This window comes from Streptomyces lavendulae subsp. lavendulae, from assembly GCF_002803845.1.
GTDB classification, from domain to species: Bacteria; Actinomycetota; Actinomycetes; order Streptomycetales; family Streptomycetaceae; genus Streptomyces; species Streptomyces lavendulae.
Window position 1 is genome coordinate 5327858 of sequence record NZ_CP024985.1, and the last position, 113375, is coordinate 5441232.

General features: G+C 73.4%; 96 protein-coding genes, 4 tRNA genes and 2 pseudogenes (1 of these 102 cut by a window edge). 43 read left to right on the forward strand and 59 right to left on the reverse strand.

What is annotated here, in order from left to right:
• The first annotated feature begins 27 nt into the window (after positions 1–27).
• Positions 28–101, forward strand: a tRNA-Lys gene (locus tag SLAV_RS23650).
• Between the two features lie 87 nt (positions 102–188).
• Here the strand turns inward: SLAV_RS23650 and SLAV_RS23655 are convergent.
• A complete protein-coding gene (locus tag SLAV_RS23655; protein ID WP_030229415.1) occupies positions 189–947 on the reverse strand; it encodes an IclR family transcriptional regulator in 759 nt (252 codons plus the stop codon).
• A 231-nt stretch (positions 948–1178) separates the two neighbouring features.
• On the opposite strand from SLAV_RS23655, the gene SLAV_RS23660 reads away from it, so the two are divergent.
• A complete protein-coding gene (locus SLAV_RS23660) occupies positions 1179–2321 on the forward strand; it encodes an LLM class flavin-dependent oxidoreductase (RefSeq protein ID WP_030229417.1) in 1143 nt (380 codons plus the stop codon).
• Between the two features lie 254 nt (positions 2322–2575).
• Positions 2576–4273, forward strand: a complete 1698-nt coding sequence (locus SLAV_RS23665; RefSeq protein ID WP_030229419.1) for a glycosyl hydrolase family 18 protein — start codon at positions 2576–2578, stop codon at positions 4271–4273.
• A 111-nt stretch (positions 4274–4384) separates the two neighbouring features.
• On the opposite strand, the gene SLAV_RS23670 is transcribed toward SLAV_RS23665, so the two are convergent.
• A complete protein-coding gene (locus SLAV_RS23670) occupies positions 4385–6196 on the reverse strand; it encodes a putative bifunctional diguanylate cyclase/phosphodiesterase (protein WP_051840777.1) in 1812 nt (603 codons plus the stop codon).
• 410 nt (positions 6197–6606) lie between these two features.
• On the opposite strand from SLAV_RS23670, the gene SLAV_RS23675 reads away from it, so the two are divergent.
• Entirely contained in the window at positions 6607–7803 is a 1197-nt protein-coding gene (locus tag SLAV_RS23675) for a M6 family metalloprotease domain-containing protein (RefSeq protein ID WP_234333557.1), read from the forward strand.
• Between the two features lie 60 nt (positions 7804–7863).
• Here the strand turns inward: SLAV_RS23675 and SLAV_RS23680 are convergent.
• The 8 genes and pseudogenes from SLAV_RS23680 to SLAV_RS23715 form a co-directional block, all read right to left on the reverse strand.
• Positions 7864–7937, reverse strand: a tRNA-Lys gene (locus tag SLAV_RS23680).
• Positions 7928–8525: pseudogene (locus SLAV_RS23685) on the reverse strand (bifunctional DNA primase/polymerase). Before SLAV_RS23685 ends, SLAV_RS23680 begins: the two are co-directional and overlap by 10 nt.
• Before the next feature lie 205 nt (positions 8526–8730).
• Entirely contained in the window at positions 8731–9078 is a 348-nt protein-coding gene (locus SLAV_RS23690) for a DUF8844 domain-containing protein (RefSeq protein ID WP_030229424.1), read from the reverse strand.
• 77 nt (positions 9079–9155) lie between these two features.
• Complete coding sequence (locus SLAV_RS23695; protein ID WP_030229425.1) at positions 9156–9713, reverse strand: NADPH-dependent FMN reductase; 558 nt, start codon at positions 9711–9713, stop codon at positions 9156–9158.
• A 231-nt stretch (positions 9714–9944) separates the two neighbouring features.
• Positions 9945–11276, reverse strand: coding sequence for an AAA domain-containing protein (locus SLAV_RS23700; protein WP_030229427.1), 1332 nt, complete (start codon positions 11274–11276; stop codon positions 9945–9947).
• A complete protein-coding gene (locus SLAV_RS23705; RefSeq protein ID WP_030229429.1) occupies positions 11273–12856 on the reverse strand; it encodes a hypothetical protein in 1584 nt (527 codons plus the stop codon). The genes SLAV_RS23700 and SLAV_RS23705 overlap by 4 nt, the downstream gene beginning before the upstream one ends.
• Positions 12844–14034, reverse strand: a complete 1191-nt coding sequence (locus tag SLAV_RS23710; RefSeq protein WP_234333558.1) for a hypothetical protein — start codon at positions 14032–14034, stop codon at positions 12844–12846. The genes SLAV_RS23705 and SLAV_RS23710 overlap by 13 nt, the downstream gene beginning before the upstream one ends.
• Positions 13973–14845, reverse strand: a complete 873-nt coding sequence (locus tag SLAV_RS23715) for a phosphatase PAP2 family protein (RefSeq protein ID WP_030229433.1) — start codon at positions 14843–14845, stop codon at positions 13973–13975. The genes SLAV_RS23710 and SLAV_RS23715 overlap by 62 nt, the downstream gene beginning before the upstream one ends.
• A 117-nt stretch (positions 14846–14962) precedes the next feature.
• On the opposite strand from SLAV_RS23715, the gene SLAV_RS23720 reads away from it, so the two are divergent.
• The gene (locus SLAV_RS23720) at positions 14963–15559 is read left to right on the forward strand and encodes a histidine phosphatase family protein (protein WP_030229435.1); all 597 of its coding nucleotides are present in this window, start codon (positions 14963–14965) and stop codon (positions 15557–15559) included.
• Between the two features lie 35 nt (positions 15560–15594).
• Here SLAV_RS23720 and SLAV_RS23725 read toward each other — a convergent pair whose 3' ends face one another.
• Complete coding sequence (locus tag SLAV_RS23725; protein WP_030229437.1) at positions 15595–16917, reverse strand: NsdA family TPR-like regulatory protein; 1323 nt, start codon at positions 16915–16917, stop codon at positions 15595–15597.
• A 263-nt stretch (positions 16918–17180) separates the two neighbouring features.
• Here SLAV_RS23725 and SLAV_RS23730 point away from each other — a divergent pair, with 263 nt between their 5' ends.
• Both SLAV_RS23730 and SLAV_RS23735 read left to right on the forward strand, forming a co-directional pair.
• Positions 17181–17612 (forward strand): hypothetical protein, encoded by a 432-nt coding sequence (locus SLAV_RS23730; RefSeq protein WP_030229439.1) that lies wholly within the window; start codon positions 17181–17183, stop codon positions 17610–17612.
• 34 nt (positions 17613–17646) lie between these two features.
• Complete coding sequence (locus tag SLAV_RS23735) at positions 17647–18564, forward strand: spermidine synthase (protein WP_030229441.1); 918 nt, start codon at positions 17647–17649, stop codon at positions 18562–18564.
• Positions 18565–18681: 117 nt separating this feature from the next.
• Here SLAV_RS23735 and SLAV_RS23745 read toward each other — a convergent pair whose 3' ends face one another.
• Positions 18682–19236 carry a hypothetical protein gene (locus SLAV_RS23745; RefSeq protein WP_030229443.1) on the reverse strand — a complete coding sequence of 185 codons (555 nt, stop codon included), beginning with the start codon at positions 19234–19236 and terminating at the stop codon, positions 18682–18684.
• Between the two features lie 78 nt (positions 19237–19314).
• Between SLAV_RS23745 and SLAV_RS23750 the strand changes: the two genes are divergently transcribed.
• The 4 genes from SLAV_RS23750 (at position 19315) to SLAV_RS23765 (ending at position 22658) form a co-directional block, all read left to right on the forward strand.
• Positions 19315–20001, forward strand: a complete 687-nt coding sequence (locus tag SLAV_RS23750; protein WP_030229444.1) for a response regulator transcription factor — start codon at positions 19315–19317, stop codon at positions 19999–20001.
• A 52-nt stretch (positions 20002–20053) separates the two neighbouring features.
• Complete coding sequence (locus SLAV_RS23755) at positions 20054–21439, forward strand: sensor histidine kinase (RefSeq protein ID WP_030229446.1); 1386 nt, start codon at positions 20054–20056, stop codon at positions 21437–21439.
• Positions 21440–21576: 137 nt separating this feature from the next.
• Positions 21577–22239 (forward strand): NADPH-dependent F420 reductase, encoded by a 663-nt coding sequence (locus tag SLAV_RS23760; protein ID WP_030229447.1) that lies wholly within the window; start codon positions 21577–21579, stop codon positions 22237–22239.
• Between the two features lie 122 nt (positions 22240–22361).
• Positions 22362–22658 (forward strand): DUF3303 family protein, encoded by a 297-nt coding sequence (locus tag SLAV_RS23765; protein ID WP_030229448.1) that lies wholly within the window; start codon positions 22362–22364, stop codon positions 22656–22658.
• A gap of 117 nt (positions 22659–22775) precedes the next feature.
• On the opposite strand, the gene SLAV_RS23770 is transcribed toward SLAV_RS23765, so the two are convergent.
• Positions 22776–23273, reverse strand: coding sequence for a MarR family winged helix-turn-helix transcriptional regulator (locus tag SLAV_RS23770; protein ID WP_030229449.1), 498 nt, complete (start codon positions 23271–23273; stop codon positions 22776–22778).
• 141 nt (positions 23274–23414) lie between these two features.
• Here SLAV_RS23770 and SLAV_RS23775 point away from each other — a divergent pair, with 141 nt between their 5' ends.
• The gene (locus SLAV_RS23775; protein WP_030229451.1) at positions 23415–24236 is read left to right on the forward strand and encodes an NAD(P)H-binding protein; all 822 of its coding nucleotides are present in this window, start codon (positions 23415–23417) and stop codon (positions 24234–24236) included.
• A 70-nt stretch (positions 24237–24306) separates the two neighbouring features.
• Positions 24307–25431 (forward strand): LacI family DNA-binding transcriptional regulator, encoded by a 1125-nt coding sequence (locus tag SLAV_RS23780; protein ID WP_078950283.1) that lies wholly within the window; start codon positions 24307–24309, stop codon positions 25429–25431.
• Here SLAV_RS23780 and SLAV_RS23785 read toward each other — a convergent pair.
• The 4 genes from SLAV_RS23785 to SLAV_RS23800 form a co-directional block, all read right to left on the reverse strand.
• Positions 25423–25495: transfer RNA gene (locus SLAV_RS23785), tRNA-His, on the reverse strand. The genes SLAV_RS23780 and SLAV_RS23785 overlap by 9 nt on opposite strands.
• A 94-nt stretch (positions 25496–25589) precedes the next feature.
• Positions 25590–26192, reverse strand: coding sequence for an oligoribonuclease (gene orn / locus SLAV_RS23790; RefSeq protein ID WP_030229455.1), 603 nt, complete (start codon positions 26190–26192; stop codon positions 25590–25592).
• A gap of 84 nt (positions 26193–26276) precedes the next feature.
• Positions 26277–27452 carry a helix-turn-helix domain-containing protein gene (locus SLAV_RS23795; RefSeq protein ID WP_100660955.1) on the reverse strand — a complete coding sequence of 392 codons (1176 nt, stop codon included), beginning with the start codon at positions 27450–27452 and terminating at the stop codon, positions 26277–26279.
• Between the two features lie 376 nt (positions 27453–27828).
• Positions 27829–28149, reverse strand: a complete 321-nt coding sequence (locus tag SLAV_RS23800; RefSeq protein ID WP_030229458.1) for a hypothetical protein — start codon at positions 28147–28149, stop codon at positions 27829–27831.
• A gap of 486 nt (positions 28150–28635) precedes the next feature.
• Here SLAV_RS23800 and SLAV_RS23805 point away from each other — a divergent pair, with 486 nt between their 5' ends.
• Together SLAV_RS23805 and SLAV_RS23810 are read left to right on the forward strand one after the other, a co-directional pair.
• Positions 28636–29166 carry a universal stress protein gene (locus tag SLAV_RS23805; protein WP_030229460.1) on the forward strand — a complete coding sequence of 177 codons (531 nt, stop codon included), beginning with the start codon at positions 28636–28638 and terminating at the stop codon, positions 29164–29166.
• Between the two features lie 99 nt (positions 29167–29265).
• The gene (locus SLAV_RS23810; protein WP_030229461.1) at positions 29266–29835 is read left to right on the forward strand and encodes an acetate uptake transporter; all 570 of its coding nucleotides are present in this window, start codon (positions 29266–29268) and stop codon (positions 29833–29835) included.
• A 96-nt stretch (positions 29836–29931) separates the two neighbouring features.
• Here the strand turns inward: SLAV_RS23810 and glmS are convergent, their stop codons facing one another.
• The 3 genes from glmS to SLAV_RS23825 form a co-directional block, all read right to left on the reverse strand.
• Positions 29932–31749 carry a glutamine--fructose-6-phosphate transaminase (isomerizing) gene (glmS, locus tag SLAV_RS23815; protein WP_030229462.1) on the reverse strand — a complete coding sequence of 606 codons (1818 nt, stop codon included), beginning with the start codon at positions 31747–31749 and terminating at the stop codon, positions 29932–29934.
• A 71-nt stretch (positions 31750–31820) separates the two neighbouring features.
• A complete protein-coding gene (locus SLAV_RS23820; RefSeq protein WP_030008735.1) occupies positions 31821–32096 on the reverse strand; it encodes a hypothetical protein in 276 nt (91 codons plus the stop codon).
• Between the two features lie 107 nt (positions 32097–32203).
• Entirely contained in the window at positions 32204–33091 is an 888-nt protein-coding gene (locus tag SLAV_RS23825; protein WP_030229463.1) for a DUF4429 domain-containing protein, read from the reverse strand.
• Between the two features lie 52 nt (positions 33092–33143).
• Between SLAV_RS23825 and SLAV_RS23830 the strand changes: the two genes are divergently transcribed.
• The 3 genes from SLAV_RS23830 (at position 33144) to SLAV_RS23840 (ending at position 37879) form a co-directional block, all read left to right on the forward strand.
• Positions 33144–34724, forward strand: coding sequence for a beta-N-acetylhexosaminidase (locus tag SLAV_RS23830; protein WP_030229464.1), 1581 nt, complete (start codon positions 33144–33146; stop codon positions 34722–34724).
• A gap of 98 nt (positions 34725–34822) precedes the next feature.
• Positions 34823–35854: a toxin glutamine deamidase domain-containing protein gene (locus SLAV_RS23835; RefSeq protein WP_051840781.1), complete on the forward strand. Its 1032-nt coding sequence runs from the start codon at positions 34823–34825 to the stop codon at positions 35852–35854.
• A 234-nt stretch (positions 35855–36088) separates the two neighbouring features.
• Positions 36089–37879 carry a CAP domain-containing protein gene (locus tag SLAV_RS23840; protein WP_159038062.1) on the forward strand — a complete coding sequence of 597 codons (1791 nt, stop codon included), beginning with the start codon at positions 36089–36091 and terminating at the stop codon, positions 37877–37879.
• A gap of 95 nt (positions 37880–37974) precedes the next feature.
• Here SLAV_RS23840 and SLAV_RS23845 read toward each other — a convergent pair whose 3' ends face one another.
• From SLAV_RS23845 to SLAV_RS23890, 10 genes are all read right to left on the reverse strand, one after another.
• Entirely contained in the window at positions 37975–39756 is a 1782-nt protein-coding gene (locus tag SLAV_RS23845) for an IucA/IucC family protein (RefSeq protein WP_030229469.1), read from the reverse strand.
• On the reverse strand, positions 39753–40331 hold the full coding sequence (locus tag SLAV_RS23850) for a GNAT family N-acetyltransferase (RefSeq protein WP_037687109.1): 579 nt from the start codon (positions 40329–40331) through the stop codon (positions 39753–39755). Before SLAV_RS23850 ends, SLAV_RS23845 begins: the two co-directional genes overlap by 4 nt.
• A complete protein-coding gene (locus tag SLAV_RS23855; RefSeq protein WP_030229473.1) occupies positions 40328–41629 on the reverse strand; it encodes a lysine N(6)-hydroxylase/L-ornithine N(5)-oxygenase family protein in 1302 nt (433 codons plus the stop codon). Before SLAV_RS23855 ends, SLAV_RS23850 begins: the two co-directional genes overlap by 4 nt.
• Positions 41613–43106 (reverse strand): pyridoxal phosphate-dependent decarboxylase family protein, encoded by a 1494-nt coding sequence (locus tag SLAV_RS23860; RefSeq protein WP_030229475.1) that lies wholly within the window; start codon positions 43104–43106, stop codon positions 41613–41615. Before SLAV_RS23860 ends, SLAV_RS23855 begins: the two co-directional genes overlap by 17 nt.
• A 142-nt stretch (positions 43107–43248) precedes the next feature.
• Positions 43249–44139, reverse strand: coding sequence for a siderophore-interacting protein (locus SLAV_RS23865; RefSeq protein WP_030229477.1), 891 nt, complete (start codon positions 44137–44139; stop codon positions 43249–43251).
• Between the two features lie 41 nt (positions 44140–44180).
• A complete protein-coding gene (locus SLAV_RS23870) occupies positions 44181–45233 on the reverse strand; it encodes an ABC transporter substrate-binding protein (protein WP_030229478.1) in 1053 nt (350 codons plus the stop codon).
• A 148-nt stretch (positions 45234–45381) separates the two neighbouring features.
• Complete coding sequence (locus tag SLAV_RS23875) at positions 45382–46542, reverse strand: acyl-CoA dehydrogenase family protein (RefSeq protein ID WP_030229480.1); 1161 nt, start codon at positions 46540–46542, stop codon at positions 45382–45384.
• An 8-nt stretch (positions 46543–46550) separates the two neighbouring features.
• Positions 46551–47471: a hydroxymethylglutaryl-CoA lyase gene (locus SLAV_RS23880; protein WP_030229482.1), complete on the reverse strand. Its 921-nt coding sequence runs from the start codon at positions 47469–47471 to the stop codon at positions 46551–46553.
• A gap of 11 nt (positions 47472–47482) precedes the next feature.
• A complete protein-coding gene (locus SLAV_RS23885) occupies positions 47483–49501 on the reverse strand; it encodes an acetyl-CoA carboxylase biotin carboxylase subunit (protein ID WP_030229483.1) in 2019 nt (672 codons plus the stop codon).
• A gap of 26 nt (positions 49502–49527) precedes the next feature.
• Positions 49528–51144 (reverse strand): carboxyl transferase domain-containing protein, encoded by a 1617-nt coding sequence (locus SLAV_RS23890; protein WP_030229485.1) that lies wholly within the window; start codon positions 51142–51144, stop codon positions 49528–49530.
• A gap of 100 nt (positions 51145–51244) precedes the next feature.
• On the opposite strand from SLAV_RS23890, the gene SLAV_RS23895 reads away from it, so the two are divergent.
• The gene (locus tag SLAV_RS23895; protein WP_030229487.1) at positions 51245–51823 is read left to right on the forward strand and encodes an SACE_7040 family transcriptional regulator; all 579 of its coding nucleotides are present in this window, start codon (positions 51245–51247) and stop codon (positions 51821–51823) included.
• 56 nt (positions 51824–51879) lie between these two features.
• Complete coding sequence (locus SLAV_RS23900) at positions 51880–52683, forward strand: phosphatase (protein ID WP_030229489.1); 804 nt, start codon at positions 51880–51882, stop codon at positions 52681–52683.
• A gap of 20 nt (positions 52684–52703) precedes the next feature.
• On the opposite strand, the gene SLAV_RS23905 is transcribed toward SLAV_RS23900, so the two are convergent.
• The 5 genes from SLAV_RS23905 to SLAV_RS23925 all read right to left on the reverse strand — a co-directional run bounded on the left by SLAV_RS23905 (position 52704) and on the right by SLAV_RS23925 (position 58367).
• The gene (locus tag SLAV_RS23905) at positions 52704–53591 is read right to left on the reverse strand and encodes a cation diffusion facilitator family transporter (RefSeq protein WP_051840784.1); all 888 of its coding nucleotides are present in this window, start codon (positions 53589–53591) and stop codon (positions 52704–52706) included.
• 61 nt (positions 53592–53652) lie between these two features.
• Positions 53653–54531, reverse strand: a complete 879-nt coding sequence (locus SLAV_RS23910) for an acyl-CoA thioesterase (protein WP_030229493.1) — start codon at positions 54529–54531, stop codon at positions 53653–53655.
• Between the two features lie 19 nt (positions 54532–54550).
• Entirely contained in the window at positions 54551–55708 is a 1158-nt protein-coding gene (locus SLAV_RS23915; RefSeq protein WP_030229495.1) for an acyl-CoA dehydrogenase family protein, read from the reverse strand.
• Positions 55709–55838: 130 nt separating this feature from the next.
• A complete protein-coding gene (locus tag SLAV_RS23920) occupies positions 55839–56861 on the reverse strand; it encodes an FUSC family protein (RefSeq protein WP_158740634.1) in 1023 nt (340 codons plus the stop codon).
• Between the two features lie 63 nt (positions 56862–56924).
• Positions 56925–58367 carry a helix-turn-helix domain-containing protein gene (locus SLAV_RS23925; protein WP_051840786.1) on the reverse strand — a complete coding sequence of 481 codons (1443 nt, stop codon included), beginning with the start codon at positions 58365–58367 and terminating at the stop codon, positions 56925–56927.
• Positions 58368–58484: 117 nt separating this feature from the next.
• Here SLAV_RS23925 and speB point away from each other — a divergent pair, with 117 nt between their 5' ends.
• From speB to SLAV_RS23940, 3 genes are all read left to right on the forward strand, one after another.
• Positions 58485–59450: an agmatinase gene (gene speB / locus SLAV_RS23930; RefSeq protein WP_030229497.1), complete on the forward strand. Its 966-nt coding sequence runs from the start codon at positions 58485–58487 to the stop codon at positions 59448–59450.
• Between the two features lie 39 nt (positions 59451–59489).
• The gene (locus tag SLAV_RS23935) at positions 59490–61157 is read left to right on the forward strand and encodes a thiamine pyrophosphate-binding protein (protein ID WP_030229498.1); all 1668 of its coding nucleotides are present in this window, start codon (positions 59490–59492) and stop codon (positions 61155–61157) included.
• Positions 61158–61342: 185 nt separating this feature from the next.
• A complete protein-coding gene (locus SLAV_RS23940; RefSeq protein ID WP_030229500.1) occupies positions 61343–65122 on the forward strand; it encodes an ABC transporter ATP-binding protein in 3780 nt (1259 codons plus the stop codon).
• A 10-nt stretch (positions 65123–65132) separates the two neighbouring features.
• On the opposite strand, the gene SLAV_RS23945 is transcribed toward SLAV_RS23940, so the two are convergent.
• Positions 65133–65687 (reverse strand): EF-hand domain-containing protein, encoded by a 555-nt coding sequence (locus tag SLAV_RS23945; protein WP_030229502.1) that lies wholly within the window; start codon positions 65685–65687, stop codon positions 65133–65135.
• A gap of 305 nt (positions 65688–65992) precedes the next feature.
• Here SLAV_RS23945 and SLAV_RS23950 point away from each other — a divergent pair, with 305 nt between their 5' ends.
• Together SLAV_RS23950 and SLAV_RS23955 are read left to right on the forward strand one after the other, a co-directional pair.
• Complete coding sequence (locus tag SLAV_RS23950) at positions 65993–66358, forward strand: hypothetical protein (RefSeq protein ID WP_051840803.1); 366 nt, start codon at positions 65993–65995, stop codon at positions 66356–66358.
• A gap of 84 nt (positions 66359–66442) precedes the next feature.
• Positions 66443–67879, forward strand: coding sequence for an alpha/beta hydrolase family protein (locus SLAV_RS23955; RefSeq protein WP_030229506.1), 1437 nt, complete (start codon positions 66443–66445; stop codon positions 67877–67879).
• 10 nt (positions 67880–67889) lie between these two features.
• Here the strand turns inward: SLAV_RS23955 and SLAV_RS23960 are convergent, their stop codons facing one another.
• Positions 67890–69671: a glycoside hydrolase family 3 protein gene (locus SLAV_RS23960; RefSeq protein WP_051840804.1), complete on the reverse strand. Its 1782-nt coding sequence runs from the start codon at positions 69669–69671 to the stop codon at positions 67890–67892.
• 55 nt (positions 69672–69726) lie between these two features.
• Entirely contained in the window at positions 69727–70683 is a 957-nt protein-coding gene (locus SLAV_RS23965) for a LysR family transcriptional regulator (protein ID WP_030229510.1), read from the reverse strand.
• Between the two features lie 84 nt (positions 70684–70767).
• Between SLAV_RS23965 and SLAV_RS23970 the strand changes: the two genes are divergently transcribed.
• Complete coding sequence (locus SLAV_RS23970; RefSeq protein ID WP_030229513.1) at positions 70768–71691, forward strand: EamA family transporter; 924 nt, start codon at positions 70768–70770, stop codon at positions 71689–71691.
• On the opposite strand, the pseudogene SLAV_RS23975 reads toward SLAV_RS23970, so the two are convergent.
• A pseudogene (locus SLAV_RS23975) lies at positions 71642–72139 on the reverse strand (GNAT family N-acetyltransferase); the annotation flags it as partial. The gene SLAV_RS23970 and the pseudogene SLAV_RS23975 overlap by 50 nt on opposite strands.
• Positions 72140–72250: 111 nt before the next feature.
• Positions 72251–72796: a DUF937 domain-containing protein gene (locus SLAV_RS23980; protein ID WP_037687113.1), complete on the reverse strand. Its 546-nt coding sequence runs from the start codon at positions 72794–72796 to the stop codon at positions 72251–72253.
• 286 nt (positions 72797–73082) lie between these two features.
• On the opposite strand from SLAV_RS23980, the gene recD2 reads away from it, so the two are divergent.
• Together recD2 and SLAV_RS23990 are read left to right on the forward strand one after the other, a co-directional pair.
• The gene (gene recD2, locus SLAV_RS23985; protein WP_030229518.1) at positions 73083–75329 is read left to right on the forward strand and encodes an SF1B family DNA helicase RecD2; all 2247 of its coding nucleotides are present in this window, start codon (positions 73083–73085) and stop codon (positions 75327–75329) included.
• 183 nt (positions 75330–75512) lie between these two features.
• Positions 75513–76802, forward strand: coding sequence for a citrate synthase (locus SLAV_RS23990; protein ID WP_030229520.1), 1290 nt, complete (start codon positions 75513–75515; stop codon positions 76800–76802).
• Between the two features lie 357 nt (positions 76803–77159).
• On the opposite strand, the gene SLAV_RS23995 is transcribed toward SLAV_RS23990, so the two are convergent.
• The 5 genes from SLAV_RS23995 to SLAV_RS24015 form a co-directional block, all read right to left on the reverse strand.
• The gene (locus SLAV_RS23995) at positions 77160–79430 is read right to left on the reverse strand and encodes a heavy metal translocating P-type ATPase (RefSeq protein WP_030229522.1); all 2271 of its coding nucleotides are present in this window, start codon (positions 79428–79430) and stop codon (positions 77160–77162) included.
• A 94-nt stretch (positions 79431–79524) separates the two neighbouring features.
• Complete coding sequence (locus SLAV_RS24000) at positions 79525–79758, reverse strand: heavy-metal-associated domain-containing protein (RefSeq protein ID WP_030229524.1); 234 nt, start codon at positions 79756–79758, stop codon at positions 79525–79527.
• Between the two features lie 186 nt (positions 79759–79944).
• Entirely contained in the window at positions 79945–80145 is a 201-nt protein-coding gene (locus tag SLAV_RS24005; protein WP_030229526.1) for a helix-turn-helix transcriptional regulator, read from the reverse strand.
• A 268-nt stretch (positions 80146–80413) separates the two neighbouring features.
• On the reverse strand, positions 80414–81439 hold the full coding sequence (locus SLAV_RS24010) for a Gfo/Idh/MocA family protein (protein WP_030229529.1): 1026 nt from the start codon (positions 81437–81439) through the stop codon (positions 80414–80416).
• Positions 81440–81458: 19 nt separating this feature from the next.
• Complete coding sequence (locus SLAV_RS24015; RefSeq protein ID WP_030229530.1) at positions 81459–82373, reverse strand: sugar phosphate isomerase/epimerase family protein; 915 nt, start codon at positions 82371–82373, stop codon at positions 81459–81461.
• A gap of 99 nt (positions 82374–82472) precedes the next feature.
• Here SLAV_RS24015 and iolC point away from each other — a divergent pair, with 99 nt between their 5' ends.
• From iolC to SLAV_RS24035, 4 genes are read left to right on the forward strand one after another with little or no spacing between them, the layout of a single operon-like run.
• Positions 82473–83444, forward strand: a complete 972-nt coding sequence (iolC, locus tag SLAV_RS24020) for a 5-dehydro-2-deoxygluconokinase (protein ID WP_391283536.1) — start codon at positions 82473–82475, stop codon at positions 83442–83444.
• Positions 83428–84498 (forward strand): 5-deoxy-glucuronate isomerase, encoded by a 1071-nt coding sequence (gene iolB / locus SLAV_RS24025; protein WP_335341793.1) that lies wholly within the window; start codon positions 83428–83430, stop codon positions 84496–84498. Before iolC ends, iolB begins: the two co-directional genes overlap by 17 nt.
• A complete protein-coding gene (iolD, locus tag SLAV_RS24030; protein WP_030229534.1) occupies positions 84495–86369 on the forward strand; it encodes a 3D-(3,5/4)-trihydroxycyclohexane-1,2-dione acylhydrolase (decyclizing) in 1875 nt (624 codons plus the stop codon). Before iolB ends, iolD begins: the two co-directional genes overlap by 4 nt.
• A gap of 10 nt (positions 86370–86379) precedes the next feature.
• Entirely contained in the window at positions 86380–87879 is a 1500-nt protein-coding gene (locus SLAV_RS24035) for a CoA-acylating methylmalonate-semialdehyde dehydrogenase (protein ID WP_030229536.1), read from the forward strand.
• A 208-nt stretch (positions 87880–88087) separates the two neighbouring features.
• Here SLAV_RS24035 and SLAV_RS24040 read toward each other — a convergent pair whose 3' ends face one another.
• The 5 genes from SLAV_RS24040 to SLAV_RS24060 all read right to left on the reverse strand — a co-directional run bounded on the left by SLAV_RS24040 (position 88088) and on the right by SLAV_RS24060 (position 93324).
• Positions 88088–89119, reverse strand: coding sequence for a WxL protein peptidoglycan domain-containing protein (locus SLAV_RS24040; protein ID WP_030229538.1), 1032 nt, complete (start codon positions 89117–89119; stop codon positions 88088–88090).
• Positions 89120–89203: 84 nt separating this feature from the next.
• Positions 89204–90496: a hypothetical protein gene (locus SLAV_RS24045; protein ID WP_030229540.1), complete on the reverse strand. Its 1293-nt coding sequence runs from the start codon at positions 90494–90496 to the stop codon at positions 89204–89206.
• Between the two features lie 218 nt (positions 90497–90714).
• The gene (locus SLAV_RS24050) at positions 90715–92025 is read right to left on the reverse strand and encodes a S8 family peptidase (protein ID WP_234333560.1); all 1311 of its coding nucleotides are present in this window, start codon (positions 92023–92025) and stop codon (positions 90715–90717) included.
• Between the two features lie 89 nt (positions 92026–92114).
• The gene (locus SLAV_RS24055) at positions 92115–92525 is read right to left on the reverse strand and encodes a GNAT family N-acetyltransferase (protein ID WP_030229544.1); all 411 of its coding nucleotides are present in this window, start codon (positions 92523–92525) and stop codon (positions 92115–92117) included.
• A gap of 97 nt (positions 92526–92622) precedes the next feature.
• A complete protein-coding gene (locus tag SLAV_RS24060; protein WP_037687114.1) occupies positions 92623–93324 on the reverse strand; it encodes a 4'-phosphopantetheinyl transferase family protein in 702 nt (233 codons plus the stop codon).
• Between the two features lie 81 nt (positions 93325–93405).
• Between SLAV_RS24060 and SLAV_RS24065 the strand changes: the two genes are divergently transcribed.
• A complete protein-coding gene (locus SLAV_RS24065) occupies positions 93406–94182 on the forward strand; it encodes an alpha/beta fold hydrolase (RefSeq protein ID WP_030229547.1) in 777 nt (258 codons plus the stop codon).
• Between the two features lie 49 nt (positions 94183–94231).
• On the opposite strand, the gene SLAV_RS24070 is transcribed toward SLAV_RS24065, so the two are convergent.
• Positions 94232–94768, reverse strand: coding sequence for a hypothetical protein (locus tag SLAV_RS24070; protein ID WP_030229549.1), 537 nt, complete (start codon positions 94766–94768; stop codon positions 94232–94234).
• A 268-nt stretch (positions 94769–95036) separates the two neighbouring features.
• On the opposite strand from SLAV_RS24070, the gene SLAV_RS24075 reads away from it, so the two are divergent.
• Positions 95037–95510, forward strand: a complete 474-nt coding sequence (locus tag SLAV_RS24075) for a phospholipase (protein WP_030229551.1) — start codon at positions 95037–95039, stop codon at positions 95508–95510.
• A 139-nt stretch (positions 95511–95649) separates the two neighbouring features.
• Here the strand turns inward: SLAV_RS24075 and SLAV_RS24080 are convergent.
• Positions 95650–95722, reverse strand: a tRNA-Arg gene (locus tag SLAV_RS24080).
• A gap of 323 nt (positions 95723–96045) precedes the next feature.
• Here SLAV_RS24080 and SLAV_RS24085 point away from each other — a divergent pair.
• From SLAV_RS24085 to SLAV_RS24105, 5 genes are all read left to right on the forward strand, one after another.
• Complete coding sequence (locus tag SLAV_RS24085) at positions 96046–97668, forward strand: dynamin family protein (protein WP_037687116.1); 1623 nt, start codon at positions 96046–96048, stop codon at positions 97666–97668.
• Between the two features lie 4 nt (positions 97669–97672).
• Positions 97673–99637 (forward strand): GTPase, encoded by a 1965-nt coding sequence (locus SLAV_RS24090; RefSeq protein ID WP_078950288.1) that lies wholly within the window; start codon positions 97673–97675, stop codon positions 99635–99637.
• A gap of 94 nt (positions 99638–99731) precedes the next feature.
• Positions 99732–100139 (forward strand): single-stranded DNA-binding protein, encoded by a 408-nt coding sequence (locus SLAV_RS24095; RefSeq protein WP_030229555.1) that lies wholly within the window; start codon positions 99732–99734, stop codon positions 100137–100139.
• A 200-nt stretch (positions 100140–100339) separates the two neighbouring features.
• Entirely contained in the window at positions 100340–101716 is a 1377-nt protein-coding gene (locus tag SLAV_RS24100; RefSeq protein ID WP_335341794.1) for a thioester domain-containing protein, read from the forward strand.
• A 33-nt stretch (positions 101717–101749) separates the two neighbouring features.
• Positions 101750–103234, forward strand: coding sequence for a bifunctional phosphatase PAP2/diacylglycerol kinase family protein (locus SLAV_RS24105; protein ID WP_030229557.1), 1485 nt, complete (start codon positions 101750–101752; stop codon positions 103232–103234).
• Here the strand turns inward: SLAV_RS24105 and SLAV_RS24110 are convergent.
• Positions 103219–103929, reverse strand: coding sequence for a hypothetical protein (locus SLAV_RS24110; RefSeq protein WP_030229558.1), 711 nt, complete (start codon positions 103927–103929; stop codon positions 103219–103221). The genes SLAV_RS24105 and SLAV_RS24110 overlap by 16 nt on opposite strands.
• Before the next feature lie 121 nt (positions 103930–104050).
• Entirely contained in the window at positions 104051–104635 is a 585-nt protein-coding gene (locus SLAV_RS24115) for a hypothetical protein (protein WP_051840788.1), read from the reverse strand.
• Positions 104636–104810: 175 nt separating this feature from the next.
• On the opposite strand from SLAV_RS24115, the gene ettA reads away from it, so the two are divergent.
• The 3 genes from ettA to SLAV_RS24130 are packed head-to-tail and all read left to right on the forward strand — an operon-like array spanning position 104811 to position 107656.
• Complete coding sequence (gene ettA, locus SLAV_RS24120; protein ID WP_078950289.1) at positions 104811–106475, forward strand: energy-dependent translational throttle protein EttA; 1665 nt, start codon at positions 104811–104813, stop codon at positions 106473–106475.
• Positions 106476–106484: 9 nt separating this feature from the next.
• Positions 106485–106940, forward strand: a complete 456-nt coding sequence (locus tag SLAV_RS24125; RefSeq protein WP_030229562.1) for an acyl-CoA thioesterase — start codon at positions 106485–106487, stop codon at positions 106938–106940.
• Entirely contained in the window at positions 106937–107656 is a 720-nt protein-coding gene (locus SLAV_RS24130) for a DUF8010 domain-containing protein (RefSeq protein ID WP_030229563.1), read from the forward strand. The genes SLAV_RS24125 and SLAV_RS24130 overlap by 4 nt, the downstream gene beginning before the upstream one ends.
• 39 nt (positions 107657–107695) lie before the next feature.
• On the opposite strand, the gene SLAV_RS24135 is transcribed toward SLAV_RS24130, so the two are convergent.
• Positions 107696–108100: a globin gene (locus SLAV_RS24135; RefSeq protein ID WP_030229565.1), complete on the reverse strand. Its 405-nt coding sequence runs from the start codon at positions 108098–108100 to the stop codon at positions 107696–107698.
• A 111-nt stretch (positions 108101–108211) separates the two neighbouring features.
• Here SLAV_RS24135 and SLAV_RS24140 point away from each other — a divergent pair, with 111 nt between their 5' ends.
• Positions 108212–109264, forward strand: coding sequence for a methyltransferase domain-containing protein (locus SLAV_RS24140; RefSeq protein ID WP_030229566.1), 1053 nt, complete (start codon positions 108212–108214; stop codon positions 109262–109264).
• Here the strand turns inward: SLAV_RS24140 and SLAV_RS24145 are convergent.
• The 4 genes in view from SLAV_RS24145 to SLAV_RS24160 are tightly spaced (at most 44 nt apart) and all read right to left on the reverse strand, a layout consistent with a single transcriptional unit that may run on beyond the window.
• On the reverse strand, positions 109261–110346 hold the full coding sequence (locus tag SLAV_RS24145) for an FHA domain-containing protein (protein ID WP_030229567.1): 1086 nt from the start codon (positions 110344–110346) through the stop codon (positions 109261–109263). The genes SLAV_RS24140 and SLAV_RS24145 overlap by 4 nt on opposite strands.
• A 44-nt stretch (positions 110347–110390) precedes the next feature.
• Positions 110391–111710 (reverse strand): VWA domain-containing protein, encoded by a 1320-nt coding sequence (locus SLAV_RS24150; RefSeq protein ID WP_030229568.1) that lies wholly within the window; start codon positions 111708–111710, stop codon positions 110391–110393.
• A 38-nt stretch (positions 111711–111748) separates the two neighbouring features.
• The gene (locus tag SLAV_RS42560) at positions 111749–113278 is read right to left on the reverse strand and encodes a PP2C family protein-serine/threonine phosphatase (protein WP_063760290.1); all 1530 of its coding nucleotides are present in this window, start codon (positions 113276–113278) and stop codon (positions 111749–111751) included.
• 3 nt (positions 113279–113281) lie between these two features.
• Positions 113282–113375, reverse strand: partial view of a serine/threonine-protein kinase gene (locus SLAV_RS24160; RefSeq protein WP_425276223.1) — the 3' end only. The gene runs 2333 nt beyond the window's last position; the window shows 94 of its 2427 coding nt (coding positions 2334–2427); its start codon lies beyond the right edge, outside the window; the stop codon is at positions 113282–113284.

Consider the following 113375-nt stretch of genomic DNA (forward strand, 5'->3'; position numbering starts at 1 on the left):
AGCAGGTAGTATTTTCTCTGTCAGCAGGCGCCGCTAGCTCAGTTGGTTAGAGCAGCTGACTCTTAATCAGCGGGTCCGGGGTTCGAGTCCCTGGCGGCGCACCTGAACTTCGGGCGGTTTCCGGTTTCACCGGGAACCGCCCGAAGTGCTTTGCGTCACGTTTCGGCGGGGTCCTTGCAGCACCGTTCTCACAGCGCGAGCGACAGCAGCAGCGGCGCGGCCTTCCGGTTCAGGGTTTCGGCGGCGGCCCGCAGCCGGTGGGCGTGCTCGACCGGCATCGACAGGGCCAGGCAGCCCACGGCCGACCCGGCGGTGATCGGGACCGCCGCGCAGACCGTCCCCACCGCGTATTCCTGGAGGTCCAGAACGGGCACGGTGGCCGGGTGGCTGTCCAGCCTGGAGAAGAGGACCCGCTCGTTCACGATCGTCTTCGAGGTGAGCCGGGCGATCTTGTGGCGGGAGAGGTGGTCGCGCCGTCCGTCCTGGTCGAGCTGGGTGAGCAGGCACTTGCCGACCGCGCTGGCGTGCGCCGCCGAGCGGAAGTCGACCCACTCGTGCACCTTCGGGGTGCGGGGGCTGTCCGCGAACTGTGTGATGCGGACCTCACCGTCGACGTAACGGCTGATGTAGACGGCGGCGCCGACCGAATCGCGCAGCCGGTCCAGGGTGTCCTGGAGCTTCCCCTGGAGCGCCCGCTGCCGGTCCGCGCCGGAGCCGAGGAGCACCAGGGAGTCGCCTATGGCGTAGGCGCCCTCGGAGATCTGGAGGACGTACCCCTCCCGCCGCAGCATCAGCAGCATCGGGGCGAGATGGACCGCGGGCAGGCCGGTTTCGCGCGCGAGCTGCGCGTCGGTCACACCGCCGGTGTGCCGCGAGATCGTTTCGAGCACGCGCAGGGCGTACTGCACCGAATGGAACGGCGCGGTCGGCTCGGGCTTCAGAGCCACGGTCTCCCCCTACCAGGTCGTTGCCACTTGCCTCTTCACGATAGCCATCAAGAGACCCTTGCGGAGCGCCTGTTGGGCAGATTGATGGCTCGATCACGCCCCTCTGCCTGGCCCTACCCGCCTGGCATGTGCCAGCGGCATGCCACGGGGCCCGCCGTGCCCGGGAATGCCCGGGGAGCGCCGACGGTTCGAGTTCTTCGTACGGACGAATCGAACGGGACGGGAGCGACGATGAGCGACACCGGGGATGCGGACCGCGGAACGGGCGGCGGGGCGGACGGAGGGGCCGCGGGCGGCACGGATCCGGTCCGCGGGACCGTCCGCGGCGGGGCGCCGGTGCCGCTGTCGGTGCTCGACCTGGTCACCGTCGGCAGCGGCAGCACCGCCGCGGCGTCGCTGCGCACCAGCGTGGAGATCTCCCGGCTCGCGGAATCCCGCGGATACCACCGCCACTGGGTCGCCGAGCACCACTCCATGCCCGGGGTGGCCAGTTCCTCGCCGGCCGTGATCCTGGCCCACCTCGCCGCCCACACCTCCCGGATCCGGCTCGGCTCCGGCGGGGTCATGCTGCCCAACCACGCCCCGCTGGCGGTGGCCGAGCAGTTCGGCACCCTGGAGGCCCTCGCCCCGGGCCGGGTCGACCTCGGGCTCGGCCGGGCGCCCGGCACCGACCCCCGTACGGCGGCGGCGCTGCGCGGGCCCGGGCGGGCGGACGAGGGCGCGGACGACTTCCCCCGCCGGCTCGCGGAGCTGACCCGCTTCCTCGACGACGACTTCCCCGACGGGCACCCGTACGCCCGGGTGCACGCCGTACCCGGCCCGGTGCAGGGCCCCGCCGGCCGGCCGCCGGTCTGGCTGCTGGGCTCCTCCGGCTTCAGCGCCCGCCTCGCGGGCGAGCTGGGCCTGCCCTTCGCGTACGCCCACCACTTCTCGGCCGCCGGGACGCTGCCCGCCCTCGACCTCTACCGGCAGAGCTTCCGGCCCTCCGAGGTGCTGGACGCCCCGTACGCCCTCATCGGCGTCTCGGCGCTCGCCGCCGACACCGCCGAGCAGGCCCGCGCCCAGGTGCTCACCGGCGCGCTGTCGATGCTGCGGCTGCGCAGCGGCCGCCCCGGGCTCGTGCCGACGCCGCAGGAGGCGGCCGCGTACCCCTTCACGCCGCTGGAACGGGAGTTCGTGGACGGCTGGGTGTCCAACATCGTGCACGGCACCCCCGACGAGGTCCGGTCGGGGCTCGACGCCCTGGTGGCGCGGACCGGCGCGGACGAGCTGATGCTGACCGCCAACGCCCACGGCGGCGACGCCCGGTTGCGCTCGTACGAGCTCGTCGCAGATGCGTACGGGATGCCGACGCCGGGGTCGACTCCGGCTTGAGCGCGGGAGAACGGGGTTTGGCTGGTTTGTTGCCGAAACCTTGCCGGAGCATGACCTAAGGGAGCCTTAAACCGCTCGTCACCCGGGGTGGCGGGCGGTTTTTGATGTGCCCTCACCGCTCTGACGAGGGGATTTGGCCGCTCGGTGGTCTAGTCCTTCTTTGGTCCAAACCATTGACTGCGGCGCGGGGTGATCGCTATCACTTCTCTCACCTGAAGCTGATGCTCTCCCCTCCCACCCCCCGGAGGCAGTTCATGCACATCCGTAAACCCCTCATCGCGGCCGCCGCCACGGCCGCGCTGGCAGCCGGAGCGCTGGCCACCTTCGCGGGACTCGGCACCGCCCAGGCGGCCGACACCTCCACCACCGCGAGCAGCGGCGGCGTGAAGATCGCCTACTACGACCAGTGGAGCGTGTACGGCAACGCCTTCTACCCCAAGCACCTCGACACGCGGGGCATCGCGGGCAAGCTGGACGTGATCAACTACTCGTTCGGCAATATCCACCCCACCAACCTCACCTGTTTCGAGGCGAACAAGGCGGCCGGCGACGACAACAACCCCAACGCCGGTGACGGCGCGGGCGACTCGTACGCCGATTACCAGAAGTCCTTCAGTGCGGCCGACAGCGTCAGCGGCGTCGCCGACAAGTGGGACCAGCCGATCGTGGGCGTCTTCAACCAGTTCAAGCAGCTGAAGGCGAAGTACCCCCACCTGAAGATCAACATCTCGATCGGCGGCTGGACGTACTCCAAGTACTTCAGCGACGCGGCCAAGACCGACGCCTCCCGCAAGAAACTGGTCTCCTCCTGCATCGACCAGTACATCAAGGGCAACCTGCCGGTCGACGGCGGCTTCGGCGGCCAGGGCGCGGCGGCCGGGATCTTCGACGGCATCGACATCGACTGGGAGTACCCCGGCTCCTCGGGCGGCCACCTCGGCAACCACTACGCCCCCGAGGACAAGCAGAACTTCACGCTGCTGCTCAAGGAGTTCCGCGACCAGCTCGACGCGTACGGCCAGGCCAACGGCGGCAAGAAGTACCTGCTGACGGCGGCGCTCCCGGCCGGCCAGGACAAGATCAAGTACATCGAGACGGACAAGATCGGCGCGTACCTCGACTACGCGAACATCATGACGTACGACATGCACGGCGCCTGGGACGGCGACGGCCCGACGTACCACCAGTCCCCGCTGTACTCCCCGGCGGGCGACCCGACCGACCCGATCGCGCCTGGCACCCAGAAGTACAGCATCGACAACGCCATCGACTCCTGGATCGACGGCAACCCGGCCTACGGCATCACCGGCGGCTTCCCCGCCAACAAGCTGACCCTGGGCTACGAGTTCTACTACCGCGGCTGGAAGGGCGTCCCCGCCGGGGCGGACAACGGCCTCGCGCAGACCGCCACCGGCCCCTCCGGCGCCCGGCCCACCAGCCAGCAGGCCGGCATCGCCAACTACAAGGAGCTCGGCGGGATCGTCGACAACCCGGCGACCACCTTCTGGGACGACCAGGCCAAGGCCGCGTACTTCTACAAGGACGGCGAGTTCTTCACCGGCCTGAACCAGAAGGCCGTCCAGGCCCGGGTCGACTACGGCAAGCAGCGCGGCCTGGCCGGCGCGATGATGTACTCCCTGCTCGGCCTGGACGACAAGACCACCCTGCTCAACCAGATCTCGGACGCCCTCGGCGGCACCACGCAGCCCCCGACCACCCCGCCGACGACGCCGCCCACGACGCCTCCGACCACCCCGCCCACCACGCCTCCGACGACCCCGCCGACCACCGGCTGCGGCTCCGTCCCGGCGTACGTCGCCGGCACCGTCTACACCGGCGGCAGCCAGGTCTCGTACAACGGCCACAAGTGGCAGGCCCAGTGGTGGACGCAGAACGAGACGCCGGGCACCACGGGCCAGTGGGGCGTCTGGAAGGACCTCGGCGCCTGCTGATCTCCCCCCACCCCGCGCCGAGCGACGCCCCGCCCCCGCTCTCTTTGAGAGCGGGGGCGGGGTCGTTCGGGGTGGACCGGGCCCGGTTCACCCCCGGCGCGCCCCTTCGGCTCACTCGCCCGGGTGGAGGGGGGTCCGGGGGTCGATCATCTCGGCGATGCGGTCGGGCGGGACCGCGCGGGAGTAGAGCCAGCCCTGGCCCGTGTCGCAGCCGACGCGGCGCAGCCGGGCGGCCTGGCCGGCGGTCTCCACGCACTCGGCGGTGACCGTCAGGCCCAGCCGGTGCGCGAGCTGCACCAGGGCCTCCACGATGGTCTCGTCGGCCGGGTTGGGATGGGCGCCCTCCTCGTAGCGGAAGCCCCGCACGAAGGAGCCGTCCAGCTTCAGCACCGACACCGGGAGCCGGCTCAGGTAGGCCAGGTTCGAGTACCCGGTGCCGAAGTCGTCGATGGCGATCCGCACGCCCATGTCGCTCAGCGCCTGGAGGGCCTGCAGCGGCCGCCCCGCGGAGCCCATCACGGCCGACTCGGTCAGCTCCAGCTGGAGCAGCTGCGGGGCCAGGCCGGTCTCGGCGAGGATCTCCGCCACGTCGCCGACCAGGTCGGAGTCCCACACCTGGCGCACGGCCACGTTCACGGAGACGAACACCGGCGCGTCGCTGGGCTGCTCGATCTGCCAGCGCCGGGCCTGGCGGCAGGCCGTGCCCAGCACCCACCGGCCCAACTGGACGATGGAGCCGTCCTCTTCGGCGATCCCGATGAACCGATTCGGCGTGAGCGTGCCGAACTGCGGGTGGTTCCAGCGGACCAGGGCCTCCACCCCGCGCACGGCTCCGCTCTCCAGGTCCACCAGGGGCTGGTACTCCAGCTCGAACTCGCCCCGCTCCACCGCCGGCCGCAGCGTCGAGGACAGCGCCTGCCGCGTCATGCGGTGCGCGTTGCGCTCCGGGTCGAAGAGGGTCCAGCGGGCCTTGCCGTCCGCCTTCGCCCAGTACAGGGTGGTGTCCGCCGCCTGCATCAGCCCCGTCGCCGAGGTGCCGGCCGCGTCCCGCTCGACCACCCCGATCGAGGCGGACACCGACAACCGCTGCCCGGCCAGGTCGAACGGCTCCTGTACGGCGTCCAGCACGCTCCGCGCCAGGTCGACGAGCTGCTCGGTGCCGGTGGAGTCCTCGACCAGCAGGGCGAACTCGTCGCCGCCGAGCCGGGCCACCAGGTGCCCGCCCGTGCGCCCGTACCCGGACTGGTCGGCGCACTGCGTCAGCCGGGCCGCCACGGCGGTCAGCAGCCGGTCGCCGACCCGGTGGCCCAGGGTGTCGTTGACGGCCTTGAACCCGTCGAGGTCGAGGTAGCACAGGCCGATCCGGCCCGTACCGCCCTGCCCGTACGCCGAGGACTCCAGGGCGGCGGAGAGCCGCTCGAAGAACAGGGCCCGGTTGGGCAGCCGGGTCACCGGGTCGTGCATCTGGAGGTGGCGCAGGCGGGCCTGGAGGTCGCGCCGGTCGCTGATGTCGGCCACGGACAGCAGGACGTCCTGCGTGCCGGCCACCGGCTCCAGCGTGACCTCGGTCCAGAGCGAGTGCCCGTCGGGGTGCTTGAGCCGGCGCGTGCAGCGCAGCCGGGCCTGACGCCCGCGCAGCACCTCCTTGTAGGCCTGCCAGGTACGGGCCTCGGCCGCCAGGTCCACCAGATCGGCGGCGTGCTGCCCGGCGAGCGCCTGCGGCTCGCCGCCCAGCAGTCCGGCGAGGGCGCGGTTGGCGGCGAGCACCTCGCCGTCGCGGCCGACGAGGGCCATCGCGAGGTGCGCCGCGTCGAAGGCGGCCCGGTAGTCGCGCGGCGGGACAGGCACCGCGGGGTGACGCTCCGTAAGGGTCGATCGGATGCTGTCGGCCGCCGAACCGGTTCCTTCTGAGGTTGCGCTCACCCTTGGCTCCCGCAGTGTTCGTGAGTGTCCGTGCAGGAAAGTGTGCCGATCATAGAGGCTGCCGGGAGGCCCTATCCAGCGGCGTCGCCGTGCGGGGGGCGGCCCGTCGGCATGATGACGCCCTGCGGACGGTGTGCTGACGGAGCGTCGAGGACGGTCCGCGTGATCGTTTCTGCGCGCCTGTGAGCGTGCGAGCGCCCTCGTTGATCTCGGGTGATCGGATGTGACGTTCCGTAGGCGGGCGCGTAAAGCCGGGGGGTCACCGACTTGCCGTACCCCTCACTCATGTGGGGCAGCGGAACAGGGCATTAGTAAGACAATCGCCTCAAGGTGGATGAGAGGGTACGAATCCACCACCGGAGGTCGATGTGCCGCCACAGCAGACACCCGGGGGAGTGGACCGCTCCCGCATGCGCAGTACGGCCGCCGCCCTCACCTCCCTGACGGCGCTCGCCGCGATGTCGCTCGTGGCGGGTCCCGCGGTGGCCGATCCCCGGACCGGCGGCCCCTGTGCGCTGACGCGCACGGCCGCGCACCACTCCCTCGGTCTGGACAGCTGGAACCGGGCCTACCCCAAGCCCGAGCGCGAGCTCAACGCGGTGCTGGTCTTCCTCTCCTTCCCCGACCACCGGCCCGCCGTCACCCCGGCGGAGCTGACCTCCGACTACTTCCCGGCGACCTCCGACTTCTTCCAGCGGGCCTCCTACGGCCGGTTCCGCCTGGTCCCGCACCCGCAGGAGCGGTGGATCCAGATGCCCCGGCCGTCGGCCGCCTACGGGATACGGCGCGACTGGGCCCCCGAGGACCGGGCGGCCTACCTGAGGGACGCGGTCGCCGCCGCCGATCCGCAGGTCGACTTCTCCCGGTACGACGTCGTGTACTTCGTCGCCGACCCGAACGCCCCCGGCGTGGACTCCGACGCCACCAAGGTGGTGAACTTCGACCGCCCGATCACCGCGGACGGCGTGCAGCTGCGGCGGATCGTGACCGTCTTCGAGCACCACCCGCCCGACCGCAACGTGCTGGCCCACGAGACCGGGCACGTCTTCGACCTGCCCGACCTCTACCACCGGCCGACGGACGGCAAGGGTGACTGGGACACCTACGTCGGCGACTGGGACGTCATGGGCAGCCAGTTCGGCATGGCCCCGGACCTGTTCGGCTGGCACAAGTGGAAGCTGGGCTGGCTCGACCCCTCCCAGGTCGACTGCGTGCGCTCCGGCACCTCCCTGCACACCCTCCAGCCGCTCTCGGAGGCCCCGCCGCGCGGCGGGGTGGGCGGGACCAGGCTCGCGGTGATCCGTACGGGGCCGGGCAGCGCGATCGCCGTCGAGGCCCGGGGCTCCTCCGGCAACGACGGGGACATCTGCACGGAGGGCGTCCTGGTCTACCGGGTCCGCAACGAGGCGGCCTCCGGCGGCGGCCCGATCGAGGTGGTGGACGGGCACCCGCGCACGGAGGCCTGCTGGGACCGCTCCGTGTACCCGCCGCTGGCGGACGCGCCGCTGGAGGTCGGGGAGACGTTCACGGTGCCGGGCGAGCGGATCACGATCGAGGTCGCGGACCGCACGCAGTCCGGCGCGTACACCGTGAAGATCACGACCTGACGGCGGCGGACACGACGAAGAAGGCCCCCGCTCTGATGAGCGGGGGCCTTCTCCCGTCTGTGCGCCGCCAGGGACTCGAACCCCGGACCCGCTGATTAAGAGTCAGCTGCTCTAACCAACTGAGCTAGCGGCGCTTGCTGACGAGGTAGACATTAGCATCAGGTCCGGCCGAAGGAAAAATCGATACCGGGCCGGGCGGCGTGCAGGAACGCCCAGAGCAGGGAGTCCGGCCCCGGGAGCCAGGGCCGCCGGGAGTCGGGGGCCACCAGCCAGCGCGACGGCCCGGACGCGGAGCCGGCGGACAGCGGGGGCACGGTGACGGCGTCCCCGTGGCCATGACAGAGCGGGGCCGCCGCGGCCGGGCTCCACTCCTCCCACGCGAGCAGGGCCGGCAGCCGCTGCGCGGTCCCGGGGGCGGCGAAGAGCAGCATCCGGCCGCGGTGCACGGCGGCGGGCCCGGAGCCGGGCCCCCGCTCCCAGAGCAGGTCGAGCATCCGGCGGCCCACCACGAGCGGAACGTTGACGACGTCGAACGCGGTCCCGCAGGGCAGCACCGCCGGCGCGGCGGGCCGGGCCTGCCAGACCGCGAGGGTGTCCTCCGGCCGGGCGGAGGCGGAGGCCAGCCAGGCGGCGCCCTGCGGGGTGACCTGGGTGGCGGGCGCGGTGCGGGCGTCGAGGCCTTCGAGTGCGGGGCAGCCGGCGGCCGTCGTCAGGGTCGTCATATGCCAAGGTCTACCGGGCGTAGCCTTCCCGTTCCCGGGAGTTACCGAAAACCGGGACAGGGCGGGCACCGGTGGAGTATGTTGCGCCGCGCATATGCCAGGGGGCGCGCGGTGGCGCCGCCCGGAACGCCGCGCGCCCGGCGCCCGCCGGTGGGCGGTGCGCCGGGCACGGTGCAGGGTGCTGCCGGGTGGGTGCGGGGCGGGCTCAGACGGTGTCGGGGCCCGCGCCGCGCTGGAGGTCCTCGCCGAACTCGATCATCTTGCGCGCGTAGTCCTCGGTCCACTCCGCCGCTTCGGCGATGGCCTGCGGCGAGAGCCGGTCGAAGCGGCGCGGGTCCGCCAGCTGGGCCGCCGCCAGGGCCTGGAACTCCACCGCTCTGTCCTGCGCGGCCCGGAAGGCCAGGGTCAGCTCGGTGGCGCGGGCCAGCAGCTCACGCGGGTCCTCGATCGACTCCAGGTCGAAGAAGTGCTCCGGGTCCGTGGCGGCCTCCGAGGGCTCGAAGAGCAACGGCGCCGGCCGCAGCCTCCGCTCGGTCCGCTCGGGCTCTGCCATGCGTGTCCTCCTGCTGCGCGTACGAAATCCTCCGGGCCACCCTCCATTGTCCAGCGTCGCGCAAGGGTGCCGCCGGTTCAGGCGGCGGCGGGCTCCTTGGCCAGGGCCGCGATGTCCTCGAAGACGCCCGCCAGCTCGCCCGCCAGCCCCTCCGTCGGCGCGAAGCCCTCGGCGCCGACCAGCGCGTTGATGCCGGGAACCGCGACCGAGCGCCCGGCGGGCAGCATGCCGAGCCGGGTCAGGACCGGCAGCAGCATCTCGGCGGCCGGGGCGCCGCCCGTGGCGCCCGCGCTGTAGCTGACCAGGCCGACCGGCTTGCCCTGCCACTCGCGGTAGAGGAAGTCGATGGCGTTCTTGAAGGGGGCGGTGAAGGAGCCGTTGTACATCGGCAGCACGAACACGAACGCGTCCGCGGAGTCGACGAGCGCGCTCCACTCCCGGGTGTGCGCGTGGGCGTAGTTCCCAGTCGAGGCGTACTCCGGCTCGTCCAGGAAGGGCAGCGCGATCTCCGCCAGGTCCACCGGGGTGACCTCGAAGGCGCCGTGCGCGCGGGCCTCGTCGACGACCCAGCGCGCGAGGGGGCGGCCGCTGGAGGTGGGGCGGGTGGCGGCGGAGACGACGTGCAGGCGGGTCATGGCGTGAACTCCCGTTGGGTGGAGGTGTGCTGTGCGCAGCGAAGTCTCCCCGCCGGGGCCCGGCCGGGGGAAACCGGAACCCCGCCGTATGTCACGACCGCCCCCGCCGCCGGTCAGTGCCGCCAGGCCGCCCGGTGTTCGGCGAGGTGGGCCAGGACCGACGGTGTGCCGGTTACGGCCGCCAGGCCACCCGGTGTTCGGCGAGGTGGGCCAGGACCGACGGTGCGCCGGTTACGGCCGCCAGGCCACACGGTGTTCGGCGAGGTGGGCCAGGACCGAATGGTTCGCCTCCCAGCCGTCGGGGAACTTCACGGTGACGCCCAGCTGGACCGGCTCCGTCGACGGGTGTTCGTCCAGGAGGGCCGCTATGCCCGCGCGGGCCACCACCACGCAGGCGTGCCGGTGCCGGGAGGCCAGGACGCACAGCCGGCCCGTCTCCAGGTGGAACGCCGTCGCGTCGGGGCGGCCCGACAGGGGGTGCAGGACCACCGTGAGGTCGTACTCGCGGCCCTGGAGCCGGTTCGCGGTGTCCACGGTGACCCCGGTGACGCCCAGCGAGGCCAGGGCCGTGCGGACCGCGGCGGCCTGGTCGCGGTGGGCGGTGCCCACGGCGATCCGGGCGGCGGTCAGCGGGGACGGCCGCGGGGACTGCTCGTCGGCGGTCACCGCGCCCCGGTCCAGCGCCCGCCGGACCACCAGCGCCACCGCCCCCACCGCCTCCGGATCCGTGCGCGGAGTGTGCCGCGCGGGCAGTTCCAGCAGCCCCCAGCCCGACGCGGCGGCCTCGTCCAGCACCCGGTCGGGGCCCGAACCGTCGCCCGCGACCCCGTACGAGAGCCGCCGCTCGCCCGGACCCGTACCGCTGCGGAACTGGCTGTACGGGTAGAAGGCGCGCGAGACCAGCGGCGCGGCCGTCGCGGGCAGCCGCCACGACACCGGGAGCCGGTGCTGCGGCAGCTGCGGGTTGTGCGCCAGCAGGGTGGACACCGCCGACGCCGAGGGGTCGTAGGACAGGCCCGCCCACTGCTCGGCGCCCACCACGCTGAACGGGTCCAGCTGCCCCGGATCGCCGACGAACAGCGCCCGGTCGAACAGCCCGGCCACGGCCAGCAGCGCGTCGGAGCGCATCTGGTACGCCTCGTCGACGATCGCGTGCTCCCAGGGCTCCGCGTCCTTCACGTACGCCCACTTCGCGGCCGTGGAGATGGTCACCGGCAGCTCCGCCAGGTCCCCGGGCTTCGCGGAGAGGGTGACGGACGGCAGCTCGCGCAGGGCGGGGTCGTAGGCGTCGCCATCGCTGCTGTGCAGCCGGCCCACCTTCAGCTCCGGGTCCTTGTCGGCGAGCCGCAGCACCAGGTCGTCGACCTGCGCGTTGGTCTGCGCGACCACCATCAGGCGGCGCCCGGCCGCGGCCAGTTCGCGGGCCGCGCGCACCACGAGCGTCGACTTCCCGGCGCCGGGCGGGGAGTCCACCACCACGCCCCGCTCGGTGCCGTGCAGGGTGTCGCGCAGGATGGCGGCGGTCGCCTCGGCGGCGGCCGCGCCCGGGTCGAAGCCGGTCACAGGAGGTCCTCGTCGGTCACGGAGTCGGGCGGCGTCGGGGCGCTCAGGTGGGCCGGCGGCCCGCCGTGCGTCCACGGGGTGTGCTCGGGGTCGGGCAGCTTGGGCCCGCCCCGCGCGTCGTGCTCGAACAGCGTCCAGCACACCCGGTCGCCCTTCTCCGGCACCGAGCCCGCCACCGGCTCCCGGCCCGCGCCCATCTTGTCGAGCACGCGCAGCACCAGCTGCCCGTCCTCCTCGTGGCGCACGAACGCGAAGGCCTGCTGGCGCCCGTCGAGCGAGCGGAACACCTTCCCGCCGCCCTCGTCCGCGAGTTGGGGCCGGTCCTCGGTGGCCACGGTCACCAGGGGGCGCGGGCGGGGCCGCTTGCCCTCCGTCCACTCCATCACCACCTCGGTGACCTCACCGGCGAAGGCCTCGCCCGCGAGCCGCCGGCCCGCCATGACCAGCGGGTCGTCGAGGGCCTCCTGCGCGTCGAGCCGGACCTGCTCGGTCTCGCGCGTGGCCAGCTTCTGGGCCGCCGTCACCGCGTCGTCGCGGCGCGGCTGCGGGGGCTCGCCCGCCCGGACGCGGTCCCGGTGGCCGGTGAAGGACCACCGGTCGCGGGTCCAGCGGTCGGTGGTGCGCTCGCCCGGCGGCAGGGCGCGCAGCAGGGCGATCGCCTCCCAGGTCTGCCGCCAGGTGTGCGCCATCTGCGAGGTGACCAGCTCCCGGACCGCCAGCTCGGCCTCCCGTACCCGCTCCTCGGCGCCGGGTCCGTCCGCGGCGGCCGCCGCCCGGGCCGCGTCGAAGCGGCTGATCGCGGGGGCGAGCAGGCCGTTGTCGAAGGCCGGGTCGGTGGCCGGGCCGGCCGGCGGGAACAGCAGCCGGCCGTGCCCGTCGCGGCCGAGTTCCACGTGCAGGGCCCACTCGGCCCCCGACATGCCCTCGGGCGGAGCCAGCCAGCCCAGCAGCGATCCGAGGTGCTGGTCCTCCAGGTTGCTCTGGCCGGTGGCCCAGTGCCGGCCAAGCAGCTCGGTGGCGCTGAGCAGCATCGAGGAGCCGGGGACGCGGGAGCGTTCGGCGAGGTGCGTGAACCAGCGGCCCAGCAGCGGCACCCGGGCGGGCGCCGGGTACGGGTTCTCCGGGTCTTCCTCGGCGGTGCGCCGGAACCGCATCGAGCGGCCCAGCAGCCGGACGTACTCCACGCCGGCCCGGCTGGGCACGATGATCTGCGGGGCGTCCACGCACAGTTCGGCCTCGACCTTGGTCTTCCGGCCGGTCTCCGGGTCCGTCTCGGTGCGTTCGGCCGGTTCCACGACGTCCGCGTAGCCGTCGACGTACGGCATCACGCACTCGGCCAGCCCGGCCAGGAACGTCCAGCGCAGGGTGCGGTCGCGCGGCTGCGGGACCACCAGGACCAGCGGGTCGTCCGGGTCGGTGCCCAGCATCGCGCCGAGCGGCGCCCCCGCCTCTCCGGCGGTGGTCAGGGGTACGAGGACCAGCGGCCGCTCGCTCAGGTGGCGGTGCCGTACGGTCGCCAGCGGCCGGGCGCGGCCCGCGCGGACGGCCTCCAGCCGGGCCAGGGTGTTCAGCAGGGGCATGCGGGGCCCTCCGGGGCGGGGTGCGGGGGCCGGGCGGCGGCGAGTTCCAGCGCCTCCGCGCGCAGCCGGGCCGCCCGGCGCAGCGCGGCGGCGGTGGGGTCGTCCCCTTCCTCGGAGGCCCCCTCGGCGGGGTCCGGGGAGCCGGCCGCGGCGAGGGCGGCGTCGACGGTGGTGAGCCCGCCCAGCTCCCCCCGTACGGAGCGGCCCAGCGTGGCGGGGTCCCCGGCGGCGCGGGACCGCTCGCGGCAGTGGAAGGCGAGCTCGCAGGCGGCCAGGCACTCGGGGGCGTAGGCCGCGCCGACGGCGGAGACGGCCTCGGTCAGCTCCCCGGCGGGCCGGGCGGGGTCGAAGCTGAGGCCCGCCGGCAGTTCGGCGGCCAGTTCCTCGACCCGGGTCAGCCGCTCCATCTGGCGCAGGGTCACGGCCCGTTCGCGGCGCACGTCGACGGGCGCGGCGGTGGGCAGGTTGGAGAAGTCCTTGGGGCAGACGAGCAGCACCCGGTGGCCGACCTCGGCGCCGGGCACCTTCCCGGCGGTCCGCTCCAGGGCGAGCACGTAGACGGCGGCCTGCCGCGCGGCGGCGCCCACCTTCGCGGAGTCGGCGGCCCCGTCGATCATCGGGAACGACTTGATCTCCACCACGGTCCACCGGCCGCCGGGGTCCACGACGACCGCGTCGGGCTCCAGGTAGGCGGGGGTGCCGGCCACCTCCAGCGCCAGCATCGGATGGTCCAGCAGCGTCCACGCCCCCGCGGCGGTGGCCTCCCGCAGGGCCAGCGCCGTCCGGGCGGCGCGCCCCTCCGGTCCGGCGGCGGTCAGGTCGGGCACCCGGGCGTCCGGTCCGGGGGGCTCCGCGGCGCCGCCCAGCAGGGTGTGCGCGAGCCGCAGCAGCTCGGCCCCGCCGTCGCCCTTGACCTTGGCCTCGAAGGAGTTGCCGCGGACGATGGCGAACTGCGACTGGCCGAACGCGGCGGGCGAGCCCAGGGCCGCCGCGAGCGCGCCCTTGTCCACCCCGGCGCCGTCGAGCAGGGCGCGTCTGCCGCATCCGGGGTTGGCCGCGAGCGCGGCCAGGGAGCGGGCGTCGAGCGGCCGGGGCGGTACGGCGGGGCCGCGCAGATCAGCGAGGCGCTGCCGCAGTGTCGTCTTCTGCGGAGGAGCGGCGGGCGGGTAGGAGCTCACGGGCGGAAGTGTCCCATCCGCCACTGACAAGCGTGGACGTACCGTGAAAACCGGCCGGTTGTGTGTTCGGCGCCAAGAAGGGTTCCGGCGTCCGGCGGGCGGTGAGGCGGCGTGCGACCACCAGGCCCGCGCCCATCACGGCGGCCCCGGCGACGGCGTCGAGGAAGTAGTGGTTCGCCGTCCCCATGACCACGACCGTCGTGAGCGCGGGATAGGCCAGGCCCAGCGCCCGTACCAGCGGGCGCCGCGCGTGCCGCCACACCAGGACCCCGCACCACAGGGCCCATCCGACGTGCAGGCTCGGCATGGCCGCGTACTGGTTGGTCAGGGAACCGAGCCCGCGCGGGGCGCTCGCCTCGCCGCCCCACCAGCCGTAGGTGCTGTAGCGGGCCATGGTGTCCGTGAACCCGTGCGCGGCGTCGAGCAGCCGGGGCGGGCAGGTGGGCAGCAGGGTGAAGCCGATCAGCCCGAGCAGGGTGGAGGCCACCAGCCAGGTGCGGGCGGTGCGGTAGTGGGCGGGCCGGCGGTGGTAGAGCCAGAGCAGCACGGCGGGGGTGAGCAGGTAGTGCAGGGAGGCGTAGACGAAGTCGGCGGGTATGCCGAGCGCGCCGGTGTGCGAGAACAGCCGGTTGAGGGGTCTTTCGAAGTCGAGGTGCAGGAATTCCTCGGCGCGCAGGATCGCGAGCCCGTGGCCGACGGCGAGGTCCGCGTCGCCGCGGGCGAGGAGCCGGCCGGCCGAGTACGCGCCGTAGACGAGCCCCAGGAGCAACAGTTCCGCCCACCAGCGCGTGGGCCAAGGCCGTTTGGTCATGAGGTGTATGACGCTCGTGGGACGGGCGGAGTTGCCCGGTGTTCACGTCGTGGATGATGGACGGACGACGGAATCGCTGCATCGCGGTCGAACCCCCACGGACCGGGAGAAAAACCTATGGCCCCCCGCATCCTGCTGGCCCGCCACGGCCAGACGGCATGGTCCAGGCTCGGCAAGCACACCGGGCGCACGGACGTGCCCCTGCTGGAGGAGGGCAGGCAGGGCGCGAAGCTGCTGGGCGAGCGCCTCGCCCGCGAACCGTGGGCCTCCCTGCGCGGCCTGGAGGTGCGCACCAGCCCGCTCGTGCGCGCGAGCGAGAGCTGCGACCTGGCGGGCTTCGGGCTCCGGGCGGAGCCCTGGGACACCCTCATGGAGTGGGACTACGGCGACTACGAGGGCATGACCCCGGCCGAGATCCAGGCGGTCCGGCCGGGCTGGCTGATCTGGCGCGACGGGGTCCCCGGCGGCGAGTCCGTCGCCGACATCGCGGCGCGCGCGGACGAGGTCGTGGCCTGGGCCCGCTCGGCCGAACGCGACGTCCTGGTCTTCGCCCACGGCCACGTCCTGCGCACCCTCGCCGCCCGCTGGCTCGGCTTCGAGGCCTCCTTCGGCGCCCGCATCCGCCTGGACCCCACCTCCCTCTCGGTCCTGGGCTGGGCCTACGGGGCCCCCGCGCTGGAGCGCTGGAACGACACGGGCCACCTCGACGGCTGACGGCCCCGGCCCGCGCCGCCGGGGCCCCGCCGCCGTCAGGCCTCGGCGTGCCGGGTCAGGAAGGCACCGACCCGGGGGGAGCGCTGGTGGGGGACCAGGGTGCGGGCCGTGCCCGACAGCATCGAGCGGATCCGGGTCGACTGGACCTCGGTGAGCAGGTCCAGCACCCGCCCGCCCGCCCAGGCGGCCTCGTCGGGAGCGCCCGCCCGGGCCAGGTCCTCGGCCAGTTCCGCCGTGTAGAGGGCTACGTTCCGGGCGAAGTGGGGGTCCTGGAGGTCGGCCGCCCGCCGGGCGTGCCGGGCCGCGCGGGCGTGCTCCCCGAGCGCCGCCCAGCAGCGGGACTCCAGCGATTCCAGCTCGGCCTCGCCGAAGAAGGACATCCACTCCGGGTCGGCGCCCGACTCGCCCCGCGCGAACTCCGTGTGCGCCCGGGCCAGCGCCTCCTCGCAGGCCCTGCGGTCCGCGAGCCCCGACCAGCCGCCCGCCTCCCGCAGGGCCAGCAGCGACAGCAGCCGGGGGGAGCCCAGCGAGCGGGCCGCGCGCCGGCCCGCCTGGGCGGCCCGTACCGACTCGCGCGGGCGCCCGCAGTCCCGGGCCAGGAAGGCCATGTTGCTGAAGGCGTGCGCCTCCAGGGCCGCGTCCCCCGACACCCGGGCGGTGGCCAGCGCCTCCGCGTAGTGCGAGCGGGCGTCCTCGAAGCGGCCCGAGTCGTGCGCCAGCCAGCCCACCGAGACGGCCAGCTCCCCGGCCCCGGCCTGCAGCCGGTCCTCGGTGGACTGGCGGGTGGCCCCCGCGTCGAGCAGCGCGTAGGCGGTCCGCAGGGGCTGCGCCGCCCGCCGGTAGAGGGCGTCCGCCCCGTGCCGGTCGTCGAGCAGCCGGATCTGGCGTACGGCGTCCTCGACGGCGGCGGCCTCGGCCTCGCCCGCGCGGGAGGGGATCCGGCGGGTGTCGCCGAGCAGGGTGAGGCTGAGCGTCGCGGCCGCCACGGTCGCGGAGCCGCCCGCCATGAACGCGCGACGCAGCACGTCGCTCTCCTTGGAACGGTGGATGAGGTGGGCGAAGACGGGAGGCGCGGGCAGGGCGCGCTGCGCGGAGCGGCCGCGCACCGCCTCGCGCGGGGAGAATCCGAGGTCGGCCAGGGTGCGGCCGGGGAACATGTGGAGGAAGACCCGCTCGTAGGCGTAGTTGGGGCAGCGGATCTCGCCGGATTCGACCCGGCCGATGTAACGGGCGTCGCAGGAAACCGTTTCGCCGATCTCCCGGGCGGCCCGGCGCACCAGGGCCGCGAACTCGGCGGGGGAGTGCTGCCCGCGCAGCCGCCGGAAGGAGGAGTTGGGTGAGTGGGGGGACGCCGCCATGGACGTGGCCTCTCTGGACAATCTCAGGTGATCCCGGTTGACCCCTGTCGATCTCGCCCCGGAGCGCGGCTCCGGCGCGCATGAAAGTACCGCCGCCGAGGGCCCGTTCATGCGGTGTTTGGCTACAAAACGGATATCTCACCCGCGATCCGCCATGAACTGCCATCCTTTGCGGCGTCTTGGTGCCGCACCCGTTGACGTCCCCGTGCGTTGAACCCATGCGGATACGGATCGAGGAGGGGTTCCCCTTGGTGGAGGCCGGCATGGACAGCACTGGAACGAACACCGCGCACGAGCCCGGCGCGACCCCCCTGCTCCCGGTGCCGGCCGCGGCCCCGGACCTGGTGACCGTGCCCGCCCGGCAGGGCCTGGAAGCGGTGGACATCATCCGCCGCGGCGCCGGCCGCACCGCCTGCGCCCCCGGCGTCGGCCCGGTGCTCCACGACGGCTCCGGGGACACCCTCGGCTTCCTCGTCCCGCCCGGCACCGCGGACGCCTGGGACCTGCCCGGCAGCGCCTGTACGCAGACCAACGGGCGCGGCATGCGCTTCGGCGACACCGCCGCGCCGACCTCAGGAGGCACCGGCTGGCTGCTGCCCCCCGACGCCGTGGGCCCGGTCACCGACCCCGAGGTGCTGCGCGCCGCGCTCGGCGAGGCCGCCCGGCTGATCGAGGCGGCCGACAACTGCCGCTGACGCGCCCGAAGCCCTGACCAGCCATAATGGGGGGATGGCGGGCAAGAGCAAGGGCGGCAGGAGCGGCGGCGCCCCCCGGGGCGGTATATCCCGTGGCGGCGGCTCCGGTGGTGCGGGCGGTGGCGGGCCGGTCGCCGGGCAGGTGGCCGGCGGGCTGGCCGAGCTGGCCCCCGACCGCGAGCGCTCCCGTGCCTGGACCCTGCTGATCGACGGGGCCCCGCAGTCCCACGTCGACCTCGACGACCCCGGTCACCTGGACTTCGCCTACCAGCGCCGGATCGGCCACCTCATCGACCTGATCGCCCCCGCCCGCCAGCCCCTGAACGTGGTGCACCTCGGCGGCGGCGCCTTCACCCTGGCCCGCTACACCGCGGCCGCCCGCCCCCGTTCCACGCAGCAGGTGGTGGAGATCGACGGGGCCCTGGTGGCCTTCGTACGGGAACACCTGCCGCTGGACCCGCAGGCGCGGATCCGCGTACGGGCCGTGGACGCACGGGCGGGACTGGCGAAGGTGGCGGACGGCTGGGCGGACCTGATCATCGCGGACGTGTTCGGCGGGGCCCGCACCCCGGCCCACCTGACCAGCGCCGAGTTCCTCGACGAGGTACGGCGGGCCCTGAAGCCCACCGGCTGGTACGTGGCCAACCTCGCGGACGGCCCGCCGCTGGCCCACCTGCGGGGCCAGGTCGCCACCGCCGCCTCCCGGTTCGGCGAGCTCGCGCTCGCGGCCGACCCGGTGGTGTGGCGGGGGAAACGTTTCGGCAATGCGGTGCTCGTGGCCGCCGACCGGGAGCTGCCCGTGGCGGAGTTCACCCGGCGGGTGGCGAGCGACCCGCACCCCGGCCGGGTCGAGCACGGCCGGGCCCTGGCGGACTTCACGGGCGGGGCGGCCCCGGTCGCGGACGCCTCGGCCGTGGCCTCGCCGGAGCCCCCGCCGTCGGTGTTCAGGTAGTCCGGCGGTCGGGTGGTCCGGCAGCCTGGTGGTCCGGTGGTCGGGTGGTCCGGCAGCCCGGTGGTCCGGTGGTCGGGTGGTCCGGCAGCCCGGTGATCGGGCGGTCCGGCAGCCCGTTCAGGGGTCGACGATCTCCACCGTCGGCGGGTGGTCGTGCCAGGTGCAGAACACCGACACCTCACGGCCGTCGCGGGTGAAGGTGACCCGGATCCAGAAGTCCTGCTTCCACACCTGCATCCGCCAGCCCGCCTCCGGCGTCGCCGAGACCAGGCCGGCCGCGGAGGTGCCGAGGTCGAAGACGACCCGCCCGCCGGAGACCGAGTAGCCCTTCACCGTCCCGGAAGCGGAATCCCCCTCATTCGTCTCGCGGTACGGGCGCTGCCCGGCCGGCGGCGCGGCCTTCGGCTTCGACGGCGAGGCCGACGGGGCGTCGGCCGAGGGGGAGGCCGAGGCGGAAGCGGAGGCGGACGGGGAAGGCGACGGGGAGGTCTCGGGCCCGCGCGTGGAGGACGACAGCGGCGTTCCGGTCAGGGGCTGCGTGGTCAACGGCACCGCGAGCGGAGGATCGTAGGCCGTCCCGGACATGACCGTGTGCACGCCCCACCACGACAGGGTGACGGCGGCCGCGGTCGCCAGCACCCACGCCAGGGCGTGTACAAGTCCTCTTCGCATCAGGGCACATACTGCACCACCCGCCCCAGAGGCGGCCCGGCACCTCCTGGGGTCCCCCGAATGGACTACGGTGCCGCCATGGCAAGTGTGCTCGTGGTCGAGGACGACCAGTTCGTACGTTCCGCCCTGATCCGGCACCTGACCGAGGCCTCCCACACCGTGCGGAGCGTCGGCACGGCCCTGGAAGCCCTGCGCGAAGTCGCCCACCACCGCTTCGACGTGGTCATCCTCGACCTCGGCCTGCCCGACCTCGACGGCTCCGAGGCGCTGAAGATGCTGCGCGGCATCACCGACGTGCCCGTCATCATCGCCACCGCCCGCGACGACGAGGCCGAGATCGTCCGGCTGCTCAACGACGGCGCCGACGACTACCTGACCAAGCCCTTCTCCGTCGAACACCTCTCCGCCCGGATGGCCGCCGTCCTGCGCCGCTCCCAGGCCGCCGCCGCCGAACCGCCCTCCCGCGTCCTGCGCGTCGGCGGACTCGCCATCGATCCGCTGCGCCGCCAGGCCGAACTCGACGGCTCCGTACTCGACCTCACCCGGCGGGAGTTCGACCTGCTGGCCTTCCTCGCCGGCCGCCCCGGGGTGGTCGTGTCCCGGCGCGACCTGCTCGCCGAGGTGTGGCAGCAGTCGTACGGGGACGACCAGACCATCGACGTCCACCTGTCCTGGCTGCGCCGCAAACTCGGCGAGACCGCCGCCCGGCCCCGCTACCTGCACACGCTGCGCGGGGTCGGGGTGAAGCTGGAGCCGCCGCTGTGAGCCGGTCCCGATGAGCCGGTCCCGATGAGCCGGTCCAGATGAGGTGGTCCCGATGAGGTGGGCCCTGGTCAAGGTGTGCCTCGCGGTCACCACCATGGTGGTCCTGGCCTTCGCCGTACCCCTGGGACTGGTGGTGCGGGAGATGGCCAGCGACCGGGCCTTCTCCAACGCCGAGCGGCAGGCCGCCACCATGGGGCCGACCCTGTCCATCACCACCGACCCCGTCCAGCTGCGCAAGGCCGTCGAGTCCACGCAGATGGGCGCCGCCCGCCGGATGGCCGTCCACGTCCCCGCCATCGGCGGCGCCCCCGTGGACATCGGCGAGGGCTGGGCGGGCGCCCGCGCCGTGGCCGAGACCCGCAGCCTGGGCCGGGCGACGACCGCCCGGGTGGCCGGCGGTGGTTCGGCCCTGCTCCAGCCGACCGCCCTGGGCTCCGGAGACATCGCCGTCATCGAGATCCTGGTCCCGGAGAGCGAGGTCAGCAACGGCGTCACCACCGCCTGGCTGGTCCTCGCCGGGGTCGGGCTCGCGCTGGTCGTGGGCTCCGTCGCGGTCGCCGACCGGCTCGGCGCCCGCCTGGTGCGGCCCGCCGAACGGCTCGCGGACGCCGCCCACCAGCTGGGCGACGGACGGCTCGGGGCGCGGGTCCCCGAGGACGGCCCCAAGGAACTGCGCTCGGCGGCCGTCGCGTTCAACGCCATGGCCGACCAGGTCGTGGAACTCCTCGCCAACGAACGGGAACTGGCCGCCGACCTCTCGCACCGGCTGCGCACCCCCCTGACGGTGCTCCGGCTCAACGCCGCCTCGCTCGGCGACGGTCCGGCCGCCGAACACACCCGCGCCGCCGTTGAGCAGCTGGAACGGGAGGTCGACACGATCATCCGTACGGCCCGCGAACAGCGTCCCGCGACCACCCAGGCGGCGGGCTCGGCGGGGGCCGGCTGCGACGCCTCCGAGGTGATCCGCGACCGGATGGCCTTCTGGTCGGCACTGGCCGAGGACGAGGGCCGCGAGGTCCGGCTGGCGGGCGTGGACCGTACCGTACGCATCCCCGTGGCCCGTCCGGAGCTGGCCGCGGCCCTCGACGCCCTGCTCGGCAACGTCTTCCGGCACACCCCCGAGGGCACCCCCTTCGCGGTGGACGTGCACGACGCCGGCGACGCCGTCATCGTCCTCGTCTCCGACGCCGGACCCGGCATCGCCGACCCGGACGCCGCCCTGCGGCGCGGCAACGACGGCCGCCGCGACGGTTCCACCGGCCTCGGCCTCGACATCGCCCGGCGGGTCGCGGAGTCCACCGGCGGTGACGTCCGGCTGGGGCGCTCCGTACTGGGCGGCACCGAGGTCCGGATCTGGATCGCCCTCGACGACCGGGCCCGGGGCGGCGGCCGCGGGCCCGGCGTCCGGCGCGGCCGGCGCAAGCGGCGGGGCGGCTGACGGGCGCGGTACGGGTGGAATACCGTACGGGCCGGGTGAGTTGAGGCCGCCGGGCGCGCGGGTGCGTCCCCGGGCGGGTCCCGCCAGCTCGCCCGGCGTACCGAAGCCCTCGCCTGATCCGCCTGATTGGAAACCGCATGCGCTACGCAATCCTCGGCACCGGTGTCGTCGGCCGGACGGTCGCCGCCCGGCTCGACTCCCTGGGCCACGAGGTCGTCATCGGCACCCGCGACCCCGGGACCACCCTGGCCCGCGCCGAGTACGCAGCCTGGCAGGAGGCGCACCCGCGGGTCTCCCTCGCGGACTTCCCCGAGGCCGCCCGGCAGGGCGACACGCTCGTCAACGCCACCGGCGGGAAGGTGAGCGTGGCCGCCCTGACGGAGGCCGACGCCGCGCACCTGGACGGCAAGATCCTGATCGACATCGCGAACCCGCTGGACTTCTCCAAGGGCTTCCCGCCGAGCCTGGACCCCGTCGACACCGACAGCCTGGGCGAGCTGATCCAGCGGACGTTCCCGCAGCTGCGGGTGGTCAAGACCCTGAACACCATGAACTGCGAGATCATGGTCGACCCGGCCCGGGTGAAGGGGGAGCACACCGTCTTCCTCTCCGGTGAGGACGCCGACGCGAAGAAGGCCGTGCACGGCCTCCTCTCCTCCTTCGGGTGGCCGGACCGTTCGATCCTCGACCTCGGCGGCATCGAGACGGCCCGCGGCACCGAGATGCTCCTGCCGATCTGGCTCCGGCTGATGGGGGCCCTGGGGCACTCGGAGTTCAACTTCCACATCCAGGGAGCCTGACCGGCCGGGCCCCGGCCCGTTCCCTCTGTGGCGCCCCCGCCCCCGTCCGGCCCGGACGGGGGCGCAGATGTTGCCGGGCCTCCGGGCCGCCCGGAACGTGGGGGTGACGGAAGGAGCCGCGCATGAGAGTCATGCTCAGGGCCCACATGGACACCGCCGCGACCAACGAGGGGATCCCGACCGGTGCCCTGCCCCATGCGATCAGGAAGCTGATGGACACGGTCAAGCCGGAGGCGGCGTACTTCGGGCTGCACGAGGGCGTGCGGTCCTGCTGGATGGTCTTCGACCTGCAGGACAGCGCGCAGCTGCCGTCGCTGACGTGGGACCTGTTCCAGCAGTTCAATGCCGAGATCGAGGTGGCCCCGGTCATGACCGCCGAGGAGCTGGCGACGGCGCTGGGGGCGCTGCGGTCCTCGTAGCGACGACGGTCCGGAGCCGGAGCCGGAGCCGGAGCCGGTGCCGGAGCCGGGCCGGAGCCGTGCCGGGCCCGGTGGGGGCGCACGTGGCGCCCCTGGGCATCACCTCTCGGGGCGCGGTCAGGCGCGGTCCTCGGCGCGCAGCCGCTGCGTCTGGGCCCGTCCGACCTCGGCGGCGCGGTGGAGGTAGTCGGCGATGACGGTCAGCTCGGCGTCGGAGTAGCCGTCCAGCACGGCCCCGAAGGCGCGGCCCGGGACGTCCCAGGCCGCGCCGATGCGTTCGCGGGCGGCGGGTGCGAGGACGACGAGGGAGCGCCGCCGGTCCTCCGGATCGGCCCGGCGTTCGACGATCCCCGCCTTCACCAGGCGGTCGACGAGGCGGGTGGCGGAGCCCGAGGTCAGGCCGGTGAGGCGGGCGATGTCACCGGTGGAGACCGGGCCGGGCTCCATGTCGAGGAGGGCCACGCACTGCATGTCCGTGGGGTGCAGGCCCACGTGGTCGGCCATGGCCTGGGTGAAGAGGGAGTAGTCGGCGTAGTGCCGCTGGCTCTCGGTGACGATGCGCGCCAGCAGCTCGGCGCGGCTCCACTCACCCGAACGGGGGGAATCGGTTGACATCGGCTTCTCCATGCCTGAAATTTATCTGTGTTGCGCAGTGAATGTGCGACGCAGAATCTGCACCACGTAACTCTTGCTCACCCTACCCGGGCCCGAAGGCCGCGACACCGACAGCAGCACCGATCCCTCAGGAGTCCCACCATGTCCCTCCTCGTCACCGGCGGCCGCGGCGCCGTCGCCCGCAACCTCGTCGGCCTCCTCTCGGCCCGCGGGATCCCGTACCGCATCGGCTCGCGCGAGCGGGACACCCCCGGCGCCGTGCACTGCGACCTCTCCGACCCCGCCACCTTTCCCGCCGCCCTGGCCGGGATCCGTTCCGTCTTCCTCTACGCCGAGGCCTCCGCCGCCGAAGCCTTCGTCGAGGAGGCCGTCGCCGCCGGGGTGGAGCACGTGGTCCTGCTGTCCTCCTCCTCGGTGCTCGGCCCGGACCCGGCCGGGAACCCGCTGTCGGCCGGACACCTCGCCGTCGAGCAGGCCCTCCTCGCGTCCCCGCTGCGCAGCACCCTGCTGCGGCCCGGCGCCTTCGCGAGCAACGCCATCGGATGGTCCTGGGCGCTGAAGTCCGGCCAGTCGGTCCGCCTGCCCTACCCGGGCTCCTACGCCGACCCCGTCCACGAGGCCGACGTCGCCGAAGCCGCCCTCGCCGTCCTGACCGACCCGGCCCTCGGCGGCCGCGCCCACACCCTGACCGGCCCGCAGTCGCTGACCTTCGCCGCGCAGCTCGCGATACTCGGCTCCGTCCTCGGCCGGCCCGTGCCCTTCACCGCCGTCACCCCCGAGGAGTGGAAGGCCGAGGTGGAGGGCTACATACCCGGCCCGTACGCCGAGGCCCTCCTCGGCATGTGGGCCGCCTCCGACGGCCTGCCCGTCCCGGTCACCGATTCCGTCGAGCGGCTGACGGGGCATCCCGCCCGGTCCTTCGAGACCTGGGCCCGGGACCACGCCGAGGACTTCGCGGGCTGAGCGGTACCGGCCGCCTTCCGGGGGGCGCCGACGGCCCGGCCGGGAGTAGATTCGCAGCCTGGAGGCAGCGATGACGGGTCACGGGCGCAGCGGAAGCCGGCCGACCTTGGAGGAGGTCGCGCTCCGGGCCGGGGTCGGGCGCGGCACCGTCTCCCGCGTGGTCAACGGCTCGCCCGGGGTCAGCGAGCGGACCAGGGCCGCCGTCGAGGCCGCCGTAGCCGAGCTGGGATACGTACCCCACCGGGCCGCCCGGGCGCTCGCGGCCGGCCGTGCCGACGCCGTCGCCCTGGTCGTCCCCGACCCGCAGGCGCCCTTCTTCCCCGGTGGCTCCTTCGTCGAGGTGGTGCGCGGGGTCGGCGCCGCCCTGGCCGACACCGACGTGCAGCTGGTGCTCGCCCTGGCGGGCGGCGAGCGGGAGCGCCGCCGTCTGGAGGGTCTCCTCTCCGGACGCCGGGTCGACGGGGTGCTGCTGGTGGCGGCGGGTGCCGGGGATCCCCTGCCGGAGCTGGCGGTGCGGCTGGGCATCCCGGCGGTCCTATGCGGGTGCCGGTCGGCCTCCGAGAGGCTGCCGAGCGTGGACTGTGACGACCGGGAGGGCGCCGCCGCGGCCGTACGCCATCTGCTGGAGCGGGGGCGGCGGGCGATAGCCGCGATCACCGGGCCGCTCGACGCGTGCGGGGACCGGCGCAGGCTGGAGGGTTACCGGCAGGCCCTGGTGGCGGCGGGGTGCCCGGTGGACGAGCTGCTGATCTCGGCCGCGGCCCCCACCGCGGAGGGCGGCCGGCAGGCCGTGCGGGAACTGCTGGAGCGCCGCCCCGCGCTGGACGCCGTCTTCGCCGCCTGCGACCCGCTGGCCGCCGGGGCGCTGGCCGGGCTGCGCGCCGCCGGCCGCCGGATACCGGGGGACGTGGCGCTGGCCGGCTTCGGCGACTCCGCCGCGGCCCGGTACCTGGATCCGCCGCTGACCAGCGTCCGGCAGCCCGGGGAGGAGATGGGCCGGGCCATGGCGCGGCTGCTGCTGGAGCGGATCGCGGGCGGTCGGGGAGCGCCGGGGGCGGAGGGGGAGGAGCCGGTGGTCCTGCCGACGCGGCTGGTGGTCCGCGGGTCCTCGTGGAACGTCCCGGGGGGCGGGGAGGGGAATGCAGAAGGCCCCGGTCCGCTTCCGCGTACCGGGGCCTTCCCGCAGGGTGAGTGACGGGACTTGAACCCGCGGCCACCTGGACCACAACCAGGTGCTCTACCAACTGAGCTACACCCACCATGTCCGGTCGCAGAACGACCGGCCGAAGAAAAGGGTACAGGGTCCGGGAGGGTGCTCGCTCCACCCTTTTCCCGCGCCCCTCTCCGGGGGTCCTACTCGCCCGCCACCACGTGCTTGGCGGCGATGGCGCGGGCGGTGTCCGAATCGGGTCCGGGCTGCGGCACGAAGACCGCCTCCCGGTAGTAGCGCAGCTCGGCGATGGACTCCTTGATGTCCGCGAGCGCCCGGTGGTTGCCGTTCTTCGGCGGGCTGTTGAAGTAGGCCCGCGGGTACCAGCGGCGCGCCAGCTCCTTGACCGAGGACACGTCCACGATCCGGTAGTGCAGGTAGCCCTCCAGCGCGGCCATGTCGCGCAGCAGGAACCCGCGGTCGGTGCCGACCGAGTTGCCGCACAGCGGCGCCTTGCGCGGTTCCTTGACGTGCTCCCGTACGTACGCGAGGACCTGGGCCTCGGCGTCGGCCAGGGTGGTTCCGGCGGCCAGCTCGTCGAGCAGACCGGAGGCGGTGTGCATCTCGCGCACCACGTCCGGCATGGTCTCCAGGGCACGGTCCGGCGGGCGGATCACGATGTCCACGCCTTCGCCGAGCACGTTGAGCTCCGAGTCGGTGACCAGTGCGGCCACCTCGATAAGTGCGTCGTCCGTCAACGAGAGCCCGGTCATCTCGCAGTCGATCCACACCATGCGATCGTTCATGCGCCCCACCTTATGCCGAAGGTCCCCCACATTGGTGCTCGGCCGATGTGGGGGACCTTCGTCAGGCGATGCCCGGGGCGGTCGCTACGCGTGCTCGCGCAGCACCCGTCCCGGGGAGTACAGCTCCGTCACGCTCGGACCGGAGGCGGCCAGGGCCGCCGCCGCCCGCTGGGGCTGCGGTGTGCGCTGGTGCGGCAGCGGACCGCCCGACAGCTCGGACACCGGGGACACGTCGGCCTGCGGCCGGCGCGCCCGGTAGGCGGAGCGGTAGGCGGCCGGGGAGGACCCCAGCTGCCGGCGGAAGTGCCCGCGCAGCGCGACGGGCGAACGGAACCCGCAGCGTCCGGCGACCTCGTCGACCGAGTAGTCGGAGGTCTCCAGCAGCCGCTGTGCCTGGAGCACCCGCTGGGTGATCAGCCACTGGAGCGGCGCGCTGCCGGTGAGCGAGCGGAACCGCCGGTCGAAGGTGCGCCTGCTCATGTAGGCGCGGGCGGCCAGCGTCTCCACGTCGAACTGCTCGTGGAGGTGCTCCAGTGCCCAGGCGACGACCTCGGCGAGCGGGTCGGCGCCGATCTCCTCGGGCAGCGACCGGTCGAGGTAGCGCTCCTGGCCCCCCGTGCGGCGCGGCGGGACGACGAGCCGGCGGGCCAGTGCCCCGGCCGCCTCGCTGCCGTGGTCCGTGCGCACGATGTGCAGGCACAGGTCGATTCCGGCCGCGGTGCCCGCGGACGTCAGGACGTCGCCGTCGTCGACGAACAGCTCGCGCGGGTCGACGTGGACGGACGGGTAGCGCTTGGCCAGCGTCGGCGCGTACATCCAGTGCGTCGTCGCGGGCCGGCCGTCCAGCAGCCCGGCGGCGGCGAGCACGAAGGCTCCCGTGCACAGGCCGACGATCCGGGCCCCCTCCTCGTGCGCCAGACGCAGGGCGTCCAGGGCCTCCGGCGGCGGCGGTGAAGTGATGGAGCGCCAGGCCGGAACGACGACCGTGCCTGCCCGGGCGATCGCCTCCAACCCGTACGGCGCGGTCAGTTCGAGTCCGCCGGTGGTCCGCAGCGGACCGTCCTCCCCGGCGCACACGAGCAGTCGATAGCGTGGAACTCCCGCGTCCTGCCGGTCGATGCCGAACACGGAAAGTGGAATGGAACTCTCGAAGATCGGCCCGCCGCTGAACAGCAGCACGGCGACGATCTCCCTGCGGCGACGCCCCGCGAGCTTCCGGCCCGCGTCTGCGACGACTGCGGCGGTGGAATCCTGGCTCATGGCGCTAAGCCCCCCTTGGGTGTCGCGACTCCTTGGTCTGGTCGCACCTGCACGTTTCCCCTCGGCCTTGCACGTGGATCCCCCGCCGTAAATACATGATCGAATCTACTGCGTCCCGTGGTGTCGGCGTGACAAGTTCAGCACGCAGCGCTATGTCGACTTGGCAACTTGGCGAAAAGCATTCGATCAGGAAGCGTTCCACTCCGCTACCCGGGTGGGAAGCTCGCTGTCCGGCCATGGCCAGTACCCGTAGGGTCTCGGCGCCCCCCGAGGCGTGTAGTCGCTGGTGGTAGGGGGGTTGGGGGGACATTCCGGCAAGGGGGGCACCCGGTCCGGAAGTTGGCTGAAAACAAGCGGGTGTGTACGTGCGAACCGGTCAGTCGTGAGGGGAGAGGGCGCCGGAACCGTGGCAACCGCGGTGCGAACCGGCCCCGCTGCGCGAGTGCCGGCCCCGGTGGCCGAGCGGAAGCGGATCCTCCGATCGCACCCGCGCCGCAGCCCGTTCCGTCTTCTCCGAGTGCCTCAGCAGCACCCGGCAGGCGGCGGTGACGGCGGCCAGCCCCAGCGTCGCCACCGCGGCCCCGCCGTAGGAGGTCCCGTAGACGACCAGCACGACGGGAACGAGCAGGCAGCTGAAGGCGGCCCAGCGCACCACGTCACCCGCCGGGTCGTCATGGGCGCGCCCGGCGGACCGCACGGACGGGTGAAGAACTGAGGGCCCGTGCGACCCGCCGGCGGAGTGGGGGGACGGGCGGGACTGCGTCGGCGGAGCGGGCTGGACGGGCTGGACGGGGTGAACCGGATGGCCGGGCACGGCGTACTCCCTGCGGGCTCTTCCTGGACGGTCGGACGTCTGTCCAACGCCCCGGTGCGCGGCTCGGTCACTGCGCGCACGGGTGGCGCACGGGCCTGTCGTCACTGGCTGTAGGGGACAGCCGCCATTGCCAAGGCGCCGCCGCTCCGGCATGCTCCCTGGGACGCTCTCCAAGGGCGGCATGCCCTGTGCAGGACAGGAGTGTCGCCGTACCCTGGTGGGTAAGGGCTTGGGAAGATGCTTCCCGGACAGAGCTACGTCACCCTGCGTCGTCAAAAACCCGCGTCGTCAAAAACCTGCGTCGTCACACACCTGCGTCGTCGAAATCGCCCCCCGTCGCTTCCCCGAGGACTCTTCACCGAGACACCCATGGCCGGTCACGAATTCTCCGAACCCGCGGACCGCAAGCGCAAACCCCTCGCCGATTCCGTATCGAGCGACCTGCGCGCGGTGGAACAGACCCGACTCCCCTGCGACCCGGCCTTCCGGCACGGCGTGGTGGTGGGCTTCGACGGCTCCACGTCCAGTGAGCGAGCCCTCGCGTACGCGATCGGAATGGCCCGGCGGTCAGGTTCCGGTCTGATCATCGTGCACGTGGCCAACCGGCTCCCCACCACCGTGTGGGCGGGCTGTGAGCCGCCCGTCTTCGTGGACGTGCCGGACCACCGCACCGAGGTGCTGGGACTGGAGCTGGCCTGCGCCGACTACCTGTCCGAGGTGCCGTGGATCCTGGTCGAGCGCGGCGGGGACATCTGCCACGAGCTGGAGGAGGTCGGCCGGGAGTACTCGGCCGACGCCATCGTGGTCGGCTCCACGCACGGGATCGTCGGCCGGATCTTCGGCTCGGTGGCGGGCCGGCTGGCCAAGCGGGCGCAGCGACCCGTTGTTGTCATTCCGTAACCCGCTGTACGTCGGTTGTGCGGTTGTGAACCCCCTTGTAAAGGGTAGATAAATGCTGCTGGGACGCAGCAAACAACTGCAGATCGAAGGGAGCCCGCCGTGGACAACGGTGTCTCTGCGGGAAGCACGGCCTCGACTTCGACCCTGGGGAACATCGCCCTGGGGCTCACCCTTCTCGCGTTCGGTATCGGCCACACGGGCATCGTCAGCGGCGTGACCGCGGCCGACTCCGTGTCGCTCGCCATGTACGTCGGCGGTCTCGCCCTGTTCGTCCTCGGACTCCTCGAATTCCGGGCCGGCAACGGCTTCAACGGCACGGCGTTCGCGGGCCTCGGCGCCTTCTGGTTCACCTGGGCGAGCGGCGCCGACGGAAAGGTTTCGGCACATGCGGCCGGCCTGTTCCTCGTCCTGTTCGCCCTGCTCGCGCTGACGCTCACCGTGAGCGCGGCGGGCGGACTGTTCGGCCAGGGCGTCTACGCCCTGCTCACCCTCTCCCTGGTGCTCCTCGCGATAGGCGCCTTCGCCGGCGGCGACGGGCTCGGCAAGGCCGCCGGCTGGGTGGCGGCGCTCTCCGGGCTGCTGGCCTGGTACGGGGCCACCGCCGCGCTGGCGCACTGGCCGACGGCGCTCGGCAAGGCCTCCGGCAGCGGCGCGGTCGCCGCGGGCTGAGCGTCCGGGGACCGCAGGTGCGCGAACGGCCCCCGGGGGGTGTCCCCCGGGGGCCGTGCGCATGCCTGCCGTGGTGGTGGCGGTCCGCCTGCCCGACTACTCGACGGTGACCGACTTCGCCAGGTTGCGCGGCTTGTCGATGTCCCGGCCCAGGGCCAGGGCGGTGTGGTACGCCAGCAGCTGGAGCGGGATGCCCATCAGGATCGGGTCCAGCTCGTCCTCGTTCTTGGGCACGAGGATGGTGTGGTCGGCCTTCTCCTGCTCGCGGTGGGCGACCGCGAGGATCCGGCCGCTGCGGGCCTTGATCTCCTCCAGCGCCGCGCGGTTCTTCTCCAGCAGGTCGTCGTCGGGGACGATCGCGACCGTCGGCATGGCGGGCTCGATGAGGGCGAGCGGGCCGTGCTTGAGCTCGGAGGCCGGGTAGGCCTCGGCGTGGATGTAGGAGATCTCCTTCAGCTTGAGGGAGGCCTCCAGGGCCACCGGGTAGCCGCGCACCCGGCCGATGAACATCATCGACTTGGCCTCGGCGTACTCGGCCGCCAGCTTCTTGATGTCCTCTTCGCCTTCGAGGATCTCCTGGATCTGCGCGGGCAGCTTGCGCAGGCCCTCGATGATCCGCTTGCCGTCGGTGACCGACAGGTCCCGGATCCGGCCCAGGTGCACGGCGAGCAGCGCGAAGGCCACGACCGTGTTGGTGAAGCACTTGGTGGAGACGACGCAGACCTCGGGGCCGGCGTGCACGTACACGCCGCCGTCGGCCTCGCGGGCGATGGCGGAACCGACCACGTTGACCACGCCGAGGACGCGGGCGCCCTTGCGCTTGAGCTCCTGCACGGCCGCGAGCACGTCGTACGTCTCACCGGACTGGGAGACGGCGATGTAGAGGGTGTCGGGGTCGACGACCGGGTTGCGGTAGCGGAACTCGGAGGCCGGCTCGGCGTCCGCGGGGATCCGGGCCATGCTCTCGATGAGGCCGGCGCCGATCAGGCCCGCGTGGTACGAGGTGCCGCAGCCCAGGATCTTGACCCGGCGGATGCCGCGGGCCTCGCGCGGGTCGAGGTTCAGGCCTCCCAGGTGCACCGTGTTGAAGCGGTCGTCGATCCGGCCGCGCAGCACGCGGTCGACCGCGTCGGGCTGCTCGGAGATCTCCTTGTGCATGTACGTGTCGTGGCCGCCCATGTCGTAGGAGGCGGCCTCCCACTCCACGGTTTCCGGGGTGGCGGTGGTCTTCGTACCGCTGGTGGTGTAGGTGCGGAAGTCGTCGGCCTTGAGGGTGGCCATCTCGCCGTCGTTGAGGGTCACGACCTGGCGGGTGTGGGCGATCAGCGCGGCGACGTCGGAGGCGACGAGCATCTCCTTCTCGCCGATGCCCAGGATCACGGGGGAGCCGTTGCGGGCGACGACGATGCGGTCGGCGAAGTCGGCGTGCATCACGGCGATGCCGTAGGTGCCCTCGATGACCTTGAGCGCCTCGCGGACCTTCTCCTCCAGGCTGTCGGCCTGGGAACGGGCGATCAGGTGGGTGATCACCTCGGTGTCGGTGTCGGAGACGAAGACGACGCCGTCCGCCACCAGCTTGGCGCGCAGCTCGTCGGCGTTGTCGACGATGCCGTTGTGGACGACGGCGACCTTGTTCTCGGGGTCCAGGTGCGGGTGCGAGTTGATGTCGCTCGGGGCGCCGTGGGTGGCCCAGCGGGTGTGGGCGATGCCGGTGGTGCCGGCGAACCGCTTGGGGACGCGGGACTCCAGCTCGCGCACCCGGCCCTTGGCCTTGACCATCTTCAGCGCGGCGGCCTTCGGGCTGTTGACGACGATGCCCGCCGAGTCGTAGCCCCGGTACTCCAGCCGCTGCAGACCCTCCAGCAGCAGCGGTGCCACGTCGCGCTTGCCGATGTAACCCACGATTCCGCACATACGGTCTTGCCCCTCCTGTAGTTCGGTTTCCGTGCCCTGCGCCGTCCCCGTCGTCCCGTCGTCCCGTCGTCTCAGCCGTAGACGATGCGGCGCAGCTGCCGGAGCGAGAGCTCCGGGGGCGCCACGGCGCGGTGCGGCAGTTCGGCGGCGATCCGTTCGAAGATCTCCGCGTTGACCGCGCCGCCCGACTGGAGCTCTCGGTGACGACGGCGGACGAACTCCTCGGTCGTCTCGTCGAAGTACGCGAGCACGTCGAGCACCACCCGGGCGGCCTCCCCGCGCTGCAGCGCGGTGCTGCGCACCAGGTGGTCGACGAGGTCGTCATGGGACGGGCGGCGGTCGAGCACCTGTAGATATTGACGGTCCACGGGCTGGAACGCAAAGATCCTGCCCGAAATCGGGCAGGATCTCGCTGGTCTGGACCAGAGGAATAGGTGATTCCGGCCGGGGTCGGTCAGAAACGGCCCAAAATGGCGGCCTTCGCCGCACTGAACTCCTCGGCCGTCAGGATGCCCGCCCGATGCAGTTCGCCCAGGTCGCGCAGGCGCCGCAGCAGGGTGTCGTGGTCCACCGGCTCGCCCGCCAGGGCCGCCCGGGACTCGGCCAGCGGCAGCGCGGCGGGCCCGGGGGCCGGCGCGGGCGCCGCCGGGTGCGGGAGCCGCACCGCCACGGCCGCCGCGACCAGCGCCATCAGCGGGTCCTTCTTGAAACCGAAGAGTTCCACCGTGTGCGGGTCGTACTTGGGCGCGGCCGCCGCCGTGGCGCCCTTCAGGGTGAACCGCAGCCAGCCGTTCTCCAGCCCCCTGGACGGCGTCCACTCCACCGACCGCACGTCGCCGACGCGGAACTCCCGCGGCCCGCCGGAACGCTTCGCCTCCTCCGTCGTCCAGTTCCAGTCCAGCAGCACCCGGTCCCCGTCGAAGGCCACCGACCCGTCACCCGCGCCGACCGAGATCGGAACGGCGGGCCCCGGCAGCAGATAGGCGTCCGAGGGGCCGGAATCGACCTGGTCCAGCAGCAGGGCGTTGCGCACCTCGTCGACGAAGTACTCCGCGACCCCGGTCCGGTCCGGCTCCACCGTCAGGAGATAGGGGTCGGAGGACTCCGGCAGCCGCCCGCCCGTCACCTGCAGCAGCGGGTCCGCCCCGTCCCGAAGCCGCAGCCGCAGCCGGCCCGCCTTGCGGCCCGGCTCGTGGCTGACCCCCGCGACGGCCCGCAGCGGTACGACCACCTCGCCGAGGTGCTGCCGGAGCGGTCCGACCCCCTTGTCGCGGCCGGGCACGATGCGCACCACGTCCCCGTCGAAGGTCCAAGTACCGTCCTTTTGGATGATTTCCGCCATGCGGGGATTCTCCCACCGGCAATCCAGGGCCGGTTGGCCTATACCTGGGCGCATGAGAGTCCTGCGACGCGCGCTCGGCACCCTCCTCGCCCTCGGGGCGGCCGTCTCCTGCACCGTGGCCCACGGCGACGACGCCAAGGCCACCGCCCGCCGCCCCGCCGCCCTCGCCCCCTACGAACGGCTCCTGCCCGCGCCCGCCTCCGCGCGGGCCGAAGGCGCCCCGTACGTCTTCGGGGCCGGCACGGTGATCCGTACGGGCGTGGGCGCGCCGGAGGAGGTCCGGCGGGTCGGCGAGCTCCTCGCGGAGCAGCTGCGCGGCCCCGGCGGGCTGCCGCTCCCGGTGGTCGACGGGGACGAGGGGGACGGGGTCCGGCTGCGGCTCGACACCGGCGACGCGGAACTCGGCGCGGAGGGCTACCGGCTGCGCACCACCCCCGCCGGGATCACCCTGACCGCCCGCACCCCGGCCGGGCTCTTCCACGCGGGACAGACCCTGCGCCAGCTGGTGCCGGTCCGGGGCGCGGGCGGCGTGCCCGGCGGGACGGTGGTGGACGTCCCGCGGTTCGCGTACCGGGGGGCGATGGTGGACGTGGCCCGCCACCACTTCCCGGTGGAGCAGGTGAAGCGGTACGTCGACCAGCTCGCCCAGTACAAGATCAACACCCTGCACCTGCACCTCACGGACGACCAGGGCTGGCGGATCGCGATCGACTCCTGGCCCCGGCTCGCGGAGTACGGGGGCGCGAGCGAGGTCGGCGGGGGGCCCGGCGGCCACTGGACCAAGGAGGAGTACCGGGACCTGGTGGCGTACGCGGCCGAACGGTACGTGGACGTGGTCCCGGAGATCGACATGCCCGGCCACGTGAACGCAGCCCTCGCCTCCTACCCGGAGCTGACCTGCGACGGGAAGGCCCCGGAGCGCTACACCGGGATCAAGGTCGGCTTCAGCTCGCTCTGCGTGGGCAAGGAGCGCACCTACGAGTTCATCGACCAGGTCCTCGGCGAGCTCGCGGAGCTGACCCCCGGCCGCTACCTGCACATCGGCGGCGACGAGGCCCACTCCACCCCGGCGGCGGACTACGCGGCCTTCATGGACCGGGCCCAGCGGGTGGTGGCGGAGCACGGCAAGACGGTGGTGGCCTGGCACCAGCTCGCGAACGCCCGCCCGGCGCCGGGCGCGGTGCTCCAGTACTGGGGCCACGACAGGACGGCCGCCGCCGAGAAGGCGGCGGTCGTGGCGGCGGGGAAGTCCGGCCACCCGGTGATCCTCTCCCCGGCCGACCACGCCTACCTGGACATGAAGTACGACACGGCGACGAAGCCGGGCCTGGCCTGGGCCGGCTACGTGCCCGTCCGGCGCTCCTACTCCTGGAACCCGGGCTCCTACCTCCCGGGTCTCCCGGAGTCCGCCGTCCTCGGGGTCGAGGCTCCCCTGTGGACGGAGACGGTCGCGAACCGCTCCGACTGGGAACTGCTGGCCTTCCCCCGCGTCCTGGGCCTGGCGGAACTGGGCTGGTCCCCGTCCGCCGCCCTCGACTGGACGGCGTACCGCGAACGCCTGGCCGCCCAGGGCCCCCGCCTGGAAGCCCAGGACATCACGTACTACCGGGCCCCGGAGGTCCCCTGGGAGTAGCCGGATCGGGGCCGCCGGCGTCCGTGCGACGATCTGACGATCTGACGACGGACGGCAAGAGGTCCGGTTCCCGGTGGGGCCGGACGGGGAGGGGCGGCATGAGCGGCGACGGAGCGGATCTCGGCGTCCCGGAGGCGGCGTCGGTGCGCAGGGCTGAGGGCGTCACGCTCGACGAGGCCGTCGAGGCGGCGAGGCCCTGTCTCGCCCGGGCCTTCGCCCATGAGCCGTGGACGATCGTCCTCCAGCCGGAGCTCAGCGAGGAACTCGACCTGGCCTGGGTCATCCGCTTCGACACGCAGGAGAGCATCGACGCCGGAGACCACTGGATCGGTCCGCTCACCAAGGTGGTTCTCGTCCCGAAGGACGGCGGCGCGGTGCGGTTCCCTCCGTCGCACCTGCCGATGGACGAGTTCCTGGCCTATGTGCGCCACGGCGGCTGGGAGTCGGCCTCGCTGGCGAGGACCCGTAGCGCCACGCCGTGGCAGCGGGCCCTGGAATGGCTCCTCACCACCTACCAGGGGCGCGTCGAGCTGGCCGGGATCGAGCCGGTCGCCGAGGACGCCGGGACGTGGCTGTTCGCCTGCCGGACCACCGAGCGGCCGGGGTACCCGCGCACGCCCATGCTGACCGCCTCCGTGGTGGTGCCCAAGGACCTGGGACGGCCCTTTCACCCGGCTTCCGACGACCCTTGGACCGATGCCGGGGAGTACACCCGGACCGAGCAGGAACGGGACCCCCAGGTCCAGGCGCGGCGGTTGAACTCGCGCGGATGTGTCGTGACCGTGGCCGCCGCCATCGCCGGGGCGCCGTCGACGCCCCTGCCGTGGCAGCCCGGGCACGAGGCGCCGGGGTGGTGGGAGCTGCTGCTCAAGCGATACTTTCCGACCTCCGAGCAGATCCGCTGCGGGAGCTGGGACGAGGTGATCCGGCGGGCCGGGGAGACCGGGCCGGACACCCAGGGCGTCGTGTGGGTGCGCCGGGTGATCCGCGGCACCGAGGTCAGCGGACACCTGCTGTACGTGCACCACAACAACGGCAGCGTCGTGTTCCTGGACGGAATGACCGGTGGCCTGGCGCGGCTGGACACCGTCGGTGTGCTGGAGCTGGTGTTCGCGCGACTGCGGCCGTAGCCCGGGAGAGCGGCGGGAACCGGGCCGGGCGGCGGAGTCGGGGCGGGCGGGCGACAATGAATGCGCGTTCCTGCGCCCGCGGCGACTCGCGCCCGGCGCACGGAGACGTCCGCGCCGACTTCGCGCCACGAGGAGCGGCGACGGGCGTGGTCATGGCCGATGCCGTGCCGGCCCGTGGTTCCTCCGGTGCCCCGGCATGGGCCCTCGTCGCAGTGCCTCACACCGGGGTATCAGATGAAACTGAAACCTTTCATAGCCTCGGCCGCAGTCATGTGCGGCCTGATCGCGTTCGGCCCGGCGCAGGCCGCGCCCGCGTTCGCGCGCGGCCTCTCGGAGCCGGGTTCGGCCGCGAAGTCCCCCGTCTGCGCCACCTCCGTCCCCCCGCCCGGCACCGGCTCCAACGTCAGTGCCGCCGACGCCGACAGCCTCGTACGGGCCCACAACGACGCGCGCCGGGCAGCGCTTCAGAAGTACAACCCCGCTCTGGCCCTGGTGTCGGTGACCTGGGACCCCAAGCTCGCCTGCGACGCGCAAGCCTGGGCCGACGACCCCGCCTCCAGCGCGGGAGGCGGACTCCACCACAGCAGCCGGGACACGAACGGCAACGAGGGCGAGAACCTCTTCGACGCCTTCCCGGGTCCGGCCCGTCCGATGATGGCGATGGACCCCTCGGTGGGCTTCAGCTGGATGGCGGAGAAGCCCGCGTTCGACGCGGACGGCAACGCCCCGGTCAATTCCGGCGCGCCCGCCGGGACCAACTTCCGGCTGTGGGGCCACTACTCGCAGATCGTGTGGATGTCCCCCGAGTCGGCCACCACCAGGATCGGCTGTGGCTTCACCGAGAACGTCCCCGTGGCCAAGAGCACCGGGTGGATCCTGGTGTGCCGGTACGCCGCCGCAGGCAACATCGGCGGCCAGCGGGCCATCCCGCCGGGCGGCGGCAGCCCGGTGCCGGTGCCCGTGCCGGCGGTCAAGCCGCCCTTCCCGCCCGGGGTTCCCGTGGCCATGGCCAAGCAGAACGACAACCTGCTGACCGCGCTGGCGGTGGACCGTGAGGGGTTCCTGAACGTGGCCTGGGTGGTCGGTACCGAGCCCTGGCACGACCCCGTGCGGTTCGGCCCCGCGGTCTTCCCGCCCGGGGCGCCGGTGGCCATGGCCAAGCAGAAGCCCGATCTGCTGACCGCGCTGGCGGTCGACAAGCAGGGGTTCCTGAACGTCGCGTGGGTGGTGGGTACGCAGCCCTGGCACGACCCGGTGCGGTTCGGGCCCGGGGTCTTCCCGCCCGGCGCGTCCGTCGCCATGGCGAAGCAGAACGACAATCTGCTGACCGCGCTGGCGGTGGACCGGGAGGGGTTCCTGAACGTGGCCTGGGTGGTCGGGACGGATCCCTGGCACGATCCCGTCCGGTTCGGGCCGGGCGTCTTCCCCGCCGGGGCGCCGGTGGCCATGGCGAACCAGAAGCCCGATCTGCTGACTGCCCTGGCGGTGGACCGGCAGGGGTTCCTGAACGTGGCCTGGGTGGTGGGCACCCAGCCGTGGCACGATCCGGTGCGGTTCGGGCCGGGTGTGTTCCCCGCCGGGGCGCCGGTGGCCATGGCGAAGCAGAACGACAATCTGCTGACCGCGCTGGCGGTGGACCGGGACGGGTTCCTGAACGTGGCCTGGGTGGTCGGGACGGATCCCTGGCACGATCCCGTCCGGTTCGGGCCGGGCGTCTTCCCCGCCGGGGCGTCCGTGGCCATGGCCAAGCAGCAGCCGGATCTGCTGACCGCGCTGGCGGTGGACCGGCAGGGGTTCCTGAACGTGGCCTGGGTGGTGGGCACCCAGCCGTGGCACGATCCGGTGCGGTTCGGGCCGGCCTCCTTCGCGCCCGGGGAATCCGTCGCCATGGCGAACCAGAAGCCCGATCTGCTGACCGCGCTCTCCGTGGACCGGCAGGGGTTCCTGAACGTCGCGTGGGTGGTGGGCACGCAGCCGTGGCACGACCCGGTGCGGTTCGGGCCGGGTGTGTTCCCGACCCCGTAGGGCACCTGGGGGCTCGTCGAGCCCGTAGTGCCCGGTAGCAGGCCCGGCACTCCTCGAAGGGACCGTATTTCGGGGAGTGCCGGGCCCGGGGGCCGTCAGCGCCGGGCGAAGGGCGCGACGGGGTTCTTGAGGGTGCCGATCAGCTGGAGGGCCGCCGACGGGTCGGCGAGGTCGACCATCTGCTTGTTGTTGCGCAGCTGCAGGCGGTTGAGGCAGGACAGCTGGAACTCGTCCGCGAACAGGTCGTAGCGGGCGAAGCGGTCCGCGAGGGCCGGGACCGAGTCCTGGTAGGCGTGGGCGCAGTCGGCCACGGCCCTCCAGAAGGTGTCCTCCTCGCAGATGCCCTCGGTGGCGAGGATCGGGCCGAGGAAGCGGAAGAAGCAGTCGAAGACGTCCGTGAAGACCGACAGCAGCTTCATGTCCTCCGGGATGTCCGCCCGGACCCGCTCGACCGCGGGCGGCAGGACCGCGTCCGGGTCCATGACCACGATCTCCTCGGCGATGTCCTTGAAGATCGCCCTCTGGACGACGCCGTCCTTGATGACCAGGATCGTGTTCTCGCCGTGCGGCATGTACGCGAGGTCGTACTGGTAGAAGCAGTGGAGCAGCGGGACGAGGTAGGCCCGCAGGTAGGAGGCCAGCCACTCGGCCGGGGTGAGGCTCGACTCCTCGATCAGCGCGCCGACGAAGGACTTGCCGTCCGCGTCCACGTGCAGGAGGGAGGCCATCGTGGCCAGCCGCTCGTCGCCCTCGACGAAGTTCACCGGGGACTCGCGCCACAGCGCGGCGAGCATCTTGCGGTACGGGGAGTAGCGGTCCGTCGCGCGCTCGTACTGGCGGTGGTGGTAGCCGATCGCCGCCCGCTCGCGGATGATCGAGAAGTCGACGGACCGCAGGACCTCGTCGTTCTCGATCAGCTGGTGCAGCCAGTCGTTGATGGCCGGGGTGGCCTCCATGTAGGCCGCGGACAGGCCGCGCATGAAGCCCATGTTGAGGACCGAGATGGCGGTCTTCACGTAGTGCTTCGTGGGGGTGGTGGTGTTGAAGAAGGTGCGGATCGACTGCTGCGCGAGGTAGGCGTCGGAGCCTTCGCCCAGCAGGACCAGGCGGCGGTTGGCGATCTCGGCGGCGAAGGTGACCGTGGTCTTGTTCCACCACTGCCAGGGGTGCACGGGCAGCAGGTGGTAGTCCGCGAGGTCCAGGCCGAGGGAGGCCATTTTCGCCGAGAAGAGGGTGAGGGCGTCCTCGCCGAGCTCCTCGCGGACGAAGGTGTCGTGGTCCAGGCCCGCGCCCGCCGTGAAGGTGGAGACGTCCTTGCGGGCGGCGACCCACACCAGGTGGACCGGGCTCGCGGTCTCCGGGGCGTACGAGAGGTACTCGTGCACGCCGAAGCCGAGCCGGCCGTTGTTGGCGACGAAACAGGGGTGGCCCTCGGTCATGCCGGTCTCGATGTCCTGGAAGGAGGACTTCGCGAGGACGGCGGAGGAGACCTGCGGCTTCGTGTACTTGTAGCCCGAGCCCGCCAGGGTGGAGGAGATCTCCTCCAGGTAGACGGGGAGGACCTCGGCGCTCAGGCCCAGGGTCCGCTGGAGCTCGATGTGGAAGTCGAGGGCGTCCAGCTCGGCCGGTCCGCCGTCGCGGTGGCGGGTGATGGAGGCCTCGTCCACCGACCAGTGGTCCAGCGCGTGCAGGGTCGCGGCGAAGCGGTACTCGACGGTGGCGTCGTCGCTGAGGACCGAGTAGAGGCCCGAGTCCAGGAGCTTCGGGGTCAGCAGGCGCTCGTGGGAGAACTCGGCGAGTGCCTTGCGGACCAGGGCGCGGTTCGCGCGGGCCCACAGCTCCGGGGAGAGGTGGGAGATGGCGTCGGACAGGCTCATATCGACTCCTGCTGGGTGGCCTCGAACTGCTCGCGGGTGCAGAAGCTGAGCAGGGCGGTCTTCTCCGGCTTGACGACCTCGCGCTCGGGGACGAAGCCGACGGCCTCGTTGAGGGCGTGGACGGCCTTGTTGCGGACGTCCGGCTCGACGACGACGCGGAGGTTCGCCGGGTCGGCGAAGAGCGAGGCCATCACCGTGGTGATCACGGCCCGGGTGAAGCCGCTGACCGGGGTGTCGGTCGGGGCGACCAGGAAGTGCATGCCGACGTCGCCGGGCTCGGCGTCGTACAGGCCGACCAGCTCCAGGTGCGCCGGGTCGTAGCTCTCCATCAGGAAGGCGGGCCGGCCCTCGTGCAGGCCGATGAAGGCCTGGTGGTGCTCGTGCGTGGTGATGCGCACGTACTCGCGCTCCACCTCGGTGAGCGTGGCGTCCTGCATCATCCAGAACGCGGCCTTGGGGTCGGTGACCCAGCCGTGGAGCAGCTCCGCGTCGGCGAAGGGGTCCAGGGGGCGGATCGCGAAGGTCCCGAGGACGGCGTCGGTGCGGGTGAAGAGGATCTCGGTGGGGGTGCTCATGCGTGCGTGCCTTCCGGGGCCGCGAACTGCTGGAACGCGATGGACTTCTCGACCTTGTAGTACTCGCGGCCGAGCAGCTCACCGACGATGTACGCGTTGCGGTACGCGGCCATGCCCAGGTCGGGCGAGGTGATGGAGTGGTTGTGGGTCGTGCCGTTCTGGAGGTAGACGCCCCGGCCGGTCGTGTCCACGCTGTAGTTGCGGGCCGCGTCGAGGCGGCCGTGGCCGTCGAAGTGCAGACGGTCGCGGACCGGCTCCAGGAAGCCGGGGACGACGTACTTGTAGCCGGTGGCGAGCACCAGGCCCTCGGTGGAGAGGGAGAAGTCCCGCTCCTGCTCCTCCTGACGCAGCCCCAGGGTGTAGGTGCCCGTGGTGGTGTCGTACGCCGTGCTGTTCAGGGAGGTGTTGGTCAGCAGGGTGGTCGGGACGGGGCCCGGCATGCTGATCTTCTTCTGGTAGAGCAGGTCGAAGATCTCGTTGATCAGGTCGCCGTCGATGCCCTTGAAGAGGTTCTTCTGCTGGGTTTCCAGGCGGTAGCGGGTGTCCTCCGGGAGGGCGTGGAAGTAGTCCACGTACTCGGGGGAGGTCATCTCCAGCGTCAGCTTGGTGTATTCGAGAGGGAAGAAGCGCGGGGAGCGGGTGACCCAGTTCAGCTGGTAGCCGTACGAGTCGATCTCCGCGAGGAGGTCGTAGTAGATCTCGGCCGCGCTCTGCCCGGAGCCGATCAGGGTGATCGACTTCTTCTTCTGCAGCTCCGCCTTGTTCTGCATGTAGGCCGAGTTGTGCAGGAAGTCGCCGCCGAGGTCCGCGCAGGCCTGCGGGACGTGGGGCGAGGTGCCGGTGCCCAGGACCAGGCGGCGCGCGAGGTGGGTCACGCCCTTGTCCGTGCGGACCTGGTAGAGGCCGGCGGCCTCGTCGTAGGTGACCTCGGTGACCGAGGTGGAGTACAGGACGTTGTCGAGCCGGTCGGCGGCCCAGCGGCAGTAGTCGTTGTACTCGGCGCGCAGCGGGTAGAAGTTCTCCCGGATGTAGAAGGAGTACAGCCGGTCCTTGTCCTTCAGGTAGTTCAGGAAGGAGAAGGGCGAGGTCGGGTCGGCGAGGGTGACCAGGTCCGACATGAACGGCGTCTGCAGGTGTGCACCGTCGAGGAACATGCCGGCGTGCCACTCGAAGTGCGGCTTCGACTCGATGAAGAGGCCGTCGAGCTCGTCGATCGGCGCGGTCAGGCAGGCGAGTCCCAGGTTGAAGGGACCCAGGCCGATGCCGATGAAGTCGTGGGGCTTAACGGTGGACGGCAAGGGATTCTCCCAGGAACTGCTCGGCGTGTGCGGCGAGGAGGTCGAGGACGGCCGCGATGTCGGACGTCGTGGTCTGCGGGTTGAGGAGGGTGAACTTCAGGTACTGGCGGCCGTCCACCTTGGTGCCGGCCACGACGGCCTCACCGGAGGCGAACAGGGCCTTGCGGGCGTGCAGCTGGGCCTCGTCGAGGAGGTCCGCGCGGTACTCGCCCTCGGTGGGGACGTAGCGGAAGACCAGGGTGGAGATCTGCGGGCGGACGACGACCTCGAAGCGCGGGTCGGCCTCGATGACCTCGTAGCCGGCGGCGGCCAGGTCGATGACCTCGTCGAAGAGCGAGCCGAGGCCGTCGGCGCCCATGACGCGCAGGGTCATCCAGAGCTTGAGGGCGTCGAAGCGGCGCGTGGTCTGGATCGACTTGTCGACCTGGTTCGGGATCCGCTCCTCGGCCATCCGGCGCGGGTTGAGGTAGTCCGCGTGGTAGGTGGCGTGCTTGAGGGTGTCGCGGTCGCGGACCAGCATCGCGCTGGAACTCACGGGCTGGAAGAAGGACTTGTGGTAGTCGACCGTGACCGAGTCGGCGTGCTCGATGCCGTCGAGGAGGTGCCGGCGGGTGGGGGAGACCAGCAGTCCGCAGCCGTAGGCGGCGTCGACGTGCATCCACGCGGAGTGCTCGGAGGCCAGGCGGGCGATCTCGGGGAGCGGGTCGATGGACCCGAAGTCGGTGGTGCCGGCGGTGGCGACGACGGCCATGGGGAAGAGGCCCTCGGCGGCGAGGTTCTCCAGCTCCAGGGCGAGCACCGAGGTGTCCATGCGGCGGTTGCGGTCGACCGGGACGGAGATGACCGCCTCGTAGCCGAGGCCGAGCATGGCGGCCGACTTCTGGACGCTGAAGTGGCTGGCCTCGGAGGTGAAGATGCGCAGCTTCGGCAGCAGTTCGGCCTTGGTGAGCTCGACGCCCCGGTCCAGGGAGCGCTTCATGACGATGCGGCAGGCCTCGTCGCGGGCCAGGAGCAGCGCGTGGAAGTTCGACTGGCTGCCGCCGGAGGTGAAGATGCCGTCGGCGCCCTCGCCCAGGCCGATGCGGCGGGCGGTCCACTCGATCAGGCGGCGCTCGATGAGCGTGCCGCCGATGGACTGGTCCCAGGTGTCGAGCGAGGAGTTGACGGCCGAGAGGACCGCTTCGCCGACCACCGCGGGGATGACCACCGGGCAGTTGAGGTGGCCCAGGTAGCGGGGGTGGTGGAAGTAGACCGCGTCGCGGAGGTAGACGCCTTCGAGTTCGTCGAGTGCGGCCGCGGTGTCGGCCAGCGGGGTGTCGAGGTCGATCGAGGCGATGACCGGGGCGAGCTCGTCGACGGATATGCCGGTGTGGGGTCGTTCCGTGGTCGCGAGTTTGGCGGCGACGCGGTCGACGCCCTCGGTGACGGAGCGCCGGTACAGGTCCGCGGTCGTCTCGTTCAGCAGATGCGAGCGCATCAACTTTCCTCCGGGCAGGGGGAGAAGCGGGTGGGGTGTGATGATTAGGTTAGCCTAACCTAATCATTCGGCCAAATAGAGAAGGGCCCCGGCATCGGCCGGGGCCCTTCTCTCGAACGCCGTTCAACGGCGGGCGCGTTGGCTACAGCTCGGACGCGGGGTCCTCGCTCGCGGCCTTGCCCGCGTACGCCTCGGCGAGCAGCTGTTCCTCGCTCGCGCCGAGGCGCCAGTAGCCGGTGAAGCGCACCGCGCGCCGGTCGACGGAACGTTCCTGCACCAGGTGGCGGCGTACCGCGCGGATGGTGCCGGCCTCGCCCGCGATCCAGGCGTACGGGGCCTCGGCGGCGGGCAGCTCGCTCTCCCGCACCCGCTGCACCACCTGTTCGGTCCGCTCCCGGCCCGCGCCCTTCTCGCGCACGATCCAGGTGACGTCCGCGTCCGCCGGGCCCGCCAGGGCGATCCGGTCCTCCTCGTGCGGGACCTCGAACCAGGCCTTGACCCTGGTGCCGGCGGGGAGCCGGTCCAGGATCGCCGCGGCGGCCGGCAGGGCCGTCTCGTCCGCGTACATCAGCACCGCGTCGGTGCCGGCCGGTGGCTGGAAGCGCACGGACTTGTTCTCCGCGACGGCCGGGCCGATCGCCATGATCCGGCGGCCGGTCACCGCCCTGCCCGCCCAGCGGGAGGCCGGGGAGGCGTCCCCGTGCAGGACGAAGTCGATGTCGACCTCGTCCGCGCCCTCGGCCGTGCGCCGCTGCTCGCGCACGGTGTACGAGCGCATCACGGGCCGCTCCTCCTCCGCCATCCCCCGCCACTCGGCGAACCAGGTGTCCTCGGCGGTGGAGGGGAGCTCGGTGTGCTCCCGGTGCTCGGGCGGCAGGAAGAGCGAGAGGCTCTGGTCGAAGCCCCCCGAGCGGAAACCGGCGAGGGACTCCCCGCCGAAGGTGACGCGCAGGAACGAGTGGCCGAAGCGGCGCGTGCGCAGGACTTCGAGGGTGAAGAAGCCGAAGCGGGCGGCGGATTCGGTGGCGGTCATGCGGAGGTTCCCCCCTGGGATTGCGCCGTTGCGGCGGTGGTTCAGCTGACCTTCTTGGCGTTCTGGACGGTCTTCGCGAGGTCCTCCAGGATCTGCGCGCACTTCTCGTACGAGTAGATCGGCTCCGTCACGCGCGGGGCGATCTGGCCGGCCTTGACGGCGGGCAGCGCGGCCCAGGTGGGCTTCTCCTTCGTCAGCTGCTCGCTCTGCAGGGTGCCGGTGCGGTTGTCGAGCAGGATGACGTCGGCCTTGTACTTGCCGGCGTTCTCCCAGCTGAGGCTCTCGAAGAAGACGCTGCCCTTGTCGAGGTTGTCCGGGGTCACGAACTCCACGCCGAGGGACTCGAAGTACTTCAGGTCGGCCGAGGTCTTCGGGGTGGAGACGTAGAGGTGGTCCGGGTCGCCCGAGCCGACGAGCACCTTGACGCCCGGGTTGGCCTTGGTGGCCTCGCGGACCTTGGCGGCGGCGGCCTCGAAGCGGGCCTTGGCGTCGACGGTCTTCTGGTTCTTCGGGTCGGCGCCGAGGGACTGGGCGAGCTCCGCCGTGCGGGCGAGGGCCTTGTCCATCGAGGCGTCGCTGCCGGTGGCGATCGCGGCGGCCGGGGCCAGCTTCAGGATCTTGTCCTTGGAGGCCTCGGGGACGTACCAGTACGTGCCGTCCCAGGTGTTGGTCAGCAGCACGTCGGGCCGCAGGGCCGCGTACTTCTCGACGTTGAACTCGTCGTAGACGTTGCCCAGGATCTCGACCTTGGAGATGTCCATGGAGCCGGCCTGCGGGTCGGGCTTGCCGTCGGCGAGCTTGGTCGGGCCGAACACGCCCTTGACCTGGACGCCGTAGTCGTAGAGGGCGGCGGCCGTGCCGGTGAAGGCGACGATGTTCTTCGGCGTGGACTTGGCGCTGACGTCCTTGCCGAGGTCGTCCTTGAACGTCCAGGGGCCGGAAGCGGCCGCGGAGGACCCGCCCTTGTCGCCCGCGCCGTCCTTCGCCGTGCCGGTGTTGCCGCCGCAGGCGCTGAGCGCCGCGACCAGGCCGAGGGCGCCGCCCGCCGCGACGAGTCCGCGACGGGAGAGGAAGGAGGTTCTGGGCTTGGGCATGTCGGTTTCCGCTTTCGTACGCACAGGGGGGCGGCCACCGGGGGTGTGACCGTTCGGAGGAAGGTTAGCCTAACCTTTGCCGAAAACAGTAAGGGGACCCTAATTCCGCAGGGTCCCCTTGCCGCTCCCCGCGCGCCGCGGGGGTCCGTCAGCCGGCGAAGCCCAGCTCACGGGCGATGAGCATGCGCTGCACCTCGCTCGTACCCTCGCCGATCTCCAGGATCTTGGAGTCCCGCCACATGCGGGCCACGGGGTACTCGTTCATGAAGCCGTAGCCACCGTGGATCTGCGTGGCGTCACGGGCGTTGTCCACGGCCACGGTCGAGGAGTACAGCTTCGCGATCGCCGCCTCCTTCTTGAAGGGCTCCCCGGCCACCAGGCGGGAAGCCGCGTCGCGCCAGCCGATGCGGGCCATGTGCGCGCGCATCTCCATGTCGGCCAGCTTGAACTGGATGGCCTGGTTGTCGCCGATCGCCTTGCCGAAGGCGTGTCGTTCCTTCGCGTACTTGACCGACTCGTCCACGCAGCCCTGCGCGAGGCCGGTGGCGAGCGCCGAGATGGCGATGCGGCCCTCGTCCAGGATCCGCAGGAACTGGGCGTAGCCGCGGCCCTCGTCGCCGACGAGGTTGGCCAGCGGGACCCGGACGTCGTCGAAGGACAGCTCGCGGGTGTCCGAGGAGTTCCAGCCGACCTTGGAGTAGGGCGCGGCGACCGTGAACCCGGGGGTGCCCGACGGGACGATGATCGAGGAGATCTCCGGACGGCCGTCCGCCTTGCGCCCGGTCACGGCGGTGACCGTGACCAGACCGGTGATGTCCGTACCGGAGTTGGTGATGAAGCACTTCGAGCCGTTGATGACCCACTCGTCGCCGTCCTTGACGGCCGTGGTGCGGGTGCCGCCGGCGTCACTGCCCGCGCCGGGCTCGGTCAGGCCGAACGCGCCGAGGACCTCCCCGGAGCACATCTTCGGCAGCCACTCGCGCTTCTGCTCCTCGGAGCCGAAGAGGTAGATGGGCATGGCGCCCAGGGAGACGCCCGCCTCCAGGGTGATGGCGACCGAGGAGTCGACGCGGGCCAGCTCCTCCAGGGCGATGCCGAGGGCGAGGTAGTCGCCGCCCATGCCGCCGTACTCCTCCGGGAAGGGCAGGCCGAACAGGCCCATGCGGCCCATCTCGCGGACGATCTCGTACGGGAACTCGTGGCGCTCGTACAGGTCGCCGATCTTCGGGGCGATGACGTCGTGGGCGAACGCCTCGACGGTGCGGCGGAGTTCCTCGTGCTCGGGGGTGAGCCGGTGGTCGAGGGCCATGATCTTCGTTACTCCTTGTGGGAGAGGGCGCGGACGGTACGGGAGGGGCTGGGACGGCCCAGCTGTTCGGCCATCCACACGCTCGTGGCGGTGAGGGCGGCCAGGTCGACCCCGGTCTCGATGCCGAGGCCGTCGAGCATCCACACCAGGTCCTCGGTGGCGAGGTTGCCGGTGGCGCTCTTCGCGTACGGGCAGCCGCCGAGGCCGCCCGCGGAGGCGTCGACGGTGGTCACCCCGTGCCGGAGCGCGGCGAGGGTGTTGGACAGCGCCTGGCCGTAGGTGTCGTGGAAGTGCACGCCGATCCGGTCGGTCGTGACGCCTTCGTCGTTGAGGCTGCTCAGCAGGGCCCGGACGTGGCCGGGGGTGGCGACGCCGATGGTGTCGCCGAGGCTGAGCTCGTCGCAGCCGAGGTCGAGCAGGGCCTTGGCGACCCGGACCACCTGGTGGACCGGGACCGGGCCCTCCCAGGGGTCGCCGAAGCACATGGAGAGGTAGCCGCGCACGTGCGCCCCGCCCTCCTTGGCGCGGGCCACGACGGGCTCGAACATGGCGAGGGACTCGGCGACGGTCCGGTTCAGGTTGCGCGAGGCGAAGGTCTCGGTCGCCGAGCCGAACACGGCGATGCGGTCCGCGCCGAGTGCCAGCGCGCGGTCCAGGCCGCGCTCGTTGGGGACGAGGACCGGGAGGTGGACCCCCGTCAGCCCCTTCAGCTGCGGGAACAGCTCCTCGGCGTCCGCCAGCTGGGGCACCCACTTCGGGTGCACGAAGCTGGTCGCCTCGACGGTCGTCAGACCGGCGGCGGCGAGGCGGCGGACGAACTCGGCCTTGACGGCGGTGGGTACGGCCGTCTTCTCGTTCTGGAGCCCGTCACGGGCGCCGACCTCGTGGATGCGGACCCGGGCCGGCAGCCCGGGGTCCGGGACGGTCATGGGCAGCCCGTTCACCGGTCCCCCTCCTCCTCGTCCGGGGTGACCACGGCCAGGACCTGGTCCATGGCGACGGTGGTCCCCGGGGTGACGTCGAGTTCGGTGACGGTGCCGGCGTGCGGGGCGGAGATGACGTGCTCCATCTTCATCGCCTCGACGACCAGCAGGCTCTGGCCCGCCGCCACCTTGTCTCCGACGGCCACCTTGACGACGGTGACGGTGCCGGGCATCGGCGCGGCGAGGGTGTCGGCGCCGGTCCGGCCGGCCCCGCCGAGCAGGGCGGCGACGGGGTCGTGCCGCTGCACGTGCCAGGCGTCGCCGTCACGGCCCAGCCAGGTCCCCTCCGGGGAGGCGGCGTGGCTGAACCGGTGCGTGACGCCGTCGAGTTCGACGGTGACGAGGTCGCCGGTGCGGGCCACGATCCGGCCCGTGGCGGACACGGAGGCGCCGTCGCCGTCCGGGGCGAGCAGCAGCTCCGTACCGGAGCCGGACGGGCGGGTGCGGACCTCCACCGGGTCCCGGCCGGGGAGGCGCACGTGGTGCACCGTCCACGCCGGGGTCCCGCCCAGCCGCCAGCCGTCGGCGGCGTCGAACGGGTCGGCCCAGCCCCGCGTCCGGGCGGGCCGGTCCGCGGCCAGCAGCGCGGCCGCCGCGTACACCTCGGCCGGGACCCCCTCCGGGAGCAGGGCCTGCAGGTCGCGTTCGACCAGACCCGTGTCCAGGTCACCGCTGACCACGTCCGGGTGGGCCAGGAGCCTGCGCAGGAAGCCGGTGTTGGTCTGGACGCCCAGGATCACGGTGTCGGCCAGGGCCGCCCGCAGGGACCGCAGGGCCGAGGCCCGGTCGGGTCCGTACGCGATGACCTTCGACAGCATCGGGTCGTACGTGGAGCCGGTGTCCACGCCGGCCGTCAGCCCGGAGTCGGTGCGCACCGCCCCGCCCTGCGGCTCCGACAGGGCCAGGACCGTACCGCCGGACGGCAGGAAGCCGCGCGCCGGGTCCTCGGCGCAGACGCGGGCCTCGACGGCGTGCCCGGTCAGCCGCACGTCCTGCTGCCCGAACCCCAGGGGAGCCCCGGCCGCCACCCGCAGCTGCTGTTCCACCAGGTCCAGGCCCGTGATCAGCTCGGTCACCGGGTGTTCGACCTGGAGGCGGGTGTTCATCTCCATGAAGTAGTACGAGGAGGGGTCCCCGCCCGGCACGATGAACTCCACGGTGCCCGCGCCGACGTACCCGCAGCTGCGGGCCGCCTCCACGGCCGCCGCGCCCATCGCCGCGCGGACCTCCTCGTCGAGCAGGACCGAGGGAGCCTCCTCGATGACCTTCTGGTGGCGCCGCTGGAGGGAGCACTCGCGCTCGCCGAGGTGGACCACGTTGCCGTGCGCGTCCGCCAGCACCTGGATCTCGATGTGCCGGGGCCGGTCCACCCACCGCTCCACGAGCAGGGTGTCGTCGCCGAAGGAGGACTTCGCCTCGCGGCGGGCCGCCGCGATCTCCTCGGCCAGCACGGCCGCGTCGCGGACCAGCCGCATGCCCTTGCCGCCGCCGCCCGCCGAGGGCTTCAGCAGGACGGGCATGCCGATCTCCTCGGCCGCGGAGACCAGCTCGGCGTCGGTGAGGCCGCTCCCTGAGGAGCCGGGGACCACGGGCACGCCCGCCGCCTTCACCGTCTCCTTGGCCCGGATCTTGTCGCCCATCAGCGAGATGGCGCTCGCGGGCGGGCCGATGAAGGCCAGCCCGGCGTCGGCGCAGGCCCGTGCGAAGCCGGCGTTCTCCGCGAGGAAGCCGTAGCCGGGGTGGACGGCCTCGGCGCCGGTGCGGCGGGCGGCGTCGAGGAGCCGCTCCACCGACAGGTAGCTCTCGGCGGCGGCCGCCGGGCCGATCCGGACGGCCGTGTCGGCCTCCCGCACGTGCCGGGCGTCCGCGTCGGCGTCGCTGAAGACGGCCACGGAGCGGATGCCGAGCTGCCGCAGCGTGCGGATGACCCGTACCGCGATCTCGCCCCGGTTCGCGACCAGAACAGTGCTGAACATCGAAGAGGTCCTCACGTCACATCACGTCACATACGGAAGATGCCGAAAGCGGGGTCGCCCAGCGGGGCGTTCGCGCACGCGGTCAGGGCCAGTCCCAGCACCTGCCGGGTCTCCATCGGGTCGATGACCCCGTCGTCCCACAGCCGGGCGGTGGCGTAGTAGGCGTTGCCCTGCTCCTCGTACTGGGCGCGGACCGGGGCCTTGAAGGCCTCTTCGTCCTCGGCGGGCCACTCCTGGCCCGCGCCCTCGATCTGGTCGCGCTTGACGGTGGCCAGGACGGAGGCGGCCTGCTCCCCGCCCATCACGGAGATCTTGGCGTTGGGCCACATCCACAGGAAGCGGGGGCTGTAGGCCCGGCCGCACATCGAGTAGTTGCCCGCTCCGTAGCTGCCGCCGACGACCACCGTGAGCTTGGGGACCCGGGCGCAGGCCACGGCCGTGACCATCTTGGCACCGTGCTTGGCGATGCCGCCCGCCTCGTAGTCCCGGCCGACCATGAAGCCGGAGATGTTCTGGAGGAAGAGGAGGGGGATGCCGCGCTGGTCGCACAGCTCGATGAAGTGGGCGCCCTTCTGCGCGGACTCGGAGAAGAGGATGCCGTTGTTGGCGATGATCCCGACCGGGTGGCCGTGGATCCGGGCGAAGCCGGTGACCAGGGTCTGCCCGAACTCGGACTTGAACTCCTGGAAGCGGGAGCCGTCGACGATCCGGGCGATGACCTCGCGGGCGTCGTAGGGGGTCCGGGAGTCCACGGGGACCGCGCCGTAGAGCCCGTACGGGTCGACCTTGGGCTCCTCGGGCTCCTCGACCGACCAGGGCAGGGCCCCGCGGTCGGGCAGGGTCGCCACGATGTTCCGTACGATCCGCAGCGCGTGCGCGTCGTCCTCGGCGAGGTGGTCGGTCACCCCGGAGACGCGGGAGTGGACCTCGCCGCCGCCCAGTTCCTCGGCCGTGACGACCTCGCCGGTGGCGGCCTTCACCAGCGGCGGGCCGCCCAGGAAGATCGTGCCCTGGCCGCGCACGATGACGGCCTCGTCGCTCATCGCGGGGACGTACGCGCCGCCGGCCGTGCAGGAGCCGAGGACGGCGGCGATCTGCGGGATGCCGGCCCCCGACATGCGGGCCTGGTTGTAGAAGATGCGGCCGAAGTGCTCGCGGTCGGGGAAGACCTCGTCCTGCATGGGCAGGAAGGCGCCGCCGGAGTCGACCAGGTAGAGGCAGGGGAGACGGTTCTCCAGGGCCACTTCCTGGGCCCGCAGGTGCTTCTTGACGGTCATCGGGTAGTACGTGCCGCCCTTGACGGTGGCGTCGTTGGCGACGATCACGCACTCGCGGCCGCTGACCCGGCCGATGCCCGCGATCACGCCGGCGGCCGGCGCCGCGCCCCCGTACATCCCCTCGGCGGCCAGCGGGGCCAGCTCCAGGAAGGGGGACCCGGGGTCCAGGAGGGCGTCCACGCGGTCGCGGGGAAGCAGCTTCCCGCGGGCGGTGTGGCGGGCGCGGGCCTTCTCCCCGCCGCCGAGCCGGGCCGCGTCGAGCCGGGCGCGGAGGCCCTCGGCGAGCTCGCGGTGGGCGGCCTCATTGGTCCGCCAGGCCTCGGACGCCGGGTCCGCGGCGCTCGTCAGCACTGGTGCCTGCTGCATCGGTCGAGCTCCCTTGCTCGGTGCACGCTTTGTTAATGACCGTTAACGCGTATGCGCCCAGGTTAACGAGCGCTAACGGCCCTGTCTAGAATGGATTCCCATGAGCACCAGAGCCGCCGCCCCCACCCGTCGCGAGCAGATCCTCCGTGAGGCCGCTCGGCTCTTCGCGGAGCGCGGGTTCCACGGCGTGGGCGTGGACGAGATAGGGGCCGCGGTCGGCATCAGCGGCCCCGGTCTGTACCGCCACTTCGCCGGCAAGGACGCCATGCTCGCCGAGCTGCTGGTCGGCATCAGCGAGCGGCTGCTGACGGGCGGGCGGCGGCGGGTCGAGGAGGCCGGAGGCAACCCGCGTGAGGTGCTGACCTCCCTCGTCGAGGGCCACATCGACTTCGCGCTGGACGACCGGGCGCTGATCACCCTCCACGACCGGGAGCTGGACCGGCTGCGCGAGGCGGACCGCAAGCTGGTGCGCCAGCTCCAGCGCCAGTACGTGGAACTGTGGGTCGCCGTCGTACGGGAGCTGCACCCCGAGGTCGGCGAGACGGAGGTGCGGGTCTGCGTGCATGCCGTCTTCGGGCTGCTGAACTCCACCCCGCATCTGGCGGTCCTCGGCCGGGACGCGACCGAGTCCCTGCTGCGCAGGCTCGCCGACGGGGCCTTCGGGGCGCTGTCGGGATGAGGCGGACGCTGCGGCGGCCGGGGCGGAACGGACGGCTCCGGCCCGGCGGCGGCAGAATGGGCCGCATGCCGATAGAGACGCCCGTACCCAGCCGCGCCGAACTCGTCGAACACCTGGTCCGTACGCGGATCGCGGGGGAGGTGGCGACCCCGCGCGAGAACAACCTGAGCCACTACCGCAAGCTCGCCAACGGCGACCGCCACTACTGGCTGGGCCTGGAGCTCGGCGACCGCTGGACGGACGAACAGGACGTCCTGGCCGTCATGGCGGAGCGGTGCGGGGTCGTCGACGATCCCGGTCACCGCTCCGGCCAGGACACCATCGACCCGGAGCTGACGGTCGCGGGCCTGGACCGGCTGGCCGCCCGGCTGCGCAAGGCCGCCTCGGACCGCCAGCGCGTGCTGCTGGCCACCGGACACCCGGGCGGGCTGCTCGACGTCCACCGCGCCACCGCCGACGCCCTGCGCGCCGCGGGCTGCGAGATCGTCCGGATCCCGCAGGGGCTGACCGCCGACGAGGGGTCGGTGTGGCAGTTCGCGGACATCGCGGTGCTGGAGCGCGGGGCCACGCTGTGGCACACCCACTCCCCGGCGCCGATGGCCGCGATCCTGGACGGCCTCGCGGCCGAGGGCCGCCCGCAGCCGGACCTGGTCGTCGCCGACCACGGCTGGGCGGGCTGCGCGGCGCAGCGCGGGCTCGACGCCGTCGGGTACGCGGACTGCAACGACCCGGCGCTCTTCCTCGGCGAGGCGGAGGGCACCCTCCAGGTGGCGGTCCCGCTGGACGACCACGTCCGCGACCCCCGCTACTACGACCCGATGGTCGCCTACCTCCTCGCGACGGCCGGCCTCACCGCCTGACTCCGCCGCCACCCGGCCGGTCAGGGGCCGGCCGGGCCCGTCCGGCCTGGCCCCGGCCCCGGCGTCGGTCCCGGCGTCGGGTCCAGGTAGACGTGGCGGATCTCCGGGAAGCGCTCGCGGAGCTGGTCCTCGGCGTCCTCGCAGGCCGCCGCCACCTGGCGGGCCGACGCCAGGTCATGGAAGTCGACCTTCGCGGCGACCATCACCTCGTCCGGGCCCCGCACCAGGGTCGTCAGCTCCAGCACCCCCTCGATGTGCGGCACCGTCAGCAGTTCCTCGCGGACCTCGGCCCGCATCCCGGCGGGCAGCGGGCGCCCGGTCAGGTACCGCGCGTGCGAGCGACCCAGCTCCAGGGCCACCGCCACCAGCAGGGCCCCGATCAGCAGCGAGGCCACGCCGTCGTAGACCCCGGACCCCGTCAGCCGCGCCCCCAGCAGGCCGCCCGCCGCCAGCACGAGCCCGATCGGCGCGGCGGCGCGCTGCGGTGGGACGGCCTTCGTCCGGCGCCGCGCCACCAGCAGCGAGCGGCCCTCCAGCAGGAAGGCGACGGCGAGGACGGCGTAGGAGAGCGTCGGGTCGCCCGGCTCCTCCCCCTGGACCAGGGTGCGGACGCCGTCGCAGAACGCGAAGACCGCGCCGCCGGCGAAGGCCGCGACCGAGGCCAGCAGTGCCCGGACCCGGCGCTCGGGCCCGTACTGCGGCGGACGCCCCTCGCCGGCCGGCCGGGCGCCGGGCCCGGGGGAGGGCGGCGGAAGCAGCTCCGCCACCGCGTCGGCCACCGAGTGCGCGGCTTCGGAGAACATCGCGCCGGACCCGCTCACGACCCCGCCGACGGCCTTGGCCACCGCGATCCCGAGGTGGGTGACGGTGGCGGTGACGGCGCCGCCGCTCTCGGATTTTTCGGACATGTGGTGACGTTATGTCCGCGACGGGGGCCGGACGGTCAGTGACACCCGCCCCGCGCGCTCGTCAGGCCCGCGGTACGCGGACGACGCCCTCCTGGATGACGGTCACCGCGAGGCGGCCGTCCTGGGTCCAGATGCGGGCCTGCCCCAGGCCCCGGCCCGCGGCGGCCGAGGGGGACTCCTGGTCGTACAGGAGCCACTCGTCGGCGCGGAAGGGCCGGTGGAACCACATGGCGTGGTCCAGCGAGGCGCCGACCACGTCGCCGACCGCCCAGCCGCCCCGGCCGTGCGCGAGCAGCACCGAGTCCAGCAGGGTCATGTCGGAGACGTACGTGGCCAGGCAGGTGTGCAGGAGCGGATCGGCCCCCTCCAGCTTTCCGGCCGTACGGAACCACACCTGGGAGCGGGGCTCGACCGGTTCGCCGACGCTGCCCCACGGCGGGGTCGTCGCGTACCGCAGGTCCACGGCGGCCCGCGCGTCGATCAGCCGCTCCACCGTTCCCGGGTCCCGGAAGGTCTCCCGGTACGCGGGCAGGGACTCCTCCGCGGTCGCCAGGGTCTCCGGATCCGGGGCGGAGGGCATGACGGCCTGGTGGTCGAGGCCCTCCTCGTACGTCTGGAACGACGCCGAGAGGTGGAAGATCGGCTGCCCGTGCTGGACGGCGACGACCCGGCGGGTGGTGAAGGAGCGCCCGTCGCGGATCCGGTCCACGGAGTAGACGATGGGCGCGCCGGGGTCACCGGCGCGCAGGAAGTACGAGTGCAGCGAGTGCGCCGTGCGGTCCTCGGGGACGGTCCGCCCGGCCGCGACCAGGGCCTGGGCCGCGACCTGGCCGCCGAAGACGCGCGGTACCAGCGCCGAACGGCTGGTACCGCGGAAGATGTTCTCCTCGATCCGCTCAAGGTCGAGCAGATCGAGGAGCGTCGTCAGTGCCTCGTTCATGGGGGGAAGCGTAAGTCGCTCACAGACCCATCGACTTGGCGATGATGGACTTCATGACCTCGCTGGTGCCGCCGTAGATGCGGTTCACGCGGTTGTCGGCGTACAGGCGGGCGATCGGGTACTCGTTCATGTAGCCGTATCCGCCGTGCAGCTGGAGGCACTTGTCGATGACGCGGTGCGCGACCTCGGTGCAGAACAGCTTCGCGGAGGCGGCCTCGGCGGCGGTCAGTTCACCGGCGTCCAGGGCCTCCAGGGCGCGGTCGGCGACCGCCTCGGCGGCGTCCACCTCGGCCTGGCAGGAGGCCAGTTCGAACTTGGTGTTCTGGAAGTGCGCGACCGGCTTGCCGAAGACCGTGCGGTCGGTCACGTACTGCTGGGCGAACCGGACGGCGGCCTTGGCCTGCGCGTACGCGCCGAAGGCGATGCCCCAGCGCTCGGAGGGCAGGTTCGCACCGAGGTAGTAGAAGCCCTTGTTCTCCTCGCCGAGCAGGTCCTCGACCGGCACCTTCACGTCGACGAACGCCAGCTCGGCGGTGTCGGAGGTGCGCAGGCCCAGCTTGTCCAGCTTGCGGCCGATGGAGTAGCCCTCGGACTTGGTGTCCACGGCGAAGAGGGAGATGCCGAAGCGGCGGTCCTGCTCGCCCGGGGCGGAGGTGCGGGCGCAGACGATCACGCGGTCGGCGTGGACGCCACCGGTGATGAAGGTCTTGGAGCCGTTGAGGACGTAGTGCGTGCCGTCCTCGGAGAGCTTGGCGGTGGTCTTCATGCCCGCGACGTCGGAGCCGGTGCCCGGCTCGGTCATCGCGAGGGCCCACATCTCCTCGCCGGAGACGAACTTCGGCAGGTAGCGCTTCTTCTGCTCGTCGGTGGCGAGCATCTTGATGTAGGGCAGGGCGAGCAGCACGTGCACGCCGGAGCCGCCGAAGTTCACACCGGCGCGCGAGGTCTCCTCGTACAGGACGGCCTCGAACTTGTGGGTGTCCAGGCCCGCGCCGCCGAACTCCTCGGGGACGTTGATCCCGAAGACGCCCAGCTCACCGAGCTTGTAGTAGAAGTCGCGCGGGGCCTGGCCGGCCTGGAACCACTCGTCGTAGACGGGGACGACCTCGGCCTCGATGAAGGCGCGGATGGTCTCGCGGAACGCCTCGTGGTCCTCGTCGAAAACGGTACGGCGCACGGCCGGGCTCCCTTCGGTCGCGGCGGTCCGCCGCCGTCAGCTAAGCGCTTGCTCAGATTAAGTTACCGGCGGGTTGTTCTTCCTGTCCAGAGTGAGGAGCAGCACGCTGCCCGCTGCCGGGTGGGTGCGTTCAGTGCGCGGCGGGGCCGAGGTGCTCGGCCAGCACCTGGTGGGTGAGGTGGATCCCGGCGCGCAGCACGGCGTCGCGGGCGCCGGGGTGCGCGGCCCGGTGTGCGGCTTCGAGCTCCCGGGCCCGGCGCAGCCGGTCCGCGCCGGACCCGCCCCGCAGGGCCTCGTCCAGCGCCCGGCCGGTCGCCTCGATCAGCGGTGCCATCGCGCGCGCGGACGCGTCGTCGGCGGCCGGCCGGGTCTCCACCTCCCGGGTGAGGAACTGCAGGGCCGGGGCCGTGCGCGCGGCCAGCCGCAGGCGCGGCCGGAGCGGGCCCGCCGCCCCGGCCGCGTCCCGCCGGGGCGGCAGCAGGAGCAGCCGCCCGGTCCGGTGCTCCAGCGCGGCGGACAGTTCGTACGGGCGGTGCCACAGGGCGAAGGCGGCCACGGGGGCGGGGAAGGGGACTGCGGCCGGGGCGGGCGCGGCGGCGCGGGCGGCGGTGCGCGCGAGGCGGTCGGCGAGGCCGGTGCGGTACTCCTCCAGGCCCCGGGCCGTCTCCCGGTACGGGTCGGGCGGCCAGAGCAGCGGGCCGAGGAGCGCCACGACGGCGATGCCGACCGCGCTCTCCTCCAGCCGGGCGAGCGGGTACCCGGGCACCGGTGTGGAGTAGATCACCAGGGCGGTGATGAGCACCTGCTGGTTGGGGGAGCCCCGGCGGCCCAGCAGGTACATCCCGGCGCAGGCGCACACCAGGAGCACCGGGAACGACAGCGGGCCCGTCGGCAGCCAGTGCAGGACCGCCACGCTCAGCAGCACCCCCACGGCCACCCCGGCCAGGCGCTCCAGGGCCAGGCGCGGCGCCGCGAACACGTCCCCGCGCAGGATCAGCACGGCGGGCAGCGCGGCCGCCACCGGGGCGGTGCTCGTACCGAGCCACACGCACGCGTACCAGGGGAGGGCGGCGCACACGAGCAGCCGGGCGGCCGGGGCGAGGCGCCCGCCGCGGCCGTGGAGGGGTGCGGACATGCGGAACATGTCGAACATGCCGGACATCGTAGGGCGGTTCGAGGGTGACGCCCCGGCGCCCGACCCGGAGCCCACCCGCCGTCAGGGCCGGTCGGTGGGCTCAGGGCCGGGCGCGTGGCGCAGGGCGAACCACAGCTCCATGCGGGTGTCGGGGTCGTCCAGGTCGGCGCCCAGCAGTCCGGCGGCGCGGGCGATGCGCTGGCGGACGGTGTTGCGGTGGACGCCGAGGGCGGCCGCGGTGCGGTCCCAGCTGCCGTGGTGCGCGAGCCAGCCCCGGAGGGTGTCCCGCAGGGCGGGGGAGAGGGGGCCGAGCAGGGCCTCGGCGTGCGCCCGCGCCTCGGCCTGGCCGACCAGACCCGCGAGACCCGGCTCGGCGTGCCGGGCCAGCGGGGTCCGGGCCGCCTCCGCGCGCTCCAGCGCCCGGCGCGCCTGGGCCCCGGCGGTGCCCAGCCCGGCGGGCGCGGCCGGGGCGCTCACCCCGAGCCGCCAGCCCGGCTGCGGGGCGGGCTCCCGGTCGGTCAGCAGCCGTACGCCGTCCCCGCGCGGGTCCAGCAGTACGGTGCCCAGCGCGGCGGCCAGCGCCCGCGGATCCCCCCCGCCCCGGGCGTGCACGGCGTACCAGGGCCCGGGGGAGAGCGCCCCGGCCGGATCGCCGTCCAGCAGGAGCCGGGTCAGGGAGGCGGCCTCGTCCCCCGCCGGGCGGCTCGCGGTGAGCAGGGTGAGCAGCACGGCGGCGACGGAGGCGATGGTGTGGTCGCCCGGGGCCCGGGCGGGGGTGGCCAGCGCGAGCACCCGGCCGCCGCCGACGGCGTACGCCGCCAGGTGCGTGCCGCCGAGGGTGTCGGTGGCCGTCGCCACACCCCCGGCCGCCACCCGGGCGGCCAGCCCCGCCAACGCCTCCCGCACCCCTTCCCCGGGCCCCACCCCGGCCTCGTCCCCGGCGCCCGCCGGCCCCGCCCCCGTGTCGTCGCGGGGGACCGGGGGTGCGGGTGGCGGGGGGAGCAGGGCCGCCCAGCCGTTCAGGCTGGCCGCCAGGCGGGACAGGACCGCCGCCACCGGGTGGGGGCGTGCGGCGGCCGACGCCAGGGACTGCTGCGCTTCGGTCACCCGGCGCAGCTCCCGGGTCCGGGCCTCGGCCATCAGCCGCCAGACCGCCCGGCCGACCGCCGTGAAGGGCGTGCCCGGCGGGACCTCCACCAGCGGCAGCCCGTACCGCCCGCAGGCCTCGACGAGGGCCGGCGGCACCGTTTCGTGCACCGGGGTGACCCCGAACCCCACCGCGCCCACGCCGGCCCGGACCAGCCGCGCCACGTACTGCGCGGGTGCGGGCCCCGCGGCCGCGAGCCCCGCCCCGGCCGTCAGGAGGAGCTCGCCGCCCAGCAGGTAGGGCGACGGATCGGCCATCTCCGAGGCGTGCACCCCGTACACGTCCGCCTCGGCGGGCCCCGCCAGGAGCCGCAGCCCCAGCTCCCGGTCGGCGGTCAGGGCCGTCAGCGGAACCGGCGGGGTGAGCGGGGCCTCCATGGTTACTCCGTACATATCGGTGCCGAACAGTGGATGAAACGTACACTTCGCGCCCCGCCGACGCCCCCTTACGCTCGAAGGACCGCACCCGCAGGACCACCAGAAGGGCACCCCCCCATGAGCACGCAGCCGCGCGGCCCCGTCGACTCCTCCCGCATCCCGCGCTACGCGGGCCCGGCGACCTTCGCCCGGCTGCCCCGCCTCGACGAGGTCGGCTCCGCCGACGTCGCCGTCGTCGGCGTGCCCTTCGACTCCGGCGTCTCCTACCGCCCCGGCGCCCGCTTCGGCGGCAACGCCATCCGCGAGGCCTCCCGCCTCCTGCGCCCGTACAACCCGGCCCAGGACGCCTCCCCCTTCGCGCTCGCGCAGGTCGCGGACGCCGGTGACATCGCGGTGAACCCCTTCAACATCAACGAGGCCGTCGAGACGGTCGAGGCCGCCGCCGACGAGCTCCTCGGCAACGGCTCCCGCCTGATGACCCTCGGCGGCGACCACACCATCGCCCTCCCGCTGCTCCGCTCCGTCGCGAAGAAGCACGGCCCGGTCGCCCTGCTCCACTTCGACGCCCACCTGGACACCTGGGACACCTACTTCGGCGCCGAGTACACCCACGGCACCCCGTTCCGCCGCGCCGTCGAGGAGGGCATCCTCGACACCGAGGCGCTGTCCCACGTCGGCACCCGCGGCCCGCTGTACGGCAAGCAGGACCTGGACGACGACGCCAAGATGGGCTTCGGCATCGTGACCTCGGCGGACGTGTACCGCCGCGGCGCCGACGAGGTCGCCGACCAGCTGCGCCAGCGCATCGGCGACCGTCCGCTCTACATCTCCATCGACATCGACGTGCTCGACCCGGCCCACGCGCCCGGCACCGGCACCCCCGAGGCGGGCGGCATGACCTCCCGCGAGCTCCTGGAGATCATCCGGGGCCTGTCCTCCTGCAACCTCGTTTCCGCCGACGTCGTCGAGGTCGCCCCGGCGTACGATCACGCGGAGATCACCTCGGTCGCGGCCTCGCACACCGCGTACGAGCTCACCACGATCATGAGCCGTCAGATCGCTGCCTCCCGGCAGGACCGCTAGGCACGACGCGGCGGCGCAGGCGAAGGGCGAAGAAACACCGTGACGCACGACCACGACCTGGTACTCCGCCCCACCGAGGCCCAGACGGCGGCCGCACTCGCGCCGCCGCCGGGCCGCACGGGCGGGGACCTGGTCGTGGAGACGCTGCGCGGACTCGGCGCCACCACCGTCTTCGGCCTCCCCGGCCAGCACGCGCTCGCCCTCTTCGAGGCGGTCGGCCGCTCCGACCTGCGCCTGATCGGCCTGCGCACGGAGAACAACGCGGGCTTCGCCGCCGACGGCTACGGCCGCCTCACCGGCGAGGCCGTCCCGCTGCTCCTCTCCACGGGGCCGGGCGCCCTGATGTCCCTGCCGGCCCTCGCCGAGGCGGCCGCGGCCTCCGCGCCCGTCCTCGCGATCTCCTCCCAGGTCCCGTCCCCGGGCCTGGGCGGAGGCCGGCGCGGCCACCTGCACGAGCTGCGCGACCAGTCCGCCTCCTTCCGGGACGTGGTCAAGTCCGTCCACACCGCCCGGACCCCCTCCCAGATCCCGTCCGCCGTCGCGGCGGCCTGGGAATCGGCCCTCACGGTCCCCTTCGGCCCGGTGTGGGTGGAGATCCCGGAGGACGTGCTCCGTGCGGAAACGGTCATCCCACAGGTCACGGGCATGGACGCGACCCCGCACGAGGCGGCTCCCCGCCCCGAGCTCACGGCCCTCGCCGCGCACTGGCTCTCCCACGCCTCCCGCCCGGTGATCGTCGCGGGCGGCGGAGTGATCCGCGCGGACGCGGCGGGCAAGCTCAGGCAGCTCGCGGAGCTGCTCGACGCCCCGGTCGTCACCACCTTCGGCGGCAAGGGCGCCTTCCCCTGGACGCACCCGCTGTCGCTGCAGTCCTGGCTGGAGGACCGCCACACCACCGACTTCCTGGAGGACGCGGACGTCGTCCTGGTCGTCGGCTCCGGCCTCGGGGAACTCTCCTCGAACTACCACACGTTCTTCCCCACGGGCCGGGTCATCCAGATCGAGGCCGACCTCGGCAAGCTGGAGTCCAACCACCCCGCCCTCGGCATCCACGCCGACGCCCGCCTCGCCCTCCAGGCCCTCCTGGAAACGGTGACCCCCCGGGAGGACCCGGGCGCCCCCGAGCGGGTCGCGTCCCTGCTCGCCGCGGTCTCGGACCGCCTCGCCGCCCAGGACCTCACCCTGGAGCAGGAACTCCTGACCGCGGTCCGCGCGGCCCTGCCGCCCCGCTCCCCGTCCTTCTGGGACATGACGATCCTGTCCTACTGGGCCTGGTCCGCCTTCGACCCCAGGCACCCGAACACCATGCACTCCGCCCAGGGCGCCGGCGGCCTCGGCTACGCCTTCCCGGCGGCCCTCGGCGCGGCCGTCGCGGAGCCGGACACCCCGGTCCTCGCGGTGTCGGGCGACGGCGGGGCCATGTACTCGATCGCCGACCTGGCCACCGCCCGCCAGCACGACCTCGACGTCACCTGGCTGATCGTCGACGACGGCGGCTACGGCATCCTCCGCGAGTACGGCTGCGCCACCGGCACCGACCTCACCCGCCCCGACTTCGCCGCCCTGGCCGCCTCCTTCGGCGTCCCGGCGACCGTCACCACCCCGGAGACCCTCCGCGCGGACCTCACCCAGGCCCTGAAGACCCCGGGCCCCTCGGTGGTCGTCCTCCCCACCACCCTGAAGATGTTCGCCCCGACCCACCTCTGACACCGCCGCGGCGCCCACCGGCGTCGCCCACGACCGCCCCCGGCGTCCCCGAGCCCCGCTCGACACCCGGTCGGGTCACGCTCGCGCGCCGCCCCCGTACGGCCGTGCGATTGTTGCGGCGGGATGAAATCCGCCGGTCGGAGCGTTGGGGTGGCGGCAGGACAGGACCTACGGGGAGGTATCACGTGACGGCGGCCGGCGGGAAACAGGGCTGGGGCAGGCGGCTCGCCGCCTACACCTGGCGGTACAGGCGCAACGTGCTGCTCGCGCTCGGGTCCTCGCTGGCCGGCATGGCCGTCATGGCCCTCGTACCGCTCGTCACCCGCGTGATCATCGACGACGTCGTCGGGAACAAGACCAAGGACATGGCCCCCTGGGCCGGCCTGTTCATAGCCGCCGCCCTGCTCGTGTACGTCATGACGTACATACGCAGGTACTACGGCGGCCGCCTCGCCCTCGACGTCCAGCACGACCTGCGCACCGACATGTACGACACGATCGCCCGCCTCGACGGGCGGCGTCAGGACGAGCTGTCCACCGGGCAGGTCGTCGGCCGGGCCACCAGCGACCTCCAGCTGATCCAGGGCCTGCTGTTCATGCTCCCCATGACCATCGGGAACTTCCTCCTCTTCGGGATATCCCTCGGCGTCATGCTCTGGCTGTCCCCGCTGCTGACCCTGGTCGCGCTGCTGATGGCCCCCGCGCTCTGGTTCATCGCCAAGCGCAGCCGCAAGAAGCTCTTCCCCGCCACCTGGTACGCCCAGGCCCAGGCCGCCGCCGTGGCCACCGTCGTCGACGGCGCCGTGACCGGCGTCCGCGTCGTCAAGGGCTTCGGGCAGGAGGAACAGGAGACCGGCAAGCTCCGCGAGGCCGGCCGCAGGCTGTTCGGCGGCCGGATGCGCGCCATCCGGCTGAACTCCCGCTACACCCCCGCCCTCCAGGCCGTCCCCGCCCTCGGGCAGGTCGCGATGCTGGCCCTCGGCGGCTGGATGGCCACCCGGGGGCAGGTCACCCTCGGCACCTTCGTCGCCTTCTCCACCTACCTCGCCCAGCTCGTCGGCCCCGTCCGCATGCTCGCCATGATCCTCACCGTCGCCCAGCAGGCCCGCGCCGGTGCCGAGCGGGTCTTCGAGCTCATCGACACCGAGCCCGTGATCCGGGAGGGCACCCGCGAGCTGCCCGCCGACGCCCCCGCCACCGTCGAGTTCGACGACGTCCGCTTCGGCTACGACCCCGATCGGCCCGTCCTCGACGGGTTCTCGCTCACCCTCGCCGAGGGCGAGACCGTCGCCGTCGTCGGCTCCTCCGGCAGTGGCAAGTCGACCGTGGCCCTGCTCCTGCCCCGCTTCTACGACGCCGACCACGGCGCCGTCCGCGTCGGCGGCCACGACGTCCGCGAGCTGACCTACGACTCCCTGCGCGCCGCCATCGGCCTGGTCCCCGAGGACTCGTTCCTCTTCTCCGACACCATCCGCGCCAACATCGCCTTCGGCCGCCCCGACGCCTCCGACGAGGACGTCCGCGCCGCCGCCCGCGCCGCCCAGGCGGAGGGCTTCGTCGAGGCCCTCCCCGCCGGGTTCGACACCCGCGTCGGCGAACAGGGCCTCACCCTCTCCGGCGGCCAGCGCCAGCGCATCGCGCTGGCCCGCGCCATCCTCACCGACCCCCGGCTGCTCCTCCTCGACGACGCCACCTCCGCCGTCGACGCCCGCGTCGAGCACGAGATCCACGAGGCGCTGCGGGCCGTCATGGCGGGCCGCACCACCCTCCTCATCGCCCACCGCCGCTCCACCCTCGCGCTGGCCGACCGGATCGCCGTACTGGACCACGGGCGGCTCGCCGACATCGGCACCCACGAGGAGCTGGAGCACCGCTCCGAGCTGTACCGCAGGCTGCTGACCGACCCGGACGCCCTCGGCGCCGCCTCCCCGAGCACCCCCGACGCACCGGCGATGGCCGAGTTCGAGCGGGACATCGAGCGGGACCTGGAACTCGAAGCGGAGATCGACTCCGAGCCGGTCAACGCCAAGCGCCGGGTCGCCGACGGGGTCACCCCCGAGCTCTGGCGGCGCGAGGACAGCCGCGGGTCCGCCACCTCCCCCGCCGCCCCGGGCATGCCCGCCACCCCCGAACTCCTCGCCCAGGTGGCGGCCCTGCCGCCCGCCGACGACGAACCCGCGGTGGACGAGGCGCGGGCCGCCGCCGCCGAGGACAGCTACGGACTGCGCCGCCTGCTGCGCGGCTTCTGGGCGCCGCTCGCCATCAGCCTCGGCCTCGTCACCCTCGACGCCGGCTCCGGACTGCTGCTGCCCGTCCTGATCCGGCACGGCATCGACCAGGGCGTCGAACAGGCCGCCCTCGGAGCCGTCTGGGTGGCCTCCGGCCTCGCCCTGCTGCTCGTCCTCGGCCAGTGGGCCGCGCAGTTCGCCGAGACCCGGATGACGGGCCGCACCGGCGAGCGCGTCCTGTACGCCCTGCGCGTCAAGATCTTCGCCCAGCTCCAGCGCCTCGGCCTGGACTACTACGAGCGCGAGCTCACCGGCAAGATCATGACCAGGATGACCACCGACGTGGACTCCCTGTCCAGCTTCCTGCAGACCGGGCTCGTCACCGCCGTCGTCTCCGTCCTCACCTTCTTCGGGATCCTCGTCGCCCTGCTCGTCCTCGACGTCGAGCTCGCGCTGATCGTCTTCGCCACCCTGCCCGTGCTGGTCCTCGCCACCGTGGTCTTCCGCCGCAAGTCGGTCGCCGCGTACGAGCTCGCCCGCGACCGGGTCAGCGTGGTCAACGCCGACCTCCAGGAATCCGTGGCGGGCCTGCGCCTCGTGCAGGCCTTCCGCCGCCAGTCCACCGGCGCCGCCCGCTTCGCCGAGCGCAGCGACTCCTACCGCCAGGCCCGGGTGCGCGGCCAGTGGCTGATATCCGTCTACTTCCCCTTCGTGCAGCTGCTGTCCTCCGGCGCGGCCGCGGCCGTGCTGATCGTCGGCGCGGGCCGGGTGGGCGCGGCCACCCTCACCACCGGCGCGCTGGTCGCCTACCTGCTGTACATCGACCTCTTCTTCGCCCCGGTCCAGCAGCTCTCCCAGGTCTTCGACGGCTACCAGCAGGCCACCGTCTCCCTCGGCCGGATCCAGGAGCTGCTGCGCGAGCCCACCACCACCCCGCGCCCCGCCGCCCCCGTGGAGGTGCCGAAGCTGCGCGGCGAGATCGCCTTCGAGGACGTGCGCTTCCGGTACGGCACCGCCGAGGAGCGCGGGGAGAAGAGCGAGGCGCTGGCCGGGATCAGCCTGCGGATACCCGCCGGGCAGACCGTCGCCTTCGTCGGCGAGACCGGGGCCGGCAAGTCCACGCTGGTCAAGATGGTCGCCCGGTTCTACGACCCGACCTCCGGCCGGGTCACCGCCGACGGCGCCGACCTGCGGGAGCTGGACCTGACGGAGTACCGCCACCGCCTCGGCGTGGTCCCCCAGGAGCCCTACCTCTTCCCGGGCACGGTCCGCGACGCCATCGCCTACGGGCGGTCCGGCGCGAGCGACGCCGAGGTGGAGGCCGCCGCCCGTGCGGTCGGCGCCCACGAGATGATCGCCACCCTCGACGGAGGCTACCTGCACACCGTCGCCGAGCGGGGCCGCAACCTCTCGGCGGGCCAGCGCCAGCTGATCGCGCTGGCCCGCGCCGAGCTCGTCGACCCGGACGTCCTGCTCCTCGACGAGGCCACCGCCGCCCTGGACCTGGCCACCGAGGCGCAGGTCAACCAGGCCACCGACCGGCTGGCGGGCAGGCGCACCACCCTGGTCGTCGCGCACCGGCTGACCACGGCCGCCCGCGCCGACCGGGTGGTGGTGATGGACCGCGGCCGGGTCGTCGAGGACGGCAGCCACCTCGAACTGCTGGCCCGCGGCGGCCGCTACGCCGAGCTGTGGCGGACCTTCGCCGGGGAGGACGAGCCCGCGGCGGCCGCGTGAGGCGGTCCGCTCAGAGCTCGCCGAACAGCAGGTTGCCGGGGGCGTCCTCGTCGTCCCCGGTGTAGTACTCGCGTACGGCGTCGAGGAGTTCGTCCAGCGACAGGTAGCCGTCGTGGTTCTTGTCGATCCTCGCGAAGAGGGCGTCCGCGTCGGCGGGCTCCAGCCTGGTGTCGAAGGCCAGCTGCGCCCGGTGGAACTCCTCGGGGCTGATCTGCCCGTCGCCGTTGGTGTCGGCGACGGTGAGGATCGCCTTCATCATCGGCCGGAAGGACTTCTCGTACGCCGGGCCGCCGTCCTTGTAGAGCCGGGTCATGCCGTCGCGGTACTGCTGCGGCGTGAGCTTCTGGTCCTCGCCGACGCCCAGCTCGTTGAACAGGTCCACCCAGAAGTCCGTGAGGCCGCGGAACACCTCGGCCGCCTTGGGGGAGGTGGCCGGCTCCGACAGCGCCGACAGCAGGCGGGAACCGAGCGCGATCATGTCCTGCTCGTCGATCACGCCGTTGGAGTCCGCGTCCAGGTGCGCGAACGCGCGCTCCAGCTTCCGGTCGAGCAGGTCGTTCGTCATGTCAGATGTCCTTCACGGCTACCACGGCAACGGTGAGCGGTCGCTCGGCCACCTAGCGTAATCTCTTCGTCGATCGTGAACTCCCGCTCTCCCGCCGGGGGCTCGTGGATGCACTCGTACGAGCTATGGCCGGGCCCGGACGTGCGGCCCGCCCCGGGGTGGTCGTCGCGCGCAACCTTCCGTCGCGTCCGCGCGTCGTACGTGCGTACGTGTCACGTACGACCGATCGGGGGGTCAGGGTGCTGCGGCAGGGGCGGAAGGTGCGCGAGGTGCGGGATGTGAAGGGGTGCGGCCGGGGGAGGTTCGTGTCCCTGGGGGCGTTCGGAGCGGCGCTGTCGCTCGTCGTGGGAGGGCTGTTCGCGGCTCCTGCGGCGCAGGCGGCGACGGGCGGTTGCGAGGGCAAGATGGTCAAGGCGCTGCCCTTCGTCACCGGCGAGGTGCGCGTGTACAAGGGGCGGGACCGGGTGTGCGCGGTGACGGTGGCCCTGCGGGCCGGGGAGCGCCGGCACATGTCGGTCAGCATTCAGCCGCGTGGTGGCGTCCCGGTGGGCGATGCGGGGCAATTCACCCGGTACGCGGGCCCCGTCAGCGTGGGCGCAATCAACCGATGTGTGTATGTAAAGGGCGGAGTGGCGGCCGGATCCGTCGATTCCGGCTGGATCCTGTGCTGAGCTCGCGGCCCAACTGGGACTGTTCATGGGCGTGTTGACCCCGCTAGGTTCACGGCGACCACAGTGAACTCAAGGGGAGGGTGAATGCGCAAGACGCTCGGATGGCTGCTGTCGCTCGTGGTGCTGATCGGCACCATGGGTGCGGCCGGCGCCACGGCACAAGCGGCCACCGCCGCGGGGCCTGCCGCCGCCACGGACATCAAGGACCAGATCCTCAGCATTCCGGGGATGAGCCTGATCGAGGAGAAGCCGTACCCGGGGTACCGCTTCTTCGTACTGCACTACGAGCAGCCGGTCGACCACCGGCAGCCGTGGAAGGGCACCTTCAAGCAGCGCCTGACCCTGCTGCACAAGGACGTCTCCCGGCCCACGGTGTTCTTCACCTCGGGCTACAACGTCAACACCAGCCCGCGCCGCAGCGAGCCGACGACCATCGTCGACGGCAACCAGATCTCTCTGGAGTATCGATTCTTCACCCCCTCCCGGCCCGACCCGGCCAACTGGGGGAACCTGGACATCTGGCAGGCCGCCAGCGACCAGCACCGCATCTTCACCGCGCTGAAGAAGGTCTACCCCAAGAACTGGCTGGCCACGGGCGGCAGCAAGGGCGGTATGACGGCGACGTACTACGAGCGCTACTACCCGCGTGACATGGACGGCGTCGTCGCGTACGTCGCCCCCAACGACGTCGTCAACAAGGAGGACTCGGCCTACGACCGGTTCTTCACCAAGGTCGGCACCAAGGAGTGCCGCGACAAGCTGAACAACGTGCAGCGCGAGGCCCTGATCCGCCGCGAGCCGCTGGAGGCCAAGTACACGGCCGCCGCCGCCGCGAACGGCTGGACCTTCAACACGGTCGGCAGCCTCGACAAGGCCTTCGAGGCCGTCGTCCTCGACTACACCTGGGCCTTCTGGCAGTACAGCCTGCTCTCCGACTGCGCGGCCATCCCGACCGCCGCCACCGCGAGCGACCAGGAGATCTGGGACACCGTCGACACCATCTCCGGCTTCTCGGCCTACGCCGACCAGGGCCTGGAGACCTACACGCCGTACTACTACCAGGCCGGCACCCAGCTCGGTTCGCCCGACATCAAGCAGCCCCACCTCAAGGGCCTGAGCCGCTACGGCTACCAGCCGCCGCGCAACTTCGTGCCCCGCGACATCCCGATGACGTTCCAGCCGGGCGTCATGGCGGACGTGGACAACTGGGTCCGCAACAACGCGAACCAGATGCTCTTCGTCTACGGGCAGAACGACCCGTGGGGCGCCGAGCCCTTCCACCTCGGGTACACCGTGCGCGACAGCTACGTGATGATCGCGCCGGGCGCCAACCACGGGGCCAACGTCGCCAAGCTCCAGGAGGGCGAGAAGGCCCTCGCGACCGCGAAGATCCTCCAGTGGGCCGGGGTCGCACCCGCCCAGACCCTGTCCGGGCGGGCCCAGGCCCCCGCGCCGCTGGCCGCGCCGGACCCGGTGCTCGACCAGGTCGACCTGAGGCACGAGCCGCAGCTGCGGCCGTAGTCCCCGGGAGCTACGGGGCCACGGGCGGGTACGACAGCCCGTGGCCCAGGGGGTAGCGGCCCGGGACGGGGACCGGGAGGCGGCCGGCGGGCCGCCTCGCTCCCGTCAGCACCCGGGCCGCCGCCCGCATCTCCACGTCCGTCCAGGAGTACGTCGCCAGCTCGGCCGCGCACCGCGGCAGCCGCGCCGGGTCGTACGGGTTGCGGATCGCCACCAGCACCACCGGGACGCCCGTCGCGATCAGGTCCGCCACCAGCGCGTGCTGCGGACTCTCGCCCTCCGGGACGTTGTACGTGCACACCAGCACCGCCGCGTGGCCCGGGGCCGCCGCCACCGCCCCGGCGGGCGCGAGCGCCGTCGCCCGGCAGCCCAGGGCCGTCAGTTCCCGCGCCAGGACCTCCGTGGGGGGTCCGGTGGTACCCGTGGGGGAGACCGGGTCGGTCCCGGTGACCAGCAGCCTCGGCCCGGCCGCCGCGTCCAGCGGCAGCAGGCCCAGCGGATTGGCCAGCAGGGTGGTCGTGGCCGCCGCGATCGCGTCCGCCGCCGCCAGGTGCCCGTCCGTGCCGACCTTCGCGTCCACCCGGGCCGGGGAGGTGTACGGATCCTCGAACAGGCCGCGGCGGGACTTGAGTTCCAGGATCCGCAGCACCGACTCCTCGATCCGCTCCCGCGTCAGCTCGCCCGCTTCCACCGCGGCCAGCACGCTGCGCTGCGCGAGGGCGAGGTCCGGGGCGTTCAGCAGCTGGTCGCAGCCCGCCTTCAGGGCCAGTACCGGGACCCGGTCGTCCCCGTACTTCTGGCGGACCCCCGCCATGTCGAGGGCGTCCGTCACCACCACCCCCCGGAAGCCGAGGCGTTCGCGCAGGATGCCGGTGACGATCGGCCGCGAGAGGGTCGCCGGATCCCCCGAGGGATCGAGCGCGGGGAAGACGATGTGCGCCGTCATCACGGCGTCCACGCCCGCCTCCACCACCGCCCGGAACGGCGGCTCGTCCAGCTCCTCCCACTGCGCGCGGGTGTGCCGCATCACCGGTAGCCCGACGTGGCTGTCGGTCTCCGTGTCCCCGTGCCCCGGGAAGTGCTTGGCCGTCGCGGCCACCCCGGCCTCCTGGTAGCCGCGCACCTGGGCCGCGGCCAGGGCCGCCACCGCCTGCGGGTCCGCGCCGAAGGACCGTACGCCGATCACCGGATTGGCCGGGTTCACGTTCACGTCCGACACCGGGGCGTAGTCCTGCCGGACGCCCAGCGCCGCCAGCTCGGACCCCGCCACCCGGGCCGCCCGGCGGGCGTCGGCCGTGGCCCCGCCCGCGCCCAGCGCCATCGCCCCCGGCAGCAGGGTGGCAGGCCGGCCGATCCGGGCGACGGCCCCGTGCTCCTGGTCGGTGGAGAGCAGCAGCGGGACCCCGGCGCCCGAGCCGAGCGCCGCCCGCTGGAGGCCGTTCGACAGCTCGGCGATCCGGTGCGGGGTCCGGGTGTTGTGGGCCCAGCCGAAGTAGACGACCCCGCCCAGGCGGTAGCGGGTGACTACCTCCGCGGCCGTGCGCACCCCGAACTGGGCCAGGTTCAGCTCGGCGTCCGCCGCGTCGGGATCGGTCGCGGAGTGTCCGTAGGCCCGGGACACGAACAGCTGCCCCACCTGCTCGGGCAGGCTCATCCGGGAGACCGCCGCGCGCAGCCGGGCCCGGTCCGGGAAGCCGCCCAGCGGCTCCCCCGGGGGGCGGGAGTCGTCCGGTGCGGCGCCGCGCGGGCCCACGGCGGCGGAGGAGGCCGCGGCGGCCGTGACGGCGGCCATGGCGGCGGCGGCGAGCAGGGCCCGACGGGAGGCGTGGTACGGCACCCGCCGGACCCTACTGGCGGGCCGCGCCGTCCGCCCGGGGGACACTCGGCAGGTCCCCCGGAAGGGGGGCCGCGGCGGGCCAGTGCGCCTGGAGGGCGCGCACCGCCTCGGTGATCGCCGGCCGGCGCGCCGCCCCCGTCCGCCACAGGGCGTACAACCGGCGTACGGGGCCCGGCTCCAGCGGCACCGCCACCGCGCCCGGCGGCAGTGCGCCCGTCCCCAACCTCGGCACGACGGCGATGCCCAGCCCGGCCGCGACCAGCGCCACGATGGTGTGGTTCTCCTCGGCCACATGTGCGATGTCCGGCTCCAGCCCGGCCGTGCGCAGGGTCCGCACCAGCCAGTCGTGGCAGACCCGGCCGGGCGGCTGGCACACCCACCGCTGCCCCGCCAGGTCCGTCCGGCGCACCGCCGCGCGGGTGGTGAAGGGGTGCCCGGCCGGGACCACCAGGTCGCACCGGTCGTCCCCGATCACCGCCTGCTCCACGCCCTCGGGGGCAGGCAGCGGGGCGATGTCCCAGTCGTGCGCCACCGCCAGGTCGGTGACCCCGCGGGCCACCAGGTCCACCGAGAGGTGCGGATCCACCTCCGTGAGGCGTACGTCCAGCGCGGGATGCCGGCGGGCAAGGTCGGCCAGCACCCTCGGCAGCAGACCGCGCGCCGCCGAGGCGAACGCGGCCACCGTCAGCAGGCCGCTCGGCCGTCCCCGCCGCTCCTCCAGGGTGGTCTCCGCCCGCTCCACGATGGCCAGCAGTTCCCGCGCCGTGTCGGCCAGGTGCCGGGCCTCCTCGGTGAGGGCGACCCCGCGGCCGCGCCGTTCCAGCAGCGTGGTGCGGGTCTCCCGCTCCAGCTTCGCGATCTGCTGGGAGACCGCGGAAGGGGTGTAGCCGAGGGCGGCCGCGGCGCCGGCGACCGAGCCGTGGACGGAGACGGCGTGCAGGGCGCGCAGCCGGGAGAGGTCGAGCATGCGGCCAATCGTAAGCATCGCTTCATCCAACGGGGAAGGAATCCGTGCTGGTGCTACATGGTCGGGGTCGCCGATGCTCGGGGCATGCGTCCCGTACACACCGCACTCGCCGTACTCGTCGCCGCCGTCTGGGGCTTCAACTTCGTCGTCATCGAGATCGGCCTCGGCCACTTCCCGCCGCTGCTGCTGTCCGCCCTGCGCTTCCTCGTCGCCGCCCTGCCCGCCGTGTTCTTCGTCGGGCGCCCCAAGGTCGCCTGGAAGTGGATCCTCGGGGTCGGCGCGGCCCTCGGCATCGCCAAGTTCGGGCTGCTGTTCACCGGCATGGCCGCCGGGATGCCGGCCGGACTGTCCTCCCTGGTCCTGCAGATCCAGGCCGTCTTCACCGCCGTCCTCGCCGCCGTCGTGCTGCGCGAGCGGCCCGGCCCGGTCCGGCTGCTGGGCATGGCCGTGGCCCTGGCCGGGATCGGGGTCGCCGCCGTGGACCGGGGCGTCTCGGGACCGGCCACCGGCTTCGTCCTGGTCGTCGCGGCCGCCGCCTGCTGGGGCGTGTCCAACGTGCTCACCCGCAAGGCCGCCCCGCCGGACGCCCTGAACTTCATGGTGTGGGTGTGCACCGTCCCCGTGATCCCGCTGTTCGCGCTCTCGCTGCTGCTGGAGGGGCCCGACCGGGACCTGGCCGCGCTGCGCGCCCTGGACTGGTCGGGGGTCGCCGTCATCGGCTACGTCGCCTGGGTGTCCACCGTCTTCGGCTTCGGGGCCTGGGGCTACCTGCTGCGCCGCTACCCGGCCTCCTCCGTGGCGCCGTTCTCCCTGCTGGTGCCGGTCTTCGGGATGTCCTCGGCCGCCCTGGTGCTCGGCGAGGGGATCTCGGGGCCGCGCTGGCTGGCGGCGGTGCTGCTGGTCGGCGGCGTCGGCCTGACCTCCCTGGCCCCCGCGCGGGCCGGCCGGCGGGCCGCCGTCAGCGCGGGGCGTCCTCCCGCAGCGCCAGCCGCCAGTCCTGCCCCGTGAGGTCGGCCCCGTACGAGCGGTGCGCGCGCTCTGTGACCAGGGTGAACCCGGCCCGCAGATAGAGGGAACGGGCCGAGACCAGCACGTCGTTGGTCCACAGCACCAGCTCGCGGTAGCCCACCGAGCGGGCGAAGGCGACGACGGCGTCCACGAGCCGGGCGCCCACCCCCAGGCCGCGCGCGGCGGGCTCCACCAGCAGCAGCCGCAGCCGGGCGGTGCCGGGGGCGCCCTCCTCGCGCACGCACATCACCGAACCGACCGGGCGGCCCTCGTGCTCGGCGATCCAGACCCGCTCCAGGTAGGGGTCGTGGTCCCCGGCGAAGTCCGCCACGATCCGGGCGACCAGGCCCTCGAACTCCTGGTTCCAGCCGTACTCGGCCGCGTAGAGCGCGCCGTGGCGCTGCACGATCCAGCCCAGGTCGCCGGGCTCGGGATCCCGCAGCCGCACCGGCCGGCCGGGGCTGTCCTCAGGGAGCGCAGGGGGCTTCATGGCGCCCGAGGATAGCGCGCGGCGCCGACCGGGGGGACGGCCCTTACGCCCCGGTCCGCGCCGCAGGCGCTACTTCTTGCCGCCGCCCAGGATCTGGCCGAGCAGGTCGCCGAGCCCGCCGCCGCCGGCGCCCGCCGCCGGGGCCGCGCCGGGGGCCGGGGCGCCGCCCGCCGACGGGGCGCCGCCCGCGCCCGCCTTGCCCTCCGCGGCGCGCTTGGCGAAGACGGCCAGCACCACAGGGATCAGCACCTCGATGACCCGGCTGACGGTCGCGGCCGGGATGCCGGTCTTCTTCGCGACGGCGTTGGCCACGGGCTTGCTCACCTTCGCCAGCACCCCGGCCATCATGCCGCCGCCGAGCAGGCCGCCGAGGCCGCCGAGGGTGGCCACGCCCTGCAGCGGGGGCTCGGCCGCCTCCGCGACGGCCTGGCCCACCTCGCCGTCCTCGCCCTCGGCCGCGGCCTTCTCCTGGAGGCCCCCGGCCATCGCTCCCACGGTCTCGCTGACCGCGGCGCGCGCGCCGTCCGTGTCGGTGCCGAGCAGCCCCGCGATCTCGGTCAGCTTCTCGTCGCCGAGCTCGCCCAGCACGTCGTCCTGGAATGAAGATTCGCTCATGCCGGAAACGCTACGTCCGTCCCGATTCGCTGGCACCTTGGGTAGGCGTTTGGTAACGGAAAGGCAAATCCGGCGATCGGAGTGCAACCCTGCGGGCCGATCGCGGGTCGTATGGTGCGTCGGCACTTCCGGGAGGGGATCTGGGGGGATCGGGAAGTCCGACGAGGGAGGGGTAACCGTGAGGGGGTCCGGCCGCGAGGCCGGACCCCCTTTCGTTCGCCTCCCGTCGGCTCCTTCTGTCCACAGGCACCGGCCGCCTGTCGGCGCCTGCCGGTAGTTTCGTGCCATGACAACCAACGGGGCGGTGCAACTGGCGGTGGTCGAGGGGGTGCTGGAGCGCATCACCTACGCCAACGAGGAGAGCGGGTACACGGTCGCCCGGGTCGACACCGGCCGCGGCGCGGGAGACCTGCTGACCGTCGTCGGATCGCTGCTCGGCGCGCAGCCCGGCGAGTCCCTGCGCATGGAGGGCCGCTGGGGCTCGCACCCCCAGTACGGCAAGCAGTTCAGCGTCGAGAACTACTCCACGCTGCTGCCCGCCACCATCCAGGGCATCCGCCGCTACCTCGGCTCCGGCCTCATCAAGGGGATCGGCCCGAAGATCGCCGACCGGATCGTGGAGCACTTCGGCACCGACACCCTCGACGTCATCGAGGCCGAGCCCAAGCGCCTGATCGAGGTCCCGGGCCTCGGCCCCAAGCGGACGAAGATGATCGGCGCCGCCTGGGAGGAACAGAAGGCCATCAAGGAGGTCATGGTCTTCCTTCAGGGCGTCGGCGTCTCCACCTCCATCGCCGTGCGGATCTACAAGAAGTACGGCGACGCCTCCATCTCGGTGGTCAGGAACCAGCCCTACCGGCTCGCCGCCGACGTGTGGGGGATCGGCTTCCTCACCGCCGACCGGATCGCCCAGGCCGTCGGCATCCCGCACGACAGCCCCGAGCGGGTCCGCGCCGGGCTCCAGTACGCCCTGTCCCAGTCCACCGACCAGGGCCACTGCTTCCTCCCGGAGGAACGGCTGATCGCCGACGGGGTCAAGCTGCTCCAGGTGGACACCGGCCTGGTCATCGAGTGCCTGGCCGAACTCGCCGCCGATCCGGAAGGCGTCGTACGGGAGTCCGTGCCGGACCCCCAGGGCGGCCCGGACCCCCTCACCGCCGTGTACCTGGTGCCCTTCCACCGGGCGGAGCTGTCGCTGGTCGGGCAGGTCCGCCGGCTCCTGAACGCCGAGGAGGACCGGATGCCCGGCTTCCGGGACGTGGACTGGGACAAGGCCCTCGGCTGGCTGGCCGGGCGCACCGGGGCCTCCCTCGCCCCCGAGCAGCGGGACGCGGTCCGCCTCGCCCTCACCCGCCGGGTCGCCGTCCTCACCGGCGGGCCGGGCTGCGGCAAGTCCTTCACCGTGCGCTCGATCGTGGAGCTGGCCCGGGCGAAGAAGGCCAAGGTGGTGCTCGCCGCCCCCACCGGCCGGGCGGCGAAGCGGCTGTCGGAGCTGACGGGGGCGGAGGCCTCCACCGTGCACCGGCTGCTGGAGCTGAAGCCGGGCGGGGACGCGGCGTACGACCGGGACCGGCCCTTGGACGCCGATCTCGTCGTGGTGGACGAGGCCTCGATGCTGGATCTGCTCCTGGCGAACAAACTCGTCAAGGCCGTGGCCCCGGGCGCGCACCTGCTGCTCGTCGGCGATGTGGACCAGCTCCCCTCGGTCGGGGCGGGAGAGGTGCTGAGGGACCTGCTGGCCGAGGGCGGCCCGGTCCCCGCCGTCCGCCTGACCAGGATCTTCCGCCAGGCCCAGCAGTCGGGCGTGGTCACCAACGCGCACCGGATCAACACCGGGGTCCCGCCGATCACCGACGGGCTGCCGGACTTCTTCCTCTTCCCCGAGGAGGACACCGAGGCGGCCGGCCTGCTCGCCGTCGACGTGGCCGCCCGTCGAATTCCGGCCAGATTCGGTCTGGATCCGCGGCGTGACGTCCAGGTACTGGCCCCCATGCACCGCGGCCCGGCCGGCGCCGGGAACCTCAACGGACTGCTCCAGCAGGCGATCACCCCGGCCCGGCCCAACCTGCCCGAGAAGCGGTTCGGCGGCCGGGTCTTCCGGGTGGGTGACAAGGTCACCCAGATCCGCAACAACTACGAGAAGGGGGCCAACGGCGTCTTCAACGGCACCGTGGGCGTGGTCACCGCGCTTGACCTGGACGAACAGCGGCTGACCGTCAGGACGGAGGAGGATGAGGAGGTGGGGTACGAGTTCGCGGAGCTCGACGAGCTCGCGCACGCCTACGCCGTCACCATCCACCGTTCCCAGGGGAGTGAATATCCGGCCGTCGTGATCCCGGTCACCACCGGGGCTTGGATGATGCTCCAGCGAAATCTGCTCTACACGGCGGTGACCAGGGCGAAGAAACTGGTCGTCCTGGTCGGGTCCCGCAAGGCCCTCGGGCAGGCGGTGCGTACCGTTTCCGCAGGCAGGAGGTACACGGCGGTCGCCGCCAGGCTGTCCGGTCGGATACCGGTGGGAAACATCACCTAGATGATCGATCATTTTGGGTATCCGCCACCGGGGTGGAGGGGGCAGGATGAGCAGGTTGAAGGCACTCAGTGCCGTCAAATAGACCAAAGGCCGACCCCGAGTGCACTTTCCTGCGCCAAATGGGGGAAGGTAGAGGCAGTCAGGGCACCTCGAAGAAGAGGCACTACGTCGGTGAGGGATGACGTGAGCGACAACTCTGTAGTACTCCGGTACGCGGACGGTGAATACACCTACCCGGTGGTCGAAAGCACTGTCGGTGACCAGGGCTTCGACATCTCGAAGCTGAGGGCCCAGACCGGGCTCGTCACGCTGGACAGCGGCTACGGAAACACCGCCGCCTACAAGTCCGCGATTACCTACCTCGACGGCGAGCAGGGCATCCTGCGCTACCGCGGCTACCCGATCGAGCAGCTGGCGGAGCGCTCGACCTTCATCGAGGTCGCCTACCTGCTGATCAACGGTGAGCTGCCGACCGTCGACCAGCTCGCGTCGTTCCGCAACGAAATCACCCAGCACACGCTGCTGCACGAGGACGTCAAGCGGTTCTACGACGGCTTCCCGCGCGACGCGCACCCGATGGCGATGCTGTCCTCCGTGGTCAGCGCGCTGTCGACGTTCTACCAGGACAGCCACAACCCGTTCGACGAGAAGCAGCGCCACCTCTCGACGATCCGCCTGCTGGCCAAGCTCCCGACGATCGCCGCGTACGCGTACAAGAAGTCGGTCGGCCACCCGGTGGTCTACCCGCGCAACGACCTCGGCTACGTCGAGAACTTCCTGCGCATGACCTTCTCCGTGCCGGCCCAGGAGTACGACCTGGACCCGGTCGTGGTCTCGGCGCTCGACAAGCTGCTGATCCTGCACGCGGACCACGAGCAGAACTGCTCGACCTCCACCGTGCGCCTGGTCGGTTCCTCGCAGGCGAACATGTTCGCCTCGATCTCCGCCGGCATCTCCGCCCTGTGGGGCCCGCTGCACGGCGGCGCCAACCAGTCCGTCCTGGAGATGCTGGAAGGCATCAAGAACGACGGCGGCGACGTCGACGCCTTCATCCGCAAGGTGAAGAACAAGGAGGACGGCGTCCGCCTGATGGGCTTCGGGCACCGCGTCTACAAGAGCTTCGACCCCCGGGCGAAGATCATCAAGGCGGCGGCGCACGACGTCCTCTCGGCGCTCGGCAAGAGCGACGAGCTGCTGGACATCGCGCTCAAGCTGGAGGAGCACGCGCTCGCCGACGAGTACTTCGTCTCGCGCAACCTCTACCCGAACGTGGACTTCTACACCGGTCTGATCTACCGGGCCATGGGCTTCCCGACCGAGATGTTCACCGTGCTCTTCGCGCTCGGCCGGCTCCCCGGCTGGATCGCCCAGTGGCACGAGATGATCAAGGAGCCCGGCTCCCGCATCGGCCGCCCGCGCCAGATCTACACCGGCGAGGTCCTGCGCGACTTCGTCCCCGTCGAGGCCCGCTGACCGCGAGCCCGCGCGGCCTGAGCGTACGAAAAGCGCCCCGCCGTCGATCCCCCCACGGGTCGACGGTCGGGGCGCTTTCCTTTTCCCCGGCAGCGGATTCCCCCCACGGGATCCGCGCCGGGGCGTCGGTGTGTGCCGGGACCCGTTCGGGTCGGGAGGGCCGCTCAAAGCTTCCCGAGGGCACGCGTCCCGGCCGGCAGATGCCCAGGACGTCCCCCAAGACCTCCGTGAAACGTCCCCCAAGACGTTTCTGGCATCGCCCTATTAGACCCGTGTCGACCCCGGATGGTTACGTTGCGATCACTGTGATCTGCGTCTCCAGTGAAGGAAGTGTGGAGGGCCGGGGGAGGAGGGGCACTAGCGGAAGGACCGCAGCCGCAGGCTGTTGGTGACCACGAAGACCGAGGAGAAGGCCATCGCGGCCCCCGCGATCATCGGGCTGAGCAGCCCGGCGGCCGCCAGCGGCAGCGCCGCCAGGTTGTAACCGAAGGCCCAGAAGAGGTTGCCCTTGATGGTGGAGAGGGTGCGGCGGGAGAGCCGGATCGCGTCCGCCGCCACCCGCAGGTCGCCCCGTACGAGGGTCAGGTCCCCGGCCTCGATGGCCGCGTCGGTGCCGGTGCCCATGGCCAGGCCCAGGTCCGCCTGGGCCAGCGCGGCCGCGTCGTTGACCCCGTCGCCCACCATGGCGACCGTACGGCCCTCGGACTGGAGGCGGCGGATCACGTCCACCTTGTCCTGGGGGAGCACCTCTGCGATGACCTCGTCGATGCCCACCTCGCGGGCCACCGTCTCGGCCACGGCCCGGTTGTCGCCGGTCAGCAGGACCGGCGTCAGCCCCAGGGCGCGCAGCCGGGTCACGGCCTCGGCGCTGGTCCCCTTGACCGCGTCGGCCACGCTCAGCAGCCCGCGGGCCGTTCCGTCCCAGGCCACCAGCACGGCCGTGGCTCCGGCGGCCTCGGCGGCCTCCTTGGCTTCGGCGAGCGCGGCGGGCAGCGCCACCGACCGGTCGGCCAGCAGCCGTTCGCGCCCCACGAGGACGGCGTGTCCCTCGACGGTGCCCTCGACGCCGAGCCCGCCGTGGTTGCGGAAGCCCTCGGGGACCGGCAGCCCGCCGGTGGCGTCCGCGGCCGCCGCGGCGACGGCCCGCGCGATCGGATGCTCGGAGAAGTGCTCCAGGGCCCCGGCCAGGCGCAGCAGTTCGCCGGGGTCGACCCCCTCGGCGGGGAGGGCGGCCGACAGGGTCATCCGGCCGGTGGTGACCGTCCCGGTCTTGTCCAGGACGACGGTGTCCACCCGGCGGGTCGACTCCAGCACCTCGGGTCCCTTGATCAGGATGCCGAGCTGGGCGCCCCGCCCGGTGCCGACCATCAGCGCGGTGGGCGTGGCCAGCCCCAGGGCGCACGGGCAGGCGATGATCAGGACGGACACGGCGGCGGTGAAGGCGGCGGTGGCGTCGTCGGTGATGAGCAGCCAGGCGACCCAGGTGCCGAGGGCGAGGAGCAGGACGACGGGGACGAACACGCCGGCCACGCGGTCGGCGAGCCGCTGCACCGCGGCCTTGCCGTTCTGCGCGTCCTCGACCATCTTGGCCATCCGGGCGAGCTGGGTGTCGGCCCCGATCCGGGTGGCCTCGACGACGAGCCGGCCGGAGGCGTTGACCGTGGCGCCGGTCACGGCGTCCCCGACGGCCACCTCGACCGGGACGGATTCCCCCGTGAGCATCGAGGCGTCCACGGCGGAGGAGCCCTCGACGACGGTGCCGTCGGTGGCGATCTTCTCGCCGGGGCGGACGACGAACCGGTCGCCGACCGCGAGCGCGGCGACCGGGATGCGGACCTCCCGGCCCGCACGCAGCACCACCACGTCCTTGGCGCCCAGTTCCAGCAGGGCCCGCAGGGCGGCCCCGGCCTTCCGCTTGGAGCGGGCCTCCAGGTAGCGGCCGAGCAGGATGAAGGTGACGACTCCGGCCGCGACCTCCAGGTAGATGGCTGAGGAGCCGTCGGAGCGCGAGACGCCCACGTCGAAGCCGTGCCGCATGCCGGGCATGCCCGCGTGCCCGAAGAACAGGGCCCACAGCGACCAGGCGAAGGCGGAGAGGGTGCCGATGGAGACCAGGGTGTCCATGGTGGCCGCGCCGTGCCGCAGGTTCGTCCAGGCGGCCTTGTGGAAGGGGAAGCCGCCCCAGACGACCACGGGTGCGGCCAGGGTCAGCGAGAGCCACTGCCAGTTGTCGAACTGGAGGGCCGGGACCATCGCGAGCACGACGACGGGCACGGCGAGGACGGCGGACACCAGCAGCCGCTGCCGCAGCGCGGCCGGCTCGGGGTCGCGCCCGGCGGGCGCTTCCGCTTCCCGTTCCGGTCCGGCCCCGTCGGCCGCCGCAGGGGGCGGGGGCGCGGGCTCCTCGGCGGTGTACCCGGTCCTGACGACGGTCGCGATCAGGTCGGCGACCCGCACGTCCCCCGTGCAGGAGACGTGGGCCTTCTCGGTGGCGTAGTTCACCGTGGCCTCGACGCCGTCCATCCGGTTGAGCTTCTTCTCGATCCGGGCGGCGCAGGAGGCGCAGGTCATCCCGCCGATCGTGAGCTCGACCGCCGTTATGGGCCCGTCGTGCACTGTGCTGGTCATGTTTCCGGCTCCAGGGGGAGGGCCGGCCCGTACGGGACCAGTATGAGCTGGCCGGTACGGACCGGCTGGGTGCTGCGGGCGGGCGGGGTCCGGCTCAGACCCGGCCGGCGAGCTCGTAGCCGGCCTCGTCCACGGCGGCGCGGACGTCCTCCTCGGCGAGCGGGGCGGCGGAGACCACGGTGACCTCACCGGTGGCGGCGGCGGCCTTGACCGAGGAGACGCCCGCCAGGGCGGTCAGCTCGGCGGTCACGGCGCCCTCGCAGTGCCCACAGGTCATTCCGGTGACCTTGTACACGGCGGTGGTCTGGGTGTCCGTCTCGGCGGTCATGTCGTTCTCCTTCGTCGGGGTGTCTCTCTGTTTCCAGATTATACCCCTAGGGGGTATTGAGCGAGCATCTGGCGGGACTTGGCGGGATCCCAGTGAAACGTGCGGGGGGCAAGATCGCCGCAATCCCAGTAAACGGCGTGTACAGGGCATAGGGAATGTCTCTACCGATAGCGGATGTCGGGGCCGTCAGCCCTCGCGACGCCCCCGGTTGCCCGGGCGGCGGGCCACCCAGGCGCGGATGGTGTCGGCGTACCAGTAGGGCTTCGAGCCCTCCACGTGGTCGGGCGCGGGGAGCAGCCCGTGCTTCCGGTAGGAGCGCACGGTGTCCGGCTGGACCTGGATATGGGCGGCGATCTCCTTGTACGACCACAGCGTTCGGTCGCTCATCCACGACACCTCCTGGTCCACGCCGCGGGGCCGGCCGGGCGGCCGTCGGGGGAGCCGGCGCGTGGACACTGACGATCACTCGGGTTGTGCCCGGAGAACGACGACCGGTGAGGGCGGGGGAGCGGCTGTCGACGGCCTGTGACGGAAAACCCGCGAAATGCGGACATCCGTCACAGGGAGGTAACTCCCGTGACGGAATACGACACAGGAGTCACCGGCGGGTGCGGGGCGCTCAGGGCATGCGGCGTGCCGGGCGTTCCAGGTCCGCTCAGTCCCGTCCGGCCGCGTACAGCTCCGGCCGCTCCACCAGCCGCACCTCGGTCCGTACGCCGTCCCGCGCGGCCGCCAGCCCCGCCCGCGAGACGGCCGCCGCCGCGTACCCGTCCCACGCGTCGGGCCCCGCCACCCGGCCCCGCGCCGCCGCGGCCACCCAGCGCCGCACCTGGCGGTCGTAGGCGTCGGCGAACCGGGTCGTGTAGTCCTGGACCACCTCCCCGCCCCACCGGCCGCCCGATTCGACCACCATCGCGTGGCCGTCGCCGATGCGGGCGGTGCCCGATTCGCCGACCGCCTCGCAGCGCACCTGGTAGCCGAAACCGCAGTTGACGAAGATCTCCACGTCCACGATCGCGCCGCCCGAGGTCTCCAGCAGGACGAAGCGCGGATCGCCCAGTGCCTGGGGCGCGGCCGAGGTGGGGGTGGGCGCGAGCACGGTCACGGCGGTGACCTCCTGGCCCAGCAGCCAGCGGGCCGCGTCCACCTCGTGCACCACCGAGTCGCTGATCAGCATGTCGCCGGTGAAGAAGGCCGGCGAGGAGGCGTTGCGGTGGCGGCAGTGCAGGAACAGCGGCCGGCCGATCCCGCCCGCGTCCAGCAGCTCCTTGAGCCGCTCGTACTCGGCGTCGAAGCGCCGCATGAACCCCACCTGCACCAGCCGCCGGCCCAGCCGCCGCTCCGCCTCCATGATCCGCAGGGCCCCCTCCGGATCCGGGGTCAGGGGCTTCTCGCAGAGCACCGGCAGCCGCCGCTCCAGGGCCTGCAGGACCGCTTCCTCGTGGGCGGGACCGGGGGAGGCGATCAGTACGGCGTCCACCCCGGGGGCCGCGATCGCCGCGCCCGGGTCCGTGTACGCGCCCGCGCCCTCCAGCCCCGCCGCGACCTCCTTGACCCGGTCCCCGTCCGGATCGGCGACGGCCACCACCCGCGCCCCGCCCACCGTGGTGCCGATCCGCCGGACGTGATCGGAGCCCATCCTCCCGGTGCCGATGACCGCGATGCCGAGCGTGCCGCTCATGTGTCTCTCCTCCAGGGTGTCAACGGGCGCCACAGGAGCGCAGATGGGCCCGGGTGCGCCGGGCGATGGGCAGCGGCCGGTCGGGCGGGCACGGGTACATGTCCTGCTCCACGATGGCGAAGAGCTCCACCCCGAGCCGCTGCGCGGCCGCCAGTACGGGCTCCAGCGCGGGCACCCCCGACGGCGGCTCGCACATCACCCCGCGGGCCACGGCCGGTCCGAAGGGCAGCTCCTCGGCCCGTACTTCGGCGAGGACCCGCGGGTCCACCTGCTTGAGGTGGAGGTAGCCGATCCGCTCGCCGAAGGTTTCGATCGCCTCGACGCTGTCCCCGCCGCAGTACGCGTAGTGCCCGGTGTCCAGGCACAGCGAGACCAGGGCCGGATCGGTGGCGTCCAGGAAGCGGGCCACGTTCGCCGGGGTGTCGATGTGGGTGTCTGCGTGCGGGTGGACCACGATCCGCAGTCCGTAGCGGTCCCGGACCTCCCGGCCCAGCCGCTCGGTCTGGGAGGTCAGTTCGCGCCATTGGTCCGGGGTCAGGACCCGGTCCTCCAGCACCGCGCCGGTCTTGTCGTCGCGCCAGAAGGAGGGGATGACGACCAGGTGCTCCGCGCCCGTGTCCTGGGTGAGCGCGGCGATCCGCGACACGTGCTCCCAGGTCTGCTCCCAGACGGCGGGCCCGTGATGGAGTCCGGTGAAGACGGTGCCGGCGGACACCCGCAGGCCCCGCTTCGCGGTCTCGTCGGCGAGGCGGGCCGCGTCGGTGGGCAGGTAGCCGTAGGGACCGAGCTCGATCCACTCGTACCCGGCGTCGGCGACCTCGTCGAGGAAGCGCTCCCAGGGGGTCTGGAGGGGATCCTCCGGAAACCAGACACCCCAGGAGTCCGGAGCCGAACCGACACGGATACGGGTCAACGCGGGTGGGGAGGAGGTCATGACGGCCACCTTAGGGTGCGAGGCTCAAGGCAACGGGGAAGGCGAATGGGACGGGAACGGGGAGCGGGAGGAACGGCGCAAGTGGCAGGAGATGCGGAAGTGTCGGCTGTGAACAGCGCGGACGGGTCCGCGTACGACCTGATCACCATGGGACGGATCGGGGTGGATCTCTACCCGCTCAAGACCGGTGTACCGCTCGGCGAGGCCGACACCTTCGGCAGGTTCCTCGGCGGCTCGCCCACGAACGTCGCCGTCGCCGCGGCCCGGCTGGGCCGCCGCACGGCCGTGATCACCCGGACCGGGGCCGACCCCTTCGGGGCGTACCTGCGCGCGGAGCTGCGCGGCTTCGGCGTCGACGACCGGTGGGTGGGCGAGGTCGAGCGGTACCCGACCCCCATCACCTTCTGCGAGGTCTTCCCGCCGGACCACTTCCCGCTCTACTTCTACCGGCTCCCCAAGGCCCCCGATCTGGAGATCGGGGCGGACGAGGTGGACCTGGAGGCCGTACGGGCGGCCCGGGTCTTCTGGATGACGGGCACCGGACTCAGCGCGGAGCCGAGCCGCAGCGCCACCCTCGGCGCGCTGGAGGCCCGCTCGAAGTCCGGCACCACCGTCTTCGACCTGGACTGGCGGCCCATGCTCTGGGAGGAACCGCCGGGGCCCTGGTACGAGCGGGCCCTCGCCCTGGCGACCGTCGCCGTCGGCAACACCGAGGAGTGCGCGGTGGCCACCGGCCGGGACGAGCCGTACGCGGCCGCGCGGGCGCTGCTCGACGCCGGGGTGGAACTGGCCGTGGTCAAACGCGGGCCGCAGGGGGTGCTGGCCGTGCACCGGGACGGCACGGTGGTGGAGGTGCCGCCGGTGCCGGTGACGGTGGTCAACGGGCTGGGCGCCGGGGACGCGTTCGGGGGCGCGCTGTGCCACGGACTGCTGGCCGGCTGGGACCTGGAACGGGTGCTGCGCCACGCGAACGCGGCCGGCGCGATCGTGGCCTCCCGGCTGGCGTGCTCGACGGCGATGCCGTTCCCCGACGAGGTGGAGGAGGTGCTGGGCCGTGCCGGTGGTGTCTGAGTCGGCCATGGAGTTCACCCGGCTGCGGGTGCTGGAACTGGCGCCGGGGGAGACGTACGGGTTCGCCTGCGGCGACGCGGAATGGATCGTCCTGCCCCTCGCGGGCGGCTGCGAGGTCCGCTACACGGACGCTCCCCCGGGCCCGGCCGGCCCTCCCGGCCCGGCTCGGGACGGGTCCCCTGGGCTTGATCCCGGGGTGGACCCGGATCCGGAGCCCGACGCGGAGCCGTTTCCGGACGGGGGTGCCGGGCCGGGGTCCGGGGTGGATCCGGATCCTGAGCCTGACCCCGAGCCGTTTCCGGACGGGAGTGCCGGGCCGTTCGCGGACCCGCTCGCCGGTGGTGCGGGCCGGGGTGCCGTGGGTGGGACGCCGCCGCAGGTGTTCCGGCTCGATGGGAGGGGCGGGGTGTTCGACGGGCCGAGTGACTTCGCGTACCTGCCCCGTGACGGGCGCGCCGAGGTCGGCTCGGCGCGGGGCGGCCGGTTCGCCCTCGCCGGGGCCCGCTGCGAGCGTCGGCTGCCGGCCCGGTACGGGCCCGCCGGGGCCGTCCCCGTGGAGCTGCGCGGTGCCGGCACCTGCTCCCGCCAGGTCCACAACTTCGCCGCCGCCGACGTGTTCCCCTGCGACCGGCTCATCGCCGTCGAGGTGCTCACCCCCGGCGGGAACTGGTCCTCGTACCCGCCCCACAAGCACGACGAGCACCACCCCGGCGAGGAGTCCCGCCTGGAGGAGATCTACTTCTTCGAGATCGCCCCGCACGACGGCGTCCCCGGCCTCGGCTACCAGCGCGTGAGCCCCTCCCCGGCCGGGAAGACCGACGTCCTCGCCGAGGTCCGCACGGGCGACACCGTCCTGATCCCGGACGGCTGGCACGGCCCCTCCATCGCCGCGCCCGGCCACGACATGTACTACCTGAACGTGATGGCCGGGCCGGACGCGACGCGGGAGTGGCTGATCCGGGACCACCCCGACCACGGCTGGATCCGCGGCACCTGGCCCGGCCTCGCCGTCGACCCCCGGCTGCCCTTCCCCCGCGCGGAGGACCCCGCATGAGGCTCACCACCGCCCAGGCCCTGGTCCGCTTCCTGGCCCGCCAGTACACCGAGCGCGACGGCCGCCGCCACCGGCTGATCGCCGCCACCTGGGGGATCTTCGGGCACGGCAACGTGGCCGGGATCGGACAGGCCCTGCTGGAGAGCGGCCCGGAGGCCATGCCCTTCCTCCAGGGGCGCAACGAGCAGGCCATGGTGCACGCCGCCGTCGGCTACGCCCGCCAGAGCGGCCGGCTCTCCGCGCACGCCGTGACCACCTCCATCGGGCCCGGCGCGACCAACCTCGTCACCGGCGCCGCCCTCGCCACGATCAACCGGATCCCGGTGCTCCTGCTGCCCGGCGACACCTTCGCGACCCGGCCCGCCGACCCGGTGCTCCAGCAGCTCGAAGTGCCGTACGCGGGAGACCTCTCCGTCAACGACACCCTGCGGCCCGTCTCGCGCCACTTCGACCGGATCACCCGCCCCGAGGCCCTGGTCCCGGCCGCCCTCCAGGCGATGCGGGTGCTCACCGACCCCGTGCAGACCGGGGCGGTCACCCTCGCGCTGCCGCAGGACGTGCAGGCCGAGGCCCACGACTGGCCCGAGGAGTTCTTCGCCGAGCGGGTGTGGACCGTGCGCCGCCCGCGTCCCGACCGCCGCGAGCTGGCCGCCGCCGCCGAGGCGGTACGGGGCTCCGCGCGCCCCCTGATCGTCGCCGGCGGCGGCATCCGGCACGCCGCCGCCGGGGACGCGCTCGCCGCCCTCGCGGAGGCCACCGGGATCCCGGTCGCCACCACGCAGGCGGGCAAGGGGGTCCTCCCGTACGACCACCCCGCCGAAGTGGGCGGCGTCGGCCACACCGGGACGGCCACCGCCGACGCGCTGGCCCGGGAGGCCGACCTGGTCATCGCCGCCGGGACCCGGCTCACCGACTTCACGACCGCCTCCTCGACCCTCTTCCAGAACCCCGCCGTCCGCTTCCTCGGCCTCAACCTCGACCCGTACGACGCCCACAAGCTCGCCGCCCTGCCCCTGGTGGCGGACGCCCGCGAGGGGCTGGCGGAGCTGCTCGAAGCGGTCGCCGGGTACCGGGTCGCGCCCGCGTACGAGGCCGCGTACACCGAGGCCAAGGCCGGGTGGGAGGCCCGCGTGGACGCCGCGTACGCCGTACCCGCCGACGAGGAGGACCTGCCGCCCACCCAGGCCCAGGTCCTCGGCCTCCTCGACGGGCTCGTGGACGGCACCGACATCCTGGTCAACGCCGCCGGCTCGCTCCCCGGGGACCTGCACAAGCTCTGGCGGGCCCGCTCGGCCGACCAGTACCACGTCGAGTACGGCTACTCCTGCATGGGCTACGAGATCCCCGCCGCCCTCGGCACCGCCCTCGCCGCGCCCGGCCGCCCGGTGTGGGCCCTGGTCGGCGACGGGACGTACCTGATGAACCCCACCGAGCTCGTCACCGCCGTGCAGGAGGGCGTCCCGGTCAAGGTGGTGATCATCGACAACCAGGGCTTCGCCTCCATCGGCGGCCTGTCGGGGGCCGTGGGCGGCGAGGGCTTCGGCACCGCGTACCGCTTCCGGGGGCCCGGCGGCGCGTACGACGGCGCCCCCCTGCCGGTGGACCTCGCCGCGAACGCGGCCTCCCTGGGGATGGCCACCATCCGTACCCGCACCATCGGTGACCTGCGAAAAGCCCTCTCCGAAGCGCGTGCGGCGGACCGTCCCACATGTGTCTACGCACAGACCCGAACACCCGACACTGTGTCGGGCCCACCCCCGGCACAGGCGTGGTGGGATGTTCCTGTGGCCGAGACCGCGACCCGTGCGTCGGCGGCCCTGGCCCGTGACGAGTACGACCGGCAAGCCGCGCAGCGACGTCGCCATCTGTGAAGGAGCAAGCATGAAGACCGTCAACCACTGGATCGGTGGCAAGACCGTCGAGGGCGCGTCGGGCAACTACGGCCCGGTCACCGACCCGGCCACCGGCGAGGTCACCACACAGGTCGCCCTCGCCTCCGCCGAGGAGGTCGACGCCGCGGTACGGGTCGCCCAGGAGGCGTTCCTGTCCTGGGGCCAGTCCTCGCTGGCCGCCCGCACCAAGGTGCTGTTCGCCTACCGCGCCCTGCTGGACGCCAACCGCGACGCCATCGCGGAACTGATCGTCGCCGAGCACGGCAAGGTGCACTCGGACGCGCTGGGCGAGGTCGCCCGCGGCCTGGAGATCGTCGAGCTGGCCTGCGGGATCACCACCCAGCTCAAGGGCGAGCTGTCCACCTCCGTCTCCAACCGCGTGGACGTCTCCTCGATCCGCCAGCCGCTGGGCGTCGTCGCGGGCATCACGCCCTTCAACTTCCCGGCGATGGTGCCGATGTGGATGTTCCCGCTGGCCGTGGCCTGCGGCAACACCTTCATCCTCAAGCCGAGCGAGAAGGACCCCTCGGCCGCCAACAAGCTGGCCGAGCTGATGACCGAGGCCGGTCTCCCGGCGGGCGTCCTGAACGTCGTCCACGGCGACAAGGTGGCCGTCGACGCGCTCCTCGCCCACCCGGGCATCTCCGCCGTGTCCTTCGTCGGCTCCACCCCGATCGCCCGCCACATCCACACCACCGCCTCGGCCAACGGCAAGCGCGTCCAGGCGCTGGGCGGCGCGAAGAACCACATGCTGGTGCTGCCGGACGCCGACCTGGACGCCGCCGCCGACGCGGCCGTCTCCGCGGCCTACGGTTCGGCCGGCGAGCGCTGCATGGCGATCTCCGCGGTCGTCGCCGTCGGCTCCATCGCGGACGAGCTCGTCGAGAAGATCCGCGAGCGCGCCGAGAAGATCAAGATCGGTCCCGGCAACGACCCCACGTCCGAGATGGGTCCGCTGATCACCGCCGCCCACCGCGACAAGGTCGCCTCCTACGTCAAGGGCGCCGCCGCCCAGGGCGCGGACGTGGTCCTGGACGGCACCGGCTACACGGTCGAGGGCAACGAGAACGGCCACTGGATCGGCCTGTCCCTCCTGGACAACGTCAGGACCGACTCCGACGCCTACCGCGACGAGATCTTCGGCCCGGTGCTGTGCGTGCTGCGCACCGAGACCTACGAGGAGGGCGTGGCCCTCATCAACGCCTCGCCGTTCGGCAACGGCACCGCGATTTTCACCCGCGACGGCGGCGCCGCCCGCCGCTTCCAGCTGGAGATCCAGGCGGGCATGGTCGGCGTGAACGTGCCGATCCCGGTGCCGGTGGGCTACCACTCCTTCGGCGGCTGGAAGGACTCGCTCTTCGGCGACCACCACATCTACGGCAACGACGGCATCCACTTCTACACCCGCGGCAAGGTCGTCACCACCCGCTGGCCGGACCCGGCCGACGCCCCGGCCGGCGTGGACCTGGGCTTCCCCCGCAACCACTGACGCCCGGCAACCCCTGACGCCCGGCAACCCCTGACGCCCGGCCGCCGGTGACCCCCGGCGGCCCCGGCACCCGGCCGCCGACGTCGCCGGCCGGCGCCCCGAACAGCAGGACCCCCCGTCCAACCCTCACCGACCGGGGGGTCCTGCCGTACGCCGCTGCGGGGCGGTTCAGGGCGGAGGGGGCTGTCCGACCGTCGGGCCCCGCCGGTCAGCGGGTCCGCGCCAGGTCGCGGGCCGGTTCGGGCCGCGGCGGGTCCGAGCGTCGCCGGCGGCGCAGTACCAGGACCGCGGTCCCCGCCCCCGCCAGTACCAGGACCGCTCCCGCCGCCGTCCAGGGGACCGCGAGGAAGTCCGTGGCGGACTCGGAGGAGAGGTCGGGGTAGGCGGCCGCGCCCGCCGAGACCGTGACGCTCACCCAGTCCAGCTGGGGGGAGTCCGGCCACGGTTCGGTCAGTTCCACCCGCTGCCCCGGCAGCAGCACCAGCTTCGGCTGCCGGGCCGGCCGGTCCAGCACCCGGCGCCCGAACAGGCCCCGTGCGGACACCGCCACCTTCGGCTCCACCACCACGTTGCCCCGGTTGACCAGCGCGTACGAGACCGTGGCGCGGGCGTCCTTCACCCACGGCAACAGGGGCGCCCCCCGGGTGACCCGTACGTCCTCCACGCTCAGCCCCGGGGTCAGCGGACCCGGCACCCGGAAGTACAGCCGGGCCCCCACCGAACGCTTCACCCCCACCTGCACCTTGCCGTCCTTCTGTACCCCCTCGACGGCGGTGTTGAGCGCGACGATCCCGCCGACGTGGTCGCCCGGGGTGGCGTCGCCGGGGACCTTGACGGTGAAGGGGATGTCGGCGCGGCCCTTGGGCGGCACGGTCACGGTGGCCGCCGCCTGCGGCGCCAGCGCGATCCAGGTGCCGACGTCCTTGGGCTTCGTCTCGGCGGGCAGCAGCGCGAAGGCGCCCCCCGACGGGGTGTTCGCGGCGTCGGTGGCGAAGACCTGGAAGGTCAGCTCCTTGTCGGAGGAGTTCAGGATCGTCGCGCTGTCGCTGACGGTGGCCCCGGCGGCGCCCTGGTGGAAGAAGTACGCGCGGTCGGTCATCGCCGCGCCCGCGGCGGGCGTGGGGAACACCCCCCAGGTGCCGTTGTCGGCGGCCGTGGCGGGGGCGGCGGACAGGGCGGGGAGCAGCAGCAGCCCGCACAGACCGGCGAGGAGGACGTGCGGGAGGGTGCGCAGGCGCATGGGCGGGTCTCTCCAGTCACGGCGCGGAACGGGAAGAGGGGTGGTGCGGCGCCACGGCGCCGCACCACCCTGGGCCGGGCCCGGTCAGGCGATCGAGAAGGTCACGACCGACTGGTAGGTGTCGGCGAACATGAACGGCGGCAGCTGGAGCATCGCCGCGCCGCCCACGGCGAACTCGCCGCCGGTCAGCTCGTCACCGCCGGCCGCCTGGGAGGCGACCTTCATCGGCGTGTCGGTGATCGCGCCCGGGACACCGGCGGTGCAGGTGCTCGGGCTGTCCGGGTTGGTCACGGTGCAGGACGGCTGGATGCCGATCTGCGCCTTCGCCATCGAGTGGCCGGTCGCCTGGTTCAGGAACGGCGTACGGGTCGCCGTCACGTCCCAGCCGAGGCTGCCGCCGCGGAAGTCCTGGACGGTGGCGGCGTTGAACGCGCCGAACACCGACTGGGCCTTGCCGTTGATGGTCACCGAGCCGAAGCTGACGGCCGGCTGGCCGTCCTTCGGGCCGAGGGCCAGCGGTCCGGGCAGCACCTCGATGTCCACCGGGTTCTGCACGCCCGCCTGCTCCTCGACGAACACGAAGGGCTTGGTCGGAGGCACCGAACCGTCGATCTTGATGGCGTCGGCCTTCTTGGTGACCGTGATGTTGCAGGTGGCGGCGCCGGACGCGTCCGCCGTGCCGGTACCGGTGTCACCGGTCGCCGCGCCCGCGAGGAGGGCGGAGCAGGTGACCGGGCCGGCCGGGAAGTTGGCGCCGGTGGCGGTGACGGCGGTGCCCGCCTTGCCGCTGTTGGGCGCCAGCCTGGTGGTGACCGGGTCCTTGGGCAGGGCCTCGACGGCCACCGAGCCGACGGAGGCGCTGGGGCGCGGTTCCGGCGTACAGGTGGTCGTGTAGACCGTGCCGCCGAGGTCGGCGTCCGTGACCACCTGGTCGATGGTGATCTGGACCGTGGTGCCCTCGGTGCCGTCCGGGATGGTGATGTTCCCGCTGAAGGCGGGCGGGTCGGCCTTCTTGCCGGCTTCCTGGTGGCTGGGGACGGCCGCGCTGGTGACCGTCTGGGCGACCCCGCCGACGAGCAGCTTCGCCTTGATCGTGTTGACCGTGTCGATGGTGAACATCGGGACGACCGGGGTCTCGCCGGGGTCGATGGTGATCGGGACGCTCTGGCCGGCCTTCGCGGTGTCCGGCAGCGTGATCGTGTAGTCCTGGTTGCCGTTCGCGCCCGGCTGGGGGGCGGGGGCGACGCACTTCACGGGGACCGAAGTGGTCTTGGTCGCGGCCTGCGCCGTGCCCGTGAGGGCCACCACACCGCCCGTCAGGGCCAGGGAAAGGGCGCCCGCCCCGGCCAGAACTCTTCGTCGGAACGTTGTACTCACTGGGTCGCGACTCCTTCGTCAGACGAAACCCCTCCCCCCACCCGCTGTGGGGAGGAGGTTGAGCCGGTGCGGATGGCCGTCATTGACGCGTCGCGGTCATGAGAAGTCAATGGCTTGCTTTCGCCCGAAGCGCACAGACATTGATGTCCCATCAGACCCGGTCTGATGGGACATCGGATACCGACTGGTCGGTGGCGGGTGTGCCTGGGCGCGAGGGGTCAGCGGTCCGTCGGGACGTGCAGGAGCAGGTTCGTGGTCCCGGCCGGGAGGTTCGTGATCCGGTCCGGGACCGCGGAGCGCACCAGGGCCTGGCGCACCTGCTCGGGGGACGGGTGCAGGCCGGGCGCGCCGGTGGCGGTGCCGGGCGTGGCGCTGGTGCCGGGTGTGGCGTCCCCGGGGGCCGCCAGGATCAGGGCGGCCGCGCCCGCCACGTGCGGGGCGGCCATGGAGGTGCCGGACGCGCGGGCGAGGGCGGTCGCGGAGCCCTTCCAGGCGGAGACGACGGACACGCCCGGCGCGGAGATGTCCACGCAGGGGCCGTGGTTGGAGAACGCGGGGCGGCGGTCGGCGGCGTCGGTCGCGCCGACGGTGAGGGCCTGCGGGACGCCGGAGGGGGAGCCGGCGCAGGCGTCCTTGCCCTCGTTCCCGGCGGCCACGGTGAAGGTGATCCCGGACGCCACCGCGCGGATGACGGCCGCGTCCATGGCGTGGCTCCGGGTGCCGCCCATGCTCATGTTGGCCACGTAGGGGCCCTTCGTGGCGTTCCTGACCGCGTCCTTCACCATCCAGTCCAGGCCGCGCAGGATCGCCGACAGCCGCCCGTCGCCCCGGCAGTCGGCCACCTTCACCCCGACGAGGGAGACCCCCTTCGCCACCCCGTACGTCGCCCCGCCGACGGTCGCCGCGACATGGGTCCCGTGGCCGTTGCAGTCGGCCGCGCCCTCCAGGAACACCGCGTTGTACCCGGCGTGGGCGCGTCCGCCGAACTCCTGGTGGAGGGTGTTGATTCCGGTGTCGACCACGTAGACGGTGACGCCCCGGCCCTGGGAGGCGTACGCGTACGAGCCGTCGAGCGGCAGCTCGCGCTGGTCGATCCGGTCCAACGGCCAGGGCGCGGACCGCTGCACGGCGACGCCGGCCACCGCCGGTGCGGGGGCCGGGGCGGCGGTGGGGGCCGGGGGAGCGGAGGGCGGGGGCGGCGTCGGGTCCTCGGAGATCCGGTACAGCCCGTCCGGCTCCACGGAGGCGACCCTCGGGTCGGCGGCCAGCTCGGCGGCACGGGCCGCGGTGGTGCGCACGGCGAAGCCGTCGAGGGCGGCGTCGTAGACCGCCGAGACCCGGTCGCCCGCCTCCGCCGCCTCGGCGGCGAGAGCCCGGGCCGGGGCGCGGGAGCTGGTGTCCTTGAGGACGACGACGTAGGGGGCGGTGGGGGCGTCGGTGGCGCGGGCGGCGTCGGCGGTGTGCGGCGGCAGGACGGTGGCCGTCGCGAGCAGGGCGGCGGCCGGGAGGAGCGCGGTCATGGCGGTCATGCCGCCGATGCTCGGGCCGCCCCGGCGGCGGCGCGCGGAGGGTGCGCCGACTGGCCGCACGACACGCCGCCGCAAGGGGGCGCGGCGGGCTAGCCGAGTGCCCAGCCGCGCATGGTGAAGACGCCCTCGTCCTCGGCGCCCGCCGACTCGTAGGTGGCCAGGGCGGGTCCGTTGTCGGTGTCGACCCCCACCCACATGCCGTAGCAGCCGCGTGCCCTGGCCTCGTCCGCGAGGGCCAGGGCCAGGGCGCGGCCGATCCCGCGCCGCCGGTGGGCCTCGTCCACGGAGAGCTCGTAGAGGCACATCTCGGCGCCCTTGTCGGGGTGGGTCATCTCGACGCCGGAGACCATGCCGACCGGCACGTCCCCGACGTAGGCGATCAGCATCAGGTGGCCGGGCGCGTCGAGGAAGCGCCGGGCCCATTCCTCGCGGGCGGGACCGTCGAAGAGCCCTTCGGCCGCCACGAGTTCGGCGCAGCTGCGGGCGCGGCGGATGTCCATGGCCCCGACCCTAGACCCAACCGCCGCACCGGCACCCGGCCCGCGCCGCCCGGGAGTGCCCCGGCGTCGCCGGGCCCGCCGGGGCCGTGGCGGTGGGTCAGGTGCTGCGGAGGGCCAGGGCTGCCGCGAAGGCGGGTGGTGCCGGGAGGTCGCTCAGGGTCCAGCCCGCAACCGGCGCCGGCGTGGCCGCCGAGCCCACGTACGGGTCGGCCAGGCCCAGTGCCAGCCCCGTGCCGGTGGCCTTGAGGTAGGCCTCCTTGCGGGACCACACCCGCGCGAGGGCCGCCGGTCGGTCCGCCACCGGCAGGCCGACGAGCTCGGCCGTCTCCGCCGGATGCAGGGTGCCCAGGACGTCGTCCACCGCTCCCGCTCCGGGCAGACCCTCGATGTCCACGCCGACCGGCACCCCCGCGAAGGCGAAGTAGGCCATGTCGTCGCTGTGCGAGAGCGAGAAGTGCACCGCGCCCCCGGCCACGGCGGGGCGCCCGTGCGGTCCGCCGCAGCACGGGCAGTCCTCCCGCACGAGGGCGACCTTCTCGGGCGCCAGCCCGAGGTACCCGCCGAGCAGTACACGCAGCCCCACGTGCGAGGCGAGGTAGCTGCGCCGGTCGCCCGCGCGCAGCAGCCGCGAGAGCCGGTCCCGCTCGGACGCGTCCAGCAGTGCGACGGCACCGGCGACCTCGTGGCCGCCGACCACCTCGCGCGTGGTGTCCAGGGACCACACGGTCACGGTGCCGCCCACCGGGAGCGCGCCGGTCCGGGGTATGTCCTCGCCGAGTTGGTTCACGTACTCGATCACCTGATGAGGGTAGACGAGGCGGCGTCGGGCCCGGCTACCCTCGTCCGGTATTGATCTTTCCGAGTCCAGGGGGAACTCGCCGTGCTCAGTGCTGTCGTGACGCCGGAAGGCGACCGGATCCGGTGGGTCGAACTCGCGGGGCAGGGACCGGCCCGTGTCTACCTGCACGGCCTCGGCGCCACCTCCCCGGCGTACTTCGCGGCCGTCGCCGCGCACCCGCTGCTGGCCGGGCGGCGCTCGCTGCTGGTCGACATGCTGGGGCACGGGCACAGCGACCGGCCCGAGGCGTTCACATACACCCTGGAGGCGCACGCCGACGCCGTCGCCCGGGCGCTCTCCGAGGCCGGGGTCGAGGGGGCCGAGCTGATCGGCCACAGCATGGGCGGGGCGGTGGCCATCGTGCTCGCCGCGCGGCACCCCCGCCTGATGTCCCGGCTCGTACTGGTCGACGCCAACCTGGACCCGGTCCCGGCCGTTCCCCGGGCACCGGGCAGCAGCGGGATCGCCTCGTACACGGAGGAGGAGTTCCTGGCCGGCGGCTGGTCCGAGGTCCGTGACCGGGTCGGCGCGCACTGGTGGTCGACCATGCGGCTGGCCGGCCGCACCGCCCTGCACCGCAGCGCGGTCCACCTCGCCGCGGGCACCACGCCCACCATGCGCGAGCTCCTGCTGGACCTGAAGCTGCCGCGCACCTTCCTCTACCCGCAGGCCGACGGTTCCCTGCCCGGGGCCGAAGCCCTGGAGGCCGCCGGGGTCGCCGTCGTCGCGGTGCCGGACTGCGGGCACAACATCATGCTGGACAACCCCGAGGCCTTCGTCCGCGCCACGGCCGCCGCCCTCGCCCCGGCCACCCCCTGACCCGTCACCGCCGGGAGGATCCGGGGGAGCAGCGGGGCCGGCGGCGGCGTCAGCGGCGCCCTGTCGGGACGGCCGAGGCGGGTGCCAGGGAGGGCCGTCCGTCCGGTATTCGCGCCCCCGGCGAGGGCGTGCCGTCGGTCCAGGCGTAGACCTTCCGGCCGCGCACGGCGACCTGGTACTGGTACCGGTCCCGGCACTCGGGCCGTTCCTCGGAGCGCGTGTCGCCGGGCCACCAACGGGCGTTCAGATGGGGTCCGCCCGCCTTCTTCGGGGCGCTGACGGCGCACTGCGGACCATCGAGCGGGGTCTTGCCGAGGGTGAACCGGATCAGCCGGGCCTCGCCGGTGGTGCGCACCCGTACGCGCACGTCGGTGGCGTCCTTCGGTATCCAGCTCGGCAGGACGAACGCCAGGTCACCGCGCGTGGGCGCGTCGGCGGCGGTGGCGAAGTGCCTGCCCTTCTCCTTGAAGAAGCGGTCGTTGAGGGTGTTGGTGACCGGGTTGGGCGGAAGGTTCGGCAGAGCGAGCGCGGCGATGGCGAAGGCTCCCGCCAGGGCGGCGGCGATGACGAGCGGACGGCGGTTCATAGCCATAAGTGTTCGGATCGGAGCCCGTTCGCGCGTCCCTCCGCAGTACGAATCGCAACTCTGCCTGAAGTCGCATACGGCGTCATACCTGAGTGCCGGTCCGGGCGGCCGGCCTGGGCCCACGGTCCTTCCCGGGGCCTCGTTATAGGAGCGCTGGGGGTCGGAGATATGCCGCGCCCCGAGAGTGAATCCGCAAGCCGCTCCGCGCAGTTGACGGGCGGCCCGCTCTCCCCCCCCCACTCCCCCCCCCGCCGCCCGGAGGAATGCCATGCGTCTTCGTCTCGCTCCCCTGCTCGCCGCCACGGCGGCCGCGGGTCTGCTCGCCCTCGCCACCCCCGCGTCGGCGGCCCCGGCGGACAAGCCGCAGGTCCTCAGCACCTGGACGCAGACCAGCGCGTCCAGCTACAACGCCTGGCTCGCGGCGCGCGGCAGCCAGGGCAACTGGTCCGCGTACGGTTTCGACTGGTCCACGGACTACTGCTCGTCCTCCCCGGACAACCCCTTCGGCTTCCCGTTCCAGACGGCCTGCGCCCGCCACGACTTCGGCTACCGCAACTACAAGGCGGCCGGTTCCTTCCCGGCGAACAAGTCCCGGCTGGACGACGCCCTGTACGCGGACCTGAAGCGGGTGTGCTCGCAGTACTCGGGCGTCAAGAAGGGCTCCTGCGACAGCACGGCCTGGACCTACTACCAGGCGGTCAAGGCCTTCGGCGTCTCCCCGCAGGACGCCCCGGCGGCCTGACGGCCCCGAAGCCGGCCCCGGTCCGCTCCCGCCCCTCGATCCCCGTCCCGCCCTCGCCCCCGTCGGGCGGGACGGCTCCCCTTCGCGGGAAAACACGGAAGCCCTCCCGATGGGAGGGCTTCCGTCGTGGTGCGGAGAGTGCCCCCGGCAGGACTCGAACCTGCGGCCAAGCGCTTAGAAGGCGCCTGCTCTATCCACTGAGCTACGGGGGCCGGAAGGTGACCGTGGTGGCCTGGAGCCCCTTGGTGGGGGTGGGACTGCGGTCCGTGCCGGGTCAAGGATAGGGCTCCGGTCGCCTTGTCCCGGTTGCTTCACCCGCGTGCCACGATGTGGAGGTTCGGTGAAGCGGTCCCGATAATCGCAGGCAGGTGCGATTCGCGCATCGCTTTTGCGCCGCGTCGGCCTGGGTGTTGTGCACTCGTTATGCCTGCGTCCCACTCGTCCTCCGTGTCCAGGATGTCCCGTCGCGGTAGCGGTCGGCGCGCAGAGGGCGTATAAGCTTCAAAAATGGTCCCAAATTGGGCATTCTTCGCATGTGGTGACCTTGGATGTTCGGCCTCAGCTGCTCGATGCCCTGTCCGCCCTGCGCGACCGGGTCGCGTCCGTGCGTCTGCCGCTGCCCCTGCCCGGCGCCCCGCGCGCCCGCCAGACCAGAGCCGAGCTGCTCGCGCAGCTCGACGACTACCTCGTACCCCGGCTGAAGGCGCCGGAGGCGCCCATGCTCGCCGTCGTCGGCGGGTCCACCGGCGCCGGTAAGTCCACCCTCGTCAACTCCCTCGTCGGCCGCCAGGTGAGTGAAGCCGGGGTGCTCCGGCCGACGACACGCACCCCCGTGCTCGTCTGCCATCCGGATGATCATCACTGGTTCGCCGGGATGCGGATCCTGCCCGACCTCCTGCGCGTCTGGGTGCCCGAAGGCGAGGAGGAACTGCTCCCCGCGCCCAAGAAGGGCCCTCCCCGCGGAGCCGGCCAGCGGAAGGTGACCGGCCAGCTGAGGATCGAGACCGTCTCGACCCTCCCGCGAGGGCTCGCCGTCCTCGACGCCCCCGACATCGACTCCCTGGTGGTCGAGAACCGGACGCTCGCCGCGCAGCTGATCTGCGCCGCCGACGTCTGGGTCATGGTCACCACCGCCTCGCGGTACGCCGACGCCGTCCCCTGGCACATGCTGCGCACCGCCAAGCAGTACCGGGCCACCCTGGTCATCGTCCTCGACCGGGTCCCGCACCAGGTGCTCGCCGAGGTCTCGCGGCAGTACGGGGCCCTGCTCACCCGGGCCGGGCTGGGCGACGTACCGCGGTTCACGGTGCCGGAGCTCCCCGAATCGGCCGGCGGGGGCGGGCTGCTGCCGGCGAGCGCCGTCGCGCCGCTGCTCGCCTGGCTCGGCCACCACGTCCAGGACCCGGCCGCCCGGCAGTACGCCGTCGGGCGGACCGCGCTCGGCGCCCTCGACTCCCTCGGACGCCGCATGCCGGAACTCGCCTCCGCCGTTGCCGCGCAGCACGCCGCCGCCGTACGGCTGACGTCAGCCGTCGAGGACGCGTACAAGCAGGAGGGCAGACGGGTGCGCAACCGCCTGGACCGGGGCGCCGTACTCGCCGGCGACGCACTGACCAGATGGCGCGGCTACCCCCTCGACACCAGCGCCGACGAACTGCTCGACTCCCTCGCCGAATCGCTGGCCGCGCTCCTCCAGTGCGCCGTGGCCTCCGCCGACGAACGCATCGCCGCCGCCTGGCGGCGCGAGCCGGCCGCCGGGGCGGTGACGCTGCCCGCGCCCGACCGGGAGGCGGCGGAACGCATCGGCGTGGCCGTACGGCGGTGGCGGCGGGTACTGGAGGAACTGGCCGAGGACGAGGTCGCCCGGCTCGACCGGCAGCCGGCGCCCGACCCCGACGCCGTCGCCGCCCTCCTCGTCGCCGCCCTCCTGGGCGGCAAGCGGGCCCGCCCGGCGGGGGAGAAGCTCGCCGAACGGATCGGCGTACAGTCCGCCGTCCGGCTGCGGGACCGGGGCGGGGAGCTGGTCGCCGAACACCTCGACCAGGTGCTGCGCGCCGAACGCGACCGCAGGCTCGCCCCGCTGGAAGCGCTCGAAGTGACCCCGGAACCGCAGGCCGAGCTGATCGCCGCGCTGTCCCTACTGCAGAAGGAGAGGTGACGCGGTGACCGCGCTGACCGACCGCGACCGCACCGACGACCGCTGGGACGACGGCTTCATCGCGCGCTCGCGCCACCGGAGCTTCCGCAAGGGCGGTGCGGGCGCACGGGGAGGGGGACCGCGGTCCGCTTCCCCGGGGGCGTCGGGGCCGCGCGACGAACGCGGCGGGCCCGGCGACGCCGACCCCGCCGACCTCGACGCGGTGTTCGACCAGGAGCCGGACGAGGAACGGCGCGAAGGCGACGAGGCCCTCGTCCGGGCCGTCTCCGGAGCAGGAAGCGACGGCGGCAAGGCCCCCGTCCTGCCGCTCAGCCCCGAGGCGCAGGCACTGCGGCTGCGCCTGGACGCCCTGCGCCAGCTCGTCGGGCTGTCCCGGACCCGGCTGGACGGCAAGACCCTCGCCGAGGCCGGCCGGGTGCTCGACGAAGCCGCGGCGCGCCGCGGCCTGTCCCCGCAGCACACGGTCGTCGCCGTCGCCGGAGCCACCGGAAGCGGCAAGTCCACGCTCTTCAACGCACTCGCCGGGGTGCAGATCTCCGAGACCGGACTGCGCCGCCCGACCACCGCCGCGCCGATCGCGTGCAGTTGGTCCGACGGAGCCGCGGGGCTGCTGGACCGGCTGGAGATCCCCGGCCGGCTGCGGCGCAGGCCCCGGGAGACCTCGGATGCCGAGGCGCTGCGCGGGATGGTCCTCGTGGACCTGCCCGACCTGGACTCGGCGGTCGGCGCGCACCGCGACCACGTGGACCGGGTGCTGGCGCTCGTCGACGCCGTGGTGTGGGTGGTGGACCCGGAGAAGTACGCGGACGCCGTCCTGCACGAGCGGTACCTGCGGCCGCTGGCCGGCCACGCGGAGGTGACGTTCGTCGTCCTGAACCAGGTGGACCGGCTGCCCGGCGAGGCCGCCGACCTGGTCCTGGACGACCTGCGCCGGCTCCTCGACGACGACGGCATCGCGCTCGGCGAACACGGCGAGCCGGGGGCCACCGTGCTCGGACTGTCCGCCCTGACGGGCGAAGGGGTCGGGGAACTGCGCGAGCTGCTCGGACAGTTCACCCAGGAGAAGGGCGCCGCGACCCGCCGCATCTCCGCCGATGTGGACCGGGCCGCCGGACGCCTGCGGCCCCTGTACGTCGCCGACGGGCACGCCGGGCCCGAGATCGGCGAGGCCGCCCGCGCCGAGTTCGAGGACCGGCTCGCGGAGGCCGTCGGGGCCTACGCGGCCGGCCTCGCCGCCGAACGGGCCTGGCGGCGCAACGCCGGCAAGGCCTGCGGCACGCCCTGGCTGCGGCTGTGGCGCTGGTACGAGAGCCGGCGCGCCCCGCGCACGCTGGCGGGGCTTGCCGCCCTCGCCGCGATCGGCCGCACCCCGGCGGCATCCGCCGAGACCCCGGTCGAGGAGGAGGTGACCGCCCGGCAGCGGGTGGAGCAGGCCGTGCGGACCGTCGCGGACGAAGCGGTCGTCGGGCTGCCCGACCCCTGGGCCCAGGCGGTGCGGGAGACCGCGGTGCGCGGCGCCGAAGGGCTGCCGGAGGCGCTCGACGAACTGGCGGTCACGCTGGGCGCGGCCGTCGCGGTGCCCGCCGCCAAGCCGCCCCGGCCCACCTGGTGGCCTGCGGCGGTGCTGGCGCAGGCGGCCATGACACTGGTGCAGATCTTCGGCGGGCTCTGGCTGGTCGGGCAGATCGCCGGGGTCCTGGAGCCGAAGCTGCTGCCGCCGGTGCTGTTCATGGTGGCGGGGATCATCGGCGGGCCGCTCGTGGAGTGGGCGTGCTCACTCGCGGCCCGGGGCCCGGCGCGCCGCTACGGGCAGGACGCCGAGCGCAAACTGCGGCAGGCCGCGGCCGGTTGCGGGCGGGCCAGGGTGCTGGAGCCGGTCGCGGCGGAGCTGCTGCGCTACCGCGAGGTGCGGGAGCAGTACGCCACCGTCGCCGCAGGGGGGACGAAGTTGTCCACAACCCGCCAGTAGTCCACAGGCCGGAGCGGGGAGGGCGGCCCCGCGCCAGCATGGTCGTACCCGTGCGGAAGGCCCGGACGGGTACGAGGCGGGGAGGGCGGCCGGGATGAACGACACCCTGGTGACGCTGGTGGGGTACGTGGCGACGCAGATCGACTTCAAGGAGACGCCGGCCGGCCCGTCGGCGAGGTTCCGCTTCGCGGTGACCCCGAGGTACTTCGACCGGCGCACGGACACCTGGACGGACGCCGCGACCAGCTTCTACACGGTCTGGGCGCGACGGGTGCTGGCGCTGAACCTGGCCAGTTCCGTCTCGGTGGGAGAACCCCTCGTCGTCCACGGGCGGTTGCGGGTCCGGGAGGATCCACCCGACGGCGACGGGGTGCGGTGGTTCTCGGCGGACATCGACGCGGTGGCGGTCGGGCACGACCTCAACCGCGGAACGGCCGCGTTCCGCCGGGTGGTCAAGACGGACACGCCACTGATGGGGCCTCAGAAGGCGGCGGTGGTCTGAGTGTTCGAGGAGGCTAGGATTCCCCGGTACTCACGGGCACCTGGGTCTTTGGCCCGAAGGGGAAGACTGTGTCGATTGCTGTTCCCGCGTCCTCTGCGTCCTCTGCGATCCCCGACCCCCGCGCTCGCGCGGGGAGATCACCGTCCGCACCCGCGGTCGGATCACCATCCGCGTCCGCAGGCGGAACGCCTTCCGCAGCCGTGGACGGATCACCGTCCGCGTCCACCCCGCCACCGGCCGTCGCCGCGGCCCGCGCCGCGATTCCGCTTCCTGCCGGGACAGGTGCTCCCGCCGCCGTCCCCGGGGACGCCACGCGGGCTGCCGCCCGGCCCGCCGGGGATCCGGGCGCGGGCACCGGGGGCGCTGCGCGGGGGGCGGTACGGCGGCCCCTGGCGGTCGCCCTGCTCACCGCCGCCGCCCTCGCCAGCGGGCCCGGGGCCCGCGCCGCGACGGACCCGGACCAGGCCGGCGGCCGGGCGGCGGAGGGCGCGAGCGCCGTGCTGGACGGGCTGAAGACGTACGGGCAGGCGGTCCTGCGCGCCGGGGACGGTTCGGTCCGCCAGATCCCGGCCGGGCTCTACGAGATGCGGGTCGACGGCGGTGGCATGCTCCAGACCTACGGGGTCGGCATCGCGGGCTCGGCGCAACCGCAGGCCCGGTACACGGAGAGCGGCTGGAACGGCTCCCCGCTGGCGGGGAACGCCGAGGCCGGACGGATCCGCTGGGTCCTGGAGCACTCCTATCCCCAGCACAACGACCTGGCCGGTCTCGCCAAGGAGGCCGGGGCCGGGGCGCTGACCGCAGAGAGCGCCGCCGCGGGGACCCAGGTGGCCATCTGGCGCCTCGCCGAGGGCGCGCAGGTCGAGGCGGCCGACCCGGCGGCGGCGCGGCTGGCCGACTACCTCCAGCGGGAGGCGGGGCGGCTGCCGGAGCCGCCGGCCTCGTTGGACCTGGACCCCGGCCAGGTGTCCGGCCCGGTGACGGGGCCGACCGGCGGCCGGCTCGGGCCGGTCACGGTCCGGACGGGGGCGCAGAGCGTGACCGTCACCCCGGACGCGGCGGCCGCGGCCATGGGGGTGCGCGTGGTGGACGCCGAGGGACGGCCGCTGGACTCCGCGGGCAACGGGAGCCGGCTCTGGTTCGAGGTGCCCGCGGGCACCCCGGACGGGACGGCGACGGTCGTCGTGCAGGGCTCCACGAAGGTGCCCGTCGGGCGGGTCTTCGCCAGCGGGGTCCCGGCCGAGGCACAGATCGTGGCGGGCTCCAGCGACGCCGCGGCGACGGCCACCGCCACGGCCGTCTGGCCCCGGGCGCAGCCGCCGGCGCAGGGCCCGGCAGGGACCGTGGGCACCCTGGCGGGCGCCTCGGAGGTGGCCGGGACCGAGGTGCCCGCGACCGCCTCGCCGGATTCCCCGGACGAGCGGCTGGCCACCAGCGGCAGCTCCGCCGCCACGCCGGTGATTGCCTCGCTCGCGGTGGGACTGGTGGTCCTGGGCGGGATGGTGGTCCTGCTGCTGCGCAAGCGGCCGTTGGAGGGAGAGGAGGACGCAGCGGGGTCCGAGGGCGCGGAAGGCTGATTCCGGACCGCCGTCCCGGGGTAGGCGGAGGCAATGGCTGATCAGGAACTGACCTGGCGGGGCACGGTCGCGCGGTGGGACCGGGGGCTGTTCGACGCGGTGGCCCGGCGGCACTGGCCGGGCGCCGACCGGGTGCTGCCGAGGCTCGGGCGCGCCGCCAACCACGGGGTGCTGTGGGGCGGGGCCGCCGTGGCGATCACCGTCCTGGGCTCGCCCCGGGCCCGCACGGCGGCGCTGCGCGGGATCGGCTCGCTCGCGCTGGCCTCGGCCACGATCAACACCGTCGGGAAGTGGTCGGTGCGCAGGCCCCGGCCGGTGCTGGACGGGGTCCCGCTGACGCGGCAGCCGGCCGTGCCGCCGCGGACCACCTCGTTCCCGTCCGGGCACTCCGCCTCGGCCTTCGCCTTCGCCGCGGGAGTGGCACTCGAATCCCCGGTGTGGGGGGCCGTGCTGGTCCCCGTCGCCGCGTCGGTGGCCTTCTCGCGCGTCTACACCGGGGTGCACTACCCCTCCGACGTGGTGGTCGGGTCGGCGCTCGGGGTGGCCGCGGCCCTCGCCGTACGCGGCCTCGCGCGCGAGGCCAAACGGGCGAGGGCCGTACCGGGCGACGAGCGGCCGGCGGCCGGGGTCCCCGCCCTGCCGGACGGGCAGGGGCTCACGGTCGTGGTGAACACCGCCTCGGGCACGGCCGGGACGGCGGGGCTCGACGTGCTGCGCGAGCGGCTGCCCAAGGCGGAGGTGGTCGAATGCGCCGGCGAGGAGCTGGAGGCCGAGCTGGCCGCGGCCGCCGACCGGGCCGAGGTGCTGGGGGTCTGCGGGGGCGACGGCACCGTCAACGCCGCGGCCACGGCGGCCCTGCGCGCCGGGGTGCCGCTCGCCCTGTTCCCCGGGGGCACCCTGAACCACTTCGCGCTCGACCTCGGGCTCGGCGGAACCGAGGACACCTGCCGGGCGATCGCCGAGGGCCAGGCCGTCCGGGTCTCGGTGGGCCGGATCACCCCGACGGACGGGTCCGGCGACGGTGCGACGCGGTACTTCCTGAACAACTTCAGCATCGGCGCCTACCCGGAGCTGCTGCGCCACCGGCTGCGCTGGGCCCCGCGGATCGGCGGCGGCCCGGCCGCGGTGCTCGCGGCCTGGCGGGTGCTGCGGGCCGAGCGGCCGGTCCGGCTGACCCTGGCCGGCCGGCCCCGCAGCGTCTGGTTGCTCTTCGCGGGCAACGGCACCTACCACGGCACCGGCCCCACGCCCCGGCGCCGGGACGGTGTCGGCGAGGGCCTCCTCGACCTCCGCCTCGTCCACGGCGGCGGCCGCCCGGGGCCCCGGCTGATGGCCGCCGCCTTCACCGGCCCGCTGAGCCGCTCACCGTTCCACGTGGCCACCCGCAGGCGCGGCCTCCGCGTCGAGGACGTCCCGCCGGGGACCCCGCTCGCCTACGACGGCGAGTACGCCAAGGCGCCCGCCTCCCTCGTGCTCGCCGCGCTCCCCGACGCCCTGGCCGTCTACCGCCCCCGCTGACCACCCCCGGACGGCGCCCCCGCCTCACCGGGCCGCCCGCCCGGACCGCACGGCCCGTCGCCGTCCGGCCGGGCGGCGTCCGGCCCGTCGCCGTCAGGCCCCTCGCCGCCCCGTCCCTCGCCGGCCGCCGCGTCGTCCGCGGCCACCGGGCCCGGTTCCACCCCGAGGTCGGCGCGCATCACGGCCCGCGCCCGTACCCAGGCGTCGCCCAGGTCCAGCAGCGCGGCGAGCACCTCGTCGAAACCCCAGCCCGGCAACGGGTTCCCCCGCTCCAGCCGCATCGTCCGGGCGTACGCGCCCGCGAGCTCCCGGGTCAGGACGTCCAGCTCCGCCATGACCGCGTCGGAGGCGATCATCTGGGCCTCCGCGAAGGCGGAGTGCATGGCGTGCCGGGCCTCCTGCAGGGCCGCCCGCCCCTCGTCGGTGACCTCGTCCCGGTGCACGGCCCACAGGTGGTTCATCAGCTCGACCCGGTAGCGGCGGTACCCGGCGTTGGCGTGCACGTAGCAGTCGCGCCGCTTCTCCCGCTCGGCCACCCGTCGGTCCCGCTGCCACTGGGCCCGCGCCAGCCGTTCCTGGCGGTCGAACTGATCGGCCTGGACCCGGCCGGTGATCCGCTGCGACAGGACCGGCGCGAGCAGCGTGCCCGTCACCGCCACGATGGCGCTGGCGAGCGCCAGCAACGCGTTGTCCACTCTTCCCCGTCCCCCCGAAACACCGATGCCCCACCGCCCGGGCGGCCCCCGCCCCCCGACCGCTGTCGAGAATGCCAGCTCCGCCGCCTCCAGGGCAGCGGGATCGGCCGCCCCGTGGCCGTCAGGACGCGGAGGACGCGGCGTCGGCCCGCCCGGACCCGGACTCCTCGACGCCGAGGTCGGCGCGCATCGCGCCCAGCATCTCCTCCCACTGGTCCCAGAGCCGGGTGAAGTCCCCCTTGAGCTCTTCGAACGACCCGTCCGGATCGGGGTCGCCCTCTTCCAGGCACATGATCCGCCGGTAGGTCTCGGACAGGGTTCTCGTCATGGTGTTCAGCTCGGCCAGGACCCGGGCGGAGGCCACTATCTGAGCGGCGGCGAAGACCGAGTGGTGGTCGCGCCGCGCCTCCTCGATGACCTCCCGCGCCGCTTCCGTCACCGCGCCCTTGTGGACGGTCCACAGGAAGTTCAGCAGGTGGGTCCGGTACCTGCGGAAGGACGCGTTGACGTTCGCGTAGGCCTCCCGCCGGCGGGCCAGGCCGGCCACCTGCTGCTCGCGGAGCCACTGGGCCTCGGCGGCCCGCTGCTCCCGCGTGAACTGCTCCGACTGGATGCGGGCCAGCAGGCGCGGCGACAGCACGGACGCCATGAGCGTGCCCGCGACGCCCACCACCGCGACCGCCAGCCCGATGTACGTGCTCTCCACTGAACCCCCCACCTGACCCCACCGACCCCATGGGCGGATGCCGAGCCGACCCGCCCGTCCCCTCCCGGCGGTGCCCAGGTCAGGGCCCCGCGACACCTACGCGTTTCCCCCGAGGGATGGACGTACGGCAAGATGGGGTGTATCTGCCCACCATCGATCTGCCGGACGGTTTCTCTTGGCTGAGTACATCTACACCATGCGCAAGACGCGCAAGGCGCACGGCGACAAGGTGATTCTGGATGACGTCTTCCTGAACTTCCTGCCCGGCGCGAAGATCGGTGTGGTCGGCCCCAACGGCGCGGGCAAGTCCACCGTTCTGAAGATCATGGCGGGTATCGAGCAGCCGTCGAACGGTGACGCCTTCCTCTCGCCCGGTTACAGCGTCGGCATCCTCATGCAGGAGCCGAAGCTCGACGAGTCCAAGACCGTCCTGGAGAACGTCGAGGACGGCGTCGGCGAGATCAAGACCAAGCTCAACCGGTTCAACGCGATCGCCGAGGAAATGGCGACGAACTACACCGACGAGCTGATGGCGGAGATGGGCAAGCTCCAGGACGACCTGGACCACGCCAACGCGTGGGACCTCGACGCCCAGCTGGAGCAGGCCATGGACGCCCTGGGCTGCCCGCCCGGCGACTGGCCGGTCACCAACCTCTCCGGTGGTGAGAAGCGCCGCGTGGCCCTCTGCAAGCTGCTGCTGGAGGCCCCCGACCTGCTGCTCCTCGACGAGCCCACCAACCACCTCGACGCCGAGTCCGTGAACTGGCTGGAGCAGCACCTCGCCCAGTACAAGGGCGCCGTCGTGGCCGTCACCCACGACCGTTACTTCCTCGACAACGTCGCCGAGTGGATCCTCGAACTCGACCGCGGCCGCGCGCACCCCTACGAGGGCAACTACTCCACCTACCTGGAGAAGAAGGCCGAGCGCCTCAAGGTCGAGGGCAAGAAGGACGAGAAGCGCGCCAAGCGCCTCAAGGAAGAGCTGGAGTGGGTCCGCTCCAACGCCAAGGGCCGGCAGGCGAAGTCCAAGGCCCGTCTCGCTCGCTACGAGGAGATGGCGGCCGAGGCCGACAAGATGCGCAAGCTGGACTTCGAGGAGATCCAGATCCCGCCGGGCCCGCGTCTGGGCTCGATCGTGGTCGAGGTCAACAACCTCTCCAAGGCGTTCGGTGACAAGGTCCTCATCGACGACCTGTCCTTCACGCTGCCGCGCAACGGCATCGTCGGCATCATCGGCCCGAACGGCGCCGGCAAGACCACGCTCTTCAAGATGATCCAGGGCCTGGAGACGCCGGACTCCGGCGAGATCAAGGTCGGCGAGACCGTCAAGATCTCGTACGTGGACCAGGGCCGCGCCAACATCGACCCCAAGAAGAGCCTCTGGGCGGTCGTGTCGGACGAGCTGGACTACATCAACGTCGGCCAGGTCGAGATGCCGTCCCGCGCCTACGTCAGCGCCTTCGGCTTCAAGGGCCCGGACCAGCAGAAGCCGGCCGGCGTGCTCTCCGGCGGTGAGCGCAACCGCCTGAACCTCGCGCTCACCCTCAAGCAGGGCGGCAACCTGCTGCTCCTCGACGAGCCCACCAACGACCTCGACGTCGAGACCCTGGGCTCCCTGGAGAACGCGCTGCTGGAGTTCCCCGGTGCGGCCGTGGTCGTCTCCCACGACCGCTGGTTCCTGGACCGAGTCGCCACGCACATCCTGGCGTACGAGGGCGACTCGAAGTGGTTCTGGTTCGAGGGCAACTTCGAGTCCTACGAGAAGAACAAGGTCGAGCGGCTCGGCCCGGACGCCACGCGCCCGCACCGCGCCACCTACAAGAAGCTCACCCGGGGTTAGGCCGAGACCATGGCCAGACACCACTACCGGTGCCCCCTCCGCTGGGCGGACATGGATGCCTTCGGGCACGTCAACAACGTGGTCTTCCTCCGCTACCTGGAGGAGGCGCGCATCGACTTCATGTTCCGCCTGGCGCCGGGGGAGGGCAGCGACTCCTTCACGGGCGGCTCCGTCGTGGCCCGTCACGAGATCGACTACAAGCTCCCCCTCGTGCACCGGCACGAGCCGGTGCTCATCGAGTCCTGGGTGACCCGGATAGGCGCCGCGTCGCTGACCATCCGCTACGAGGTCAAGGACGAGGCGACGGCCGACGCGCCCGAGACGGTGTACGTCCGGGCCGAGACCGTGGTCGTGCCCTACAACCTCGCCGAGGGGCGGCCCCGCCGCATCACGGCCGAGGAACGGCACTTCCTGGAGCAGTACCTCGACACGCCCGCGGCGGCCGAAGGGCGCCTCGCGGCATGAACGAGCAGCTGCACTTCGCCGACTCCGGGGAGGCGGCGGACCTCGCCGCCTTCCTGGGCCGGCTGGTGCACTACGACCGCGCCGCCGCCGTCCGCCTCCAGGCGCGGGCGGGCGGCGGCGCGCTCGCCGTCTTTGGGCGGCCGCCGTCCTTCGACGTCCTGGCCGTCCGCACCGCACGGCTCGCCGCACCCCTCGCCACCCCGCTGGACGTGACCGTGTCCGCCGGTGAGCTGCTGGAGGCGGTCGACGAGACCGGCGCCGGGGTGCTCGTCCCCGGACCCGTCACCGGCCCGCCCTGGGCCGGGGTGCTCCCGCCGCACGGCGGCTGGCAGCCCGTGCCGGGACTGCCCGCGCCCGAGGCGGTACGGGCGGCCGTGGCCGCCGCGGTCGCCGAGTTCCGGGCCCGCGACGAGGCCCTGCCCCCGCAGCACCGCACCCGGTCCGAGCGGGACCGCATCGGCCGTGAGATCTGGTCGCGCACGCTGGGCGACACCGACCTCCCGCTGCGCGCCGTGCACGCGGCCCAGTCCCTGGGTTTCCTGCGCCCGGTACGGGCCACCGTGCCGCCAGCCACCACCCCCGCCGGAGCCCCCGCCCCGGTGGCGCTGTTCGCCTCCGGCGGCTGGCTGCGGCTGGCCACGCCCTACGGCTCCGTCGCCATGCGGCGCCCCGGCCGGACCGGCGGGCTCGGCGCCCTCCAGGTACGGCCGGTCTGAACGCGCGTACGGGTCCCGCGGTCCGGGCGGGCGTCCCGCCTAGCCCGCGGTGTTGATCATCGAGGCGGCCGCGTAGGTCAGGTACCGCCACAGCTGCGCCTCGTGCGCCGGCGCCAGGCCCAGCTCGTCCACCGCGACCCGCATGTGCCCCAGCCACGCGTCGTGCGCGGCCGCGTCCACCTGGAACGGGGCGTGCCGCATGCGCAGGCGCGGGTGGCCGCGGTGCTGGCTGTACGTCGTCGGGCCGCCCCAGTACTGCATGAGGAAGAGCACGAACCGCTCCTCGGCGGGCCCGAGGTCCTCCTCCGGGTACATCGGCCGCAGCAGCGGGTCCCCCGCGACCCCCTCGTAGAAGCGGTGGACCAGACGGCGGAAGGTCTCCTCACCGCCCACCTGCTCGTAGAAGGTCGTCTCCTGCACCGTGCTCTGCGGATCGTCATTCACCCGACCATCGTCTCAGACGCCCGGACGGAGGACCCCGGTCCTAGGACCCCCGCCGCCCGCCCGCGGGGGCGAGGGGTCGCACCCGGAGGCCGCCCGCAGCACAGTGGAGACATGGGCACGGGCGGCACGGGCGCTCACGCGTCACGCACTCCACGCGATACCCGCACCCCGCCGGACGGCCCGGCGGCACGGGACCTGCGGGCGACCGCGCACGCCGCCCAGGTACGGGAGCTCACCGCCGTGGGCGCGCTGGAGGACCCGGCCTGGCGGGCCGCCTTCGCGGCCGTGCCCCGGCACCTGTTCGTGCCGTACTTCTGGACCGGCCGGGGGGCCGGGCACGAACGGCTGTGGTGCGAGGACCCCGACCCCGTAAGGCGGGCCCGCTGGCTGCGCGGGGTGTACACGGACGCCCCCCTGGCGACGCGGCTGCGCGACGGGGAGCTGGTCTCCTCCAGCAGCCAGCCCTCCCTGATGGCGAAGATGCTGCAGAGCCTGGAGGTGCGTGACGGGGACGACGTGCTGGAGATCGGCGCGGGGACCGGCTACAACGCCGCGCTGCTGTGCCACCGGCTCGGCGAGGAGCACGTCACCACGGTGGACCTCGACGAGGAGATCACCGAGGCGGCGCGGGCCCATCTGGCCCTGCTCGGCTACCGGCCGACGGTGGTCACCGGGGACGGGGCGCGCGGCTGCCCCGCCCGGGCCCCCTTCGACCGGATCCTGGTGACCTGCACGCTGCCGCTGATCCCGCACGCCTGGCTGGGCCAGTGCCGGCCGGGTGCGCGGATCCTGGCCCCCCTGTCGACCGGGCTGATCGCCCTCACGGTCCGGGACGCCGACTTCGCGGAGGGCCGCTTCCTGCACACCTCCGCCTACTTCGTCCCGCTGCGCGGGGCCACGGCCTCCCCGCTGCCCGCGGGGACGACGGGGCCGCTGCACGGGGTGCCGTACGAGCTGGTGGAGAACGAGCGCTTCCAGTTCCTGCTGATCCTGACCGCGGGCGTGCTGCACCCGCGCGAGGCGCTGGACCTGTGGCGCGGCGAGGGGCGGCCGTCGCGCGAGCGGTTCGGCGTCACCGTCACGGCCGAGGGCCAGTGGTCCTGGCTCGACGATCCCCAGGGGCCCTACGTGTGGCCCCTGGGGGAGGCCGTCGGACAGCGCTAGCCGCGGCGGACGGTGATGGTGGTCCAGGCCCCGACGTGGACCCGGTCGCCGTCGGCGAGCGGGACCGGGACGTACGGCTGGATCGCTTCCTCGCCGCCGTTGATGGTGGTTCCGTTGGTGGAGTTCTGGTCCACCACGGCCCAGCTGCCGTCGGGCTGCTGCACCAGCACCGCGTGCTGGTGGGAGACGCCCGGGTCCTCCGGGGGCACCGAGAGGTCGACGTCCGGGGACTCGCCCGTCGAGGCGCGGCGGCGGCCGATGGTGATCTGGCCGCCGGAGAGCGGGAGGTGCTGCTCCGGGGAGTACGCGGGCAGGTTGAGCCCGGCCGCCTCGGGGCCGCTGCGCTGCATCATCGCCATGAAGTACGAGCGGTCGGGGCCGATCGTCGCCGTCCAGGAGCCGGTGCCGCTCTGGGGCGGGAAGGGCTGGTGAGCCTGCTGGGGCTGCTGCGGCTGGTACTCGTGCGGCTGGTGCTGCGGCGGCGGGGCGGGCTGCCCGGCCGGCTGCTGCGGGTACTCCGGCGGCGGCGGGGGCTGCTGCCGGTACTCCTGGTGCACGGGCTGGGGCTGCGCCGGCTGCGGCTGCCGCTCGGAGGCGGGCGGCGGCAGCAGCCAGTCGTCCTCGCCCTGCAGCGGCTCGGCGGGGCGGTTGACCCGCGAGGGCCGGGAGCCCTGGTAGTCGAAGTGGTCCTGGGAGTACACCGGCTGGGGCGGCGCCGGGGGCGGGGGCGGCGGGGTGCCCGCGCCCGTTCCCATTCCCGCGCCGGACGCCTGGCCCGGGCCCTGACCCGCCGTACCGTTCGGGGCGCCGTTCGGACCGGCGTCCGGGGCCGCGGCGTACGGGGTCGCGCTGCGCGTCAGGAAGTTGTACCGGCACTCCTCGCAGAACGGCGCCATGGCCTCGCGCGGGGTCCGGCACTGCGGGCACAGCTCGGCCTGGGCGGTCGGCTCACCCGAGGTGGGAGGGTAGCCGTAGCCGTAGGAGGGCGCCGCGGGGGTGCCCGTAGGGGCAGCCATGCGGTGGCCGCAGACCTCGCACCAGTCGTCGGAGGCGGACTGGTGCCCGTTCGGGCAGGTCGGCATCGCGGCGCTTCCCCCTTCTCCCTGCGTCAAGGCGTCAGGTCTTCTCAGGTCTTCTTCACTCGGACGGTCTGCGTCGAACGCGTTTCAAGGGTCATCTCGTCTGCATCGGCGACCTTCGCCTTCAGCCGCACAGTACCCGCCACGGCGTCCACGACATCCACCACCTTCGCCAGCAGTCTGGCAGTGTCCGCGTTCCCGGAGACGCTGGCCAGCTGCACGGCACGACCCAGTTTGGCCGTGGCGCCGTCGACATCACCCATTTTGCGGGCTTCCAGGCCCTGTTGGATAGCCTGCGCGAGCTCCGCCTGTCCTGTGTAGTGCGCCACTTGCGGGCTGATGGCGGTCGAGGCGGCCAGATCGTCGGTCCACACGGCCCGCACCAGACCCTGGGCGAGCGGGGGCTGCGGTCCGCCCGGCGGACCGGGAAGCACCAGCGAGGCGCGGGCGGCCAGCATCTCCTGGCCGACGGAGGCGCCCGGCACCCTGACGCACACGTGGTACTCGCGGGACTCGTCGCCCCAGGAACCGGTCGGGTAGTCCCCGGCGCGGGGACCCGCCGCGGTGCGGCGGTCCGTGAGGTCCTGCACCGACGGCGACACCTGCTTGACGTACCGGACCTCCGCGCCGACCGGGGTCCACAGGCGCAGCGCGACGTCCGCGACCTCCTTGCCCATGGCGTTCTCCATCATGCGCGTGAAGTCCTCGGCGAGGTGGGCCGGGTCGGCGACGATGTCGGCGGAGCCGAGCAGCGCGCTCGCGATCCCGGTCACCTCCTTCACCTCCCAGTCGGTGCCCACCCCGCGGGCGTCGCACGTGAAGCGGCCCGCGCAGGAGTCGAGGGTGGCGCGCAGCACGGCCGGTTCCTCGTGCTCGTTGCGGCCGTCGGTGAGCAGGACGCCGTGCCGGATGGTGGCGGTGGACTGCCGCAGCAGGCCGTCGGCCAGCCGGAGCCAGGTGCCGATGGCGGTGCCGCCGCCCGCGCCGAGGCCGCGCAGGGCCTCCTTGGCCTGTGCGCGGGTGTCGGGACCGGCGGTGGCGAGGCCGCCCCGGCCGGGGTAGACCTCCTTCGCCACATGGGTGCCCGCGATCACGGCGAAGGCGGTTCCGTCGCGGAGGGTGTCGATCGCGGCGGCGGTGGCCTCGCGCGCGCCGCGCATCTTGTCCGGCGGGTACTCCATCGAGCCGGAACAGTCCACCATGATCACGACGGCCGCGTCCCGGCCGAGGGCGCGGGTGGCGGTGGCGCCGCCGGTGGAGGTGACGGTCACGATGGCGTGCACGTCCCGCCCGCCCGCGGGAAGGAACTCGTTCTGGTACACCTCCACGCTGAAGCGCGGGGCGCTCGGCTTGGCGAAGTTCGCCATCGACAGGACTCCTCGGGGCTGGCTGGGGGAAGGGCGGATCAGGCCTCGGCGCGCGGTTCCGTCTCCGCTCGTACCGGCGCTTCCGGTTCCGCTTCCGCTGCGGGTTCCCTTACGGCTTCCGGTTCCGCGGCGAACGGCACCACGGCGACGGTGATGTTGTCGTGCCCGCCCCCGTCGAGGGCGTGTCCGACCAGCACCTGCGCGCTGTGCAGGGGGCGGGCCGCGGCGTCCGCGGGGAGGATCTGGGCCATGTCCGTCGCGGACTCGGCGTAGTTCCACAGGCCGTCCGTGCAGACCACGACCACGCCCGGGTGGTCCGGCCGGAAGCTGGCCGTGTGCGGGTCGAGGTCGTAGGCGTCGGCCCCGAGCCAGCCGGTGATGGCGTGCGCGCGGACGTCGGCGTACGCCTCGGCCTCGCCCATCAGTCCCGCCGCCACCATCTGCGCGGCCCAGGAGTCGTCCTCGGTGAGGCGGCGCGGCAGGGCGGCCCGGTCGTCCGGGACCCAGTAGGCGCGGCTGTCGCCGACCCAGCCGATGGTCAGGACCCCGCCGCTGACGACGGCGCCGACCAGGGTGCAGGCCGGGGCGTTCTGCGCGCCGGGGGTCTGCGGGGCGAGCGCGCTCACGGCGGCGGCCGCCGCCAGGATCGCCCCGTGCATGGCCTCCGACGGGTGGGCGCCGCGGGGGAGGGCGTCGAGCAGGGCCTCGTTGGCGGCGCCGGCGGCCGCCGCGGACGCCTCGTCGGGGCGGCTCGCGGAGGACACCCCGTCGCAGACGATGGCCACGGTGGCCGCGGAGCCGTCGGGGAGCGCGGTCGCCGCGACGGCGAAGGAGTCCTCGTTGCGGTGGTGGCGCAGCCCGCGGTCGCTGACCGCGGCGACGCTGCAGAGCTCCTCCTCCAGGTGGTCGCGCTCGCGGGGCTGCGCGTGGCCGCAGTGCTCGCAGTACCCGTCGGTGTCCACGTGCCCGGCCCGGCAGGCGACGCAGGTCTTCCCGCCGTCCCCCTGCGGGGCGGCGGCGTACGGGTCCCCGGGCGCGGCCGGGCCCTGCGGTTCCCCGGCCGCGGCCGGGTCCTGCGGGGCGGCGGCGTACGGTTCCCCGGCCGCGGGCGGGCCCCAGGGCGTACCTCCGGGGGGCGTTCCGGTCCCGCCGGGGAGGTCGTGGCGGACGGGTTCGGAGCCGTACGGGGTCTCCTGCCCCGGGCCGGCGGAACCCCACGGGCCGTCCCCGCCGGGCTGCGCCGAGACGTCCCCGGCCAGGGTCGGGGCGTGCTCCTCGGTGCTGCCCCACCCGGGCGCCGGCACCCCGGCTCCGCCGGGGTGCGCGGCGGTGTCCCCGGCCGGGACCCCGCGCGCCGCCGGCGCCGACACCAGGGCGGCCCCGGCCGGGCCCGCCGCGGCGTACCCGGGCCCGGTCACCGGGGTCACCGGGGTGACCGGGAGGGTCGGCGTCGGATCCGGGTCGGGAGGCGGCGAGGAGAGGGCGTATCCGCACACGCCGCAGAAACGGTCACCCTCTTCGAGGGGCTCCGCGCAGCCGGGGCAGCCCGACAGCCGATGCATCGACATCAATCACACCCACGTCCGGGGTCGGAAACGGTTTGCCCGCTCCACCAGTTCGATCCTCTCCTCGCCCCGCTGCGCCAGCCGGGCGAGGACGCGGTAA

Excerpts from the sequence above, each read along its gene's own strand:
- SLAV_RS23900 (WP_030229489.1), top strand. The coding sequence starts at position 51,880 with ATGGGCCGCATGCCGATAGAGACGCCCGTACCCAGCCGCGCCGAACTC.
- SLAV_RS23720 (WP_030229435.1), top strand. The coding sequence starts at position 14,963 with ATGGCCCCCCGCATCCTGCTGGCCCGCCACGGCCAGACGGCATGGTCC.
- SLAV_RS23840 (WP_159038062.1), top strand. The coding sequence starts at position 36,089 with ATGAAACTGAAACCTTTCATAGCCTCGGCCGCAGTCATGTGCGGCCTG.
- SLAV_RS23705 (WP_030229429.1), bottom strand. The coding sequence starts at position 12,856 with ATGCCCCTGCTGAACACCCTGGCCCGGCTGGAGGCCGTCCGCGCGGGC.
- SLAV_RS23830 (WP_030229464.1), top strand. The coding sequence starts at position 33,144 with ATGAGAGTCCTGCGACGCGCGCTCGGCACCCTCCTCGCCCTCGGGGCG.
- SLAV_RS23995 (WP_030229522.1), bottom strand. The coding sequence starts at position 79,430 with ATGACCAGCACAGTGCACGACGGGCCCATAACGGCGGTCGAGCTCACG.
- SLAV_RS23875 (WP_030229480.1), bottom strand. The coding sequence starts at position 46,542 with ATGGCCCTCGACCACCGGCTCACCCCCGAGCACGAGGAACTCCGCCGC.
- SLAV_RS23745 (WP_030229443.1), bottom strand. The coding sequence starts at position 19,236 with ATGCGAAGAGGACTTGTACACGCCCTGGCGTGGGTGCTGGCGACCGCG.
- SLAV_RS23845 (WP_030229469.1), bottom strand. The coding sequence starts at position 39,756 with ATGAGCCTGTCCGACGCCATCTCCCACCTCTCCCCGGAGCTGTGGGCC.
- iolD (WP_030229534.1), top strand. The coding sequence starts at position 84,495 with ATGAGGCTCACCACCGCCCAGGCCCTGGTCCGCTTCCTGGCCCGCCAG.
- SLAV_RS24070 (WP_030229549.1), bottom strand. The coding sequence starts at position 94,768 with ATGAACCGCCGTCCGCTCGTCATCGCCGCCGCCCTGGCGGGAGCCTTC.
- SLAV_RS23665 (WP_030229419.1), top strand. The coding sequence starts at position 2,576 with ATGCACATCCGTAAACCCCTCATCGCGGCCGCCGCCACGGCCGCGCTG.
- SLAV_RS23880 (WP_030229482.1), bottom strand. The coding sequence starts at position 47,471 with ATGACCGTCCCGGACCCCGGGCTGCCGGCCCGGGTCCGCATCCACGAG.
- SLAV_RS23965 (WP_030229510.1), bottom strand. The coding sequence starts at position 70,683 with ATGCTCGACCTCTCCCGGCTGCGCGCCCTGCACGCCGTCTCCGTCCAC.
- SLAV_RS24075 (WP_030229551.1), top strand. The coding sequence starts at position 95,037 with ATGCGTCTTCGTCTCGCTCCCCTGCTCGCCGCCACGGCGGCCGCGGGT.
- SLAV_RS23885 (WP_030229483.1), bottom strand. The coding sequence starts at position 49,501 with ATGTTCAGCACTGTTCTGGTCGCGAACCGGGGCGAGATCGCGGTACGG.
- SLAV_RS23795 (WP_100660955.1), bottom strand. The coding sequence starts at position 27,452 with ATGAGCCAGGATTCCACCGCCGCAGTCGTCGCAGACGCGGGCCGGAAG.
- SLAV_RS23755 (WP_030229446.1), top strand. The coding sequence starts at position 20,054 with ATGAGGTGGGCCCTGGTCAAGGTGTGCCTCGCGGTCACCACCATGGTG.
- SLAV_RS24055 (WP_030229544.1), bottom strand. The coding sequence starts at position 92,525 with ATGGACATCCGCCGCGCCCGCAGCTGCGCCGAACTCGTGGCGGCCGAA.
- SLAV_RS23735 (WP_030229441.1), top strand. The coding sequence starts at position 17,647 with ATGGCGGGCAAGAGCAAGGGCGGCAGGAGCGGCGGCGCCCCCCGGGGC.
- SLAV_RS23895 (WP_030229487.1), top strand. The coding sequence starts at position 51,245 with ATGAGCACCAGAGCCGCCGCCCCCACCCGTCGCGAGCAGATCCTCCGT.
- SLAV_RS23980 (WP_037687113.1), bottom strand. The coding sequence starts at position 72,796 with ATGAGCGAATCTTCATTCCAGGACGACGTGCTGGGCGAGCTCGGCGAC.
- SLAV_RS24000 (WP_030229524.1), bottom strand. The coding sequence starts at position 79,758 with ATGACCGCCGAGACGGACACCCAGACCACCGCCGTGTACAAGGTCACC.
- SLAV_RS42560 (WP_063760290.1), bottom strand. The coding sequence starts at position 113,278 with ATGTCGATGCATCGGCTGTCGGGCTGCCCCGGCTGCGCGGAGCCCCTC.
- SLAV_RS24005 (WP_030229526.1), bottom strand. The coding sequence starts at position 80,145 with ATGAGCGACCGAACGCTGTGGTCGTACAAGGAGATCGCCGCCCATATC.
- SLAV_RS23925 (WP_051840786.1), bottom strand. The coding sequence starts at position 58,367 with ATGGAGGCCCCGCTCACCCCGCCGGTTCCGCTGACGGCCCTGACCGCC.
- SLAV_RS24125 (WP_030229562.1), top strand. The coding sequence starts at position 106,485 with ATGGCCAGACACCACTACCGGTGCCCCCTCCGCTGGGCGGACATGGAT.
- SLAV_RS23865 (WP_030229477.1), bottom strand. The coding sequence starts at position 44,139 with ATGACCGCCACCGAATCCGCCGCCCGCTTCGGCTTCTTCACCCTCGAA.
- speB (WP_030229497.1), top strand. The coding sequence starts at position 58,485 with ATGAGCACGCAGCCGCGCGGCCCCGTCGACTCCTCCCGCATCCCGCGC.
- SLAV_RS24105 (WP_030229557.1), top strand. The coding sequence starts at position 101,750 with ATGGCTGATCAGGAACTGACCTGGCGGGGCACGGTCGCGCGGTGGGAC.
- SLAV_RS23675 (WP_234333557.1), top strand. The coding sequence starts at position 6,607 with ATGCGCAGTACGGCCGCCGCCCTCACCTCCCTGACGGCGCTCGCCGCG.
- SLAV_RS23890 (WP_030229485.1), bottom strand. The coding sequence starts at position 51,144 with ATGCAGCAGGCACCAGTGCTGACGAGCGCCGCGGACCCGGCGTCCGAG.
- glmS (WP_030229462.1), bottom strand. The coding sequence starts at position 31,749 with ATGTGCGGAATCGTGGGTTACATCGGCAAGCGCGACGTGGCACCGCTG.
- SLAV_RS24130 (WP_030229563.1), top strand. The coding sequence starts at position 106,937 with ATGAACGAGCAGCTGCACTTCGCCGACTCCGGGGAGGCGGCGGACCTC.
- SLAV_RS23955 (WP_030229506.1), top strand. The coding sequence starts at position 66,443 with ATGCGCAAGACGCTCGGATGGCTGCTGTCGCTCGTGGTGCTGATCGGC.
- SLAV_RS24145 (WP_030229567.1), bottom strand. The coding sequence starts at position 110,346 with ATGCCGACCTGCCCGAACGGGCACCAGTCCGCCTCCGACGACTGGTGC.
- recD2 (WP_030229518.1), top strand. The coding sequence starts at position 73,083 with ATGACAACCAACGGGGCGGTGCAACTGGCGGTGGTCGAGGGGGTGCTG.
- SLAV_RS24040 (WP_030229538.1), bottom strand. The coding sequence starts at position 89,119 with ATGCGCCTGCGCACCCTCCCGCACGTCCTCCTCGCCGGTCTGTGCGGG.
- SLAV_RS23850 (WP_037687109.1), bottom strand. The coding sequence starts at position 40,331 with ATGAGCACCCCCACCGAGATCCTCTTCACCCGCACCGACGCCGTCCTC.
- SLAV_RS24015 (WP_030229530.1), bottom strand. The coding sequence starts at position 82,373 with ATGACCTCCTCCCCACCCGCGTTGACCCGTATCCGTGTCGGTTCGGCT.
- SLAV_RS23860 (WP_030229475.1), bottom strand. The coding sequence starts at position 43,106 with ATGCGCTCGCATCTGCTGAACGAGACGACCGCGGACCTGTACCGGCGC.
- SLAV_RS23715 (WP_030229433.1), bottom strand. The coding sequence starts at position 14,845 with ATGACCAAACGGCCTTGGCCCACGCGCTGGTGGGCGGAACTGTTGCTC.
- SLAV_RS23805 (WP_030229460.1), top strand. The coding sequence starts at position 28,636 with ATGGCCGGTCACGAATTCTCCGAACCCGCGGACCGCAAGCGCAAACCC.
- SLAV_RS23835 (WP_051840781.1), top strand. The coding sequence starts at position 34,823 with ATGAGCGGCGACGGAGCGGATCTCGGCGTCCCGGAGGCGGCGTCGGTG.
- SLAV_RS23765 (WP_030229448.1), top strand. The coding sequence starts at position 22,362 with ATGAGAGTCATGCTCAGGGCCCACATGGACACCGCCGCGACCAACGAG.
- SLAV_RS24140 (WP_030229566.1), top strand. The coding sequence starts at position 108,212 with ATGGGCACGGGCGGCACGGGCGCTCACGCGTCACGCACTCCACGCGAT.
- SLAV_RS24010 (WP_030229529.1), bottom strand. The coding sequence starts at position 81,439 with ATGAGCGGCACGCTCGGCATCGCGGTCATCGGCACCGGGAGGATGGGC.
- SLAV_RS23960 (WP_051840804.1), bottom strand. The coding sequence starts at position 69,671 with ATGGCCGCCGTCACGGCCGCCGCGGCCTCCTCCGCCGCCGTGGGCCCG.
- SLAV_RS24095 (WP_030229555.1), top strand. The coding sequence starts at position 99,732 with ATGAACGACACCCTGGTGACGCTGGTGGGGTACGTGGCGACGCAGATC.
- SLAV_RS23770 (WP_030229449.1), bottom strand. The coding sequence starts at position 23,273 with ATGTCAACCGATTCCCCCCGTTCGGGTGAGTGGAGCCGCGCCGAGCTG.
- SLAV_RS24150 (WP_030229568.1), bottom strand. The coding sequence starts at position 111,710 with ATGGCGAACTTCGCCAAGCCGAGCGCCCCGCGCTTCAGCGTGGAGGTG.
- SLAV_RS23825 (WP_030229463.1), bottom strand. The coding sequence starts at position 33,091 with ATGGCGGAAATCATCCAAAAGGACGGTACTTGGACCTTCGACGGGGAC.
- SLAV_RS23780 (WP_078950283.1), top strand. The coding sequence starts at position 24,307 with ATGACGGGTCACGGGCGCAGCGGAAGCCGGCCGACCTTGGAGGAGGTC.
- SLAV_RS24035 (WP_030229536.1), top strand. The coding sequence starts at position 86,380 with ATGAAGACCGTCAACCACTGGATCGGTGGCAAGACCGTCGAGGGCGCG.
- SLAV_RS23775 (WP_030229451.1), top strand. The coding sequence starts at position 23,415 with ATGTCCCTCCTCGTCACCGGCGGCCGCGGCGCCGTCGCCCGCAACCTC.
- SLAV_RS23660 (WP_030229417.1), top strand. The coding sequence starts at position 1,179 with ATGAGCGACACCGGGGATGCGGACCGCGGAACGGGCGGCGGGGCGGAC.
- SLAV_RS23750 (WP_030229444.1), top strand. The coding sequence starts at position 19,315 with ATGGCAAGTGTGCTCGTGGTCGAGGACGACCAGTTCGTACGTTCCGCC.
- SLAV_RS23760 (WP_030229447.1), top strand. The coding sequence starts at position 21,577 with ATGCGCTACGCAATCCTCGGCACCGGTGTCGTCGGCCGGACGGTCGCC.
- SLAV_RS23910 (WP_030229493.1), bottom strand. The coding sequence starts at position 54,531 with ATGAACGAGGCACTGACGACGCTCCTCGATCTGCTCGACCTTGAGCGG.
- SLAV_RS23870 (WP_030229478.1), bottom strand. The coding sequence starts at position 45,233 with ATGCCCAAGCCCAGAACCTCCTTCCTCTCCCGTCGCGGACTCGTCGCG.
- SLAV_RS23690 (WP_030229424.1), bottom strand. The coding sequence starts at position 9,078 with ATGGCAGAGCCCGAGCGGACCGAGCGGAGGCTGCGGCCGGCGCCGTTG.
- SLAV_RS23945 (WP_030229502.1), bottom strand. The coding sequence starts at position 65,687 with ATGACGAACGACCTGCTCGACCGGAAGCTGGAGCGCGCGTTCGCGCAC.
- SLAV_RS23725 (WP_030229437.1), bottom strand. The coding sequence starts at position 16,917 with ATGGCGGCGTCCCCCCACTCACCCAACTCCTCCTTCCGGCGGCTGCGC.
- SLAV_RS23905 (WP_051840784.1), bottom strand. The coding sequence starts at position 53,591 with ATGTCCGAAAAATCCGAGAGCGGCGGCGCCGTCACCGCCACCGTCACC.
- SLAV_RS23970 (WP_030229513.1), top strand. The coding sequence starts at position 70,768 with ATGCGTCCCGTACACACCGCACTCGCCGTACTCGTCGCCGCCGTCTGG.
- SLAV_RS23920 (WP_158740634.1), bottom strand. The coding sequence starts at position 56,861 with ATGTTCGACATGTTCCGCATGTCCGCACCCCTCCACGGCCGCGGCGGG.
- SLAV_RS23695 (WP_030229425.1), bottom strand. The coding sequence starts at position 9,713 with ATGACCCGCCTGCACGTCGTCTCCGCCGCCACCCGCCCCACCTCCAGC.
- SLAV_RS23730 (WP_030229439.1), top strand. The coding sequence starts at position 17,181 with ATGGACAGCACTGGAACGAACACCGCGCACGAGCCCGGCGCGACCCCC.
- orn (WP_030229455.1), bottom strand. The coding sequence starts at position 26,192 with ATGAACGATCGCATGGTGTGGATCGACTGCGAGATGACCGGGCTCTCG.
- SLAV_RS24050 (WP_234333560.1), bottom strand. The coding sequence starts at position 92,025 with ATGACCGCCATGACCGCGCTCCTCCCGGCCGCCGCCCTGCTCGCGACG.